Genomic DNA, 87751 nt, shown 5'->3' on the forward strand with positions numbered 1-87751 from the left:
GGGGGTGGGCGGGGGGGGCCCTGGGGGCGCGGGGGCGGCGCGGGGGGGGGGGGGGGGGGGGGGGGGGGGGGGGGGGGGCCCCCCCCCCCCACCACCCCCACCGGCCCCGACACGCCCGCTCACCAGGCGGTCGACCCGCCACCCCGACGACGCCCCGTGGACCCGTCGGTTACGGTGACACCGCCTGTTCGCACACACTCCGCCGGAGGACCAGTGCCCCTGCTCTACACCATCGGCAAGCTCACCGTGGCGCCCGCGCTCCGGCTGGCCTTCCGTCCGACCGTGGAGGGGCTGGAGCACATTCCGGACACGGGGGGAGCGATCTTCGCGGGCAACCACCTCTCGGTCGCCGACGAGTTGTTCCTCGGCACCGTGGTCCCCCGGCACCTGGCGTTCTGGGCCAAGTCGGAGTACTTCAAGGGCACCGGCCCGAAGGGTGCCCTCTCCAAGTACGTGCTCACCGGCCTGGGCGCCATCCCCGTCGAGCGGGCCGGCGGTCGCGCGGCCCTGTCCGCGTTCGACGCCGCCATCCCGGTGCTCAAGGCCGGCGACCTGGTCGCGGTCTATCCGGAGGGGACCCGGTCGCCGGACGGCCGGCTCTACCGGGGGCGCACCGGCGCGGCCCGGCTGGCCGTGGCGGCCGGCGTGCCGATCATCCCGGTCGGCATGACCGGCACCGACAAGGCCCAGCCCATCGGCACCCGGGTGCCCCGCCCCGGCCGCGCCAAGATCACCATTCGGTTCGGCAAGCCGCTGGACTTCACCGGCCGGCCGGACGACCGCACCTCGCTGCGCGAGATGACCGACGAGGTCATGGCCGAGATCCAGAAGCTCACCGGCCAGGAGTACGTGCCCCGCTACGCCCCGCCGCGCGCGCACTCCGCCACCCCCGGCGACGCCCCGGCCTGAGCCGGGTCACGCAGCGGCCGGAGGCGCGCGCTGCTGCCGCTGCTCCGGTGTCCGACGGCGTGGAGCCGGTCGGGCCGCGAGGCCCTACTTCTGGTTGGTCGTGACCATCTGCTCCCGCAGGGTGCCGAGCAGGGTGGCGCTGTCGTCGAGGGAGAGCCGGGTGAAGACCGCGGTGGCGATGCTGCCGTGGTCGACCGAGGTGCACACCACCACGTCCTGGCCGTCGGCGCGGCCGACCGCGCAGCGCTGGTGCCGGCCGCGTACGCCGGTGTCGACCACCTGGGCCTCGCCGAGGGAGTACTGCCCGGTGAGCCGGGTGATCTCGTCCTCCGCGTCGGACTCCGGGGTGAACCGGAAGCCGGTGCCGCCGAAGATCGTCACCCGCTTGCCGGCGGGCGTGGCGTAGACGCCGGCGAAGGTGTCCTCGGCCAGCCAGTGCGCCTTGCGCACGTCCGCCTCCAACTGCTTGGCGGCCGCCTTGCTGGTGTTGTCGTCGCGCAGCCGCAGGTCGGCCACCTCGGCCGGCAGGCTGGCCTCGGCCGGGTACTGCGACGACATCGGCACCCCGTAGTAGGCCGGGCAGCCGCAGCAGCAGGCCAGCATGAGCAGCAGGACCCACGGCCAGCGGCGACGCTTGCGGGCGGGCGTGGGGGCGTACCCCCTGGGAGCCTGCTGGCCGGGCGGCGGCCCGGCCGGCGGCGCCGTCGCCCGACGCTGCCTCGGCGGCGCGGGCGGCGGAGGCGGGGGAGGCGCCGGACGGGCCGGGGCGGGCGCCCGGGAGACCGGCGGCGGGGAGACGGGGTACGACGCCACGGGCGGCGGGGAGACGGGGTACGACGCCGGCGGCGGGGCGGCCGGGTACGCGACCCGGGGCGGCGTGGGCCGCGGTGGCTCCGGCGGCGCGGGGGACTGCACGGGTGGCGACGGCGGCCCGGAATACGGCCTGGTCGACGGCGCGGCGGGGTAGGGCAGCGTCGGCGAGGGCGGCGGGGGCGGTGGCAGGTCCCACCCGCCGGTGTCCGCGCCCGCCCACGGGTCGACCGGGGTGCGGTGCTCGGGTTGCTCGGGCGGGGGCGCCGGCGGAGGCGCCGGCACCGGGGGGATCTCGGCTGACTCGCCCCAGGCCCGCTTGCGCGGCTTCGGCGGGGGAACCGCCGCCGAGCCGCTCCACCGGGGCGCGGACGGCTCGGCCGGTCGCTCGTCGGCGGGGAACATCCGCGTGCCCTGCGGCCCCACGGCCGGTGGCTCGTCGCCGGGGAACATCCGGGTGCCCTGCGGTCCCACGGCCGGCGGGGCGTCGTCGGGCAGCAGGCGGGTGCCCTCCGGGCCGGTGCCGGCCGGCCGCCCGGGCCCGGCGTCGCGGGTGCTCTCCGCCCCGGCGTCGCCCGTGTCCGGCCGTGCGGCGGCGTCGCCCGAGCCCTGCGGCGCGGTGGCATCGTGCGTGTCCGGACGTGCGTCGGCCTCACCGGCGGCGTGCGGCCCGGCGTCGTCCGCGTCCTGCGCGACGTCGGTCGTCGCGGTCGGTCCGGGATCGTCGGTGGGCAGCTCACGGGTGCCCTCCGGGCCCGTGCCGCCGGCGGGGGCGGGTGCTGCGGGGGAGGTCGGGGGCTCCTCGGTGACCGCCGGATCCGGACCCTGGTCCTGACCCGGAGGGCTCCCGTCGGCCGGCCGGTCCGTGCCCGGCTGCGGCTGCGGCATCGCGGCAATCTCCTCTCGCGCCGGTCCGAGGTTAGTACCGACGCGCCAGCGGGGCGATTCCGGCCACCGCCGTCGCGGGCACCGGGAGGGGCCGGACGGGCCCCGCGACGTGCCCGCGACGGCGGTGGCCGGCGTGCCGGGGGCGCGGCTACCGGCGACCCGGGGACGCGGTGACCGGCGTGCGCGCGGTGGCCGCCGCCGGGCCGCGTACCCTTGGGCATCATGAGCGTCCCGTCCACCACGCCGCGCCCCGCCGCGGCCAATTCGGTCTGGCCCCGGCTGGAGCCGCTGCTGCCCCAGGTGACCAAGCCCATCCAGTACGTCGGTGGCGAGCTGGGCGCGGTGGTCAAGGACTGGGACGCGGCGGCCGTGCGCTGGGCGCTGATGTACCCCGACGCCTACGAGGTCGGCCTGCCCAACCAGGGCGTGCAGATCCTCTACGAGGTGCTCAACGAGCTGCCCGACGTGCTCGCCGAGCGGACCTACGCGGTCTGGCCGGACCTGGAGAAGCTGATGCGCGCGCACGGCGTGCCGCAGTTCACCGTCGACGCGCACCGCTCGGTGCGCGACTTCGACGTCTTCGGCGTCTCCTTCTCCACCGAGCTGGGCTACACCAACCTGCTCACGGCGATCGACCTGGCCGGCATCCCGCTGCTCGCCGCCGACCGCACCGACGCCGACCCGGTGATCGTGGCCGGCGGCCACGCCGCGTTCAACCCGGAGCCGATCGCCGACTTCGTCGACGCCGCCGTGCTCGGCGACGGCGAGGAGGCGGTGCTGGAGATCACCGGGATCGTGCGGGAGTGGAAGGCCGAGGGCTCCCCGGGCGGGCGCGACGAGCTGCTGCTGCGCCTGGCCCGCACCGAGAGCGTCTACGTGCCGCGCTTCTACGACGTGGACTACCTGCCCGACGGCCGCATCCAGCGGGTCGTGCCGAACCGGCCGGACGTGCCGTTCCGGGTGCACAAGCGCACGACCATGGACCTGGACGCCTGGCCGTACCCGAAGAAGCCCCTGGTGCCGCTCGCGGAGACCGTGCACGAGCGGTACGCGGTGGAGATCTTCCGGGGCTGCACCCGGGGCTGCCGGTTCTGCCAGGCCGGCATGATCACCCGGCCGGTGCGCGAGCGCTCCATCACCACCGTCGGGCAGATGGTGCGGGAGGGGCTGGAGTTCTCCGGCTTCCACGAGGTGGGCCTGCTGTCGCTGTCGTCGGCGGACCACTCCGAGATCGGCGACATGTGCTCCGGTCTGGCCCAGCAGTACGAGGGCACCAACGTCTCGCTCTCGCTGCCGTCGACCCGGGTCGACGCGTTCAACATCGACCTCGCGCAGGAGCTGTCCCGCAACGGTCGGCGCACCGGCCTGACCTTCGCCCCCGAGGGCGGGTCGGAGCGGATCCGCAAGGTCATCAACAAGATGGTGTCGAAGGAAGACCTGATCCGCACCGTCGTGACCGCGTACACGAACGGCTGGCGGCAGGTGAAGCTGTACTTCATGTGCGGCCTGCCCACCGAGACCGACGAGGACGTGCTCGAGATCGCGGACATGGCCCACGAGGTCATCAGGGCCGGCCGGGCCGCCACCGGCTCGAAGGACATCCGCTGCACGGTCTCCATCGGCGGGTTCGTGCCGAAGCCGCACACCCCGTTCCAGTGGGCGCCGATGGAGCGGCCGGAGGTCATCGACGGCCGGCTCAAGATGCTCAAGCAGGCGATCAACGCGGACCGGTCGCTCGGCCGGGCGATCGGCTTCCGCTACCACGACGGCGAGCCGTCGCTGATCGAGGGCCTGCTCAGCCGGGGCGACCGGCGGGTCGGCGCGGTGATCCGCCGGGTGTGGGAGAACGGCGGCCGGTTCGACGGCTGGAGCGAGCACTTCTCCTACCAGCGCTGGGTGGAGGCGGCGACCGAGGTGCTGCCGACCTTCGGGGTCGACCTCGACTGGTACACCACCCGCCAGCGCGACGAGCTGGAGGTCCTGCCCTGGGACCACCTGGACTCGGGCCTGGACAAGGACTGGCTCTGGCAGGACTGGCAGGACGCGCTCAGCGAGTACGAGCAGGACGACTGCCGGTGGACCCCGTGCTTCGACTGCGGCGTCTGCCCGTCGATGGACACCGAGATCCAGATCGGCCCGACCGGGAAGAAGCTCCTCCCGCTCACCCCGATCAACGGTCTGAAGCTCCCCACCGGCGCCCAGCAGTAGCCCTCGGCGCACGGCGGGCGCCGCCCGCCGGGCGCCGGGTCGATCATGTGGTCATCGTCAGCGGCACGCGAGTCGCGAGCAGTGCCGCCACGATCAACCGGTTCCGACACGAGGAGCACGACGATCAGTAGGAAACCACAGCCAGAGGGCGGCCAGGCACCCGTCGTGCAGCGGGTCCGGATCCGGTACGCCAAGCGCGGCCCGCTGCGTTTCACCTCGCACCGGGACTTCGCCCGGGCCTTCGAGCGGGCGCTGCGCCGGGCGGGCGTGCCGATCGCCTTCTCCCAGGGCTTCACCCCGCACCCCAAGATCTCGTACGCCAGCGCCGCCCCGACGGGCGTGGCGAGCGAGGCCGAGTACCTGGAGATCGGTCTCCGTGAGCAGGTGGACCCGGCGGAGCTGCGCGCCGCGCTCGACGCCGCCCTCTCGCCGGGTCTCGACGTGCTCGACGCCGTCGTGGCCGCCGGCGGGAGTCTTGCCGACCGGATCGAGGCGTCGCACTGGCGCATCGAGCTGCCCGAAGTCGACCCGACCGTCCTGCAACGGGCGGTTTCCGCCTTCACGGCCGCCGAGGAGGTGCTGGTCGAGCGGATGACCAAGCAGGGCCGGCGCACCTTCGACGCCCGGGCCGCGGTGATCCGCATCGATGTGATCGCGTCGCCGGAGACGCCTTCCGGGGCACCGGCCGTACCGTGTGCGATACTCGAACTGGTCGTGCGGCAGGTCACCCCCTCCGTGCGGCCCGATGACGTCCTTTCCGGCCTCCGCGTGGTGGCCGACCTGGAGCCGCCGGTCTCGCCGAGGGTGATCCGGCTGGCACAGGGCACGCTGACCGCGCAGGATGCGATCGCGGATCCGTTGGACGCGGACCGCGACGGGGCAACCATCGGTGAACGCTGACCGTCGGTCGACGTTCAGGTAGGCAGACTTCGGCGGTCGCGCACCGTGCGCGCCCGGCGGAAACACTTTTGCGGCGACCCTGCGTGGCAGCGCTCACCCGCGCCCGGGGCAGCCAGAACTGGAGAACGTCCATGCTCGAGAACGAGCCCGAGGGCGGCGAACGGACCGGTTCACAGCCGGCCGACGAGACCGCCGCCAACAGCACCGTCGAGAACGCCGCCGGGGCGGAGACCGCCGCCGACGCCGAGACCGGCGGGGCCGAGCAGCCCCCGGTCGCGCCGGTCCGACGGCGTACGACCCGGCGGCGGGCCACGCCGCTGAACCAGCCGGAGCAGACCGAGGCGCCGGTCGAGGCGTCCACGGCGCCGGTGCCGGGCAGCGGCGAGGCGCTCCAGGCCGAGGTGTTCGCCCCCGTCTCCGGCGACCTCGACGCCGCCCCGAAGGCGACGCGCCGCCGCCGCAAGGCCACCACCGCGAAGGCCGCCGAGGACACCACCGTGCCGTCCGACGAGGCTGCCGGGCCGGCCCCCGAGGTCACCGCACCGCCCGCCGCAGAGGCGCCGGTCGCGGCGGACCAGGCACCCGCCGAGCCGGCCGCGCCGCCGGCCAAGGCGACGCGTACCCGCCGGAAGAAGGCGGCCCCCGCCGCGGCCGAGCCGGCCGCGGAGACCCCGACCGACGTCGCCGGGCCGACCGGCACCACGCCCGCGGAGCAGCCGCCGGCCGCCGCCGGGATCGAGCCGGAGGCCGGCACCGGGTTCGGCGCCGCCGCCCCGCCCGCCGCCGTCAGCGGCGCCGAGAGCCGTTCCGGCGAGGTCCCGCCGGGCGTGGCGGTGACCCCGCCCGCCGAGGAGGAGCCGACCGAGGAGGTCGAGCCGGCCGTCGAGCCCGAGCCCGAGCCGGTCGTCGAGCCCGAGCCGCGCACCCGCCGCCGGCGGGCCGCGCTCTCCGCGCCCACCGTGCTGTTCATGGCCCCGCAGCCGGAGGACGTCCCGGTCGCCCGGGTCGTGGCGCCGGCCCCGGAGCCGGAGCCGGAGGAGCCCGCCGCCGAGGAGCCGGCCGAGCCGGCGCGCCGCCGCCGGCGTGGCCGCCGCGACGTCGAGGCGGTCGAGGCCGTTGAGCCCGAGGAGCCGACCGAGGAGGCCGAGGAGGCCGCCGAGGACGAAGACGAGGACGAGGACGAGAGCGCCGCGGCCCGCCGCCGGCGCCGCCGTGGTCGTCGCGGCCGTGGCCGGGGCAAGGGTGGCGCGGAGGACGCCGAGGACGAGGAGTCCGAGGAGGCCGCGCAGGCCGAGGCGGAGGAGCCCGAGGGCGACGAGGACGAGGAGGCCGAGGGCGGCGACGCCCTGACCCGCCGCCGTCGCCGTCGCCGCCGCCGGGGCGCCGGCGACGTCGAGGCGGGCGCCGACGACGGCGTGCCGACCGTCGTCAAGATCCGCGAGCCGCGCAAGACCGTGGACGAGGTGCAGGGCGTCTCCGGCTCCACCCGGCTGGAGGCCAAGCGGCAGCGCCGCCGCGACGGCCGCGAGCAGCGCCGGACCCGGCCGCCGATCCTCAGCGAGTCGGAGTTCCTGGCCCGCCGGGAGGCCGTCGACCGGGTGATGGCGGTACGCCAGCGCGGCGACCGGACCCAGATCGCCGTCCTGGAGGACGGGGTGCTCGTCGAGCACTACGTCACCCGCAACTCCTCCGGCACCATGGCCGGCAACGTCTACCTCGGCAAGGTGCAGAACGTCCTGCCCAGCATGGAGGCGGCGTTCGTCGACATCGGGCGCGGCCGCAACGCCGTCCTGTACGCCGGCGAGGTCAACTGGGACACCACCGGCCTGGAGGGGCGGGCCCGCTCGATCGAGCAGGCGCTGCGCTCCGGCGACTCGGTGCTGGTGCAGGTCACCAAGGACCCGATCGGCCACAAGGGCGCCCGGCTGACCAGCCACATCGCGCTCTCCGGCCGGCACCTGGTCTACGTGCCCCACGGCAACGCCTCCGGCATCAGCCGCAAGCTGCCCGACACCGAGCGCAAGCGGCTGCGGGACGTGCTGAAGAAGCTGGTGCCGGACGGCGCGGGCGTGATCGTCCGGACGGCCGCCGAGGGCGCCAGCGAGGACGAGCTGGCGCGCGACGTCAAGCGACTCCAGGCGCAGTGGGAGGACATCCAGGCCAAGGCGGCCGAGGGCGGCGCCCCGGTGCTGCTCTACGAGGAGCCCGACCTGGTCATCCGGGTCGTCCGGGACCTGTTCAACGAGGACTTCCGCGAGCTGGTGATCGAGGGCGAGCAGTCGTACGACATGGTCGAGTCGTACCTGTCGCACGTCTCGCCGGACCTGGTCGCCCGGCTGCGCCGGCACGTCGGCGCGGCCGACGTCTTCGCCGAGTACCGGATCGACGAGCAGATCATCAAGGGGCTGGACCGCAAGGTCTTCCTCCCCTCGGGCGGGTCGCTGGTGATCGACCGGACCGAGGCGATGACGGTCATCGACGTCAACACCGGCAAGTACACCGGCTCCGGGGGCAACCTGGAGGAGACGGTCACCCGGAACAACCTGGAGGCGGCGGAGGAGATCGTCCGCCAGCTCCGGCTGCGCGACCTCGGCGGCATCGTCGTGATCGACTTCATCGACATGGTGCTGGAGTCCAACCGCGAGCTGGTGCTGCGCCGGTTGACCGAGTGCCTGGGCCGGGACCGCACCAAGCACCAGGTCACCGAGATCACCTCGCTCGGCCTGGTGCAGATGACCCGCAAGCGGATCGGCGCGGGCCTGCTGGAGGCGTTCAGCGAGACCTGCGAGTGCTGCAAGGGCCGGGGCCTGATCATCCACACCGAGCCGGTGCCGGAGAAGCCGCGCTCCGGCGGCGGCGCGGGGGAGAAGGTCAAGGCGGTCGCCTCGGCCGTGGCCGCCCCGGCGGCGGCGGCGGAGCAGGGCGCCGGCTCGTCCCGGCGGCGGGCGCGCAAGAGCGCGCCGGCCGAGCGCACCGTGGCCGAGGTCACCGAGACCGACGCCGACGCCGGCCCGGAGACCGAGTACCACGACACCATGGGCTACGACCTGTCCCGCTACGAGGCGGACACCGCCGCCGCCGGAGAGGTCGCCGACAGCCAGACGGGCGAGTCGGCCCGGCTGGCCGCCCCGGACGACCCGGACGCGCTCTCCGACGCCGACGGCGACGAGTCGGAGGGCGGCTCCGGCCGGCGCCGCTCCCGCCGCAGCGGCGCGCGGCGGCGTACCCGGCCGTGACCGGCTGACCGACCCGACGTGTGACAGGGCCCCTTCCCGGTGATGTCCGGCGGGAGGGGCCCTGTCGTATGGTCGATCCCCGGCCACGATCGGCCGCCTGCGGTCAGGAGAAGAACGATGCGCCGTCTGCTCGCCGTCACCGCGCTCACCGCTGCCCTGCTCGCCGGCGCCGGGTGCGCGGCCGAGCGCCCGGAGCGGGCCGGCCCACCCGGTGACGCGCCGACCGGTGGCGCCACGCCGGGCGGGCCCACCGGCACCGGGCCGGGGGCCGGCAGCGGGGCGGCCGGCGGCAACGCGCCCGAGGTGTGTGCCGCGGCACAGCGGGCCGGCGAGACGGCCGTGCGGACGTACGTCGAGGAACTCGGCAAGATGGTCGCGGCGGTCGGGGCGGACGACGCCACGGCGGCCCGGACCGCCCGGGACCGCATCTCCACCGCGCTGACCGACTGGCGCAGCACGCTGCGGCGCGAGTCGACCCGGGCCGAGGACGCGCAGCTCAAGACCCTTCTCGCGGACATGGCGGCGGAGGTCGGCACGCTGGGCACCGACGTCGACTCGATCGACGAGACCGAGCTGGACCGGCTCCGGCAGCGCCTCGACCAGCTCTGCGCCCGCTGACCGGCGGGGCCCGGTTTGGGCGTGGGCCCTCCGATGGCGTACGCTGACCTGCGGTGCACTTTGGTGTACCGAGTTCTCGCGTGCCCGCGCCGCCGTGCCTCTGCTACCCGGCGAGCCGCCGCGGGAACACCCGCCAGCAGCCTCAACGACAGGGAGTCCGCCTCCGATGTACGCGATCGTCAAGACCGGCGGCAAGCAGTACAAGGTCGCCGAGGGCGACGTGATCGAGGTCGAGAAGCTCGTCGGTGCCCCCGGCGACGCGGTGAAGCTCACCGCGGTGCTCCTCGTCGACGGTGACGACCTGGTGACCGACGCGGCGAAGCTTGCCAAGGTCGCGGTGTCCGGCGAGATCGCCGCGCACACCAAGGGCCCGAAGATCCGGATCCACAAGTTCAAGAACAAGACCGGCTACCACAAGCGCCAGGGTCACCGCCAGCCGTTGACCCAGGTCAAGGTGACCGGCATCTCCAGCGGGAAGTAGGTCGTCCTCAGATGGCTCACAAAAAGGGTGCGTCCAGCTCGCGCAACGGTCGTGACTCCGCGGCCCAGCGGCTCGGCGTGAAGCGCTTCGGTGGTCAGGTCGTCAGCGCGGGTGAGATCCTCATCCGTCAGCGTGGCACCAAGTTCCACCCCGGTGACCTGGTCGGCCGCGGCGGAGACGACACGCTCTTCGCGCTGGCCGCCGGTGCGGTCCAGTTCGGCACCAAGCGCGGTCGCAAGACCGTCAGCATCGTGCCGCAGCAGTAGTCTTCCGGCGAAGCGGGCCGCGGACCTCGTGTCCCGGCCCGCTTCGCCTTTTCTCGTGCGGGGCGTGACCCTCGCTGGAAGGATTGACGCCCGTGGCGACGTTCGTTGACCGGGTCGTCCTGCACCTGCAGGCCGGCGATGGCGGGCACGGTTGTGCCTCGATCCACCGGGAGAAGTTCAAGCCGTTCGGTGGCCCCGACGGCGGCAACGGCGGGCACGGCGGCAGCGTGTCCCTGGTGGTCGACCCGCAGGTGACGACGCTGCTCGACTTCCACTTCCGCCCGCACGTGAAGGCTGAGAACGGCAAGGGTGGCGCCGGCTCGAACCGGGACGGCGCGAACGGGCGCAACCTCGTGCTCAAGGTGCCGAACGGCACGGTGGTGCAGGCCCCCGACGGCACGGTCCTGGCCGACATGGTCGGTGAGGGTACGACCTTCGAGGTGGCCCGGGGCGGGCGCGGCGGCCGGGGCAACGCGTCGTTGGCCAACGCCCGGCGCAAGGCCCCCGGCTTCGCCGAGCTGGGCGAGCCCGGCGAGCAGCTCGACGTGGTGCTGGAGCTCAAGAGCGTCGCAGACGTCGGGCTGGTGGGCTTCCCGTCGGCCGGCAAGTCGTCGCTGATCTCGGTGATCTCCGCCGCCAAGCCGAAGATCGCCGACTACCCGTTCACCACCCTGGTGCCCAACCTGGGCGTGGTCCGGCTGGACAACCACACCTTCACCGTCGCCGACGTGCCCGGCCTGATCCCCGGGGCGGCCACCGGCAAGGGCCTCGGCCTGGAGTTCCTGCGGCACATCGAGCGCTGCGCGGTGCTGGTGCACGTCATCGACACCGCCACCCTGGAGCCCGGCCGGGACCCGGTCGCCGACATCGACACCATCGAGGCCGAGCTGGCCGAGTACGGCGGCCTGGCCGACCGTCCCCGGCTGGTGGCGCTCAACAAGGTCGACGTGCCGGACGGCCGGGACCTGGCCGAGATCGTCCGCCCCGACCTGGAGGAGCGCGGTTTCCGGGTGTTCGAGGTCTCCGCGGCGACCCGGGAGGGGCTCAAGGAGCTCATGTACGCCATGGCGGAGCTGGTGGAGCAGGGCCGCAGGGCCGCGCCGCCGGCCGAGGCGACCCGGATCGTGATCCGGCCCCGGGCGGTCGACGACGCCGGCTTCACCATCGAGGCCGCCCCGGACGGCGCCTGGGTCGTGCGCGGCGTCCGTCCCGAGCGGTGGGTGCGGCAGACGAACTTCGACAACGACGAGGCCGTGGGCTACCTGGCCGACCGGCTGGCGCGCCTGGGTGTCGAGGAGAAGCTGGGCAAGGCCGGCGCGGAACCGGGCGACCTGGTCCGGATCGGCGAGCGGGAGTTCGACTGGCAGCCGACCCTCTACGCCGGGGCCGACTTCATCCCCGGCAACCGGGGCACCGACGTCCGGCTGGAGGAGAAGTCCACCCGGGCGTCCGCCGCGGAGCGGCTGGCGGCCCGCAAGGCCCGCCGCCAGCGCCCGGAGGACGAGTTCGAGGGCACCGACGCCGACGTCTCGGACGACGCCGACCTGTCGGACGGGGACGGCTTCGACGACGCCGGCCCCTCGCGCGAGGCCGGCCCGTCCCGTGACGCCGGCCCCTCCCGTGACGCCGGCCCGTCCCGGGCCGCCGTGGAGAACGACGCCGGATAGCCGGTCGCGCTCCGTGAGCGGGTCGACTGCCGGAAACCTGCCCGAAATCCCCGCCGCCTAGCGTGGCCTGATGCTGATCGAGTCCCGCCCCGCCACCGATCCGGAGATCGACGCCCTGGTCACCGCCCAGCAGCGCGAGCTGCGGGCGGCCGACGGCGGGCTGGACGGCCAGGCGACCGTCACCCACGACGACATCCGCTACCTGGTGGTGGTCGCCGACGGGCGGGCGGTCGCCTGCGGCGGGATCCAGGCGCTCGACGCCGGCACCGGCGAGGTGAAGCGGATGTACGTCCGCCCGGCGTACCGGGGGCGGGGCGTCGCCCGGCAGTTGCTGACCGCGCTGGAGGAGCTGGCCTTCCAGCAGGGGCACGCGGTCCTCCGCCTGGAGACCGGCACGTACCTGCCGGCCGCGATCGGGCTCTACACCTCCAGCGGCTACGAGCCGATCCCGGTCTACGGCGAGTACGTCGGCAACCCGTACAGCGTCTGCTTCGCCAAGCGGCTGCGCGTGCCGGCCTGACGGCGGCCGGGCGGTCAGTCGCCGGTGTGCGCGTGTTCGGCGGTGACCGGCTTCGACTCCGGCGACGCGTGCTGACGCAGGAAGATGCTCAGCACGATCAGCGTGCCGACGGCGAGGAACTCGCTCTGCCAGTTCTGCATCGACTGGAACCAGAAATCGCTCGTGCCGAGGAACTCCCACACGCCGATCGGCGGCGCGCCGCTCTGCAACGCCTGCTGCTCGTTGTAGTCGGCGGTCCCGCCGAGCAGGTGGCCGACGAACGAGCCGGCGAAGATCAGCAGCAGCGCGATGGAGAGGCTGTTGCGGTAGATCACGAGGGGCAGCCCGCCGGCGCGTACCGGCCAGGGGGAGTCCGGGGTGGCCCGCCGCTCGTCGTCCTCGGGCCGGTCGGTCTGCCCCACCGGCTTCGACTCCGCCGAGCCGCGCTGCACCAGGTAGGCGGTGAGCAGGACGTAGCCGCCCATCTGGAGGAACTCCGACTCCCAGTTCTCGAAGACCGACTCGATGAAGTGCCCGCTGCCCAGGTACGCCAGCCAGCTGGTCGGCGCGGCCCCGAACTCGGCCAGCTCCTGGTTGTGCGTCTGCCAACCGAACACGCTCTGCAGCACCAGGAAGACGAGGAACGCGCCGAACATCGCCACGGTCAGCGCGTTGTCCCGCAACCACTTCGGCATGACGACCTCCTCGTCGACGGGCCTCCGACCTCCCTGCCCGCAGGTCGCGGCGGGCAAACGCCGCGACGCGGTGCCGGTCAGGGACGGTCGAAGGGGTCGTCCAGCCGGGTGCCCGTGCCCACCTGGTTGGAGAGCAGCAGCCCGAAGGCGAGCATGCCGAAGCCGAGGACCAGGTGCAGCCAGTTGTCGGCGTCGTTGACCGGGATGAAGTTCGCCGCGCTCTCCCGGTCGATCGCGAAGCCGTACAGCCACAGGCCGAGGTAGAGGGCGCCGCCGCCGGCGAGGAAGATCCGGGCCCCGGCGACGCTGCGGGCCAGCACCAGGCCGGCCAGTCCGAAGCCCAGGTGCAGCGCGTTGTGCAGGATCGACACTTGAAACAGGCCGAGCAGCCGGGCCTCGGAGTGGTGGCCGGCGAACGTCATGTCGTCGTAGCCGCTGGTGATGCCGGGGATGAATCCGAGCACCCCGATCAGGGCGAAGACCCCGGCCGCGGCCACGGCGGCGAGCTGCACCTTCGGCTTCGGGCCCGGCGGGCCGCCGCGTGCGTGTCGTGCCATCGATTCACCTCCGTGGACCCGCGGAACGCCCTGCCCGCGGCGCCGGCCCGGAGAAACCGACGACGCCGTGCGCGACGACGCCGTCACCCGACCCGACGATCCTCCATTTTGTAGACCCGCGGCGGCGGGGCGCAGGAGAAGTCACGAACGAGGTATGGAACCGGCGACGCAGGGTAGGTCAAGAGATGCGACGGCAGGAACAGCCGACGCATCCCCCCAGCACAGACCCGCGGAGACTTTCCGAGCGGAAGGGAAATCATGACCTACGATCTGTCACCCACGACTTCCACGTACGGGCAGGAGTCGAGCAACGGCAGCGGCGTCCGTGAGCAGGCCCGTCAGGTCGGCTCGGAGGCCAGGCAGGCCGGCGGCGCCGTCGCCGAGACGGCCAAGGAGCAGGGCCGGGAGGTCGTCGGCGAGGCGAAGCTCCAGGCGCGCAACCTCTACGGTGAGGCCCGCAGCCAGCTCGCCAGTCAGGCCGGCGACCAGCAGCGGCGTGCCGCCGGCGGGCTCCGCTCGCTGGCCGACGAGATGCGCTCGATGGCCGAGCAGGGCGGCCAGGCCGGCCCGGTGAGCGAGATCGCCCGCCAGGCCGCCGACCGGGTGCACGGCGTGGCCGGCTGGCTGGAGCAGCGCGAGCCCGGCGACCTCATCGCCGAGGTGCGCGACTACGCGCGTCGCAACCCGGGCACCTTCCTGGTCGGCGCCGCCGTGCTGGGTGTGCTCGCCGGCCGGCTGACCAAGAACATCTCGGCCGCCGGCGACAACCAGAGCGGCAACGGCTACCCCGCGTACGGCTCGGGCGCCGGCTACGACCCGGAGCGGACCGCGGTCATCCCGACCCCGCCGGCCCCGCGTGCGGTGCCGGACGCCGTACCGCCGGGCGGCTACCTCGACCCGACGCCGGGCGCGTACGCCGACCCGCAGACCACCACCAGCTACGCCGACCCCGCGGGTGGCGTCGGCCAGCCGCTGCCGCCGGTGAGCCAGACCGACCCGCTGCCGGGCGTGCCGTCGACCGGGACCACCCGTCCGTGAGCCCACGAACCATCCGAAGGGAGGCGGCGGCATGAGCATGCCGACGCAGGGGGCGGGGCTCGACTCCGGTTACCACCCCCACGACGCGGACGAGGTCAGGGGCAGCTCGATCGGTGAGCTGATGCGCCAGGTCACCACCGACCTGTCGACCCTGATGCGGCAGGAGGTCGAGCTGGCCAAGGCCGAGATCCGCCAGGAGGGCAAGAAGGCGGGCAAGGCCGCCGGCCTCTTCGGCGGCGCCGGCTTCGGCGGCTACATGGTGGCCCTCTTCCTCTCGCTGGCCCTCTGGGCCGGGCTGTCCAACGTGATGGACGCCGGCTGGGCGGCCCTGATCGTGGCCGTCATCTGGGGCGCGATCGCCGCGGTCCTCTACTCGAAGGCCAAGACGAGCGCCGAGCGCATCCGCGGCCTCAAGCAGACCAACGACAGCGTGCAGCGGATCCCCGACGCGCTCAAGCCCCACCCGCAGGAGGTCACCCGATGAGCACCGACCCGGACCAGATCCGCCGGGAGATCGAAGCCACCCGGAACAACCTGAGTTCCGACGTGGACGCGCTGGCGTACAAGGTCAGCCCCGCCCGCATCGTCGACGACCGCAAGCAGCGGGCCCGCAACGCACTGCAGAATGTGAGGGACAAGGTGATGGGAAGCGCTTCCGACCTGGGTCACAGCACCAAGCACGGCGCCCACGCGGTGGGCGACCACGCCTCCTCGGCGGCATCGACGGTCAGCGACAAGGCCCACTCGGCCGCCTCGACGGTCAGCGACAAGGCGCACTCGGCGGCCTCGACGGTCAGCGACGCCGCGCAGCGGGCGCCGCACGTGATCCGGCAGAAGTCCGAGGGCAACCCGCTGGCCGCCGGCCTGATCGCCTTCGGCGTCGGCTGGCTCGCCTCCTCACTGATCCCGTCGACCCGCCGCGAGCAGCAGGTGGCGTCGCAGGTCAAGGAGAAGGCCGGCGAGCACGCCGGGGTGGTGAAGGAGAAGCTGGGCGAGGTCGCCAGCGAGCTGAAGGAGGAGCTGCGCGAGCCGGCGCAGCACGCCACCCAGTCGGTGCGCTCCACCGCCCAGGACGCGGTGCACGCCGTCAAGGACGACACCCGGTCTGCCGCGCACGACGTGAAGGACCACGCGCAGCAGTCCCGCGAACAGGTGCGGTACTGACCAGCCCGATCACCGTACGCCGCAGCTCGCGGCCACTCCCGGAGCATCCTCCGGTCAGTGGCCGCGAGCTGCCGTGTGCGTCCCGGGCGCGTCCCGTCGTGGGCGGGGGCGCGGGTCGTCAGCGCAGGTGACGGCGGAGGGTGCGTTCGAAGTGGGCGGCGCGCCGCACCCGGCCGCCGGCGTAGCGGACCCCGCCGAAGAGCAGGCGCCGGCCGACGGCGAGCCAGCCGCACACACCGCGTTCCAGCACCCAGAACGGGGCCGCCAGGGCGGTGGCCGGCGGGAAGACCGCGCCGCCCCCGCCCCGGCGCCGGCCCGCCTCGGCGAGCGCCACCGTGGTCGCGGCCGCCCCGAGCAGCAGCCCCGGTCGCCGGGTCGCGACCGCCGCCGCCAGCGCCGGCAGGACCGCGAGCGAGGCCACCAGGCGGGCCGGCTGGGCCAGGTCGTCGTACGCCTGGCGGACCCGCTGGCCCAGGAAGTGGGCGGTGTCCGGCGGCAGCCGGCGTACGTGCAGCCAGGCGGGTGCCGCCTCGGTCCCGCCGTACGCGCGCACGGTGCGGATCAGCTCCAGGTTCTCGAAGAGCACGTCCGGGTCGTACCCGCCCATGGCGAGGAAGGTGCTCCGGCGTACCGCCAGGGTGCCGGGGTAGTCGGCGCCGAGCGCCCGGTTGAGCAGGGTGCGCCCGGTGTCCCACCACGCGTGCCAGGGCAGCGGGTCGAAGTAGTTCTGCGGCCGCACCAGGTCCACCCGGTCGAGCAGCCGGTGCACGGCGAGCAGCCCCGCCTCGTCGTAGCGGACGTCGTCGTCGGCGATCACCACGTGTTCGTGCCGGGCCGCGCCGACGCCGGTGAGCACCCCGGTCACCTTGCCGTTGACGCCGCGCAGGGCGGGATCCGGCCGCAGGTGCCGGACCAGGCCGCGCCAGGCCCGCGCGTGGCGGGCGAACAGTTCCGGGGGCGACCCGTCGACCACGGTCACGTCCACCCGGGCGCTCAGCCGGCGCAGGTATCCGGTCAGCTCGGCCAGGCCGGCGTTGTCGGTCCAGCGCAGCGGCAGCACGTACGCGAGGGGGAGCCGGCGGTCGTCGGCGTTCCCGGCCGTTGGCGCGCCGGTGCCGCGCTCCTCGCCGCCGGGCGCGGCGCCGGCCGGGCGGGCCGGGGCGCTCACGCCTGCTCCGGGCGGCGGTAGACGGACACGTGCTCGCGGCTGTGGTCGGTGAACGGCCGGCCGCCCCAGTCCTCCCACCGGTGCTCGCGGCGCAGCCCGGCCAGCTCGGCCATCAGGTCCAGCTCCGCCGGCCAGGCGTAGCGGTGGTTGGCGGGCAGCAGGTGCACCCCGCCGTTGGTGAAGCGGACCTTCGTGGTGGTCATCCGCTGCTCGGCGGGGTGCAGCAGGGCCGCCTCCAGCAGCACCACGTCCTCCGCCACCCGCACCGGCCGCAGCGCGCCGCCGGCACGGAAGGCACCCGGGTCGGGCACCCACGCCTCGACGACGAACCGGCCGCCGGGGCGCAGGTGGGCGGCGGCGTTGCGGAAGCAGGCCACCTGGGCGGCCTGGTCCGGCAGCGCGAAGATCGTGTTGAACGCGAGCACCACCAGGGCGAACTCGCCGGGCACCCGGGTCTCGGCGAAGTCGCCGACGGCCACCTCGACGGCGTCCCCGCCGGGCTTGGCGCGCAGCCCGGCGGCCATCTCGGGGGAGCCCTCGACGCCGGCGACGGTCAGTCCCCGTGCGGCCAGCGGCAGGGCGAGCCGGCCGGTGCCGATGCCGAACTCGCACACCGGGCCGCCGTCGGCCAACGCGGCGAGGCGCTCCACCGCCGCGTCCGGTGTCAGGTGCGCGTACGTCTCGTCGTAGACGTCCGCGGCGTGCCGACCGTACTCGCTGGCGTCGAAGGACACGGTGCCTCCCGGTGGCGGTGGGTGCCCGCAGCAGGTGCCCGGTTATCGACCGGGCAAACCGGCGCGTCGTTTCGGTCGGGCGGTCCCGGGTAGCGCAACTCGTGCGGGTGGACGATCCCCGGGGCACCCGGGTGGAGGAGACGAGATGACCAGCAACGGAACGAGGTGGGCGCTGCTCGGCGCCACCACCGTGACCGTGGTCGGCGTCGGCAGGGCGGTGGCCCGTCGACGACGCCGGCACCAGCCCGAGAGTCAGGATGGCTGGTACGTGGTGCGGCGCGGGGTGACGATCGACCGGCCGGCGGCGGCGGTCATCGGCTTCTGGACGGACCGGGAGCGGATGGACCGGGCGTTGGCCGAGTGGGCGACGCTGGAGCAGTTCGGCGACGACCGGTGGCGCTGCGTGGCGCGGGACCCGGCCGGTGGGGGCACCGAGTGGCGGGCCGAGATCACCGTCGAGGGCCCCGGGCGGCTGCGCTGGCGGGTCACCGACGGGCCCGAGCAGGAGGGCACGGTCCACCTGACACCGGCGCCCCAGGACCGGGGCACGGAGGTCCGCGCCGAGCTGCGGTGGCGCTCCGGGCCGCTGCGCCGGGCGTTCGGACTCCTCGGCGGCGACGACCCGGACCTGGCCCTGCGGGACGCGCTGCGTCGGGTCAAGGCGCTGGTGGAGTGCGGCCAGGTCATCGACACCCGGCGGGACCCGTCCGGGCGCGGGCCGGCCCAGGAGAAGGCGACCGACAAGGTGCGGGAGAAGCTGAGGACGGGAGGACGGGCGTGAGGGCGCTCTGCTGGGAAGGCGTCGGCAAGCTGGCCGTACGCGACGTGCCGGAGCCGCGGATCCGCGCCGAGGGCGACGTCATCGTCAAGGTCGGCGCCAGCAGCGTCTGCGGCTCCGACCTGCACCTGATCAACGGCTTCCTGCCGGCGATGCGGGAGGGCGACGTCCTCGGCCACGAGTTCATGGGCGAGGTCGTGGAGACCGGCCCCGGCGTACGGCGGCTGCGCGTCGGCGACCGCGTCGTGGTCGGCTCGGTGGTGGCCTGCGGTGGCTGCTGGTACTGCCGCACCGAGCAGTACTCGCTCTGCGACAACTCCAACCCGCAGCCGGTCTTCACCGAGAAGCTCTGGGGGCACTCGCCGGCCGGCATCCTCGGCTACTCGCACGCCGCCGGGGGCTACTCCGGCAGCCACGCCGAGTACGTCCGGGTGCCCTTCGCCGACATCGGGGCGTTCACCGTTCCCGACGGGGTGCCCGACGACTCGGTGGTGTTCGCCTCCGACGCGATGCCCACCGGCTGGATGGCCGCCGACTTCTGCGCGCTGAAGGGCGGCGAGGTGGTCGCGGTCTGGGGCGCGGGCGGGGTCGGCCAGATGGCGGCCCGGTCGGCGCAGCTCCTCGGCGCCGAGCGGGTGATCGTGATCGACCGGCTGCCGGAGCGGCTCGCCACCGCCGCCGACCGGCTCGGCGTGGAGACGGTCAACTACGCCGAGACCGACGTGCTGGAGGCGCTGCGGGAGATGACCGCCGGCCGGGGGCCGGACGCGTGCATCGAGGCCGTCGGCATGGAGTCGCACGACGTCGGGCCGGTGTACGCGTACGACAAGGCGAAGCAGACCGCCCGGATGCAGACCGACCGCCCCACGTCGGTCCGACAGGCGATCATGGCCTGCCGCAAGGGCGGCACGGTGAGCATCGTCGGCGTCTACGCCGGCCTGGTGGACAAGTTCCCGCTCGGCGCGGCGATGAACAAGGCGTTGGTGCTGCGGATGGGGCAGATGCACGCCCAGCGCTACATCCCGATGCTGCTGGACCGGATCGCGGCCGGCGAGATCGATCCCGGCTACCTGGCCACCCACCCGATGCCGCTGGAGCAGGGCGCGCGGGGCTACGAGATGTTCGAGAAGAAGGAGGACGGCTGCCTGCGCAGCGTCCTGCACCCGGCCTGAGCGCGCCACGACCGCACCGCCCCGGGGCCGACGAGGTCCCGGGGCGGTGCCGTGTTCAGGCCGTCCGGCGGACGTTGGTGATCAGGAACCCGCTCGGCGGCAGCGCCGGCATCCGGTGCAGGCTCACCGCCAGGTCCTGCGGCGGCACGTCGTACCGCATCGTCGTGGTCAGGTTCGTGACCGCCCGCTTCATCAGCTCGATCGTGATCCACTCGCCGGCGCAGCGGTGACCGGTCAGGTGCTCGCCGCCGCCCTGCGGCACGAGGGCGAACGGGTCGCCCCGCCAGCCGGTGAAGCGCTCCGGCCGGAACCGCTCCGGCTCCGGCCAGAGCGCCGGGTGGTGGTTGGTGCCGTACAGGTCGAGCAGCACCCGCCGGCCGCGTGGGAAGTGGTAGCCCTGCCAGTCGAACGGGCGCCGGACCCGGGCGGCGGCCACCGGGAAGAAGGGGTAGTAGCGGCGTACCTCCTGCACGAAGCTCTCGGTGGCCTCGTCGCTCTCCCGGACCCGTTCCCGCCAGGCCGGGTGGTCGTGCAGGGCCAGCGCGGCGAAGACGACGAAGCGGTCGACGGCGACCGTGGGACGCAGCACGTTGAGCAGCTCGACGGCCGCGATCCGCCGGGGGAGCAGCCGGCCGTGGGCGTCGCGGTGCTCGGCGATCGCCCGCAGCGCGCTGCCCTCGGGGGCGGGGAGGGTACCGGCGCGCTCCCGGTCGACGACCTGGCCGATCCAGCGTTCGCCCCGGCGGCGGCCCCACAGGCCACGCCAGTGCCGGGGGCCGAGGGCCGCCGGTCCCTCGATCATCGCGTGCAGTTCGGCGGTACGCCGGTCCACCTCGCTGTCCGCGAGCGGTACGCCGGCCCAGGCGCAGACCGCGCGGGTCAGCATCCGGCCGACCTCGTCGTAGAGCACCACCGGCCCGCCCGACTCCCAGGACGGGACGCGGGCCCGCCACTCGTCGTCGAAGAGCTGCGCGAGCTGTCGGACCGCGGTCGGCGTCATGATCGACATGAACATGGCCTTGCGGTCGGCGTGGTCCGTCCCGTCGAGGCCCTGCACGCCGCCGCGGCCGGTGAGGGTGCGCTGCGCCCGCTTCGGCATGGCGCCCGCCCGGACGAAGCGCTCGGTGTCGTAGAAGAGCTCCGCCGCCGGCCGGCCGCGCAGGCAGATGGTGGGCTTCAGCAGCAGCCGGGCCTGGAAGATGTCGGTGCCGTGGCGGTCGCAGCGTCGGCCGACGAAACGGTAGCCGTCGCGCAGGAACGCCACGGAGCTGTCCGGGCTGCGTTCCGTCGGGATGGTCGCCATCGGGCCTCCTGACCGGGGTGCGGCCGTTGCCGGCCGGGTCCTGTCCGTGCCTCTGCGTCTACCCAGGCCGGCGTGGCTGAATCCCGTGCCCGCGTCGGGCGGGCGGCGCCGAGGGTGCGGGGAGGGGCCAGCGGACGACGCGTCTGCTGGCCCCTCCCAGGGACGCGGAGAGCTGGTTTTCTCGGGGGAGCGGTCCGCCGGTTCGCCGTCGGCAGGACGCCGGCGGCGGCCGGGACCGAACGCGGGCGGTGCACCGGAGGACGAGCCCGCTCACGATCGCCACGGGGAGGACACATGCGTGACAACAGGCCGGCGTACTGGCGGCAACGGCAGGCGCGGGAGGCGCTCGGCGCGGCCGGGGAGGTCGCCGGCGCGTCGTTGATCGCGCCGCCCCGCCGCTCGGCCCGGCCGGACCGGTTCTTCACTGTGCATCTCGGCTTCACCGCCGCCGACCTGGCGTCGGCCCGGGAGTTGGCCGTCGGGTACGCGGAGGCGCTGAGTCTGTTGCGGCCCGAGGTGGCCCTGGGCGCGTCGGCGCTGTCGCCGGCCGAGGCGTGGCAGCGGGCCGAGCGGTTGTTCTGCGGCGCGTCCGGCCCGGACGGCGAGCGCTGCGTCGACGTCGCCGGCCATCCCGGCTTCCATCACGCCCCGGGGCCGGGCGGGCTCGGCTGGGGCGACGGCGACCAGCCCGCCATTCGAGATCATTGATGCGACAGCCGCGCGTGCGGGCGATCGGGCCCCGTCACCCGTACGCGCGGCTGTCGGATATGCGTCGGGAGCCTGGATCCGGGAGCGGGTCATCACATTTGCCGTCACCGAAAAAGCACTGTGCCGGGAATCCCGAATACGGCTCATTCGAAACGGCGATCCCCCTGCTGAGGAATTGATCTCAAATCCCGCGCCGGAGCAACCCGATCGTCGAGCGTCCGTTTTGTTGTCATTTAAGGGCCCAATTCGCGCCGTCGTCGACGCCGAAAGGTCAGACCCGATCACCAATGCCGGAAGTGCTTCGTTTGTTCACCGAGGCAACCGCGCCAGGTGACCGGGAGGTTGACTCCCCACCAGGCGGAAACGACCGCTCCTGCGAGTTCGGGGGAATCGCACATGCACGTGATGCTGGCCTGGTTCGCCGACGACAATCTGTCGGAGAGCGCCCGGCGCGCCGCGAGACATCGCTTTGAATCGGCCGTCGCCGATGTGGTGCCCGACAGTTTCGTGCGACACGAATTCGGGGCCGACGACTGGGGCGTGACGGTCCTGCACCGCAGCGATCAGGGCCACTACCGGTGGCCGGTCGTCGACACCGTCGGGCCGGTCACCGCCGTGTCGCTCGGGCTGCCCGTGGGTGTCGACGTGACGGGCGGCCCGGCGGCGCTGGCCGGACGCCTGCTGGCCGGCGAGGAGGTGCACCGCGAGGTGGTGCCGCCGTTCGGCCTGCTGGCCCTCGACGCGGGCGGCAACTTCGCCCTGCAACAGGACTGGATCGGCATGTGCCGGGTCTTCACGGGCGGGTCGGGCGGCCTGACGGCCTTCTGCACCCGGCCCAGCCTGCTGGCCGCGTTCCTGCACGGCGACCCGCGGCCCGACCTGGACGGCTGGATGTCGTACACCCTCTGCGGGCACTTCGGCGGCGACAGCTCCCCGGTGCGGGACGCCCGACTGCTCCGCCCCGGCGAGCGGGTGACCGGCCGCCGGCGCGACGGCGGCGGGTGGCAGCTCACCACCACCACGAGGTACGCCACCGACGACGTGGTGCGGGACGGACTGGCGGCGCAGGGTCGACCGGTGACCGAGCTGCTCGACCGCGCCGCCGACGCCATCACGGCCACCGCCGCCAGCATCCATGGCCTGTACGACGAGGACATCACCCTCGGGCTGTCGGGCGGGAAGGACTCCCGGCTCATCGCCGCGTCGCTGATCGCGGCCGGCCGGACCCCCAGGTTCCTGACCAACGAGGACACCCGCGCCGAGGGCGAGGTCGCCCGCGAGCTGGTGCGGATCCTGCGTGACAAGCGGGGACTGCACCCCGAGCACACGCTCCGGCTCGCCGGGGCGCGGGCCAACGTGCTCGGGACCGGCCTGCACGAGCGGGCCCGGCGACTGCAACGGCTGACCGACCACCAGTTCCCCTCCAGCTACCTGGTGCGCCCCGCCGGCCCCGGACGCCTGGTCGACCAGGCCGGCCCGGCCACCTTCACCGGTGCCGCCGGCGAACTCGCCACCGAGTACTGGTATCCCCCGACGGACGACGAGGGCGGCCCCTCCCCGCAGGAGACCGCCCTGGCCCGGCTGCTGAACGCCGTGCCGACGGGCGTCGCCGACGCGGCCGTGATCACCGCGGAGCGGGAGAGGATCGGCGGCCTGCTCGACCACGGCAGCGGGCTCGGGCTGCACGACCTGCGCCTGGTCGACTACATCTACCTGGTGGAGCGGGTCCGCCGCTGGTACACCTCCGCCTACGCGGTCGGGATGGTCACCCCGTTCCTGTCGCCCGGCTTCGTCGCCGCCACCTTCGCGTTGACTCCGCAGCAGAAGCGCGAGCGGCTGATGCACACCGGGCTGATCGCCCGCCTGGTGCCCGAGTGGGCGCAGGTCCCGTTCGTCAGCGTCTCCACCGGCCCGTCCACCGCCACCCGGGTGTGGGAGGGCGACGGCCTTCAGGCCATGGCCGATCTCCTGGACACCGCGCACGGCCCGCTGACCCGGCTCGTCCGCCGGCCCGCCGTGGAGAAGGCGCTCCGCGCCGCGGCCCGGGGCGGTCGACCCGACCAGCGGACGCTGCAACAGTTCACCTGGCTGGCGCTCGCCTCCGAGCAGCTCGAACCGGACACCACCCGGCCCGCCACCGGCGCCGCGTACGCCCGGATCACCGCGCCCCCGCAGCAACGCCAGCCGGCCGGCGGCGCGGTCGCCCGACTGCGCTGGATCAAACGGGCCCCGTTCGGGGACCGGCTCTGGTCGGCGGTGGCCAGGCGGGTGCGGCCACGGCGGCCGGGCCAGTGAGCCGGCGCATCGACGATGTCCTATTGCGAAGCCCGCTTGACCACGAGTAGCTTGGCACCGTTGCAGAGCCGAGCCGGCCTCGCACCCGTACGTCGCACTCGTCACGAGCGCGCCGCGCACGCCATCCGCGTGCGTCTGGGCAGGCGTGCCTGTGCCCCGAACTGTCGGGGCCTCACCCTGAGGTAGGCCATGAAGAGAAGACTGCTCTCCGTCGGCGCCGCGCTGCTCGCCGTCGCCGCGTCCGTCCTGGTGTTCGTCAAGCCGGCGGACGCGGCCGTGGGACTGCACGTCGACGGACGCAACATCGTCGAGGCGAACGGCCAGCCGTTCGTCATGCGAGGTGTCAACCACCCCCACGTCTGGTACACGGGCGAGACCGACTCGTTCGCCGACGTCAAGGCGCTCGGCGCCAACACCGTCCGGGTGGTGCTGGGCAGCGGCAAGCGCTGGGGTCCGTCCACCGACGTCGCCGACGTGATCTCACTGTGCAAGCAGAACCGGCTGATCTGCGTACTGGAGGTCCACGACACCACCGGCTACGGCGAGGAGGGCGCCGCCGCGTCGCTCGACGAGGCGGTCGACTACTGGATCAGCCAGAAGAGCGCGCTCGTCGGCCAGGAGAACTACGTCGTCATCAACATCGGCAACGAGCCGATCGGCAACGTCGACGCCGGCCAGTGGACCGCCGCGACCACCGCCGCGATCACGAAGATGCGCGCCAGCGGCTTCGAGCACCTGCTCATGGTCGACGCGCCCAACTGGGGTCAGGACTGGCAGTACGTCATGCGGGACAACGCGCAGGCGATCCTGGACGCCGACAGCCGGCAGAACACCGTGCTGTCCATCCACATGTACGCGGTGTTCAACACGGCCACGGCCATCACCGACTACCTGGACCGGTTCGAGGACAACGGGTGGCCACTGGTCATCGGCGAGTTCGGCTGGCGGTTCAACGCCAACGAGGTCGACCACGAGACGATCCTGGCCGAGTCGCAGGCCCGAGGTCTGGGCTACCTCGGCTGGTCCTGGAGCGGCAACACCGACCCGATCCTGGACATGGCCACCAACTTCGACCCCGCGCGGCTCACCACCTGGGGCGAGCGGATCTTCAACGGCGCCAACGGCATCAGGGCCACCGCCAGGGAGGCCACGATCTTCGGCGGCGGGCCGACCGGGACGCCCTCGCCCATCCCCACTCCGACGAAATCACCCACCCCCAGCCCGACCGGCGGCGGCAAGGCCTGCGCCGCCGAATACCGGGTGGTGGGCCAGTGGCCGGGTGGCTTCCAGGGCGAGGTCCGGGTCACCGCCGGCAGCTCGGCGATCAGCGGCTGGACCGTGACGTGGGCCCTCGCCTCCGGCCAGGCCGTCGACCAGGCCTGGAACGCGACGGTCACCACCAGCGGATCCACCGTCGCCGCGCGCAACGTGAGCTACAACGGCAGCCTCGGCCCGGGTACCGACACGGTCATCGGCTTCCTCGGCTCGTGGAGTGGCACCAACCCCGTTCCGCCTCTGACCTGCACCGCCACCTGACGGCCGACCGCGCGGGCCGGGCGTGGTCAGCCCGGCCCGCACGGTCGGGCAGGCAGCGGTCAGCCCGGCCTCAGTCCAGGTCGAACTCGCCGTCCTGGGCGCCGGCGACGAAGGCGTCCCACTCGGCCTGGGTGAAGACCAGGACGGGGCCGTCCGGCTCGGCGGAGTTGCGCATGCCGATCAGGTCGTCGACGAAGGCGACCTCGACGGCGCTCTCGGAGGTGTCGCCCTCGGCCCGCTGCCAGACCGCCCGGGAGAGGTCGAAGTCGCCCTTGGGGTGCGAAGCCATCGTTCAGTCCTCCAGTGCCACGGGTCATGGGGGAGACACGTACGGTTCCCCATCGGGCAGGATAAGCGGATGCCGAGCCTGACCCGTGTAGAGGCGACCGCGCGTGGCGCGGCGATCACCGTCGAGTCCTATCAGGTGGACCTTGACCTCAGCGGCGACGGCGAGCGGTTCCGCTCCGACGTCACCATCCGCTTCCGGGCGACCCCCGGCGCGGAGACCTTCGTCGAGATCCAACCCGCGAAACTGCTGGCGGTACGCCTCAACGACCGTGACGTCGACGCGTCCACGCTGGACGACAACCGGCTGCCGCTGACCGGGCTGGCCGAGGCCAACACGCTCACCGTCGCCGCCGAGATGGCGTACTCGAACACCGGCGAGGGGATGCACCGATTCGTCGACCCCGCCGACGGCGAGACCTACCTCTACGCGATGTCGTTCCTGGACAACGCGCAGCGCCTCTTCGCCGCCTTCGACCAGCCCGACCTGAAGGCCCCGGTCACCATGTCGGTCACCGCCCCGCCGCACTGGGTCGTCGCGGCCAACGGCCAGCTCGCCGCCACGCCGCGCCCCGGGCGCTGGGAGTTCGCCCCGACGGCGCCGCTGGCGACGTACTTCGTCTCGCTGATCGCCGGCCCCTGGCACGTCCGGCGCGACGAGCACGACGGCATCCCGCTCGGCGTCTACTGCCGGCGCTCCCTCGCGGCGCACCTGGACGCCGACGCCGAGGAGATCCTCACCGTCACGAAGCAGTGCCTCGACCGGTTCCACCAGCTCTTCGCGGAGCGCTACCCGTTCGGCAAGTACGACCAGGCGTTCGTGCCGGAGTTCAACGCCGGCGCGATGGAGAACCCGGGCCTCGTCACCTTCCGCGACGACTACGTCTTCCGCTCCGCGGTCACGGACACCGAGCGGGAGCAGCGCGCCACCACCATCGCCCACGAGATGGCGCACATGTGGTTCGGCGACCTGGTCACCATGCGCTGGTGGGACGACCTGTGGCTCAACGAGTCCTTCGCGGAGTACCTCGGCACCCGGGTGACCGCCGAGGCGACCCGCTTCGAGGCGGCCTGGACGACCTTCGCCCTGCGGCGCAAGGCCTGGGGCTACGCGGCCGACCAGCGCCCCTCCACCCACCCCGTGGCGCCCGAGGAGGTCGCCGACGCCGCCGAGGGCCTGCTCAACTTCGACGGCATCTCGTACGCCAAGGGCGCCAGCGTCCTGCGGCAGCTCATCGCCTGGCTCGGCGACGACGCCTTCCTCGCCGGCCTCAACGCCCACTTCGCGAAGCACCGGTTCGGCAACGCCACCCTGGCCGACCTGCTCGGCAGCCTCGCCGCGGCCAGCGGGCGCGACCTGTCCGGCTGGGCGGAGCGCTGGCTGCGCTCGGCGCAGGTCAACACGCTGCGCGCCGAGGTCACCGTCGACGCGGACGGCCGCTACACCGAGGTGGCCATCGGGCAGACCGCCCCCGCGTCGCACCCGGTGCTGCGCCCGCACCGCCTCGGCGTCGGCCGGTACGCCGCCGACGGCACGGTCGTCCGGGCGGAGGTCGACCTCGACCCGGACGCCGACGGCGGCCGGACGGTGCTCGCCGGGCTGGCGGGCGAGCCGGCGGCCCGGCTGCTGCTGCCCAACGACGGCGACCTGACGTTCGCCAAGATCCGGCTCGACCCCGCGTCGGTGGACGCCGTGCCGCTGGTGCTGCCCGGCCTGGCCGACCCGCTGGCCCGGGCGCTGCTCTGGGGCGAGGCGCTGGACGCCGCCACCGACGGGGAACGGCCGGTCGCCGGCCTGGTCGCCCTGATCGCCGCCGCCCTCCCCGCCGAGACCGAGGTGATCATCGCCGAGGACGTGCTCGCGCTCAGCCGCTCGCTGGTCGACCGCTACCTCGATCCGCTCGCCCGCGAGGCCGCCCTGGCGCAGGTCGCCGGCGCCTGCGGGAAACTGCTCGACGGCGCCCCGGCCGGCGGCTCGTTGCAGCTCGCGGCGGCCCGGGGCTGGCTCGCCGCCAGCACCGACGCCGACCGGCTGGCCGGCTGGCTCGCGGGCCGGGACGTCCCGCCGGGGCTGGCGGTCGACGCCGAGCTGCGCTGGTCGCTGCTGCTCCGGCTGGTGGTGCTCGGCGCGGCCGGCGCGGCGGAGATCGCCGCCGAGGCCGCGGCCGACCCGAGCGCCGCCGGCGCCGAGCGGGCCGCCCGCTGCCGCGCGGCGCTGCCCGACGCGGAGGCCAAGCGGACCGCGTGGGAGATCGTCGTGTCGAACACCGAGCTGTCCAACCGGCTCGTCGAGGCGACCGCGGAGGGCTTCTGGCAGCCCGAGCAGGCCGAGCTGACCGCCGGCTACGTGGCGCGCTACTTCGCCGACATGCCGGCCGCCGCGCGCTCGCGTACGCCATGGGTGGCGGACCAGATCGCGAAGTCGGCCTTCCCCCGCTACGCCGTGGCGCAACCCACCCGGGAGGCGGCCGCGGCGCTGCTGGCCCGCGACGACATCACCCCCGGCCTGCGCCGGGTGGTCACCGACGCCGACGACGACCTGCGCCGCGCCCTGGTCGCCCGGACGGCGGTCGCCGCGGCGGCGGCCTGACGCCGCCCGCCGGGCGGGACGGTCCGGCGGCCCCTCGGGGCCGCCGGTTCCGCCCGGCCTAGGATCGCGGGGTGGAGGAAGACATCCGGCGGGTCGGCATCATGGGCGGCACCTTCGACCCGATCCACCACGGGCACCTCGTCGCGGCCAGCGAGGTGGCGGACCGGTTCGGGCTGGACGAGGTGGTCTTCGTCCCCACCGGCCAGCCGTGGCAGAAGGCGGACGAGCCGGTCAGCCCGGCGGAGGACCGCTACCTGATGACGGTCATCGCCACCGCCTCCAACCCGCGCTTCCAGGTCAGCCGGGTGGACATCGACCGGGGCGGGCCCACCTACACCGTCGACACCCTGCGCGACCTGCACGCCGAGTACGGCCCGAAGGTGCAGCTGTTCTTCATCACGGGGGCGGACGCGCTGGAGCGGATCCTCTCCTGGAAGGACCTGGACGAGATCTTCGAGCTGGCCCACTTCATCGGCGTGACCCGGCCGGGCTTCGAGCTGACCGCCGCGCACCTGCCGGCCGACACGGTGAGCCTGGTGCAGGTCCCGGCCATGGCCATCTCGTCCACGGACTGCCGGGCCCGGGTCGCCCGGGGGGAGCCGGTCTGGTACCTGGTGCCGGACGGTGTGGTGCAGTACATCGGCAAGCGACGCCTCTACCAGCCGTGATTCGGCCCGGTATGGGATGGTTCGGGCGGGTAACGCGCCAGAACTGACGAGTCGGGATTCCGTCGGGTGTGAGACGCTTGGAGGATCGCACGGTTGATCGAAGGAGAACGGTGACAATTTCCGAACGCGCCCACGAGTTGGCCATCGCCGCCGCCCAGGCCGCGGCCGACAAGAAGGCGCAGGACATCGTCATCATCGACGTGGGCGACCAGCTCGCCATCACCGACGCGTTCCTGCTCGCCGCGGCTCCCAACGAGCGTCAGGTGCTCGCCATCGTCGATGCCATCGAGGAGCGGTTGCTCGAGCTGCCGGAGAAGGCCAAGCCGGTCCGGCGCGAGGGCGAGCGGGGCGGCCGGTGGGTGCTGCTCGACTACGTCGACATCGTGGTGCACGTCCAGCACACCGAGGAGCGCGAGTTCTACGGCCTCGACCGGCTCTGGAAGGACTGCCCGACGATCCCGTTCGTCGACCGCGACCTCGTCGACGCCGAGTCCGGCACCGGCTCCACCACCGCGGAATGACCCGCCTGATCATCTGGCGGCACGGCAACACCGACTGGAACGCCGCCAGCCGGGTCCAGGGGCAGACCGACGTACCGCTGAACGACCTCGGCCGCGAGCAGGCCCGCACCGCGGCGCCCCTGCTGGCCGGGCTGAGTCCGGACGCCATCGTGGCCAGCGACCTGAGCCGCGCGGCGGACACCGCCGCCGCGCTGGCCGCGCTGACCGGGCTGCCGGTGCGCACCGACCCGCGGCTGCGCGAGCGGCACTTCGGGTCCTGGCAGGGGCTGGCCCTCACCGAGGCCGCCGAGCGCCACCCCGTCGAGTTCGCCCGCTGGCGGGCGGGCGACCCGGACCCGGGCGCCGGCATCGAGACCCTCGATGACCTCGGCAAGCGGGTCGGCGCGGCCCTGTCCGACGCCGCCGACGCCGTGCCCGGCGGCACGGTGGTGGTGGCCACCCACGGCGGCGCGGCCCGGCAGGGCTGCGGCCACCTGCTCGGCTGGGAGCACGCCGTCCTGCGCACCATCGGCTCGTTGCAGAACTGCCACTGGACCGAGCTGCGCCACGACGCCGCCCGGGGCTGGCACCTGCGCGCTCACAACGTCGGCCTGATCACCGTCCCGGCCACCGAGGCCGTCTGACCCGGGCGTTCCCCGGCCACATCGGCTAGCGTGCCGGGCATGCCCGTCGCGGTCGTCACCGACTCCACCGCCTATCTCCCGCCCGAGCTGCTGCGCGACCACCGGCTGACGGTGGTGCCGCTGGCCGTCGTGCTCAACGGCGCCGAGGGGCTGGAGGGGGTGGAGACCACCCCCGCCGACGCCGCCCGGGCGCTCGGCGGCCGGCGCGTCTCGGCGAGCACCTCCCGCCCCGCGCCGGAGCAGTTCGCCCGGACGTACCGGGAGCTGTTCGACGCGGGCGCCGACGGGATCGTCTCGGTGCACCTGTCGGCCGAGCTCTCCGGCACGGTGGAGGCCGCCCGGCTGGCCGCCGCCGGGTTCGACGACCGGGTCGCCGTGGTCGACAGCCGCTCGACCGGCATGGGCCTCGGCTTCCCCGCCGTCGCCGCCGCCACGGCCGCCGAGCGGGGCGAGGACCTGCCGGCGGTACGCGACGCCGCGGTCGACGCCATCGCCCGCACCAGCATCTGGTTCTACGTCGACACGCTGGAGTTCCTCCGCCGGGGCGGGCGGATCGGCGCCGCCGAGGCGCTGCTCGGCACCGCCCTGTCGGTCAAGCCGATCATGCACATGCCGGACGGCGCGATCGTCCTCAGGGACAAGGTGCGTACGGCCAGCCGGGGCGTGGCGCGGCTGGTCGACCTGGCCGTCGAGGCCGCCGGCGACGCCGAGGTCGACCTGGCCGTGCACCACCTCGCCGCGCCGCAGCGGGCCGAGGCGCTGCTGGAGGCGCTGAAGGTCCGGCTGGGTGACCGCCTGCACGACTCGTACGTCTCGGAGGCCGGCGCGGTGGTCGCCGCGCACGCCGGGCCCGGCCTGGCCTGCGTCGTCGTGCACCGCCTGCCGCCCGACATTGGCTAGTCTCGATCCCGGAACGCCCGCGCCGCCCGGGTGTGCCACCGCAGTCGAACTGCCCCGCCTCACGGAGGCGGGACCGGCGGGGTGACCGCGCGTCCGTGCTGTCCGGGACCGGCGGGCATTCGCGTCCGCTTCCGTGCTGTGCGTCGCCGCTGTCGAGCTGCCCCGCCGGACGGGGCAACGTAGGCGCCGGGCCGACAGGCGGCGGTCGAGCCGCCGCCGGAACGGGGAGGATGCGATGTCCTGTGTGGTCACCGGTGGTGGGCGCGGGGTCGGCCGGGCCGTCGTGGAGCGGCTCGCCGACGTGGGCGAGACGGTCGTGGTGATCGAGCACGACCCCGACGCGGTGGCCTGGCTGACCGGGCACCCGGCCGCCGACCGGTTGACGGCGGTCGTCGGCGACGCCGCCGACGAGGAGGTCGCCGCCCGGGCCGCCGACCTCGCGGAACGGACCGGGCCGCTGACCGGCTGGGTCAACAACGCGGCGGTGTTCCGGGACGCCTCGCTGCACGCCGACCCGGTCGGCGAGGTGCTCGACCTGATCGGGCGTAACCTGCGTCCCGCCGTGGTCGGGGCCGCGACGGCGGTGCGCCGTTTCCTGGCGGCCGGCACCGGCGGGGCCATCGTGAACATCTCGTCCCACCAGGCCCGCCGGCCGGTGCCCGGCTGCCTGCCGTACGCCACCGCCAAGGCGGCCGTCGAAGGACTGACCCGGTCGCTGGCAGTCGAGTACGGGCCGCGCGGCGTGCGGACCAACGCGGTGGCGCTGGGCTCGATCGCCACCGAGCGGCACGCCGCCTTCCTGGCGGGTCAGGAGCCGGCCGCGGCGGAGTGGATCGACGCCGAGCTGACCCGGCTGCACCCGGTTGGTCGCATCGGCCGGCCGGCGGAGGCCGCGGAGGCCGTCGCGTACCTGCTGTCACCGGCGGCAGGCTTCGTCAACGGGGTGACCCTGCCGGTCGACGGCGGGCGGTCGGTGTTCGGGCCGGACCCGGAGGCGCACTGACCTGCGGCTGTTCGCCGCCCTAGCACATCGGCCCCTTGATCAGGCGGTTGTCCACAGGCGGGGCCGTCGTCCACAGCCGGGCGCCGACCGGCCTCGCGTCCCGTCGTCGCGGACCTAGCCTCGCGTCGTGTCAGACGACGAGGAGACGGTGGTCCGGGAACGACTGCGCCGGCTGGTGGCGGGCCGGCCGTCGACCGCTCCGTGGGCGCACCCGGGCGGGTCGGACGATCCCGTGGGACGGCCCGGCGGACCGTCCGTCGACCATCCGGGCCTGGTCGGGGTGTCGGAGCCGGTCCCGTCGCCGCCCCGCGCACCGGCGTCGTCCCTTGCCGGCGCGGCGGAGTTGCCGGAACCCGACCCGCCGGCCCGCGCCCCCGAGGCCGGTGTGGCGTCCCGGTTGCCGGGGCCCGGGGCGTTCGACCCCGGGCGGCGGGGGGTGCGCGCGCTGGCCGCCGTCGCCGTCGTGGTGGTGCTCGGGGCCGGCTTCTGGGCCTGGCGGTCCCGGCCGCAGGCCGAGCCGGTCCGCCCGCTGGCCAGCGCCGGGGCGTCCGACGCGACGGTGACCGGCCTCGCGGAACCGGCCGCCACGCCGGCCGGCGAGCTGGTGGTCGCGGTCGCCGGCAAGGTACGCCGTCCCGGGCTGGTCCGGGTGCCGGCCGGCGCGCGGGTCGCCGACGCCGTGGAGGCTGCCGGCGGGGCGCTGCCGGGGGTGGACGTGGCCCTGCTCAACCCGGCCCGGAGGGTCACCGACGGCGAGCTGATCCTGGTCGGCGTCGCGGCACCCCCGGGCGCGGCACCTCCGCCCGGGGCGGCTGTCGGCGGCGCGCCGGGGGCGCCCGGCGCGGGTGGCCGGCTCAACCTCAACACCGCGACGCTCGCGCAGCTCGACGCGCTGCCGGGCGTCGGCCCGGTGCTCGCCCAGCGCATCCTCGCCCACCGCGACCAGCAGGGCGGCTTCCGCTCGGTCGGCGACCTGCGCCAGGTCGACGGCATCGGCGACGCCCGCTACGAGCAACTCAAGGACCTGGTGACGGTGTGACGGCGGGCGGCGTGCCCGGCCCGTCCGGCCCCGGGGCCGCCGGCGTCGACGCCGGGGGCGAGCGGGTCGCGGCGGCCATCGACCTGCGGCTGGCCGGCCTGGCGGTGGCCACCTGGCTCGCCGCGCTGGCGGGGCTGCACCTGACCGTCGGCGGGGCCCTGCTGCTGGCGGCGGTGGCCGCCGGGGCGGCGGGGCTGGGCGGGCTGCACCTGGCCGGCGTCCTCGGGCGGCCGGCCGGCCCGACCCGGCGGTACGGCTGGATCGCCGTCGCCGTGCTGCTCGGCGTGGTCTGCGGTGCGACGGCCACCGCCGCCCGGCTGTCCGTCCGCGACGCCGGACCGGTTCGCGCCCTGGTCGAGGAACGGGCCCTCGTCACCGCCGAACTGGTCGTCCGCGACGACCCCCGTCCCGTACGCGGCGTCGCCGGGCGCCCGGCCACCCTGCTCGTGCCGGCCGATCTGACCCGGTTCACCGGCCCGGACGGGCGGCGGATCGCGACGCCGGCCCGCGTGCTGGTCCTCGCCACCGATCCCGGCTGGCGGGGGCTGCTGCCCGGGCAGCGGCTGACCGCCGAAGGACGGCTCGCCGCCCCGCGCGGCGGCGACCTGACCGCGGCGGTACTGAGCGCGGCCGGGCCGCCGGCGCCGCAGGGGGCCGCCCCGTCGTCGCAGCGGGCCGCCGGCTCGCTGCGTGCCGGTCTGCAACGCGCCTGCGCGCCGCTTCCCGACGAGCAGGGTGGGCTGCTGCCCGGTCTGGTGGTCGGGGACACGAGCCGGCTGCCGCCCACCGTGGAGGAGGACTTCCTCGCCACCGGCATGACCCACCTGAACGCCGTCTCCGGCTCCAACGTGGCCATCGTCGTCGGCGCGGTGCTGCTGCTGGCCCGCTGGGCGCGGGCCGGGCCCTGGCTGGCCGCCGGGATCTGCGGGCTGGCCCTGGTCGGCTTCGTCATCCTGGTCCGTCCCTCGCCCAGCGTGGTACGCGCCGCCACCATGGGCGCCATCGGGCTGGCGGCGTTGGCTGCCGGGCGTCCCCGGGCGGCGCTGCCCGCCCTCTCCGCCGGGGTGGCCGTGCTGGTGCTGGTCGACCCGGAGCTGGCCGGCGACGCCGGCTTCGCGCTCTCCGTGCTGGCCACCGGCGGTCTGCTGCTGCTCGCCCCGAGGTGGCGCGACGGGCTGCGTCGTCGAGGGGTGCCGGCCGGGCTCGCCGAGGCGCTGGCCGTGCCGGCGGCCGCGCAGCTCGCCTGCGCCCCGGTGGTGGCCGGGATCTCAGGCACGGTGAGCCTGGTCGCCGTGCCGGCGAACCTGCTCGCGGTGCCGGCCATCGCGCCCGCCACGGTGCTCGGGGTGCTGGCGGCGGCGGTGTCGCCCGTGTGGCCGGCCGGGGCGGAGTTCGTCGCGTGGCTGGCCAGCTGGCCGGCCTGGTGGCTGGTCACGGTGGCGCGGCAGGGCGCGCGGTTGCCGGCGGGCACGCTGCCGTGGCCGGGCGGGGTGACGGGGGCCCTGCTGCTGGCCGGGCTGACCGTCGCGCTGCTGGTGGCCACCCGGCACCCGGTGGTCCGCCGGCTGGTGGCGGTGGTCGTCGTCGCCGTGGTGGCCGGCACGCTGCCGGTACGGCTGGCCGCCCCCGGCTGGCCCCCGGCGGGCTGGGTGGTCGCCGCCTGCGCGGTCGGCCAGGGCGACACCGTCGTGCTGCCGGTGGCGGCCGGCCGGGCGGTGGTCATCGACGCCGGGCCGGACCCGGGGGCGGCGGACGGCTGCCTGCGCCGGCTGGGCGTGCGGGAGGTCGCGCTGCTGGTGGTCAGCCACTTCCACGTCGACCACACCGGCGGCGTCGCGGGCGTGTTCCGGGGTCGACCGGTGGGCGCGGTGCTCACCCCGCAGTGGCCGGAGCCCGCCGCCGGGCGGGAACTGGTCCTCGCCGAGGCCGCGGCGCACTCCGTCGACGTGGTGGCGGGCGCGGCCGGCTGGCGGTACCGGGAGGGGGGCGTCGAGTTCACCATCGTCGGCCCGCCCCGTCCGCTGCGCGGCACCCGGTCGGATCCCAACAACAACTCGCTGATGCTGCTCGCTACCGTCTCCGGCGTACGGATCCTGCTCGCCGGGGACGCAGAGACCGAGGAGCAGCGGGCGTTGCTGGACGACACGGGCCCGGGCGGCCTGCGGGCCGAGGTGCTGAAGGTCGCGCACCACGGGTCGGCCTACCAGGACCCGGCATTCCTGGACGCGGTGCGTCCCGTGGTCGCCCTGGTGCCGGTGGGGACGGGCAACACCTACGGGCATCCCAATCCGGCAGTGCTCGGGCGGCTGGCCCGGGGCGGGGCGCGGGTGCTGCGTACCGACACGGACGGGGACGTGGCGGCGGTGCTCGGCCGGGCCGGTCTCGGGGTGGTGACGCGGGGCACGCCGCCGGGACGACAACGGTAGAAATCGACGCCGATTATCGGCTTTAGCGGTGGACTGAGGTAAATGTCTGGATTTGCGCTGAGTGCGGGCTCCGCACCCGCAGTGCCGACGAGCAGACTGGATCCGGCCGCCGGCCGTGCGAATATGGGCGGCGTGACCGCCGCCAGCCTCGCTCCCATTCTGCTCGTCCTCGGCGACGAGGAGCTGCTCGCCACGCGCGCGGTCACCGAAGCCGTCGCGAAGGCCCGCGGCGTCGACCCCGACGTGGACGTCCGCGAATACCAGGCCGGTGCCCTCGTCGTCGGCGAGATCGCCGAGATGCTCAGCCCGTCCCTCTTCGGCGGGCGTCGGGTGCTGGTGCTGCGCGCCGGCCAGGACGCCCGCAAGGACCTGGTGGCGGCCCTGCTGGCGTACGCGAAGAACCCCGACCCGGACGTGCAGCTCATCGTGCTGCACCTCGGTGGGGCCAAGGGCAAGGCGTTCGCCGACGGGCTGAAGGTGGCCGGCGCGACGGTGGTGCCGGCGGCCAAGCTCAAGGGGCACCGCGACCGGGTGGCCTTCGTCCGGGACGAGATCCGCCGGGCCGGCGGGAAGTGCACCGACGACGCGGCCGAGGCGCTCATCGCGGCGGTCGGCAACGACCTGCGCGAGCTGGCCGCCGCGTGCTCCCAGCTGATGGCCGACACCGACGGGCGCATCGGCGCCGACACGGTCTCCCGCTACTACCGGGGCCGGGTCGAGGTGACCGGCTTCACCGTCGCCGACGCCGCCATGGTGGGCGACGTGCCCGCGGCGCTGGAGGCGCTGCGCTGGGCGCTACACGTGGGGGTCGACCCGGTGCCGATCGCCGACGCGATCGCCGACGGCGTCCGCACCGTGGCCCGGGTCGCCGCCGCCGGTCGGGGCGATGCCTTCCAGCTGGCGAGCACCCTCGGCATGCCGGCGTGGAAGATCAGGTCCGCTCAGCAGCGGGCCCGTGGCTGGACGCCGGAGGGGCTGGTCCAGGCGATGCAGGCCGCTGCCGAGTGCAACGCGGCCGTCAAGGGCGGCTCGGACGACCGCGCGTACGCGCTGGAGCGGGCCGTGTTCTCGGTCGCCGCCGCCCGGCAGGGTGGCGCCAGGTGAGCGGAGCACCCCGTGGCTCGTGGGCCACGATCCCCGCCGACGAGGAGCGGTACCGGCCGCTCTACGCGCGCCTGCTCCGGCTGCGCTTCGTCAACCCGGGCGGGGTGCTCTGCTTCCTCTTCTTCGAGGGCGCCGTCGCGCTCGCCGCGCTGCTCGCCCTCGCCGAGCTGGTCACCTGGTGGGCGGTGCTCATCCTGCCCGCCACGGTGGCCGCGATGGTGAAGCTCAACGACATGGTCGCCGCGATGGTGGTCCGCTCCGCCGCCCTCGTGCCCGAGCAGGAACGGGACCGCTTCCGCCAGCAGATGGAGCCGGTGGTCGGGCGGGCCAGGGTCGACTGGGTCGCGCACACCGTGCCGGGCGTCGTCGTCACGGCGTCGGCGATGCCGCGCGCCGCGCGGGCCGTACGCGACCGGCAGGCGCACCTGGACCCGCAGCACGGCACAGGGGAGCGGGACGCCGCTCGCGCGGACGCCGAGTTCGGCCCGCAGCGCGCCCACCACGATCCGCTGGGCTGACGATCCGCCGCCTGCCGCCTGCCGCCTGCCGCCTGCCGCCTGCCGCCTGCCGCCCGCCGCCCGCCGCGGGTCGCCTCGGTTCAGATCTTGGAAGGAAACGGCCCGGCTGGGGGCCGGTTCTCGCCAAGATCTGGTGTGGAAGGATGCGCGCGATCAGGCCCATGGCCCTGCCTGCGGCGTGATCCGGGTGGCCTCGGGTCGCGGCGATCGCGTGCGTCCCCGGCGACCCGCTTGGCCGCATCCCGTCCGGCGGGGGCGGTACGGATTTCTCGGGACAGCAGGCGTCACTCGTGCCTCCGGAGCCGGCGACGACGAGAACCCGGCGGAGGGGACCCCGGCCGGGTGGTGGTACGGAACGCGGTACGGCAGACAGCCGGAAGCCCCGGGCACTTCCCGGGGCTTCCGGTCAGGTCTGAGGTCGCCTCGTCAGGCGGAGAGCGACACCACGCGCTTGGCGATCGCGGACTTGCGGTTCGCGGCCTGGTTCGAGTGGATCACGCCCTTGCTGACCGCCTTGTCCAGCTTGCGCGAGGCGTCACGCATGAGGACGGTGGCCTTCTCGACGTCACCGGCCTCAGCAGCCTCGTTGAACTTCCGGACGGCGGTCTTCAGCGACGACTTGACCGACTTGTTACGCAGCCGGCGCTTCTCGTTCTGCCGGTTGCGCTTGATCTGGGACTTGATGTTCGCCACGCGACAGCCTCGTCTTGATAGCTCGGGTTGGTCTGCTTCCGCGCGCGACGAGCATGCGTCATCGCTGCGCGAAGAGCCAGGTTACCAGGTTGCCCGGGACGAGCCAAAACGGCTCGGTCCCCGCCCTGGCGGGCGCCGCGCCCCACGGTCGCGGCAACCGCCGGCAGGTCAGGTCCAGCCCTGCCGGCGGGCGAGCCAGCCGAGTGACTGCTCGCCGCTCCACCGCTGGTGCGCGGGGAGGTGCGGCGACGCGGTCCCGGGCGTCGCGGCGGCGGTGGTGAGGAAGTAGCCGGACAGGGCGGCGAGGGCGGCGTCCAGCGCGTCGGGCGGTGCGCCCGCCGATGCCGGGTGCCGGGCGAAGAGCGCGTCGGCGTCCAGGCCGTCGGCGTACGCGGTGAGCAGCAGGGTCACCAGGTCGAACCAGGCCGGCCCCTGGCAGAGCCACGTCCAGTCGCAGAACCAGGCCCGCCCCGTCCCGTCGATCAGCACGTTGTCCAGCCGCAGGTCGCCGTGGATCAGACCGGTCGCGCCGGCGGCGTACGCCGGGAGAAGGGACTCCAGCGCGACCAGGTCGGGCAGGCGGTCCCGGACCGGCGCGGGCAGCGGCGGTGCCGGCTCCCGGCCGGCGGCCACCTCGCCCCACCAGAGGATGTCGTCCCGGGCCAGGTCGGCGAGGTGGGGCAGCCCGAGCTCGCGCAGCCCGGCCGGGGCGTCGGCCAGCGCGGCGGCGACGTCGGCGTACCCGGTCAGGGTCGCGGTCAGCTCGGCGGGGTCCCAGGGCAGCCGGGGGGTGTGCCCGTCGACGGCGTCCAGGCAGAGCGCGAACCAGCCGGCCTCGTACAGCGTCCACCGGGGGCGGGGCGCCGGCAGCCCGTCCGGCAGCCGGTCGAGGATCGCGGCCTCCCGGGCGTACCAGTCGACCAGTCGCGGTTGCTCGGCGGTGGCGGCGGCCTTGACGAAGGCCCGGCCCCCGGCGGCGGTGCGGAGCACGGCGGCGAAACCGCGGGTGAAGCCGGCGCCGGCGACCCGGGCCGCGACCACGGGCGCGCCGAGCCGCTCGCCGACGGCGGTACGCAGCGCGGCCGGCAGCGTCGCCCACTCCGGCCGGCGGGCGGTCGCGTGGTACGGCACGGGCGGCGGGGACGTCGGGGTCACGCCACCATGCTGCCGGGCGGCGGGTCGGGCCGCACCGCCACCGCCTCCGGCGCCCGCGACCCGCCGGGCCTGCCGTGGCGGGGCGGCGGCGGGGGCGCGGTCTGCCAGACTGCCAGGCCATGAGGACCGACGACTTCTGGCAGTTGATCGACCGGGCCCGGGCCGGCGGCGGAGGAGAGCCGCACGCGGTCGCCGCGCGGGCCGTCGCCCTGCTCGCCGAGCGCGACCCGGAGGACATCGTCGGGTACGCCCGCCACCAGGCACGGGTGCTGTCCGCCTCGCACAAGGTCGACCTCTGGGGCGCCGCCTACCTGATCAACGGTGGCGTGTCCGACGAGGGCTTCCACCACTTTCGGGGCTGGCTGATGACCCAGGGGCGCGAGGTGTTCGCACGTGCCGTCGCCGACCCGGACTCGCTGGCCGGGCTGCCGCAGGTCAGGGCGGCCTCGCTCAGCGGCGAGGAGTTCACGGCCGCCGAGATGCTGGCGGCGCCGTGGGACGCGTACCGCCGGGTCACCGCCGCCGATCTGCCGGCGGACCCGGAGCCGGCCCCGGTGCCCGACCTCAACGACTTCTGGGACTTCGACGACGAGGAGGAGGCGAAGCGGCGGCTGCCGAAGCTCGCCGCCCTCTTCGTCGAGCCGCCCGCCGAGTGACCCCGCTCGCCCCTGTGCCGCCGGGCGCGGGCCGCGCTCCCGGGGCGGTCCCGGCGGTGGGGATCGCCCGCACAGCGGACGCGCGGCGGCGACGTGGGAGCATAGAGGGGGCTGGCGTCGTGCCGGCCCGCTCACGTCAGCCGACCAGAACGGACCGCTGTGCCACCGACGCTCGATTCCGGCGCGAACGCTCCTGGTTCCACCGACCCGGCGCGCATCCGGAACTTCTGCATCATCGCCCACATCGACCACGGGAAGTCGACCCTGGCCGACCGGATGTTGCAGCTCACCGGCGTGGTCGACCCCCGGCAGATGCGTGCGCAGTACCTCGACCGCATGGACATCGAGCGCGAGCGCGGCATCACGATCAAGAGCCAGGCCGTCCGGATGCCCTGGACCATCCGGGAGGGCGACCGGGCCGGCGAGACCGCCGTGCTCAACATGATCGACACCCCGGGCCACGTCGACTTCACCTACGAGGTGTCCCGGTCGCTGGCCGCCTGCGAGGGCGCGATCCTGCTGGTCGACGCCGCGCAGGGCATCGAGGCGCAGACCCTGGCGAACCTCTACCTGGCGCTCGAGAACGACCTGCACGTCATCCCGGTGCTCAACAAGATCGACCTGCCGGCCGCCCAGCCGGAGAAGTACGCCGAGGAGCTGGCGCACCTCATCGGGGGCGACCCGGCGGACTGCATCCGGGTCTCCGGCAAGACCGGCGACGGTGTGCCGTACCTGCTCGACGAGATCGTCCGGCAGTTCAAGCCCCCGGTCGGCGACGCGGCGGCGCCCGCCCGCGCCATGATCTTCGACTCGGTCTACGACGTCTACCGGGGCGTGGTCACCTACGTCCGGGTCATCGACGGGCGGATCAGCGCCCGCGACCGGATCAAGATGATGTCCACGGCCGCCGTGCACGAGCTGCTGGAGATCGGCGTCATCTCGCCCGAGATGGTGAAGGCCGACGCGCTCGGCGTCGGCGAGGTGGGTTACCTGATCACCGGCGTGAAGGACGTCCGCCAGTCCCGGGTCGGTGACACGATCACCATCAACTCCCGGCCGGCGACGGAGGCCCTGGGCGGCTACAAGGACCCGAAGCCGATGGTCTACTCGGGCCTCTACCCGATCGACGGCTCCGACTACCCCAACCTGCGCGAGGCGCTGGACAAGCTCAAGCTCAACGACGCCGCGCTCGACTACGAGCCGGAGACCTCGGGCGCGCTCGGCTTCGGCTTCCGCTGCGGCTTCCTCGGCCTGCTGCACCTGGAGATCATCCGGGAGCGGCTGGAACGCGAGTACAACCTCGATCTCATCTCCACCGCGCCGAACGTGGTCTACCGGGCCATCACCGAGGACGGCCAGGAGATCGTCGTGACGAACCCGAGCGAGTACCCCACGGGCAAGATCGCCGAGGTGTACGAGCCGGTCGTGCGCGCCACGGTGCTCACCCCGAACGACTACGTCGGCGCGGTGATGGAGCTCTGCCAGGGCCGCCGGGGCAGCCTGCTCGGCATGGACTACCTCTCCGCCGACCGGGTGGAACTGCGCTACACGCTGCCCCTCGCGGAGATCATCTTCGACTTCTTCGACCAGTTGAAGAGCCGCACCAAGGGCTACGCCTCGCTGGACTACGAGCCCTCCGGCGAGCAGGCGTCCGACCTGGTGAAGGTCGACATCCTGCTGCACGGCGAGCCGGTCGACGCGTTCAGCGCGATCGTGCACAAGGACAAGGCGTACAACTACGGCGTCACGATCGCGGCGAAGCTGCGCAACCTGATCCCGCGCCAGCAGTTCGAGGTGCCGATCCAGGCGGCGATCGGCAGCCGGGTGATCGCCCGGGAGACCATCCGGGCGATCCGCAAGGACGTGCTCGCCAAGTGCTACGGCGGTGACATCAGCCGCAAGCGCAAGCTGCTGGAGAAGCAGAAGGAGGGCAAGAAGCGGATGAAGATGGTGGGCCGGGTGGAGGTCCCCCAGGAGGCCTTCATCGCCGCGCTCTCCTCCGACTCCGGCGACGCCAAGGCACCCGGCAAGAAGTGACCCGCCGCCGGTGCGTCCGGCGGATGACGACGTACGACGGCCGGCGCCCCGGCCGGGCTGCGGACCCCTCGGTGGTCCCGCCCGGCCGGGGCGTCGGCCGTCCGCGTCGAAGGAATTTTTCGGCCCCGCAGCCCTCGCGCTCCGCCCGCCGGACGGAAGGGCGCCACCTGCGCGAATGGTCGCGCGGGGGCAATCGCCGCGCCATGTGCCATTGACGTACGACGTCGTCCTCGTCGGTCGGACCGGTTTGGGTTTTCGGCGGGTCGGGAACTTAGCGGTCACGACAGGAACACCACAGACAGTGGTACTGAATCTTTTAGAGAAGGAGGGCGACGTGGAGCTCACCGTTTGGGGCATCGTCACCGCGCTCATCGTTGGTCTTATCATCGGCGCTCTGGGTCGCCTGCTCGTGCCGGGCCGCCAGAACATGCCGATGTGGCTGCACATGCTGATCGGTGTGGGCGCCGCGTTGCTGGGCACCGTGCTGGCTCGGGCGATGGGTATCGCCACCGAGACCTCCGGCATCGACTGGGGCGAGCTGCTGGTCCAGGTCGTGCTGGCCGCGATCGCCGTGGCGCTGGTCGCCGGTGTGGGTCGTCGCCGCAGCGTCACCCACCGGTAATCCCCGTACCGCTCGACGGGCGCCCGACCGAACTGGTCGGGCGCCCGTTTCGCGTCCGCCCGGGGCCCCTCGCGGGCAGGCCCGGGCGTCCGTCCGTTCGGTCCCCGGGCGGACGTGGCAGCGCTGCGGCGGTGCCGAACGTCCGGTCTGGACGCGCGTCGAACCGGTGCCCCGGAAAGTCGGTTTGGAATTTCGGCGGGTCGGGAACTTAGCGGTCACGACAGGAACACCACAGATCGTGGAACTGATTCTTCTCGAGGAGGAGGGCGACATGGAGCTCACCGTTTGGGGCATCGTCACCGCGCTCATCGTTGGTCTCATTGTCGGCGCTCTGGGTCGCCTGCTCGTGCCGGGCCGCCAGAACATGCCGATGTGGCTGCACATGCTGATCGGTGTGGGCGCCGCGCTGCTGGGCACCGTGCTGGCTCGGGCGATGGGTATCGCCACCGAGACCTCCGGCATCGACTGGGGCGAGCTGCTGGTCCAGGTCGTGCTGGCCGCGATCGCCGTGGCGCTGGTCGCCGGTGTGGGTCGTCGCCGCAGCGTCACCCACCGGTAATCCCCGTACCGCTCGACGGGCGCCCGACCGAACAGGTCGGGCGCCCGTTCGCGTACGCCCCGATCGTCTGGGTGCGCCCGGTTTCGCCCCCGCGCCCGGCCGCGCATGATCGATCCGCTGCGGTACCGTCGCCTCTCTTTCGCCGACCGCCCACTGTCGTAAAGGAAATTTTCCTACTAAGGTGCGGCGGAGAAGGTTAGTGCCAAGCGGCGCGAGGGAGATGTGGCGTGAACAGGTGGAAGCGGCTGGCCCCGGTCACCGCCGTCGTGGCCTCGGCCGCGATGGTCCTGGCCGGTTGCGGTGGCTCGGATGACGACAAGGCCGCCGACAACAGCAAGCTGACGGTCTGGATGATGGGCGAGGGCAGCGAGGCGCAGACCAAGTTCCTCGACGGCGTCGAGACCGAGTTCCGGCAGAAGCACCCGGACACGGACGTGGTGGTCCAGTACATCCCCTGGCTCGAGGCGCCGAAGAAGTTCCAGGCGGCGCTCGCCGGCGGCGAGGGGCCGGACGTCACCGAGCTGGGCAACACCGAGACCCAGGGCTGGGCGGCGCAGGAGGCGCTGGCCGACGTGACCGACCGGATGAACGGCTGGACCGAGGGCAAGGACCTCCTCCCCGACCTGGTCAAGAACGCCCAGCTCGACGGCAAGCAGTACGGCGTCCCGTGGTACGCCGGCGTCCGGGGGATGTACTACCGCACCGACTGGTTCGCCGAGGCGGGCGTGAAGCCGCCGACCAACTGGGACGAGCTGGTCTCCGCCGCCAAGACCGTGCAGGCCAAGAAGCCGGGCACCTACGGCATCGCTCTGCCGGGCAACTCCGAGCTGCCCTTCTACTCGTTCCTGTGGGGCGCCGGCGCGGAGATCGCGACGCAGCAGGGCGACTCCTGGAAGTCCGGCTACAACACGCCCGAGGCGCAGAAGGCCGTCAAGTTCTGGACCGACCTGGTGACCGTGCACAAGGTGGCCCCGCCGGCCGCCGCGGGCTGGAACGAGATCGACGCCCGGACCCAGTTCGCCACCGGCAAGGCGGCGATGGCCTTCGGCGGCAGCTGGCAGCAGGGCGCCATCAAGAAGGACAACCCGGAGATCGAGAAGGTCTGGGGCACGTTCCCGATCCCCGGCCCGGACGGCAAGGCGGCGCCCGGCTTCGCCGGCGGCTCCGACGTCGCGATCTGGAAGGACAGCGAGCGGCAGGACCTCGCCTGGGACTACCTGACCGTGCTGCTGAACAAGAAGAACGACCAGGCCTTCGCCGACAGCCTCGGGTTCTTCCCGGTCTACAAGGACCTGGTCGGCGGCGACAAGTACGCCAACGACAAGATCATGTCGGCGTTCGCCACCACGATGCAGAACACCAAGCTCACGCCGCTCACCCCGAAGTGGGTGGAGGTCAGCCGGACCAAGACGGTGACCCAGGCGATGAACAGCTCGGTCATGAAGGGTCAGAAGACGGTCGAGAAGGCTACCGCCGACGCGGCCGCGGAGATGGAAAGCATCCTCAACGCCAAGTGACCACGCTGACCGAGGCGCCGGAGACGGCCGCCGCGCGGGAGACCCCCGCGCGGCGGCGTCGCCGGGTGGACCGCCTGCCCTACCTGCTGCTCCTGCCCTGCCTGGTGATCATCGGCGTGCTGCTGCTCTGGCCGCTCGGCCAGGTGGTGGTGATGTCCTTCCACCAGCTCAACAACGTCCGACAGTTGCGCGGCGACCGCGAGTGGCCGTGGGTGGGCCTCGGCAACTACGCCGAGATCCTCAGCGATCCGTTCTTCGTGACGGTGCTGCGCAACACGGTCCTCTTCGCCGTGGCCAACGTCGCGCTCACGATGGTCCTGGGCACGCTGGTCGGGCTGCTGCTCAACCGGCTCGGCAAACGGATGGCCGCCTTCGTGGCCAGCTGCGTGATGCTCGCCTGGGCCACCCCGGCGCTGACCGGCACGATCGTCTGGAAGTGGATCTTCGACGACACCAGCGGCCTGGTCACCTGGCTGTTCAACGCGCTGCCGGACGGGCTGTCGCAGAGCCTCTTCGGGCGCAGCGACTGGACCGGCTACGGGTGGTTCAACTCGCCCCTGCTGTTCTTCTCGATCCTGACCCTGGTGGTGGTCTGGCACTCGTTCCCGTTCATCGCCGTCAGCGTGCTGGCGGGTCTGAAGAGCGTGCCGAGCGAGCTGCACGAGGCGGCCCGGGTCGACGGGGCCGGCCCGTGGAAGGTGTTCTGGAAGATCACCTTCCCGCTGCTGCGGCCGGTCTTCGGCATCCTGGTCGTGCTCTCCACCATCTGGGACTTCAAGGTCTTCACCCAGCAGTTCGTGCTGGCCGGCGGCACGCAGGACCGGCCGACGTTCATGCTCTCCATCTACTCGTACGCGGAGGCGTTCTCGCCCCCGCCGAAGTACGGTCTCGGCGCCGCGATCGCGGTGATCCTCACCCTGATCCTGCTGGTGGTGACCGGCCTCTACGTCCGCATGGTGCTCAAGCAGGAGGAGGACGCGTGACGCGACGCGGAGGCGGCGGGGGCGCGAAGCGGCTCGCGCTCAACGGCGCGGGGCTGCTGGTGGCGCTCTTCGCCGCGTTCCCGGTCTACTGGATGATCGCGACCTCGCTGAAGCCGAGTTCGGAGATCTTCTCGTCCACCCCCCGGCCGGTGCCCACCGAGCCGACCCTGGAGCACTACCGGCAGATCCTCACCGGAAACCTGATCCCGGGCGTCACCTTCGCCGACTTCTTCCTCAACAGCGCGCTGGTCGCGGTCTGCACCGTGGTGCTCAGCGGCCTGGTGGCGCTGCTGGCCGCCACCGCCGTGGCCCGGTTCCGCTTCAAGCTGCGGACCACCTTCCTGATCATGCTGCTGGTGGTGCAGATGATCCCGCTGGAGGCGCTGGTCATCCCGCTGTTCCTGATGATCCAGCGGCTCGGGCTCTACAACACCCTGCCCAGCCTGATCCTCACCTACCTCGGCTTCTCGCTGCCGTTCGCGGTCTGGATGCTGCGCGGCTTTGTCGCCGCGGTGCCCAAGGAGTTGGAGGAGGCCGCCGCCATCGACGGAGCCAGCCGGGCGCAGACCTTCCGCAAGGTCCTCTTCCCGCTGGTGGCGCCCGGGCTGGTGGCCACGAGCATCTTCTCGTTCATCACCGCCTGGAACGAGCTGATCTTCGCGCTGACCTTCATCAACGACCAGGAGAGCTACACCCTGCCGGTCGCGATGACGTTCTTCTTCGGCCGCGACGACACCGCCTGGGGCCCGGTGATGGCCGCCTCCACGCTGTTCACCCTGCCGGTGATCGTCTTCTTCCTGCTGGTGCAGCGGCGGATGGTCTCCGGGCTGGTGGCCGGAGCCGTCAAGGGCTGACGCCCGCAAGGACACGCGAAGGAAGGGCCCTCGTCGACGAGGGCCCTTCCTTCGCGTGTCGGGGGCGTCCGGGCCGCGGGCTAGGCTGACCGCCATGACGGGCAGGCTGGCATCGGTGAACCTCGGCGGCGTGACCGAGGCGGAATGGGCGGGCGACGCGAGCGGTCGCAGCGGCATCGACAAGCGGCCGGTCGACGGCCCGGTGCTGCTGCGCGCGGACGGGGTGGCCGGCGACTTCATCGGCGAACGCGCCCACCACGGCGGTCCGGACCAGGCGGTCTACGCGTACGCCGAGGAGGACGCGGCCTGGTGGGCGGGGGAGATGGGCCGCAGCATCCGCCCCGGCGGCTTCGGGGAGAACCTGACCACGTACGCGCTGGACGTGACGGGCGCCGTGATCGGCGAGCAGTGGGCGATCGGGTCGGCGCTGCTCCAGGTCACCAAGCCGCGCACGCCGTGCACCACCTTCGCCGGCTTCTGGGGCGTGCCCGACCTGATCAAGCGGTTCACGGCGCGGGCGACGCCCGGGGCGTACCTGCGGGTGCTGCGCGAGGGGGAGGTCGGCGCGGGGGACCCGGTGGAGGTGGTGGACCGGCCCGCGCACGGGGTGACGATCGGCGAGGTGTTCCGCGCCCTGAGTCTGGAGCCGGAGCTGCTGCCCCGGCTGCTCGACGCGCCCGACCTGCCGGACGGGCTCCGGGAGAAGGCGCGCCGCCGGCTCGCCGGCCGCAGCTGACCCGACCGCCGCCATCGCGGCCCGCCGCCGCACACGGAGGCGGGGCGCCGCATCCCCGAGAAGGATGGACGTGGGCGGCCGGGAACGGGAACGGGCCCCGTCCCGTGGGGGAGGGGGCCCGTCCGACGGCGGCCCGGCGCGCGCCGGGTGACCGGGTCAGCGCAGCCAGGGCACGCTGCGGTCGAGCAGACCGCGCTGCTTGAGCTCCTTGCGCAGCGGGATCTCGTCGTCGATGTAGCCGTCCCAGTTGATGCCCCAGTAGTTGGCGGTGTGGGTGCCCTCACCGCAGAGCTGGCGCTGCACCGGCGTGCGGTTGGCCCACCACTCGCCGTCCTTGTCGATGTGCAGCTCGTCCAGCGGGCGGATCCACCGGTAGGTGTAGCCGACGAAGAGCATCTTGCGGGTGATGGTCGACAGGTTGGTCGACCGCGAGTGCCACTGGCGGCGGTCGAAGATGAAGGCGTCACCGGGGTTGGCGGTGATCTCCACCGTGCCCTCCGGGTCCGGGTTGTGCACGGAGGTGTCCTCCGGGCGGGGCAGCGAGTTCCACAGGTGGCTGCCCGGGATCACCTTGGTGGCGCCCCGGCCCTTCTCCGACAGGTCGGACAGGACGTAGGCCACCTTGAGCGAGAACATCGGCCGGGGCAGGTTCGGGTCCATCGTCTCCGGGTCGGAGTTCTGCCGGTAGCCGTCCTGGTGCCAGCCCCAGTAGGGCTTCTCCGGCTCCGCCGCCGGCGGGGTGACGTCCAGGTGGTTGTGGTGGGTGTAGATGTTCCAGCCGGCCAGGCCCCACATGTACGGGAAGGCGATCGGGTGGGTCAGCAGGTCGCCGAAGAGCTCGTCGCGCTCCAGGAAGCCCAGCAGGTGCAGGGTGCCGTCCTTGGTGGTGGTGCCCTTCGCCTTCTCCTCGGCGTAGACGCGGTCCACCGCCGCCTCCAGCGCCGCCCGGTGGTCCTCCGTCAGCACGTTGCGCAGCAGGAGGAAGCCCTGCTCGTGGAACTCCTTGCGGTCGGTGTCACTGATCGGTTCGTAACCGGTCCGGTCGCCGTAGTCGAACACCTCGACGTACCCCTCCCCATGAGGCGAAACCATTGCTGGCACAGGCCGCCGATCGTAACCCGCTGGTTCCGGGGCGGGACACTGCCCAGCACGATATGCGACCGTTGTCCGGACTGTGGGGAGCGGCGCGGTGACGATTGGTCACAGCTGCGAAGCGTGCCGGGGTTTATCGCCGGGAATGCCGGTTTGCGCGGTGACTGCCGGTAAGGAGATCGGGGCCACTACGCCTCGGCGTAGACCTCCGCGACGACCCGCCCGGTCGCCGGCGTGTCGTCGGTCCGGTTCCAGGTGCCGTCGCGGGCCGTCCACTCCAGGTCGCCGAAGCGCACCCGCTTCACGCCGTGGTCCTGGGCGTGGGAGACCAGCCAGTGCGCGTACCGCCAGCCCCGCAGCTCGTCGGCGGCCGGGACCGTCAGGCCCGTCAGGTCCGCCGCGGTGCTCGCGCCGGCCAGGCCCCAGTCCAACGACAGGCCGCGGGTCAGCGCGCTCGCCGCGGCCTCGCCGCGCATCGCCGGATCGCGGCCCACCGTGCAGGCGACCGCGCCGGTGGCGTGCCCGACCAGGGCCCGGGTCAGCACCTCGGACTCGTCCGCCCACTTCTGGTACGCCTCGGGGAAGGCCGAGCGCTGCACCCTCTGCGCCGCGTCGGTGACCCGCATCTGCTCCCAGCCGCGCACCTTCTTCAGCGCGGCGTAGAACTTCCTGGCCGCGTACCGGGGGTCGCGGATCTGCTCCGGGGTGCCCCAACCCTGGCTGGGGCGCTGCTGGAACAGCCCGACCGAGTCGCGGTCGCCGCCGGCGAGGTTGCGCAGGCCGGATTCCTGGTAGGCGGTGGCCAGCGCCACGACGACGGCCCGCTCGGGCATCTTCCGCTGGATGCCGATGGCCGCGATCGTCGCCGCGTTGGCCATCTGGTCGGGGTCCAGGGCCACCCGCCCGTCCGCCTGCACGGTGCAGGTCCGGCTGGCCAGGGGGAGGCGCAACTGCCCGCCCATCTGCCGGATGACGATCCAGATCCCGACCGCGGCGAGGACGACGAGGACGACGCCGCCCGCCACGACTGCCCGAGTACGCACCCACACCCCCTGATCGACAGTCCGACAAGCGTACGTCCCTCGTGGTGCCTTCCGGGTCGTCCGACCGGTTCTCCTGGACCGCCCGGCGCGACGCGCCGCCCGGTGCTACCGGTCGGCGCCCGCGGCGGCGTCGCCGTCGGCGGCGGGCACCCAGCTCGCCGGCCGCTTCTCCCGGAACGCCAGGACGCCCTCGCGTCCCTCCTCCGACAGGAAGTACCCGGTCGAGAGGGTGGACAGGCCGGCGATCTCCGTCCGCAGGTCCACGGCGGGCGGCCGGCGCAGCAACTGCTTCGCCCCGGCCAGCGCGCCCGGAGCCCCCCGCACCAGAGAGTCGCAGTACCCCGCAACCGCCGCGTCCAGTCCGTCCGCCGGCACGGCGGCGGTGACCAGACCGATCTCGGCCGCCCGCCGGCCGTCGAAGGTGTCACCGGTCAGGTAGAGCTCGGCCGCCGCGCGGGGGTGCAGGCGGGGCAGCACGGTCGCGGAGATCACCGCCGGCACCACGCCGATCCGCACCTCGGTGAAGGCGAACGTCGCCTCCCGCGCGCACACCGCCAGGTCCGCCGCCGCGATGAGACCGAGGCCGCCCGCCCGGGCCGGGCCGGCCACCTTCGCCACCACCGGCTTCGGGCACTCCCAGACCGCCGCGAGCACGTCGCCGAGCATCCCGGCCGGCACGGTCCCGCTGGCGTACGCGGCGGCCGTCTCCTTCAGGTCCGCCCCGGAACAGAAGACCGGGCCCGTGTGGTCGAGCACGATCACGCGTACGGCGTCGTCGGCGACCGCCTCGGCGAGGCCGGCCAGCAGCTGGGTCATCAGCGGCGTGGAGAGCGCGTTGCGGTTGTGCGGGCTGTCCAGGGTGAGGGTGGTCACCCCACGGGCCGTGGCGGCCCGCACGAGCACGTCGGGAGAGGTCATGGAAGGGCACACTAGTGGCCATGCCCGGCGTCCTTCCAGAAGGCGAAACCGTCCCCGTCGACGGCTCGCTGCCCGCCACCGCCACCCGAGCCGTCGGCGCGCGCGGCTTCGGCGTGTACGTGCACGTGCCGTTCTGCGCCAGCCGCTGCGGCTACTGCGACTTCAACACGTACACCGCCGCCGAGCTGGGCGGCGGGGCGGGCCGGGAGGACTACGCCGACACCGTGCTGGCCGAGCTGGCCCTCGCCCGCCGGGTGCTGGGCGACGCCCCGCCGCCCCGGGTCGACACGGTCTTCGTCGGCGGCGGCACCCCGACCCTGCTCCCCGCCGACGACCTGGCCCGGATCCTCGACGGCATCGACCGCACCTGGGGGCTCGCGCCCGACGCCGAGGTGACCACCGAGGCCAACCCGGAGTCGGTCACGCCGGAGTCGCTGAAGGCGCTGCGGGCCGCCGGCTACACCCGGATCTCGCTGGGCATGCAGTCCGCCGCGCCGGGGGTGCTGGCGATCCTCGACCGTACGCACAGCGCCGGCCGGGCCGTCGCCGCCGCCCGCGAGGCGCGCGACGCGGGGTTCGACCACGTCAACCTGGACCTGATCTACGGCACGCCGGGGGAGACCGAGGCGGACTTCGCCGCCTCCCTCGACCAGGTCGTCGCCGCCGGGGTGGACCACGTCAGCGCGTACGCCCTGATCGTGGAGGACGGCACGCGGTTGGCCGCCCGGATGCGGCGCGGCGAGCTGCCGTACCCCTCCGACGACGTCGCCGCGGACCGCTACCTCGCGGCGGAGGCCGCCCTCGACGCGGCCGGTCTGTCCTGGTACGAGGTGTCGAACTGGGCCCGCGACGAGGCGGCCCGGTGCCGGCACAACCTGCTCTACTGGACCGGCGCCGACTGGTGGGGCCTCGGCCCGGGGGCGCACAGCCACGTCGGCGGCGTGCGCTGGTGGAACGTCAAGCACCCCACGACGTACGCGAAGCGGCTGGCCGCGGGCGACTCGCCCGGCCTGGCCCGCGAGGTGCTCACCGCCGACGAGGCGCACATGGAGGACGTCATGCTCCGGCTGCGCCTCGCCTCCGGGCTGCCCCTGGCGGCCCTCGACGACGCCGGTCGGGCCGGCGCCGCGCGGGCCCTCGCCGACGGGCTGCTGGTCGCCGACGAGCACGCGGCCGGTCGGGCCGTGCTGACGCTGCGGGGCCGGCTGCTCGCCGACGCGGTCGTCCGTGACCTGCTGCCCTGAACCGCGTGCCGGGGCCGGCCGGGGGAGCGGCCGACCCGGGTCACCTGGTGAAGCCGTAGGTCATCGGGTAGCGGTAGAGCACGCCCTCGTTGGCCTTGACCCCGCCGACGATGCCGAAGATCAGCGGCACCAGCCAGACGAGCATCGGGACGAAGAACAGCACCCCGCAGGTGATCAGCGTGACCACCCAGCTCAGCACCCCGACGATCATCCAGGTGAGCTGGAAGTTCAGCGCCGCGACGGCGTGCGCCCGGGCGGTCGGCGACTGCTGCCCCCGGGCCATCAGCGCGATGAGTGGCGCCAGCCAGCCGAGCAGGCCGCCGCCGACGATCACGCCGACCGCGCCGCCGAAGTGGGCGATCAGGGCCCAGTTCTTGTCGTCGTTGCTGGCGTAGCCACCCGTCGGCGGTCCGTAGCCGCCACCGGCCGGATAGCCGGCCCCCGGCGGGCCGTAGCCGCCGGGCGGAGGGAAGCCGCCGGGCGGGGGATAGCCGCCGGGCGGCGGATAGTCACCGGGCGGCGCGTAGTCACCGGCCGGCGGGTAGCCGCCCGACGGCGGCTGCTCGCCGGTGGGCGGCGGATAGCCACCGGGTGGAGGATGGCTGCCCGGGCCCGGCGCCCCGGACAGTGGTGCGGTGGGGTCGCCGGAGCCGGCGTGGCCGGGAACCCCCGACGGAGCGGTCGGATCCGGCGGGAAGCCGGGGTCCCCCGCTCCGGGAGGGCGAGGTGGTTCAGTCATGGAGGTCACGGTAGGGGCAGCCGGCAAGGCGGCACCAGCGTGACACCGGCCGGGACGCCCGGACGACCGGTCCCCGGGGCCGTCGGGCGGGCACGAGCGGTCGCCGATCGGACTGATCGCCCCAGGTCGATCATCGCGCCGGCGGCCCCGCCGACGTAGACTGGCACTCGCTACAGTCGAGTGCCAGCAGCCCGCCCCGGCCCCCCGCGTGCCGGGGCCGACGTGCGACAGGAGGTGGGGAGAATGGGTCTCGACGACCGCAAGCTCGCCGTACTGCGCGCGATCGTCGAGGACTACGTCGCCACGCAGGAGCCCGTCGGCAGCAAAGCGCTGGTCGAGCGGCACCAGCTGGGGGTCTCACCGGCGACCGTCCGCAACGACATGGCCGTGCTGGAGGAGGAGGGCTACATCCGCCAGCCGCACACCAGCGCCGGCCGGGTGCCCACCGACCGGGGCTACCGGCTCTTCGTGGACCGGCTGTCCCGGGTGAAGCCGCTCAGCCCGGCCGAGCGCCGGGCGATCGAGCGTTTCCTGGTCGGCGCCGTCGACCTCGACGACGTGGTGCACCGCACCGTCCGGCTGCTGGCGCAACTGACCCGGCAGGTCGCCGTGGTGCAGTACCCGAGCCTGGCCCGCTCCTCGGTGCGCCACCTGGAGCTGGTGCCGATCTCCACCACCCGGCTGATGCTGGTCATGATCGCCGACACCGGCCGGGTCGAGCAGCGGCTGGTCGAGCTGCCCGCGCCGATCCCCGCCGACGACGTCACGGACCTGCGCCGGCTGGTCAACGAGAAGCTGGTCGGCACCCGGCTGTCGGAGACCCCGCCGCTGGTGCAGGCGCTGGTCGAGGAGTCGCTGCCGCACCTGCGGCCGGCGATGACCACCCTCTCCACCGTGCTGCTGGAGACGCTGATCGAGCGGCACGAGGAGCGGATCGCGCTGGCCGGCACGGCCAACCTCACCCGCGGCGGCCTGCTCGACTTCCAGGGCTCCCTGCGTCCCATCCTGGAGGCGCTGGAGGAGGAGGTCGTCATGCTCAAGCTCATCGGCGAGGCGGAGCCGAGCACGACGCGGGTGCTGATCGGCGACGAGAACGAGATCGACAACCTGCGCGCCGCCTCGGTGGTCAGCACCGGCTACGGGCCGGGCGCGACCAGCGTCGGCGGCCTCGGCGTGCTGGGGCCGACCCGGATGGACTACCCCGGCACCATCGCCACGGTACGGGCCGTGGCACGCTACGTGGGCGAGCTGCTGGCCCAGAACTGACCAGTCAGGGCCGACGGCCGGCTCCGGCCGCCGACCGGCGCAACGCGAGACGAACATGAGGACACGGAACGCAGTGGCCAGGGACTACTACGGCATTCTCGGGGTGAGCCGGGAAGCCTCCGACGACGAGATCAAGCGCGCCTACCGCAAGTTGGCGCGGCAGTTCCACCCGGACGTGAATCCGGATCCGGAGGCACAGGAGAAGTTCAAGGACATCAACGCCGCGTACGAGGTCCTCTCGGACGACCGGAAACGGCAGATCGTCGACCTGGGTGGCGACCCGCTCGCCCCCGGCGGCGGGGGTGCGGGTGGCCCTGGCGGCCCCGGCGGCGCCGGGCCGTTCGTCGGCTTCCAGGACATCATGGACGCGTTCTTCGGCGGCGCGGCCGGCGGTTCGCGGGGTCCGCGACCGCGGACCCGGCCCGGCGCGGACGCGATCCTGCGGCTGGAGCTGGACCTGCACGAGACCGCGTTCGGCGTCGAGGCGCCGATCACCGTCGACACCGCCGTGCTCTGCACCACCTGCTCGGGCGCCGGCACGGCGGCCGGCACCCACCTGGCCACCTGTGAGGCGTGTGCCGGCCGGGGCGAGGTGCAGTCCGTGCAGCGCACCTTCCTCGGTCAGGTGGTCTCCGCCCGGCCGTGCACGGTCTGCCAGGGGTACGGCACCACCATCCCGCACCCGTGCCCGACCTGCGCCGGCGACGGCCGCGTCCGCACCCGGCGTTCGCTGACCGTCAAGATCCCGGCCGGTGTCGAGGACGGCATGCGCATCCGCCTCGCCCAGCAGGGCGAGGTCGGCCCGGGCGGCGGCACGGCCGGCGACCTCTACGTGGAGATCCACGAGCGGCCGCACGACGTCTACTCCCGCAAGGGCGACGACCTGCACTGCCGGGTCACGGTGCCGATGACGGCGGCGGCCCTCGGCACCCGGCTGACCATCAAGACGCTGGACAGCGAGGAGACGGTCGACGTCAAGGCCGGCACCCAGCCGGGCAGCACGCTGCGGCTGCGCGCCCGGGGCGTGCCGCACCTGCGCGGCACCGGCCGGGGCGACCTCTACGTCCACCTCGACGTGCGCACCCCCACCAAGCTCGACGCCGACCAGGAGAAGATGCTGCGCGACTTCGCCAAGACCCGGGGCGAGGAGGTCGCCGAGCTCACCAAGCAGGGCGGCTTCTTCTCCCGGATGCGCGACGCCTTCAACGGCCACGCCTGACCGGCCTGACCGCCCCGGCGCTTGCCGGGGCGGCTAGCCTGATCGTCGTGTCCGCGCCGCTGTTCCTGGTCGAGTCGCTGCCCACCGCCGACCAGCTCACCCTGGGCGGCCCCGAGGGGCACCACGCCGCCACCGTGCAACGGCTGCGCGTCGGCGAGGAACTGCTGCTCGCCGACGGCCGGGGCGGCACCGCGTCCGCGGTGATCACGGCCGTCGGCAAGGGCACCCTCGACCTCGAGGTCACCTCCCGGGGGTACGTCGACGCGTCCGTCCCCCGTCTCGTGGTGGTGCAGGGCATCGCCAAGGGCGACCGGGGCGAGCTGGCCGTGCAGGCGATGACCGAGGTCGGGGTGGACGAGATCGTGCCCTGGGCGGCGTCCCGCTCGGTGACCCAGTGGCGCGGCGACCGGGGCGTACGGGCGCGGGAGAAGTGGGTCGCCACGGCCCGGGAGGCGGCGAAGCAGGCCCGCCGGTCGTGGCTGCCGGTGGTGGCCGGCGCCCCCGACGAGTCGACGACCCGGGTGGCCCACCGGATCGCCGGCGCCGCCGCGGCGTTCGTCCTGCACGAGGAGGCGAGTGAGCGGCTGACCACCGTCGAGCTGCCGGCCGCCGGTGAGATCGTGCTGGTCGTCGGCCCGGAGGGCGGCATCGCCGAGGCCGAGCTGGCCGCCTTCACCGAGGCCGGCGCCCGGCCGGTGCGCCTGGGGCCCTCGGTGCTGCGTACGTCCACCGCCGGGGTGGCCGCCCTCAGCGTCCTGGCCACCCGCCTTGGCCACTGGTGACCCGCTGCGGTCAGACACCCCGCCCGCCCCGCCCCACCCCCGCGTCGATCATGCAGTTGTGGTGGGCGAGATGTACGTTTTCGCGCCCTTGGTCAGGCACCACAACTGCATGATCGCCGAGACCTGGCGGTGTCGCCGCCCGGCGATTTCAGCTGCGCAGGTAGGACGCGCCGTTGAGGTCGACGATGGTGCCGGAGGCCCACTCCGCCTGCGGGGAGGCGAGCCAGTGCACGGCGGCGGCGATCTCCTCGGGGCGGGCCACCCGGTTGAACGGGCTCTGCGCCCGGATCGCGGCCCCCCGCTCCCCGCTCAGGTGCCCGGTGGTCATGTCGGTCTCCACGAAGCCCGGGGCGACCGTGGCGATCGTGATGCCGTACGGGGCGAGGGCCACCGCCAGCGACTGCCCCAGGGCGTTCAGCCCCGCCTTGCTCGCCCCGTACGCCGGCTGCTCCGGCTCGCCCCGGAACGCCCCCCGGGAGGAGACGTTGACGATCCGGCCGCCCCGGTCGCGCATGTGCTGCGCGGCGCACCAGATGACGTTGCCCGCGCCGGTCAGGTTGGTCTCCAGCACCTGCCGCCACCGCGCGCGCCACTGCTCGTAGGAGGCGCCGAAGACCGGGTGCGGGGCGTCCCGCTCGCCGTACACGCCGGCGTTGTTGACCAGCACGTCGAGCCCGCCGAGCAGGCCGGCGGCCTGATCGACCATGGCCCGTACGGCATCCGGGTCGGTGAGGTCGGCGCGGACCACCACGTGCCCCTCACCCGGCAGTTCGGCGCGTAGCCGCTCGGCCAGCTCCGCCGAGTCCCGGTGGTGGATCGCCACCCGGTCGCCGCCTGCCGCGAACGCGGTCGCCACCGCCCGCCCGATGCCGCGCGAGGCCCCCGTCACCAGTACCGCCCGTGAAGTCACGCCGGCCATCATGCCCGGCCGGTCCGTGCGTCGTGGGGAAGGGCCCCCTCCCGCGGCGCGGGCGTCGACGGGGTGCGCTTCCTTACACTGCCCGGATGGGAACCGACTGCCTGTTCTGCCGGATCGTCGCCGGGGAGATCCCGGCCACGATCGTCCGGGAAACCGCCACCACGCTCGCCTTCCGTGACATCGGCCCGAAGGCGCCGGTGCACGTGCTGGTCATCCCGAAGGAGCACTATGCCGACGTGGCGACGCTCGCCCAGGGCGATTCCGCGCTGGCCGGGGAGGTCCTCGCCACGGCCGCCGCGGTGGCCGAGGACGAGGGACTGCTCGGCGACGGCTTCCGGCTGATGTTCAACACCGGCGCGTACGGCGGCCAGGAGGTCTTCCACGTGCACGCGCACGTGCTCGGCGGGGCGCCACTGGGCCCGATGCTGGCCCGGAACCTCGCGTGACGGTGATCGGCGACCGCCTGTCCCGGCTGGTGCGCACGGTCCAGGCGCAGGCCCGGGTGCCGGCGGTGTCGGCGGCCCTGCACCGCGCGGACCGCCCGCTCTGGACGTGCGCCGTCGGTGGGACCGGCAACGACACCGAGCTGGGGCCGGGCACCCGGTTCCGGATCGGGTCGGTCACGAAGACGTTCACCGCCGTGCTGACGCTCCAGTGCCGCGACGACGGCCTGCTGGACCTGGACGACCCGCTGGGTCGGCACCTGGACCTGCCGGCCCACGGCGAGCTGACGGTACGCCGGCTGCTGTCGCACACCGCCGGCCTGCAACGCGAGCCGTACGGCGACGTCTGGGACACCCTGCACACGCCGGACGTCGACGGGCTGGTCGCCGACCTGGCCCGGGCCGAGCGGGTGCTGCCCCCGGGCCGCCGCTACCACTACTCGAACCTGGGCATGGCGCTGCTCGGCCGGCTCGTCGGCCACCTGCGGGGCGGCACCTGGGCGGAGGTGCTCGGCGAGCGGGTGCTGACCCCGCTGGGGCTGGCCGGGACCTCGCCGACGCCCGGGCCGCACGCCGCGACGGGGTTCCTGGTCGACGCCTACTCCGACGAGGCGCACCCCGAGCCGCCGACCGACTTCGGGGCGCTCGGTCCGGCGGCGCAGCTCTGGAGCACCGCCTCCGACATGGCCCGCTGGGCGGCCTTCCTCGCCGACCCGGCGGCGCTGGACCCGGCCGGCGCCGTGCTCGCCCCGGCCACGCTCGACGAGATGCGCTGGCCGGCGACGGTCACCGACGAGACGCTCTGGGCCGGCGGCTTCGGGCTGGGGCTGATCCTGGTGCCGCAGGGCAAGCGGATCATGCACGTCGGCCACGACGGCGCGATGCCCGGATTCCTGGCCGGCGTCTACGGCCGGCGGGGCGGGGAGGGCACCCCCGGCGCCATGGGGGTCGCGGTGCTCGGCTCCTCCGGCACCGCCGGCGAGGTCCTCGACCTGCCGCACCGGCTGCTGGACGCCGCGGTCGAGCACGATCCCGCCGACGTCACGCCGTGGCAGCCGGGCCCGCCCGCCCCGGAGGGCGTACGCGGGCTGCTCGGCCGCTGGTGGGGGGAGGGTTTCGAGTACGTCTTCTCCTGGCACGACGGCGAGCTGCGGGCCCGGGGCGCCGACGACCCGGCCGGCAAGCCGCCGTCGGTCTTCGTCCCGCTGCCGGAGCGGCCGGACGTGTTCCGCACGGTCTCCGGCCGGGAGGCGGGGGAGCTGCTCCGGCTGACCCGGGACGAGCACGGCACGGTGGTCCTGATGCACTGGGCGACCTACCGGTTCACCCGGCACCAGGAGACCTTCGAGCGGTACGACTTCCGCGCCGGCTCCTGACGGGCGCGCGTGACCGGACGGGTCGGGGCCGAGGAGCCGCCCCGTCCGGTCCGCCCCCGCCGCGGACGGGGTGACCGGTCCGCTCGTGCCCCACGCGCGGAAATGGGCAGGGTGCCACCGCTGTTGGAAAGATAAGATGGCAGGAACGTCAGCGCGTCGCGCCAGCAGGCCGGCGCCGAGATCGAGAGCAGGTGGCGCAGGGCCCCTCGGCCCGACCTATGACCGGCACCCCACCTCCCGGCCCGCCCCGGGTGCAGACCAGGATCACCGTCCCGGATTCCAAGATCATGGTCAACCTGCTCGGCGCGGGTGACGAGATCCTGCGACTGGTCGAGCGCTCGGTCGACAGTGACGTGCACGTGCGGGGCAACGAGATCACCATCACCGGCGCCCCCGCGGACAACGCCCTCGCCGAGCGGATCTTCAGCGAGCTGCTGGAACTCATCGAGAAAGGCGAGACCCTGACCACTGACGCCGTCCGGCGTACCGTCGGCATGCTCGAGCAGGGCGGCGCCGAGCGGCCCGCCGAGGTCCTGACGCTCAACATCCTCTCCCGGCGCGGCCGCACCATCCGTCCCAAGACGCTGGGGCAGAAGCGCTACGTCGACGCGATCGACGCGCACACCATCGTCTTCGGCATCGGCCCCGCCGGCACCGGCAAGACCTACCTGGCGATGGCGAAGGCCGTCCAGGCGTTGCAGGCCAAGCAGGTCAACCGGATCATCCTGACCCGGCCGGCGGTCGAGGCGGGGGAGCGGCTCGGCTTCCTGCCCGGCACGCTCAACGAGAAGATCGACCCCTACCTGCGCCCGCTCTACGACGCGCTGCACGACATGCTCGACCCGGATTCCATCCCCAAGCTGATGGCGGCGGGCACGATCGAGGTCGCGCCGCTGGCGTACATGCGGGGGCGTACCCTCAACGACGCGTTCATCATCCTCGACGAGGCACAGAACACCACGCCCGAGCAGATGAAGATGTTCCTCACCCGGCTCGGCTTCAATTCCAAGATCGTCGTCACCGGTGACGTCACCCAGGTGGACCTCCCCGGCGGCACGACCAGCGGCCTGCGGGTGGTCCGGGAGATCCTGGAGAACGTCGAGGACGTGCACTTCGCCGAGCTCTCCAGCTCCGACGTGGTCCGCCACCGGCTGGTCGGGGAGATCGTCGACGCGTACGCCCGCTGGGACGAGCGGGAGAACCAGCAGGCGCAGAGCGTGCACGCCGTGCCGGGGCGGTCCGCCCAGGGCGGCCGGGCCGGCCGGCGCCGCTAGACCGAGGGAAGACTGTTGTCCATCGAGATCGCCAACGAGTCGGGTGTCGACGTCGACACCGACGCCGTGCTCGCCGTGGCCCGGCATGCCCTCGACGAGATGGGGGTCAACCCCCTCGCCGAGCTCTCCGTGCTGCTGGTCGACATCGACTACATGACCGAGCTCAACCACCGGTGGATGGGCGGCGACGGCCCGACCGACGTGCTCGCCTTCCCCATGGACGAGGGCAGCGTCGACCACGGGCCCGGCGAGACGTCCGCCGCCGGCGGCGAGCCCGCCCTGCTCGGCGACATCGTGCTCTGCCCGGAGGTGGCGGCCAAGCAGGCGGCCACCGCCGGTCACGCCCCCGCCGACGAGCTGCACCTGCTCACCGTGCACGGCGTGCTGCACCTGCTCGGCTACGACCACGCCGAGCCGGAGGAGGAGCGGGAGATGTTCGCCCTCCAGGCCCGGCTGCTGGCGAGCTGGCGGTCGACCCGGTCCCGGTGATGACCACCCCGACACTGGCGGCCGGCGCCACCGGCCTGCCCGACCTGCAACTGCTGGTCTTCGCGGCCGGCCTGGTGGTGCTGGCCGGCCTCATCGCCATGACCGAGGCGGCCCTCGCCGCGGTCTCGCCCGCCCGCGCCGCCGAACTGGCCCGTGACGGCGCGCGGGGCGCTCGGACGCTCCAGGCCGTCGCCGGGGACGTGGTCCGCCACCTCAACCTCCTGCTCCTGCTGCGGCTGCTCGCCGAGCTGACCGCCACCACCCTGGTGGCGCTGGTCGCGGTGGACACCTTCGGCGCGGGCTGGCGCGCGGCACTGATCACCGCCGGCGCGATGACCGTGATCAGCTTCGTGGTGGTCGGGGTCGGCCCCCGGACCATCGGCCGGCAGCACGCGTACGTGGTCGGTCGTTCCGTCGCCCCGCTGGTCCGCTGGCTGGGCCGGGCGCTCAACCCGCTCGCCTCGCTGCTGATCCTGATCGGCAACGCGGTCACCCCGGGCCGGGGCTTCCGGGAGGGTCCGTTCGCCACCCAGGTGGAGCTGCGCGAGCTGGTCGACCTGGCCGAGCAGCGCGGCGTCGTGGAGCACGGCGAGCGGCAGATGATCCACTCGGTCTTCGCGCTCGGCGACACCATCGCCCGGGAGGTGATGGTGCCGCGTACCGAGATGGTGTGGATCGAGGAGCGCAAGACGCTCTCCCAGGCGTTGGCGCTCTTCCTGCGCTCCGGCTTCTCCCGGATCCCGGTCATCGGCGAGAGCGTCGACGACGTGCTCGGCGTGCTCTACCTCAAGGACCTGATCCGGCGCACCCAGGGCGGCGCCCCGGAGGACCGGCAGCTCCCGGTCGCCGAGCTGATGCGCCCCGCCACCTTCGTGCCCGAGTCCAAGCCGGTCGACGACCTGCTCTCGGAGATGCAGGCCGCCCGCAACCACCTGGTCATCGTCGTCGACGAGTACGGCGGCACCGGCGGGCTGGTCACCATCGAGGACATCCTGGAGGAGATCGTCGGTGAGATCACCGACGAGTACGATGTCGAGCGCCCGCCGGTCGAGCACCTCGACGACGGGGCGGTGCGGGTCACCGCGCGGCTCCCGGTGGAGGATCTGGGCGAGCTGTTCGACACCGACCTGCCCACCGACGAGGTGGAGACCGTCGGCGGCCTGCTCGCCCAGTCCCTGGGCCGGGTCCCGATCCCCGGGGCGCAGGTCGAGGTCGCCGGGCTCCAGCTGATCGCCGAGGGCACCACCGGCCGGCGCAACCGGATCGACACCGTGCTGGTTAACCGGGCGGAGTCGACCGACACACAGAACGGCCCGGGCCGTGGCGAGCACGCCGAGCCCCGGGACGACACGAACCGATCCGAGGAGAGGCAACCCGCCGATGCCTGAGTCACCCGCCGTACCGGCCGCCCGGCCCACCCCGTCCGACCCGGTCGAGCTGAGCGCCGAGGACGGCAAGCTGGTCGTCCTGGCGCGGGGCGCGCGTGGCCGGGTGGGCGCCGTGGAGGGCGCGGCGGTCCGTGACCAGGACGGTCGGACGTACGCCGCGGCCAGCGTGTCGCTGCCCTCGTTGACGATCACCGCGCTCCAGCTCGCGGTGGCGTCCGCGGTGGCGGCCGGCGCGATCCGGCTGGAGGCCGCCGTGGTGGTCACCGAGGCGTCGACGCTGGACGGGGCGGGGCACGCGGCGGTACGCGACCTCGCCGCGGACGCGCCGATCCACGTGGCCGCCCCGGACGGGTCCGTCCTGGGCACGGTGGTCGAGTGAGCGACCTCCAGCCGCGCCCCTACCGGGCCGGATTCGCCTGTTTCGTCGGCCGGCCGAACGCCGGCAAGTCGACGTTGACCAACGCGATCGTCGGGCAGAAGATCGCCATCACCTCGAACAAGCCGCAGACGACCAGGCACATCATCCGGGCCGTCCTGCACCGCCCGGAGTCCCAGCTCGTGCTGGTCGACACCCCGGGCCTGCACCGCCCCCGTACGCTGCTCGGCGAGCGCCTCAACGACCTGGTCCGGCAGACCTGGAGCGAGGTCGACGTGATCGGCCTCTGCATCCCGGCGGACGAGCCCATCGGGCGCGGCGACCGGTTCATCACCGGCGAGCTGGCCGAGCTGAAGGCCACCGTGCTGGCGGTGGTCACGAAGACCGACCTGGTGGACCGCAAGCGGCTGGCCGAGCAGCTGCTCGCGGTCAGCGAGCTGGGCGAGTTCGCCGAGGTGGTGCCGGTCAGCGCGGTCTCCGGGCACCAGGTCGACGTCCTGGTCGACGTGATGACCGGCTACCTGCCCGAGTCGCCGCAGCTCTACCCGGACGACATGCTCACCGACGACCCGGAGCAGGTGCTGGTCGCCGAGCTGATCCGCGAGGCCGCCCTGGAGGGCGTCCGCGACGAGCTGCCGCACTCCATCGCGGTGGTCGTCGAGGAGATGGTCCCCGAGGGCCAGCTCATGAAGATCTACGCCGACGTGTACGTCGAGCGGCCCAGCCAGAAGGCCATCGTGATCGGCCACCGGGCGAGCCGGCTCAAGCACGTCGGCACCACCGCCCGCCGGCAGATCGAGGAGCTGCTCGGCACCCGGGTCTACCTCGACCTGCACGTCCGGGTGGCGAAGGACTGGCAGCGGGATCCGAAGCAGCTGCGCAAGCTGGGCTTCTGACGCCGGGGGCCGGGACGCGGCGCGTCCCGGCCCCCCGAGCCCGTCCGGCGCATGATCGGTATCGGTCGGACGTATGGAAGATGTCACCTTCTGGTGGGTTCCCTTCTGTTTGGCGTGCTCGGCCCGGAGGGTAGGGGATAGGACAGCCCCCGTATCCCCGGACATAGATGCAGGCTGATGCGAAACCGATACCTGGACCTGCTCCGCTTCCTGGCCATCGTTCGAGTCGTCGTCTACCACGTCACCGGTTGGGCCACGCTGACCCTCGTCTTCCCGGCGATGTCGGTGATGTTCGCGCTCGCCGGCTCGCTGATGGCGGCCTCACTGCACCGCTGGGGACCGGGGGCCGTCGTACGCCGGTTGCGGCGTCTGCTGCCGTCGCTGTGGGTGCTCGCCGCCGTCTTCGTACCCGCCATGCTGCTCACCGGGTTGCCGCTGAGCCCGAAGGTGCTGCTCTGGCTCTTTCCCATCGCCGACCCGCCGGCCAACGGCTGGGGCGCGATCGCGCTCAGCGTGATCTGGTACCTGCGCGACTACCTCTGGTTCGTGCTCGCCTCGCCGGTGGCCCTCTGGCTGTTCCGGCGGGCCCCGGTGCCCACCCTGATGGCCCCGTACGCCCTGCTCGCGGCGGCCGAACTGGGCCTGCTCCCGGCGCTGCCGGTGGCGCTGCACCAGTTCGGGCTCTACTTCGGGGCCTGGCTGCTCGGCTTCGCCCACCAGGCCGGCATGCTGCGCCGCCTGACCAACCGGGTGCTGGTGCCGGTGGCGCTGGCCCTCGCCGCGGCCGGCGCGGCCTGGATCGTCACCCACCCCGGACCGCGCGGGTACGACCTGAACGACAACCCCCTGGGCAACGCCCTCTGGTCGGCGGCCTTCGTCCTGGTGCTGCTCGGTCGGGGGCCCGCGAGCGCGCCCTGGGTGGACCGCAGCGCCGCGTTCGGCCGGGTGGTCACCGTGTTCAACCGGCGGGCGCTCACCGTCTACCTGTGGCACATGCCGTTCGTGGTGGCGCTGACCCCGCTGGTCGACGTGGTGGGCTGGTCGCACCAGGACCCGCTCGGCCTGGCGATCCGGGTGGCGCTGGTCTTCGCGCTGGTCGCGCTGGTGACCGCCCTGGTCGGCTGGGTGGAGGACGTGGCGGCCCGCAGACCGCCGGAGCTGGTCCCCGGCCGCGCCCGCCCCGCCCCGGCCACCGTCCATCCGCCCGTCGCCGGCAGGGCCGGCGAACCGGCCACCGGTCACCCGGCCGCCGCCGGGACGGTCGACGGACCGGTCACCGGGCGGGCGGCGGTGCCGGCGCCCCGCGCCGCGCGGGAGCCGGAGACCGTCGAGATCAGCGCTGGGTGACCGTCACGTTGCCGCTGCCGGTGGAGAGGTCGAGCACCAGCGTGGCGGACGGGTCGTCGGTCACGCCCAGTTCGGCGTCGCCGCTGTCGGTGCTGGAGCGGACCCGGTAGCGGCCCGCCGGCACGACCAGCTCGACGTTCCCGCTGGAGGCGTGCACGCGCGCCGAGGCGGGCGTCGTCAGGTCGACGGTGATGTCGCCGGAGCCGGCCTCGGCGTCCACCCCGCCGTCGAGGCGGTGCCCGGTGATGTCGCCGGAGGAGGTGCGCAGCGTGACCGCGGCGGCGACCTCGTCGACCTCGACGTTGCCGGAGCCGGTCTGCGCCCGGACGGGACCGCCGGCACCGGCCACCTGGATGTTGCCGGAGCCGGTCTCCGCGCGGACGGGGCCGCTGGAGGCGGTCACCCGGATGTTGCCCGAGCCGAGCCGCATCTCCACCGGGCCCACCCTGCTCAGGTCGACGTCACCGGAGCCGGTCTCGCCCTTCACGCTCACCCCGTCCGGGGCGGTGACCTCGTAGGAGACGCTGCACCGGGAGCCGCAGTCGGTGTCCAGCACCAGTTCGGTGCCCTTGATCTCGTACGTAGCGTCGGGTTGACCACCCTGGTAGCGCACCACCCGCTTGATCCGCACCTCGTCCTGCGCGCCGATGGCGCGGACGGTCACGTCGCCGGCCCCCGGCAGCACCCGGATGCTGTTGATCCGGACCGCCTCGGTGTTGTCGTAGTCGAGCCGGCGGAAGGACAGGTTGTCGCACCCGGCGGCGACGATCAGGGTGGTGGCCGCAGCGAGCGCGGCGGCGGTGCGGTGCAGAGCCATGCGAGCACGCTACGAGGCGAGGCCCGGCCCACGCATCGGGGTTCCGCGCGCGGAGACCCCGAGCTGACCCTGATTCCGCACCCCGAGAGAGAATGGTCCGATGGCCGGGTACCGCCGACAGCTCTACCGCGACGACGCGGTGGTCCTGCGCGTGCAGAAGCTCGGCGAGTCCGACCGGATCATCACCCTGCTCACCCGCCGGCACGGCCGGCTGCGCGCGGTGGCCCGGGGAGTCCGCCGCACCACCAGCAAGTTCGGCGCCCGGCTGGAGCCGTTCGGCCACGTCGACCTCCAGCTCGCCGGCGACCCCAAGGGCAACCACGGCAGCTCCCTGCACACGGTCAGCCAGGTCGAGGGCATCGACCTCTACGGCAAGCGGTTCCTCGGCGACTATTCCCGCTACACGGCCGCCAGCGCGATCGCCGAGACCGCCGAGCGGCTCACCCCCGTCGAACGGGAGCCGTCGCTGCGGCTGTTCCAGCTCACCCTGGGCGCGCTGCGGGCGCTCGCCGAGGGCAGCCACGCCACCACCCTGGTGCTCGACGCGTACCTGCTGCGGGGCATGACGCTGGCCGGTTGGGCGCCGGCGCTGACCGCCTGCGCCGTCTGCGGCACGCCGGGGCGGCACCGGGCGTTCTCCGTGCCGGCCGGGGGTGCGGTCTGCCCGGACTGCCGGCCGCCCGGCGCGGCCCATCCCGCCCCGGCCACCATCGACCTGATGTCCGCGCTGACCAGCGGCGACTGGCGGGTCGCCGACGCCACCGAGACCGGCGTACGCCGGGAGTGCAGCGGCCTGGTCGCGGCACACCTGCAGTGGCACCTGGAGCGCGCGCTACGCTCGCTGCCGCTGGTCGACCGGGGCGCCCCGGCGGCCGGCCCGGTCCCGCCGCCGCGTGGCAGCGGGGCCGGTGCGGACGGCGTGAACAGGGGGAAGACCGAGTGATCCGATCGATGAGGGCCGGGCGTCGCGAGCCGGTGCCGCCGACACCGCACCCGTCGGGCGCCCGCCCGCCGGCGCTGCCCGCCGACGCGGTGCCGAAGCACGTCGCCGTGGTGATGGACGGCAACGGCCGGTGGGCCAAGGACCGCGGGCTGCCCCGCACCAAGGGCCACGAGGCGGGGGAGTTCTCCCTCTTCGACACGGTCGAGGGCGCCATCGAGCTGGGCATCCCCTACCTGTCGGCGTACGCCTTCTCCACCGAGAACTGGCGGCGCTCGCCCGACGAGGTCCGGTTCCTGATGGGCTTCAACCGGGACGTCATCCGCCGCCGCCGCGACCAGCTGGTCGACCTGGGGGTGCGGGTGGTCTGGTCCGGTCGGGCCGGCCGGCTCTGGAAGAGCGTCATCTCCGAGTTGCAGACGGCGGAGGAGATGTCCCGGGGCAACTCGACGCTGACCCTCCAGTTCTGCGTCAACTACGGCGGTCAGGCCGAGATCGCCGACGCCGCCGCCGCCATCGCCCGCGACGTGGCGGCGGGCCGGCTGGACCCGGAGAAGGTCAACGAGAAGACCGTCGCGAAGTACCTCTACCACCCGGAGATCCCCGAGGTGGACCTGTTCCTGCGGCCCTCGGGCGAGGAGCGGATCTCGAACTTCCTGCTCTGGCAGACCGCGTACGCCGAGCTGATCTTCCTCGACACGCTCTGGCCCGACTTCGACCGCCGCCACCTCTGGTACGCCTGCGAGCTGTACGCGCAGCGGGACCGGCGCTTCGGCGGCGCGCTGCCCAACCCGGTCGCCCCGCCGCCCGCCTGAGGCTTACCGCCCGGTCGTACGGGGTACCACGGTGGTCAGCAGCCACCGACGGAGGTGAACCCACATGATCCAGAAGCGTATTGCCCAGTGGGCGATGATGGCCGTCGCCGTGCCGTTGGCGGCGGCGGGCGCGCGCCGGCTCAGCCACACGCTGGAGGCCCGCCGCGGCCCGACCGGGGTGAGCCGCCTGCTCACCAAGGGCGCCGACATGCTCCGCCCGCAGAAGGCCAAGCGTCGCCGTTTCTTCTGACCGACTCACCTGACAGTGTGACCTGACCTGACCCGAACCCCCGACCCGCTCGCCGATCATGCAGTCGCGGTGCCCCGCGAAAGCCCCGCACCGGGGCGTTTCGCCCACCGAAAGTGCATGATCGACTCGCGGGTCGGGGGTTCGGGGTTTCGGGGGTGGGCCGGGGGCGGGGTGGTTAGGGTCGGGGTGAGCCTGTGGTTCCGGGTGGTCGCGGCGAGCCTCGGGGGTGGGGATGCGGGATCTTCGGGACAAGATGATCGTGGCGTTGGACGGCGCCGACCTCGGTGAGCCGGTCCGCGCGCGGGTGGCCGAGATCTGTGCCGGGGTCGCCGAGCAGCACTGCCGGGAACTCGGCCACGCGGCGCAGCCGCGCTCCGGGGAGATCGGCGAGCTGGCCAGCGGCGATCCGGCGCTCACCTGGGCGCCCACCGAGACCGGGCAGCGGGCCTGGTGACGGCACCCGCGCCGGTCTAGCCCGGGAACCCGGCGGCCGGGTCCGAACGACGGCCTGTGGTGTGGTGACCGCCCCCTTGCCGGTCGAGAGCCCGCAAGGCCACGGAGTGGGACGCGCTGGCCGTGCAGGTGCGCGAGCTGGCGCCCGGGAGACGCACGCCGCCGTCGCCTGACGCCGCGGGAGCGGACGGGGTCAGGCCTCGATCTCGGTGCGGTCGGTGGGCCAGCGGGTGTGGAAGGTGCCCTCGCGGTCCACGCGCTGGTAGGTGTGCGCCCCGAAGTTGTCCCGCAGCGCCTGGATCAGGGCGGCCGGCAGCCGCTGGGCGCGCAGCGCGTCGAAGTACGCCAGCGACGAGGCGAACGCGGGGACGGGCATCCCGGCCCGGGCGGCCTCGGCCACCACCCGCCGCCAGCTCGGCACGCCGTCGTTGACGGTGTCCGCGAACCACGGCGCCACCAGCAGCGTCGGCAGGTCGGGCCGCTCGTCGTACGCCTGGCGGATGCGGTCGAGGAAGCGGGCCCGGATGATGCAGCCGCCCCGCCAGATCGTCGCGGTGCCGCCCAGGTCGATGCCCCAGTCGTACTCGCGGGAGCCGGCGCGGATGTGGTCGAAGCCCTGCGCGTACGCGACGATCTTCGAGGCGAGCAGTGCGCGGCGGACGTCCTCGACGAAGGCGTCGGAGTCCTCGACCCGCCAGGTCGCGCCCGCGTCCGGGAACGCCCGGCGGGCCGCCTCGCGCTGGTCGGCGTGCCCGGAGAGCGACCGGGCGAAGGTCGCCTCGGCGATGCCGGTGATGGGGATGCCCAGGTCGAGCGCGCTCTGCACCGTCCAGCGGCCGGTGCCCTTCTGCTCGGCGCGATCCAGCACGACGTCCACGAACGCCCGCCCGGTGGCCGCGTCGGTGTGCGCCAGCACGTCCGCGGTGATCTCGATCAGGAAGGACTCCAGCTCCCCGGCGTTCCACCCGCGGAAGATCTCCGCGATCTCCGCCGGCTCCGCGCCGAGTCCGGCCCGGAGCAGGTCGTACGCCTCGGCGATGAGCTGCATGTCGGCGTACTCGATGCCGTTGTGCACCATCTTGACGAAGTGCCCGGCGCCGTCCGGCCCGATGTGCCGGCAGCACGGCACCCCGTCCACCTGGGCGGCGATCCGCTCGAAGATCGGCCCGAGCGTGCGATACGACTCCGCGGATCCGCCCGGCATGATGCTCGGGCCGCGCAGGGCGCCCTCCTCGCCACCGGAGACGCCGGTGCCGACGAAGTGCAGGCCGTGGGCCCGTAGCGCCTCCTCCCGCCGGCGGGTGTCGGCGAAGTGCGCGTTGCCGCAGTCCACGACGATGTCGCCGGCGTCGAGCAGCGGGACCAGCTCGTCGACCACGGCGTCGGTGGGCCCGCCCGCCTTGACCATCACGATGACTGCCCGGGGCCGCTCCAGCGACGCGACGAAGTCGGCCATCGACTCGGCGGGCAGGAACGTCCCCTCGTCCCCGTGCTCCGCCACGAGGCCGCGGGTGCGCTCGGGCGAGCGGTTGTGCACCGCCACGGTGAAGCCGTTGCGGGCCAGGTTGCGGGCCAGGTTCCGGCCCATCACCGCCAGCCCGGTCACGCCGATCCGTGCCGTCGCCCGCCCGGCCATCCGTCCGCCCTCCGCCGTCGACACCCGCCGGTGCGACCGTATCGCGGGCGGGGCGGCCCGGAGGTCGTGTCGGGCGGTCCGTCACCACCACGTGGCGGCCGCGCCGGGAGCACGCGGACCCGCGGCGAGACAGCGGCGGGCGGCCTCCGCGGGGCGCGACCGGCCGGCCGCGGGCCCCGCCGGTAATTCGGGTGCGCGCGAACGGTCGGGCGGTTAGCGTGTGGGCATGCGCAACTGACGCCCCACTTCCGAGCCGACCCGCCGCTGTCTCGCCGCGGGTCCGCGTGCTCCCGGGCGTCCGCATTCCGCACCTGCCGTCGAGGCGGCGGTGTTCCTCGTGGTCGATCCCGGGCAGCAGTCCCGATCCCGCCCGACCGTCGCGCGACGGTCGCCGAACGAGGCGGGCCCCGGTCACCGGACGTCGCTCCGGTGCGGGAGGGCCCGCAGACCGAGGAGGCACCGGATGCCAGCCAGGCGCAACCCGAAGAAGTCCCGCACCGTCCCCACGCCGTCCGTCGCGGACCTGACGCCCGTCAACCTCGACGAGGTGGCGGTCGCGCCGGTCGTGCCGGCACTGCCGGTCGACCGGCCCGCCGCGCCGAAGGCCGGTCCGCCGGTCTCCGGCGCCGGCCGTTCCGGCCCGCTGCGCGGCCAGAAGGCCGGGCAGGCCCGCCGGTACGCCTTCCGGCGCAGCTGACGGTGCCGGCCGGGTGGAGCGTCGTCACCGGCGACTCCACCCGGTCCGCCCGCGCTCGGCCACCCGGGCCGGGGATTCCACCCGGTCCGCCCGCGCTCGGCACTCCGGGCCGGCGATTCCACCCGGCCCGTCCGTGCTCGACCAGCCAGGCCGGCGACTCCGCCCGGTCCGTCGGCCGATCAACGGACGCCGTCAGCCGATCAACGGGCGGAAGGTGCCGAGCAGCACGCTGACGGTCAGCGCGGCCCCGGCGAGCACCGCCGCACCGGCGATCAGCAGGCCGTCGGCGGCGACGAAGCGCTGCCGCCGGGCGACGGTGCGCGGGACACCGGCGTCGAAGCCCCGGGCGTCCATCGCCACGGCCAGCCGGGTGCCCCGGCGGATCGCCCCGACGAGCAGCGCGAAGGCCGTCGACACGAACAGCCGCAGCTTCGCCAGCGGGTTGCGGCCGGCCTCGACTCCCCGGGCGCGACGGGCCATGGAGATCATCTGCCACTCCTGCCCCAACAGCGGCACGAGTCGGAACGCGGCCAACGCCCCGATGGCGAACCGGGCCGGCGCCTTCGCATTCTGGATCAGCGCGTCCGCCAGGTCGGTCGGGTCGGTGGTGGCGAAGACGATCACGCCGGGCAGCGCCACCGCGAACATGCGCAGCACCAGGCCGAGCGCGGTGAGCAGCACCTCGGAGGTGACCACCACCGGGCCGGCCTCGACCAGCACCCGGCCGGAGCGCTCGGCCGCGAAGAGCACCAGCGTCACCACCACGCCGACCGCGCCGACGAGCAGCGGCCAGGCCCGTCGCGCCAACACCCGCAGGCGGACCCCGAACAGCGGCAGCAGGGCCAGCTCGACGGCGATCGCGATGGCCGGGGCCACCGGGTCCAGGGTGGCGATCAGGATGAACGAGAACACCAGCGCCGCGGCGAGCTTGGCCACCGGGTTGCGCCGGGCCAGCAACGCCTCCGGCGCGGCGACCGGCTCGAAACTGATCACGCCCGCTCCAGGGTGTGGCGGCGGTCTGGGTGGGTGACCGGTGCGGCGGTCCGTTCGCTGGTCACGGGCGTTCCAGGGTGAGGCGGCGATCTGCCAGGGCGGCGACGAACTCCGCATCGTGGGTGACGGCGACCAGGCCGTGACCGGCGTCGCGCAGCTCGGCGAAGAGGTCCACCAGCTCCAGCCAGGTGCGCCGGTCCTGGCCGAAGGTCGGTTCGTCGCAGACGAGCAGGCGGGGGGCGGTGGCCAGGGCGGTCGCCACGCTCAGCCGCCGCGCCTCCCCGCCGGAGAGGGTGTACGGGTTGGCCGCCGCGAGCTTGGTCAACCGCAGCCGGGACAGCAGCCCGTCCACCGTGGCCCGGACCGCCGCCTCGGGCTGGCCGGTGCGGCGCGGGCCGAGCGCCAGCTCGTCGAACACGGTGTTGGTGACGAACTGGTGCTCCGGGTCCTGGAAGACCGAGCCGATCCGGTGGGCCAGTGCCGGGGCGCGCCAGCGGTGCGGGGGCGTGCGGGCGTCGCCACCGGCCAGTGCCGTCGTCGCCGTGACCCGGCCGGCCCCGGGCTTGAGCAGGCCCCCGAGCAGCAGGGCGAGGGTCGACTTGCCGGCCCCGTTGGGCCCGAGGACGGCGAGCGCCTCGCCGGCGCGTACCGCCAGGTCGACGGGGGCCAGCCGGGGCGGCAGGCCGAGCCGGTCGGCGGCGAGCAGCACGTCGCCGGCCGGCGTGGTCGCGTGGCGTGGCGGTACCGGGCGGCCGGGCACCCAGACGCCCTCGTCGGCGAGCGCGTCGCCGTGCGTGCCGAAGACGGCCTCGGGCGTGCCGTCGGCGCGGACGCCGCCGCCAGGTTCGAGCACGACCACCCGGTCGACCAGGGGCAGCGCCTCGGCGACCCGGTGCTCGACCAGGATCAGCGTGGTGTCGGCGTCCAGCGCGCCGGCCACCGCCGCCCGGATCAGCGCCGCGCCGGTCGGGTCGAGGTTGGCGGTCGGCTCGTCGAGCAGCAGCAAACCGGGGCGCAGGGCCAGCACCCCGGCCAGGGCGAGCCGCTGCTGCTCGCCGCCGGAGAGCGCGGCGGTGGGGCGGTCCCGGGGGTACGGGAAGCCGACCCGGGTGAGCGCCTCGTCGACGCGGGGCCAGATCTCCCCGGCGGGGGTGCCGCGGTTCTCCAGCCCGAACGCCACGTCGTCGCCGCTGCGGGCCATCACGAGCTGGGTCTGCGGGTCCTGGAAGACGATGCCCACCCGCTCCCGGCCCTTGCGGGGGTCGAGCCCGTTGATCTCGACGGTGCCCTCCTGCTCGCCCGAGTCCTCGGGCAGCAGCCCGGCCAGCGCGGCGAGCAGCGTGCTCTTGCCGGCCCCGGAGGGCCCCAGCAGCAGCACCCGCTCGCCGACCTCGACGCGCAGGTCGACCCCCCGCACGGCCCACGCCCGTCGCCCGGCGTGCCGCCACCCGAACCCCCGCAAGGTCACCGCCCCCACCGCAACCCCTCCCTCCCGGCCCGCCCGCGAGCGTCGATCATGAGGTTGGCGGCAGCCACGGAGATCCACATCGCCGTCAACCTCATGATCAACCTCGATCCCGGTGGGGGTGGGGGTGGGGTCAGACGGGGGTGCGGTCGCGGGCGGCGGGGAAGCGGTCCAGGGCGCCCGTGGTGGCCAGGGCGCGGGTCAGGGCCCAGCCGCCGGCGCCGGCGACGACGGTGGCGCTGACGATGGTGAGCAGGGCGTACGGGATCCGGTAGCTGCCCAGGGCGTACTCGCTGTTCCAGACGAAGAAGTCGAACAGGGCCGCGCCGAGGCCGGTCAGCGCGCCGGCGATCAGCGCGGTGGGCAGCCGGAACGAGCGGTACCGGAACGCGGCGAAGGCCAGCTCGGCGCCGAGCCCCTGGATCAGGCCCTGCACGATGGTGACGCCGCCCCACTCCGAGCCGAGCAGCGCGGAGACCGTCGCCGCCACCGCCTCGCAGAAGAGCGCCGCGCCGGGCTTGCGGATCACCAGGCCGCCGAGGACGGCCGGGACCAGCCACACGCCGTACATGATCGCCTGGCCGGCGGGGAAGAACGCGAACGCCGGGTCGACGGCCCGCCACAGCAGGCCCCAGGCCCAGAAGATGACGCCGAAGGCCACCGCGATCACGGCGGCGACGACGACGTCGACGGTACGCCACCGGGTGGCGGTGTTGTTGTCTCTCATGATTGCTCCCAGTCCCGAACGAGAACCAGGAGAAGACGCACGCCGCGCCCGGAACGTGCCGGACGTCGACGCGGCTGGAGGTCGACCGAACTCCCTGCGCTGGCATTACCCAGATCAGGTTCGAGGGTCTGCGGGCGGTGCCCGCACTCTCAGCGCTGTGCGCTCCCCTGTCGGATGTGAAGTTGTGGCCCGACGCTAACACCTTTGAAGATCATCGGGCAAAGTGATCTTTGCGCAGCTCACCAGCGCGTTCGATCGACGCCCCCGATCCCGGCCCGGTACTCTCGGGCGGCCACTGGGAATCCGGCAGAGGGACACGTACGTGACATCCGAGGCTGACCGCCGCGCGCCGGACGGGCCGCACCCCGGAGCGGTGGACGTGGCCGCCCCGGGCGTACGCGAGGAGACGCCGGCGGCGCCCCGCGGCCCGGAGCGGCAGATCGGGTCGGTGGAGGTCCTCGCCGGCCTGCTCATCCTGCTGGTCCTCTTCCGCGAGCCGCTCGCCCGCGCCCTCTCCGCGCCCCGGTTGCAGACCTGGACCACCGTCTTCGTCTCGGTCATGGTGCAGGCGGTGCCGTTCCTGGTCTTCGGGGTGCTGCTCTCCGCGGTGATCGCCGTCTTCGTGCCCCGGTCGTTCTGGGCCCGGGCGCTGCCGCGTCATCCCGCGCTCGCGGTGCCGGTGGCCAGCGCGGCCGGCGTGGTGCTGCCCGGCTGCGAGTGCGGGGCGGTGCCGATCGCCGGGTCGCTGATCCGGCGCGGGGTCACCCCGGCCGCGGCCCTGGCGTTCCTGCTCGCAGCCCCGGCGATCAACCCGATCGTGCTCACCGCCACCGCAGTGGCCTTCCCCGACGACCCGGCGATGGTCCTGGGCCGGGCCGTCGCGAGCCTGGTCGTCGCGATGGTGATGGGCTGGCTGTGGCTGCGCCTCGGCCGGGCCGACTGGATCCGGCTGCCGCGCCGGCCGGAGCTGGATGACGGCTCGCGCGGGCGGGCGTTCTGGGGGGCGGTCCGGCACGACGTCACGCACGCCGGCGGGTTCCTGGTGATCGGCGCGGCGGCCGCGGCCACGATCAACGTCGTGGTGCCGGAGCGCTGGTTGCAGACGCTCGCCGACGACCCCGTGCTCTCGGTGCTCGCGCTGGCCGCGCTCGCGGTGCTGCTCTCCCTCTGCTCCGAGGCGGACGCCTTCGTCGCCGCCTCGCTGTCGCAGTTCTCGCTGACCTCCCGACTGGTCTTCCTGGTGGTGGGGCCGATGGTTGACCTCAAGCTCATCTCGATGCAGGCCGGGGTCTTCGGCCGGCGGTTCGCGCTGCGGTTCGCCCCGACCACCTTCGCGGTGGCCGTCGCGGTGGCCGTCGGGACCGGGGCGGTGCTGCTGTGAACCGGCAGGCGCAGGCGGTCGTCCTGCTGCTGCTCGGGGGCGCGGTTGTCCGGGCCAGCCTCACCGACCTGCACCTGCGCTACGTCAAGGAAGGGCTGCGGCCCTTCCTGATCGCCGCCGGCCTGCTGCTGGTGGCCGCCGCGGTCATGACCCTCTTCTACGAGCTGCGCCCGCTCCTGCGACGCACGCCCGCCGGCCACCACGACGGCCACCACGCTCAGGGCGGCCAAGGCGGCCACGACGCTCAGGGCGACCACGACGGGCACGACGGCGATGGCGGGCACGACGGCCACGGCCACCACGAGCCCCGGGTCGGCTGGCTGCTGATCCTGCCCGTGCTGGGCCTGCTGCTGATCGCCCCGCCGGCCCTGGGCTCGTACGCGGCCGGGCAGGCCGGCACCGCCGTCACCACCCGGCAGCAGCCGTCCGACTACCCGCCGCTGCCCGACGGCGATCCCGTGCGGGTGGCCGTGCTCGACTACGCCTCCCGGGCCCTGTTCGACCGGGGCGCCTCGATCGGCGAGCGCCGGGTCCAGCTGACCGGCTTCGTCACCATCGGCCCCGACGGCCGGCCGCTGCTGGCCCGGATGGTGCTCTCCTGCTGCGCCGCCGACGGGCGGCCGGTCAAGCTGGGGCTGACCGGCGCGGCCCCCGACGGGCTCGCCGACGACACCTGGATCGAGGTGACCGGCCGCTACAGCGAGCGCATCGCCCGCGACCCGGTCAACGACGCCGAGATCCCCTACCTGGACGTGGAGTCCTGGCGGCAGGTGCCCGTCCCCCGGCAACAGTACGAGTGACCCGTGGGCCCGGCAGTCCCGGGCGGCCGGGTGCGGCGCTGGGTAGGCTCACGATCATGCGGATCGAGGCCCGGGGGTTCACGTTCGACGTCCGCGTCGGCGGACCGGAGGGCGGCACGCCCGTCCTGCTGCTGCACGGCTTCCCCCAGCACGGCGGGGAGTTCGACGACGTGGTGCCCGCGCTGCACGCCGCCGGCCTGCGCACGTACGCGCCGGACCAGCGCGGCTACTCGCCGGGCGCGCGGCCCGAGGCCGTCGAGGCGTACCGGCTGCCGGAACTGGTCGCCGACGCCGTGGGCCTACTCGACGCGCTGGGCGTCGACGCGGCGCACCTGGTGGGGCACGACTGGGGCGCGATCGTGGCCTGGGCCGTCGCGGCCCACCACCCCGAGCGGGTCCGCACGCTGACCGCGGTCTCCGTGCCGCACCCCGGCGCCATGGCGTGGGCGCTGGCCGAGGACGCGGGGCAGAAGGCGCGCTCGGCATACATGACGGTGTTCCGCAAGCCGGGCACGGCGGAGAAGGCGCTGCTGGCGCTGAACGCGACCGGGCTGCGCCGGATGCTGCACGGGGTCGGCGACGACGCGCGGGTGGCCGCGTACGCGGACCCGATGCGCGAGCCGGGCGCGCTGACCGCCGCCCTGAACTGGTACCGCGCGATGTCCCGCCGGGACCTGGCCGCCACCGGGCCGGTGACGGTGCCGACCACGTTCGTGTGGAGCGGTCGCGACATCGCGATCGGCCGGACCGCCGCCGAGGCGTGCGCCGAGCACGTGACCGGGGACTACCGCTTCGTCGAGCTGCCCCGGGTGAGCCACTGGATCCCCGACGAGGCGCCCGCACCGCTGGCCGAGGCGATCCTGGCCCGGGTGCACGACCCGGTCTGACCTTCCCCGCGACGCCGGCCGGCGGACGCCGGCCCACCCCTGACGGAGGTACGACATGGACCGAGCAGACACGACGGTGAAGGCCGAGGACTTCCTGGCCGTGGTAACCGACACGATGAACCGGGTGGCCGAGAGCCAGCGCGAGGCGGTGGGGCGGGCCGCCGACCTGATCGCCGAGGCGGTACGCGCCGACGGCGTGGTGCACGCGTTCGGCACCGGCCACTCCGAGGCGCTGGCCATGGAGATCGCCGGGCGGGCCGGCGGGCTGGTCCCCACGAACCGGATCGCCCTGCGGGACCTGGTGCTCCGCGGCGGGGCCCCGGCGGACGTGCTCGGGCCGCTGCTGGAGCGCGACCCGGCGGTGGCGCACCGCCTCTACGAGCTGGCCCCGGTCGGCCCCCGGGACGTCTTCGTGCTCGCCTCCAACTCGGGCGTGAACGGCGCGATGGTGGAGTTCGCGTCGCTGGTCAGGGAGAAGGGCCACGGGCTGGTCGCGATCACCTCGGCGCAGCACTCCGGGCAGATGACCTCGCGCCACCCGTCGGGGCGCAAGCTCGCCGACTTCGCCGACGTGGTGCTCGACAACGGCGCCCCGTACGGCGACGCGACGCTGCCGCTGCCCGGCGGCGGCGCGGTCGGCGCGGTCTCGTCGATCACCGCGGCGTTGCTGGCGCAGCAGATCACGATCGAGGTGGTGGCCCGGCTGCTGGCGGCGGGGGAGCGGCCCCCGGTCTACCTGTCGGCCAACATCGCCGGGGGCGACGAGCACAACAACGCCCTGGAGGCCCGGTACGCAGGCCGGATCCGGCGCGGCTCCTGACCGGACGGGACCGGCGCTCCGGGCAGCGACGTGAGTCGGTTTCGCGCGTCGGCCGGTGGGGCATCAGCGATGCTGCCGCCGGCCGCCCCCGCCGGCAGTACCGTCTGACCGGAGGTAGCGCGTGTCCAAGGAAACCGAGAAGCAGCGCTGGCAGCGCAACTTCGCCGACCTGCTCCAGGAGCTTCGGGTCGCCCAGACCGGCGTGCAGATCCTCTTCGCCTTCCTGCTCACCCTGCCGTTCAGCAACGGCTTCACCCGTACGAGTGGCTTCCAGAAGGACGTCTACATCGTCGCGTTGCTGTCGGCAGCCGCGGCCACCGCGATGATCATTTCTCCGGTGGCGTTCCACCGCGCGCTGTTCCGGCAGGGCCGCAAGCCGGAGCTGGTCCGGTTCGCGCACCGGATGGCCAGTGGTGGGCTCGCCTTCATGCTGATCTCGATGGTCAGCGCGGTGCTGCTGATCACCGACTTCGTGCTGGACCGGAGCATCGCCCTGGTGCTCAGCGGCCTCATCGGCCTCTGGTTCCTCACCTTCTGGGTGTTCCTGCCGTTCTCCCGGCGCAACTGGGGCGACGACGACGCCGACGACGACGAGAACGAGCCGCGGTCCCTCAGCGACTGACCGGGGTCGACGAAGCTCGATATTTACCGATCGCTACCCCTGGGTAACACCCGGGGGTAGCGTGCTGTTCGTCGAGCACGTTGACGCATCCGGACCGAGGTTCGAGGGGGCCGCCGTGACCACGACAGAGAACAGCCGACCCGCGCCCGACGGATCAGGCGCCGACCGGTCGACGCCGGCCACCGCCGACGACCCGCCGGCGGCCGGCGCGGCCGGGCCCCTGCCGAGGGAGGCCGGTCAGGTCTCCGAGAAGGAGGCCCGACAGGTCGCCGAGGCGGCCCGGGAGTCCTCCTGGGACCGTCCCAGCTTCGGCAAGGAACTCTTCCTCGGCCGGTTCCGGCTCGACCTGATCGACCCCTGGCCGCGCTCCGACCCGGAGGACGTCGCCCGCGCCGACGAGTTCCTCGGCCGGTTCCGCGAGTTCCTCGCCTCCGAGGTGGACGGCGCCGCGATCGAGCGGGACGCGTCCATCCCGGACGAGGTGTTCCAGGGCCTGGCCCGCCTCGGCGCCTTCGGCATGAAGATCGACCGGTCGTACGGCGGGCTCGGGCTCAGCAACCTGCACTACTGCCGGGCGCTCATGCTGGCCGGCTCGGTCAGCCCGGCGATCGGCGCGCTGCTCTCGGCGCACCAGTCGATCGGGGTGCCGCAGCCGTTGAAGATGTTCGGCACCGCCGAGCAGAAGCAGCGCTTCCTGCCCCGGCTCGCCGCCGGCGAGGTCTCCGCGTTCCTGCTCACCGAACCGGACGTCGGCTCCGACCCGGCCCGGCTGGCCACCACCGCCGAGCCCACGCCCGACGGCACCGGCTACCGGCTCAACGGCGTGAAGCTGTGGGCCACCAACGGCACCGTCGCCACCCTGCTCGTCGTGATGGCCCGGGTGCCCGCCGCCGAGGGGCGGCGCGGCGGGATCACCGCCTTCGTCGTCGAGGGCGACACGGAGGGCATCACGGTCGAGCGGCGCAACGCCTTCATCGGCCTGCGCGGCCTGGAGAACAGCCTGACCCGCTTCCACGACGTCTTCGTACCGAAGGAGAACGTCATCGGTGGCGAGGGCAAGGGCCTGAAGATCGCGCTGACCACCCTGAACACCGGGCGGCTGTCGCTGCCGGCCATGTGTGTCGGCGCCGGCAAGTGGGCGCTGAACGTGGCCCGGGAGTGGGCCGTCGACCGGGTGCAGTGGGGGCGGCCCGTGGGCGAGCACGAGGCGGTGGCCCAGAAGCTCTCCTTCATCGCCGCGACGACGTACGGCATGGAGACCATGCTGGACCTCTGCTGCCTGCTCGCCGACGACGACCGCAACGACATCCGGATCGAGGCGGCGCTGGTCAAGCTCTACGCCAGCGAGATGGCCTGGAAGATCGCCGACGAGCTGGTGCAGATCCGGGGCGGCCGCGGCTACGAGACGGCCGACTCGCTCGCCGCCCGGGGCGAGCGACCCGCCGCCGTCGAGCAGATGCTGCGCGACCTGCGGATCAACCGCATCTTCGAGGGCTCCACCGAGATCATGCACCTGCTCATCGCCCGCGAGGCGGTCGACGCGCACCTGTCGGTCGCCGGCGACATCATCGACCCGGACGCCGGGCTCGGCCGCAAGGCCAGGGCCGGGGCGAAGGCCGGCGCCTTCTACGCGAGGTGGCTGCCCACCCTCGCCGTCGGCAGGGGACAGCGCCCGTCGGCGTACGCCGAGTTCGGCCCGCTCGCCGGCCACCTGCGGCAGGTGGAGCGCGCCTCGCGCAAGCTGGCCCGCTCGACGTTCTACGCGATGTCCCGCTGGCAGGGGAAGATGGAGCGCAAGCAGGCGTTCCTCGGCCGGGTCGTGGACATCGGCGCGGAGCTGTTCGCCATGTCCGCGGTCTGCGTACGCGCCCACGCCGAGCGGGAGGCCCGGCCCGAGAACGTGGAGCTGGCCGACCTGTTCTGCCGGCAGGCCCGGGTCCGCATCGACGCGCTCTTCACCGCCCTGTGGGACAACACCGACTCCGTCGACACGGTCGCCGCGAAGCGGATCCTCGCCGGGCGCTACGCCGCCCTGGAGGACGGCGTGATCACCCCCGCCGACGACCTGCCCTGGGTGGCCCCCTGGTCCCCCGGCCCCTCCACGACGGACGACGCCCGCCGCCGCCTCCCACCCACCCCTGCCTCCTGACCCAGTCCGCCGGGGTGGGCGGGTCTAGCGGGGGCGACGGAGGCCCAGGTGGCGTAGTTCCAGGGCGGCCAGCGCGTCGACGGTGGCGTCGTCGCCGCGGCGCCACGCCTCGGCCACGTCGGGCGCGATCCTGGTCAGCCGCCCCAGCGGCTGGGTGGCCAGCGCGCGCAGCGCCAGCAGGTCCCGGCCGGCGGGGGCGGCGGCCAGCTTCGCCGCCGAGCCGGCCCGGCGCATCCAACGCACCCGCAGCGGCAGCCAACCGAAGAGCACCAGGCCGAGCGGGAAGACCAGCACGGCGACGGCCAGCGCGAGGGCGAGCTGGTCGACCAGCTCCTGCTGGTCGCGCCCCGCCTCGGCCAGCGAGCGGGCGGCGGTGGCGGCCCGCTCGAACGGCGCGGTCAGCTCGTCGCCGACCAGTGGCACCCGGTCGACCTTGCCGCCCGCCTCGGCCAGGTTGTCGGCGAGGCCGCTGCCGGCCCCCTCCAGCTTCTGCCCGGGTACGGCGAGCTTCTGGACCAGGTCGTGCAGCCACAGCGCGCCACGGATCGCGCCGTACACCCAGGCGACGACGAGCAGGTCGGTGATCAACTGTCGGACGGCGGTCGGGAAACGATCGGCGTAGATCTTCACGCCGGACAGCGTGCCACGCGCACCCGTCCCCGGCACGCGACGCGAACGGCGGCGCACCGCCCGGCGCCCGGCGGACGGCACGACGGCGGACGGCGCCAACGGCGGCACGACGGTGGACGGCGCAACGGGCGGACCCGCGGCCGGCGCAACGGCGGCCGGCACAACGGGTGGACCCGCGGCCGGCGCGACGGTGGACCCGCGGTCGGCGCTACGGGCGGGGTCAGCCCGCGCAGGCCGGGCAGGTGCCGAAGATCTCCAGGGTGTGGCTGACGTCGGCGTAGCCGTGCTTCGCCGCCACCCGCTCGGCCCAGCTCTCCACCGTCGGCCCCGCGACCTCCACCGTGCGGCCGCAGGACCGGCAGACCAGGTGGTGGTGGTGACCCTCGCTGCACCGGCGGTAGAGGTGCTCGCCGCCCGGCGGGCGCATCACGTCGATCTCGCCGGTGTCGGCGAGCCCCTGGAGCGTGCGGTAGACGGTGGTCAGCCCGACCCGCTCGCCGCGCTCGCGCAGCATCGCGTGCAGATCCTGCGCGCTGTGGAAGCCCTCCAGCTCGCCGAGCAGCGCGCTCACCGCCGAGCGCTGCCGGGTGTTGCGGACCGTGGCACCCGTCATGATCATGATCCCTCCCCGGCGTGGCTCACCGCGTCGGCCACGATGTGTGCGACGTGCTCGTCGACCAGCGCGTACGCGATCTCGCGACCCCGCCGGGAGCCGCGCACCACGCCGGCGCCCCGCAGCACCCGCAGGTGCTGGGAGACCAGCGGCTGCGCGGCGCCGAGCTTGTCGACCAGCTCGTGCACGCAACGCTCGCCCTCGGCGAGCTCGCTGACGATGGCCAACCGGATCGGCGCCGAGAGGGCACGCAAGAGCTCGCTTGCGCCCTCGAAGGCGTCGTAGCCTGATCCGTCGGTCACCCCGTAACGGTAACCAATCCCACCGACACGCCGCTGACCAGGATCAGTGGAGCACCACCTCGTGCGGCTCCGGCGCGGGCGCGGCGGCCGGGGTACGCCGCCGGCGCAGCACCCGCCACACCGCACCGAGGACCGCGACCACCCCGAACGAGGCGATCGCCATCAGCACCACCGAGGCGCCGGGGGCGGTGTCGGCGTTCGCCGCCACGTAGACCCCGGAGCCGGCGGCGAAGAGCCCGAGCGCCATCGCCGCCGCCATCGTGCTGCGGAACCCCCGGGTCACCTGCTGCGCGGTCGCCACCGGCACCACCATCAGGGCGCTGATCAGCAGCACCCCGACGGCCCGCATGGCGATCGTCACGGTGACCGCGGTGGCCACGGCGAGCAGCAGGTTGAGCGTGCGCACCGGCAGGCCGGAGACCCGGGCGTACTCCTCGTCGTGGCAGACCGCGAAGAGGGCCGGGCGCAGCGCCAGCATGGTCACCCCGATCGCGACGCCGAGCACCGCGATGGTGGTCAGGTCCTGCGGGGAGATCGTGGTCAGCGACCCGAACAGGTAGGCGTTCAGGTTGGCGCTGGTGCTGTCGGAGAGCCCGACCAGCGTCACGCCGCCGGCGATGCCGCCGTAGAAGAGCAGGGCCAGGGCCAGGTCGCCGGAGGTGCGCCCCCGGGCGCGGACCAGCTCGATGGTGATCGCGCCGGCGGTCGCCACGGCCACCGCGACGAGCACGGGGGACCGGTTGAGCAGCAGGCCCGCGCCGACGCCGGTGAGCGCCACGTGCCCCACCCCGTCGCCGATCAGGGCGAGCCGCCGCTGCACCAGGTAGATGCCGAGCGCCGGGGCGGCCAGGCCGATGATCAGCGCCCCGATCAGGGCCCGCTGCATGTAGGGGTACTGGAAGAGTTCCATCTCAGCTGCTCCACAGCCCGGCGGGCTCGTCGGGTCCGTGCGGGTGCACGTGGTCGTGGTCGGGCTCCGCGTGGTGGCCGGCGGGCTCGGGCACCGGGCCGTCGTGGCAGATCCCACCCTGGTGTACGACGACCGCCCGGCTGATCAGCGGCCGCAACGGCCCGAGCTCGTGGGCCACCAGCAGCACCGTGCCGCCACCGGCGACGAAGTCGTGCAGCGCCCCGGCGAAGGCCTCCTGGCTGGCCGCGTCGACCCCGGCGGTCGGCTCGTCGAGGACCAGCAGCTCCGGCTGACCGGCCAGCGCCCGGGCGATCAGGGTGCGCTGCTGCTGCCCGCCGGAGAGGGTGCCGACGGGGTCGCGGGCCCGGTCGGCGAGCCCGACCGCCTCCAGCGCGGCGGTCACCGCCGCCCGGTCCGCCGCGCCGGGCGGGCGCAGCACCCCGCGTCGGGCGAGCCGGCCGGAGGCCACCACCTCGCGGACGGTGGCCGGCACGCCGCTGCCGGCGCCGAGGCGCTGCGGGACGTACCCGATGCGGTGCCACTGCCGGAAACGGCGCAGCGGGCGGTCGAAGAGGGTGACCGAGCCGGAGCTGAGCGGCACCAGGCCGAGCGCGGCGCGGACCAGGGTGGACTTGCCGGAGCCGTTGGCGCCGAGCACCGCGACCACCTCGCCGGCGGTCACGGTCAGCGAGACGTCACGCAGCACGGGGCGGCCGTCGTAGCCGACCACCCCGTGCGCGACGGTGATGACTGGAGATGTCACGAGCAGTTCAACGCCGTCCGCAGGGTCGCAAGGTTGGTACGCATCACCGAAAGGTAGTCGCCGCCGCCGGTCGACAGCCCTTCCAGGGGGTCCAGCACCGCGGTCTTCGCGCCGACCTCGGCGGCGATGGTCTCGGCCACCTTCGGGCTGACCAGCGTCTCGAAGAAGATCGTGGTGGCCTTGTGCTCCCGGGCCTCCTGGGCGACCTCGGCCAGGCGCTGCGGGGCGGGCTCGTTCTCGGGGCTGAGCCCGGTGATGCCGATCTGCTCCAGCTTGTAGCGCTCGGTCAGGTAGCCGAAGGCGGTGTGGCTGACCACGATCTCCCGCCGCTGGCAGGTCTTCAGCCCGGCCGTGAACTCGGCGTCCAGCTTCTCCAGCTCGGCGCGCAGCGCTCCGGCGCGGGCGGTGTAGTCGGCGGCGCGGTCCGGGTCGGCCTGACCGAGCCGCTCGGCGAGCTTGTCGCCGACCGTGGCGAGGCGGGTGGGGTCCAGCCAGAGGTGCGGGTCCTTGGTGCCGCCCTCCTCGTGGCCGGGCTCCTCGGCCTTGCCCGACTCCCCGGGGTGGGCGTGCTCCCCGCCCTCGTGGTCGTGGTCGTGGCCGCCCGCGGCGGCGTCCATCAGCGGCTGCACGGTCGACACGTCGAACGCGCGGTCCTTGGCGTTCTGCTCGACGGCCTCGTCCAGCGCCGGCTGGAAGCCCTTGAGGAGCACGACCAGCTCCGCCTCGGCGACCTGGCCGACCTGGCCCGGGTTCAGCTCCAGGTCGTGCGGCTCCGCCCCGGGCTTGACCAGGTTGCTCACCTTCACCGCGTCACCGCCGATGCGCTCCGCGAGGAACTGCAACGGGTAGAAGGCGGCCACCACGTCGACCCGCTGCGGGTCGGCGCCGGCCGGGCCGTCGTCGGAACAGGCCGTGACACCACCCAGGGCGAGCAGGGCGGTGGTGGCGACGGCCAGGGTGCGCGGGGCGGAGCGGATGTTCATGCCATGAACTCTCCGCGACAACGATAATGATTGTCAAAAACGCATGCTTGCATGTCAGAACAGCTTCACCAGGCCCGCGGTGACCAGCAGGGTGAGCGCCACCAGCCGGATCACCCGCGTCGGCGCCGTCTGCACCGACCACGTGGTGACCAGCAGCGCGGCCACGGCCGCGGCGAGCAGCAGGGTGAACAGGCCGCCGACCACGCCGGGGGTGAAGAACGCGACAAGCACCAGCACCAGGGTGACCAGGAACACCGTCGTCGGGTTCGCCCGGGCCAGCCGGGCCGGCAGGGGGCTCTGCGTACGCTGCATCCCACAGACTCTACGAGGAGGAACCCCGTGCTGGTGACGAACCGGTTCGTGGTGGACGTCGATGTCGCCGACGAGTTCACCGAGCGGGCGCACGCCGCCCTCGCCGCGCTCGCGGCCCGCCCCGGTTACCTGCGCGGCCAACTGGTCCGGGCACTGGACGACCCCCGGCACTGGTGCCTGGTCACGGAGTGGGAGTCCGTCGGCACCTACCGGCGGGCCCTGGGCGGCTTCGACGTCAAGATCACCGCAGTGCCGCTGCTCGCGGAGTCGCTCGACGAACCGTCGGCGTACGAGGCGCTCGCCAGCGCCGCCCCCGGCGGGGACGTCGTCCGGGCCGCCAGCGATCGGGCCGCTGGTCCTTACCGCTGAGCCCGTGGGCACTACATTGCTTGCATGACCGCTCCCGGACCGGCGACCCCGCCGGCGTACCCTCCGTCGCCCGGCCAGCAGTGGGCACAGCCGCCCGCCGTGCCCGGCCCGCCGGCGGATCCGGGCGTGCCCGCCCCGCCCGCCGGGCCGGGGGTCTCCCCGCCGTTCGCGGCGCCGCCCACCGAGGGGCGCAACACCCGGCTCTGGCTCGGGCTGGGCGCGGGGGCGCTCGCCGTGCTGCTCTGCTGCGGCGGTGGCGGCGCCGCCGTGGTGGGGCTGGCCGTGACCGGGGTGCAGGCCGTGCGCGAGCAGGGACGCACCGTCTCCACCGACTACTACCAGGCGCTCGTCGAGCGCAAGTACGGCGCGGCGTACGACCAGCTCTGCGACGACGCGCAGCGGCGCGAGTCACGCCGCGAGTTCGAGCGCCGGGCGGCCGCCGAGCCGCAGATCGCGACCTTCCGGGTGGGCGACGTGGACGCCGTCTCCCTCACCGTGCCCGTCGACGTCACCTACACGGGCGGCCGGCAGGACCGGCAGGAGGTCACCCTCGGGCAGGACCAGCAGACCGGCGGCATGGAGGTGTGCGGGGTGAGCTGACCCGCCCCCGGTATTCTGCTGGGCCCGGGACGGCGCGGGTCGTACCGTTGTCCCGAACTGTTCCTTCCGTCCTTACCGCGTCCCCGCCGACCGCCAGTCGGCGTAGGAGGAAACATGCCAGCCGACCGTATCGACGCCGTCGTCAGCCTCGCCAAGCGCCGAGGCTTCGTCTTCCCCTCCAGCGAGATCTACGGAGGCACCCGGTCGGCGTGGGACTACGGTCCGCTCGGCGTGGAACTGAAGGAGAACGTCCGCCGGCAGTGGTGGAAGACGATGGTCCAGCAGCGCGACGACGTGGTCGGCCTCGACTCCGCCGTGATCCTGGCCCGCGACGTCTGGGCCGCCTCCGGCCACCTGGACGCCTTCGTCGACCCGCTGACCGAGTGCCAGTCGTGCCACAAGCGGTTCCGGGCCGACCACCTCGAGGAGGCGTACGAGGCCAAGCACGGCAAGCCGCCGGCCTCGCTGACCGAGCTGAACTGCCCGAACTGCGGCAACAAGGGCACCTTCACCGAGCCGAAGATGTTCAACGGCCTGATGAAGACCTTCCTCGGCCCGGTCGAGAGCGAGGAGGGCATGCACTACCTGCGGCCCGAGACCGCCCAGGGCATCTTCGTCAACTACAAGAACGTGGAGACGGTCGCCCGCAAGAAGCCGCCGTTCGGCATCGCCCAGACCGGCAAGTCGTTCCGCAACGAGATCACCCCGGGCAACTTCATCTTCCGCACCCGCGAGTTCGAGCAGATGGAGATGGAGTTCTTCGTCGAGCCGGGCTCGGACGAGCAGTGGCACGAGTACTGGCTCTCCGAGCGCTGGAACTGGTACCTCGACCTGGGCCTGTCGGAGGGCAACCTGCGCTTCTACGAGCACCCGAAGGAGAAGCTCTCCCACTACTCGAAGCGCACTGTCGACATCGAGTACCGCTTCCAGTTCGGCGGCACCGAGTTCGCGGAGCTGGAGGGCATCGCCAACCGCACCGACTTCGACCTGACCACGCACAGCAAGCACTCCGGCGTCGACCTGTCCTACTTCGACCAGGCCAAGGGCGAGCGCTGGATGCCGTACGTCATCGAGCCGGCCGCCGGCCTCACCCGCGCGGTGCTCGCGTTCCTGCTGGAGGCGTACGACGAGGACGAGGCGCCGAACACCAAGGGCGGCGTGGACAAGCGCACGGTGATGCGCTTCGACCCGAGGCTGGCCCCGGTCAAGGTGGCCGTGCTGCCGCTGTCGCGCAACGAGGCGCTCTCGCCGAAGGCGAAGGGCCTCGCCGCCGACCTGCGCAAGCGCTGGGTGGTGGAGTTCGACGACTCGCAGGCGATCGGCCGCCGCTACCGCCGCCAGGACGAGATCGGCACCCCGTTCTGCGTGACGGTCGACTTCGACACCCTGGACGACAACGCGGTGACCGTGCGGAACCGGGACACCATGGCCCAGGAGCGCATCGCGCTGGACCAGGTCGAGCGCTACCTGATCGAGCGTCTCCCCGGCTGCTGAGCTGCGGCGGGGCCCCGGCCGGCGCGGAAGTCGCGCGGGCCGGGGCCCCGTACACTTGTCCGGTGACCGCGCCGACCGTTCCCGCACTGCGCCCGCTGACCATCGGGCGGCACGAGGTGTGGCCGCCGGTGGTGCTCGCGCCGATGGCGGGCATCACCAACGTCGGCTTCCGGCAGCTCTGCCGGGAGCAGGGCGGCGGCATCTACGTCTGCGAGATGATCACCACCGTCGCGCTGGTCGAGCGGAACCCGAAGACGCTGCGCATGATCGCGTTCGGCGACGAGGAGCGGCCCCGCAGCCTCCAGCTCTACGGCACCGACCCGGAGATCACCGCCGCCGCCGTGCGGATCGTGGTGGAGAAGGACCTCGCCGACCACATCGACCTCAACTTCGGCTGCCCGGTGCCCAAGGTCACCCGCAAGGGCGGCGGCTCGGCGCTGCCGTGGCGGCGCCGGCTCTTCGCGCGGCTGGTCAGGGCCGCGGTGGACGCCGCGTCACCCGCCGGGGTGCCGGTCACGGTCAAGATGCGCAAGGGCATCGACGACGACCACCTGACGTACGTCGAGGCGGGCCTCGCCGCCCAGGACGCCGGCGTGGCGGCGGTCGCCCTGCACGGGCGTACGGCCGCGCAGCGCTACTCCGGCACGGCGGACTGGGACGCCATCGCCACGCTCAAGCAGGCCCTCGACGTGCCGGTGCTCGGCAACGGCGACATCTGGGAGGCCGACGACGCGCTGCGGATGGTGGCGCACACGGGCGTCGACGGGGTGGTGATCGGCCGGGGCTGCCTGGGCCGCCCGTGGCTCTTCGCCGACCTGGAGGCCGCGTTCGACGGCCGCCCGGAACGCCGCCTGCCCACCCTGGGCGAGGTGGCGCGGACCATGCGCCGCCACGCCGAACTGCTGGTCGACCAGTTCACCGCGGGCTCGCGTACCCCCGCCCGGGGCGAGCGGGACGGCTGCACCGACTTCCGCAAGCACGTCGCCTGGTACCTCAAGGGCTTCCCGGTCGGCAGCGAACTGCGCCGCGAGCTGGCCATGATCGAGAGCCTGACCCAGCTCGACGACCTGCTCGGCAAGCTGGACCCGACGGAGCCCTTCCCGGTGGCCACGTTGGGCCAGCCGCGTGGCCGCACCAACTCGCCCGGCAAGGTCTTCCTGCCGGACGGCTGGCTGGCCAGCCGCGACGACGACACCGTCCCGGAGGGCGCCGAGCTGGCCGACTCGGGCGGCTGAGCCCCCGCCCCCTCGGTCATGACGAAAGGGCCGGACCCCTGTGCGGGGTCCGGCCCTTCGTCGTCTTCGTGTGGGTGTTGTTCGTCGGTCAGGCGGTGTAGCCGCGGGTGGCGATCCAGTCGGCCAGGTTGTCGACGCTCATGCGGTAGGAGGCCTGG

General features: G+C 73.9%; 87 protein-coding genes, 1 pseudogene and 1 riboswitch. Of the genes and pseudogenes, 62 read left to right on the plus strand and 26 right to left on the minus strand.

The window, feature by feature from the left end; all coding sequences use genetic code 11:
• The first annotated feature begins 213 nt into the window (after positions 1-213).
• On the plus strand, positions 214-909 hold the full coding sequence (locus ACLQ22_RS28850) for a lysophospholipid acyltransferase family protein (RefSeq protein ID WP_416611039.1): 696 nt from the start codon (positions 214-216) through the stop codon (positions 907-909).
• Between the two features lie 84 nt (positions 910-993).
• On the opposite strand, the gene ACLQ22_RS28855 is transcribed toward ACLQ22_RS28850, so the two are convergent.
• Complete coding sequence (locus ACLQ22_RS28855; protein WP_425695142.1) at positions 994-2124, minus strand: hypothetical protein; 1131 nt, start codon at positions 2122-2124, stop codon at positions 994-996.
• Positions 2125-2829: 705 nt separating this feature from the next.
• Between ACLQ22_RS28855 and ACLQ22_RS28860 the strand changes: the two genes are divergently transcribed.
• From ACLQ22_RS28860 to ACLQ22_RS28895, 8 genes and pseudogenes are all read left to right on the plus strand, one after another.
• The gene (locus ACLQ22_RS28860; RefSeq protein ID WP_425695081.1) at positions 2830-4815 is read left to right on the plus strand and encodes a TIGR03960 family B12-binding radical SAM protein; all 1986 of its coding nucleotides are present in this window, start codon (positions 2830-2832) and stop codon (positions 4813-4815) included.
• Positions 4816-4980: 165 nt separating this feature from the next.
• Complete coding sequence (locus ACLQ22_RS28865; protein WP_425695082.1) at positions 4981-5715, plus strand: TIGR03936 family radical SAM-associated protein; 735 nt, start codon at positions 4981-4983, stop codon at positions 5713-5715.
• 131 nt (positions 5716-5846) lie between these two features.
• A complete protein-coding gene (locus ACLQ22_RS28870) occupies positions 5847-8951 on the plus strand; it encodes an Rne/Rng family ribonuclease (protein WP_425695083.1) in 3105 nt (1034 codons plus the stop codon).
• A 117-nt stretch (positions 8952-9068) separates the two neighbouring features.
• The gene (locus ACLQ22_RS28875; RefSeq protein WP_425695084.1) at positions 9069-9569 is read left to right on the plus strand and encodes a hypothetical protein; all 501 of its coding nucleotides are present in this window, start codon (positions 9069-9071) and stop codon (positions 9567-9569) included.
• 166 nt (positions 9570-9735) lie between these two features.
• Entirely contained in the window at positions 9736-10050 is a 315-nt protein-coding gene (gene rplU, locus ACLQ22_RS28880; protein WP_088975625.1) for a 50S ribosomal protein L21, read from the plus strand.
• 11 nt (positions 10051-10061) lie between these two features.
• Positions 10062-10316 carry a 50S ribosomal protein L27 gene (gene rpmA / locus ACLQ22_RS28885; protein ID WP_088975624.1) on the plus strand — a complete coding sequence of 85 codons (255 nt, stop codon included), beginning with the start codon at positions 10062-10064 and terminating at the stop codon, positions 10314-10316.
• 92 nt (positions 10317-10408) lie between these two features.
• Positions 10409-11851, plus strand: a pseudogene (gene obgE / locus ACLQ22_RS28890) (GTPase ObgE); the annotation flags it as partial.
• Between the two features lie 202 nt (positions 11852-12053).
• Entirely contained in the window at positions 12054-12503 is a 450-nt protein-coding gene (locus ACLQ22_RS28895) for a GNAT family N-acetyltransferase (protein WP_425695085.1), read from the plus strand.
• A 14-nt stretch (positions 12504-12517) separates the two neighbouring features.
• On the opposite strand, the gene ACLQ22_RS28900 is transcribed toward ACLQ22_RS28895, so the two are convergent.
• Both ACLQ22_RS28900 and ACLQ22_RS28905 read right to left on the minus strand, forming a co-directional pair.
• Positions 12518-13177 carry a DUF6766 family protein gene (locus ACLQ22_RS28900; RefSeq protein WP_425695086.1) on the minus strand — a complete coding sequence of 220 codons (660 nt, stop codon included), beginning with the start codon at positions 13175-13177 and terminating at the stop codon, positions 12518-12520.
• Between the two features lie 77 nt (positions 13178-13254).
• Positions 13255-13734 (minus strand): DUF4383 domain-containing protein, encoded by a 480-nt coding sequence (locus ACLQ22_RS28905; protein WP_425695087.1) that lies wholly within the window; start codon positions 13732-13734, stop codon positions 13255-13257.
• Between the two features lie 258 nt (positions 13735-13992).
• On the opposite strand from ACLQ22_RS28905, the gene ACLQ22_RS28910 reads away from it, so the two are divergent.
• The 3 genes from ACLQ22_RS28910 to ACLQ22_RS28920 are packed head-to-tail and all read left to right on the plus strand — an operon-like array spanning position 13993 to position 15936.
• On the plus strand, positions 13993-14772 hold the full coding sequence (locus ACLQ22_RS28910; protein ID WP_425695088.1) for a hypothetical protein: 780 nt from the start codon (positions 13993-13995) through the stop codon (positions 14770-14772).
• A gap of 31 nt (positions 14773-14803) precedes the next feature.
• Positions 14804-15256, plus strand: a complete 453-nt coding sequence (locus ACLQ22_RS28915; RefSeq protein ID WP_366644498.1) for a phage holin family protein — start codon at positions 14804-14806, stop codon at positions 15254-15256.
• Positions 15253-15936 carry a DUF3618 domain-containing protein gene (locus tag ACLQ22_RS28920; RefSeq protein ID WP_425695089.1) on the plus strand — a complete coding sequence of 228 codons (684 nt, stop codon included), beginning with the start codon at positions 15253-15255 and terminating at the stop codon, positions 15934-15936. Before ACLQ22_RS28915 ends, ACLQ22_RS28920 begins: the two co-directional genes overlap by 4 nt.
• Positions 15937-16054: 118 nt before the next feature.
• On the opposite strand, the gene ACLQ22_RS28925 is transcribed toward ACLQ22_RS28920, so the two are convergent.
• Together ACLQ22_RS28925 and ACLQ22_RS28930 are read right to left on the minus strand one after the other, a co-directional pair.
• Entirely contained in the window at positions 16055-17104 is a 1050-nt protein-coding gene (locus ACLQ22_RS28925; RefSeq protein WP_425695090.1) for a glycosyltransferase, read from the minus strand.
• Complete coding sequence (locus tag ACLQ22_RS28930) at positions 17101-17838, minus strand: class I SAM-dependent DNA methyltransferase (RefSeq protein ID WP_425695091.1); 738 nt, start codon at positions 17836-17838, stop codon at positions 17101-17103. Before ACLQ22_RS28930 ends, ACLQ22_RS28925 begins: the two co-directional genes overlap by 4 nt.
• A 145-nt stretch (positions 17839-17983) precedes the next feature.
• Here ACLQ22_RS28930 and ACLQ22_RS28935 point away from each other — a divergent pair, with 145 nt between their 5' ends.
• Together ACLQ22_RS28935 and ACLQ22_RS28940 are read left to right on the plus strand one after the other, a co-directional pair.
• On the plus strand, positions 17984-18619 hold the full coding sequence (locus ACLQ22_RS28935; protein ID WP_425695092.1) for a cyclase: 636 nt from the start codon (positions 17984-17986) through the stop codon (positions 18617-18619).
• Positions 18616-19788, plus strand: a complete 1173-nt coding sequence (locus tag ACLQ22_RS28940; protein WP_425695093.1) for a zinc-dependent alcohol dehydrogenase — start codon at positions 18616-18618, stop codon at positions 19786-19788. Before ACLQ22_RS28935 ends, ACLQ22_RS28940 begins: the two co-directional genes overlap by 4 nt.
• Positions 19789-19843: 55 nt before the next feature.
• Here the strand turns inward: ACLQ22_RS28940 and ACLQ22_RS28945 are convergent, their stop codons facing one another.
• The gene (locus ACLQ22_RS28945; protein WP_425695094.1) at positions 19844-21091 is read right to left on the minus strand and encodes a cytochrome P450; all 1248 of its coding nucleotides are present in this window, start codon (positions 21089-21091) and stop codon (positions 19844-19846) included.
• Positions 21092-21385: 294 nt separating this feature from the next.
• Between ACLQ22_RS28945 and ACLQ22_RS28950 the strand changes: the two genes are divergently transcribed.
• The 3 genes from ACLQ22_RS28950 to ACLQ22_RS28960 all read left to right on the plus strand — a co-directional run bounded on the left by ACLQ22_RS28950 (position 21386) and on the right by ACLQ22_RS28960 (position 25630).
• Entirely contained in the window at positions 21386-21799 is a 414-nt protein-coding gene (locus ACLQ22_RS28950; RefSeq protein WP_425695095.1) for a hypothetical protein, read from the plus strand.
• Between the two features lie 396 nt (positions 21800-22195).
• The gene (locus ACLQ22_RS28955; protein ID WP_425695096.1) at positions 22196-24094 is read left to right on the plus strand and encodes a hypothetical protein; all 1899 of its coding nucleotides are present in this window, start codon (positions 22196-22198) and stop codon (positions 24092-24094) included.
• A 189-nt stretch (positions 24095-24283) separates the two neighbouring features.
• Positions 24284-25630 (plus strand): cellulase family glycosylhydrolase, encoded by a 1347-nt coding sequence (locus ACLQ22_RS28960; RefSeq protein ID WP_425695097.1) that lies wholly within the window; start codon positions 24284-24286, stop codon positions 25628-25630.
• A 70-nt stretch (positions 25631-25700) separates the two neighbouring features.
• Here the strand turns inward: ACLQ22_RS28960 and ACLQ22_RS28965 are convergent, their stop codons facing one another.
• Positions 25701-25919, minus strand: a complete 219-nt coding sequence (locus tag ACLQ22_RS28965) for a DUF397 domain-containing protein (protein ID WP_088992395.1) — start codon at positions 25917-25919, stop codon at positions 25701-25703.
• A gap of 69 nt (positions 25920-25988) precedes the next feature.
• Between ACLQ22_RS28965 and pepN the strand changes: the two genes are divergently transcribed.
• The 10 genes from pepN (at position 25989) to ACLQ22_RS29015 (ending at position 37307) form a co-directional block, all read left to right on the plus strand.
• A complete protein-coding gene (gene pepN, locus ACLQ22_RS28970) occupies positions 25989-28505 on the plus strand; it encodes an aminopeptidase N (RefSeq protein WP_425695098.1) in 2517 nt (838 codons plus the stop codon).
• Positions 28506-28576: 71 nt separating this feature from the next.
• Complete coding sequence (gene nadD, locus ACLQ22_RS28975; RefSeq protein WP_121400205.1) at positions 28577-29173, plus strand: nicotinate-nucleotide adenylyltransferase; 597 nt, start codon at positions 28577-28579, stop codon at positions 29171-29173.
• 110 nt (positions 29174-29283) lie between these two features.
• Entirely contained in the window at positions 29284-29694 is a 411-nt protein-coding gene (rsfS, locus tag ACLQ22_RS28980) for a ribosome silencing factor (RefSeq protein ID WP_425695099.1), read from the plus strand.
• A complete protein-coding gene (locus ACLQ22_RS28985) occupies positions 29691-30317 on the plus strand; it encodes a histidine phosphatase family protein (RefSeq protein ID WP_425695100.1) in 627 nt (208 codons plus the stop codon). The genes rsfS and ACLQ22_RS28985 overlap by 4 nt, the downstream gene beginning before the upstream one ends.
• 39 nt (positions 30318-30356) lie before the next feature.
• Positions 30357-31217, plus strand: coding sequence for a DegV family protein (locus tag ACLQ22_RS28990; protein WP_425695101.1), 861 nt, complete (start codon positions 30357-30359; stop codon positions 31215-31217).
• A gap of 235 nt (positions 31218-31452) precedes the next feature.
• Positions 31453-32220, plus strand: coding sequence for an SDR family NAD(P)-dependent oxidoreductase (locus ACLQ22_RS28995; protein WP_425695102.1), 768 nt, complete (start codon positions 31453-31455; stop codon positions 32218-32220).
• A 127-nt stretch (positions 32221-32347) separates the two neighbouring features.
• Positions 32348-33259 carry a helix-hairpin-helix domain-containing protein gene (locus ACLQ22_RS29000; protein ID WP_425695103.1) on the plus strand — a complete coding sequence of 304 codons (912 nt, stop codon included), beginning with the start codon at positions 32348-32350 and terminating at the stop codon, positions 33257-33259.
• Positions 33256-35685: a ComEC/Rec2 family competence protein gene (locus ACLQ22_RS29005; protein ID WP_425695104.1), complete on the plus strand. Its 2430-nt coding sequence runs from the start codon at positions 33256-33258 to the stop codon at positions 35683-35685. The genes ACLQ22_RS29000 and ACLQ22_RS29005 overlap by 4 nt, the downstream gene beginning before the upstream one ends.
• Positions 35686-35808: 123 nt before the next feature.
• The gene (gene holA, locus ACLQ22_RS29010) at positions 35809-36789 is read left to right on the plus strand and encodes a DNA polymerase III subunit delta (RefSeq protein ID WP_425695105.1); all 981 of its coding nucleotides are present in this window, start codon (positions 35809-35811) and stop codon (positions 36787-36789) included.
• Positions 36786-37307, plus strand: a complete 522-nt coding sequence (locus ACLQ22_RS29015; protein WP_425695106.1) for a hypothetical protein — start codon at positions 36786-36788, stop codon at positions 37305-37307. Before holA ends, ACLQ22_RS29015 begins: the two co-directional genes overlap by 4 nt.
• A 426-nt stretch (positions 37308-37733) precedes the next feature.
• Here the strand turns inward: ACLQ22_RS29015 and rpsT are convergent, their stop codons facing one another.
• Positions 37734-38000: a 30S ribosomal protein S20 gene (gene rpsT / locus ACLQ22_RS29020; RefSeq protein WP_425695107.1), complete on the minus strand. Its 267-nt coding sequence runs from the start codon at positions 37998-38000 to the stop codon at positions 37734-37736.
• Positions 38001-38168: 168 nt separating this feature from the next.
• Positions 38169-39155 (minus strand): phosphotransferase, encoded by a 987-nt coding sequence (locus ACLQ22_RS29025; RefSeq protein ID WP_425695108.1) that lies wholly within the window; start codon positions 39153-39155, stop codon positions 38169-38171.
• Between the two features lie 119 nt (positions 39156-39274).
• Between ACLQ22_RS29025 and ACLQ22_RS29030 the strand changes: the two genes are divergently transcribed.
• From ACLQ22_RS29030 to ACLQ22_RS29065, 8 genes are all read left to right on the plus strand, one after another.
• Positions 39275-39811, plus strand: a complete 537-nt coding sequence (locus ACLQ22_RS29030; protein WP_425695109.1) for a DUF4240 domain-containing protein — start codon at positions 39275-39277, stop codon at positions 39809-39811.
• A gap of 159 nt (positions 39812-39970) precedes the next feature.
• Positions 39971-41848 (plus strand): translation elongation factor 4, encoded by a 1878-nt coding sequence (lepA, locus tag ACLQ22_RS29035; RefSeq protein WP_416611088.1) that lies wholly within the window; start codon positions 39971-39973, stop codon positions 41846-41848.
• A gap of 334 nt (positions 41849-42182) precedes the next feature.
• A complete protein-coding gene (locus ACLQ22_RS29040) occupies positions 42183-42470 on the plus strand; it encodes a GlsB/YeaQ/YmgE family stress response membrane protein (protein WP_334608569.1) in 288 nt (95 codons plus the stop codon).
• A gap of 271 nt (positions 42471-42741) precedes the next feature.
• Positions 42742-43029 (plus strand): GlsB/YeaQ/YmgE family stress response membrane protein, encoded by a 288-nt coding sequence (locus ACLQ22_RS29045; RefSeq protein ID WP_393112222.1) that lies wholly within the window; start codon positions 42742-42744, stop codon positions 43027-43029.
• Between the two features lie 227 nt (positions 43030-43256).
• The gene (locus ACLQ22_RS29050) at positions 43257-44546 is read left to right on the plus strand and encodes a sugar ABC transporter substrate-binding protein (RefSeq protein WP_425695110.1); all 1290 of its coding nucleotides are present in this window, start codon (positions 43257-43259) and stop codon (positions 44544-44546) included.
• Entirely contained in the window at positions 44543-45529 is a 987-nt protein-coding gene (locus tag ACLQ22_RS29055; RefSeq protein ID WP_425695111.1) for a carbohydrate ABC transporter permease, read from the plus strand. Before ACLQ22_RS29050 ends, ACLQ22_RS29055 begins: the two co-directional genes overlap by 4 nt.
• Positions 45526-46383: a carbohydrate ABC transporter permease gene (locus ACLQ22_RS29060; protein WP_425695112.1), complete on the plus strand. Its 858-nt coding sequence runs from the start codon at positions 45526-45528 to the stop codon at positions 46381-46383. Before ACLQ22_RS29055 ends, ACLQ22_RS29060 begins: the two co-directional genes overlap by 4 nt.
• 94 nt (positions 46384-46477) lie before the next feature.
• Positions 46478-47119 carry an MOSC domain-containing protein gene (locus tag ACLQ22_RS29065; RefSeq protein ID WP_425695113.1) on the plus strand — a complete coding sequence of 214 codons (642 nt, stop codon included), beginning with the start codon at positions 46478-46480 and terminating at the stop codon, positions 47117-47119.
• Between the two features lie 156 nt (positions 47120-47275).
• On the opposite strand, the gene ACLQ22_RS29070 is transcribed toward ACLQ22_RS29065, so the two are convergent.
• The 3 genes from ACLQ22_RS29070 to ACLQ22_RS29080 all read right to left on the minus strand — a co-directional run bounded on the left by ACLQ22_RS29070 (position 47276) and on the right by ACLQ22_RS29080 (position 50172).
• Positions 47276-48211 (minus strand): phytanoyl-CoA dioxygenase family protein, encoded by a 936-nt coding sequence (locus ACLQ22_RS29070; RefSeq protein WP_121400220.1) that lies wholly within the window; start codon positions 48209-48211, stop codon positions 47276-47278.
• A gap of 188 nt (positions 48212-48399) precedes the next feature.
• Complete coding sequence (locus ACLQ22_RS29075; protein ID WP_425695114.1) at positions 48400-49260, minus strand: hypothetical protein; 861 nt, start codon at positions 49258-49260, stop codon at positions 48400-48402.
• 99 nt (positions 49261-49359) lie between these two features.
• Positions 49360-50172, minus strand: coding sequence for an enoyl-CoA hydratase-related protein (locus ACLQ22_RS29080; protein WP_425695115.1), 813 nt, complete (start codon positions 50170-50172; stop codon positions 49360-49362).
• Between the two features lie 20 nt (positions 50173-50192).
• Between ACLQ22_RS29080 and hemW the strand changes: the two genes are divergently transcribed.
• The gene (gene hemW / locus ACLQ22_RS29085) at positions 50193-51416 is read left to right on the plus strand and encodes a radical SAM family heme chaperone HemW (RefSeq protein WP_425695116.1); all 1224 of its coding nucleotides are present in this window, start codon (positions 50193-50195) and stop codon (positions 51414-51416) included.
• Positions 51417-51456: 40 nt separating this feature from the next.
• On the opposite strand, the gene ACLQ22_RS29090 is transcribed toward hemW, so the two are convergent.
• Positions 51457-52155 (minus strand): DUF4870 domain-containing protein, encoded by a 699-nt coding sequence (locus tag ACLQ22_RS29090; protein WP_425695117.1) that lies wholly within the window; start codon positions 52153-52155, stop codon positions 51457-51459.
• 243 nt (positions 52156-52398) lie between these two features.
• Between ACLQ22_RS29090 and hrcA the strand changes: the two genes are divergently transcribed.
• From hrcA to ACLQ22_RS29105, 3 genes are all read left to right on the plus strand, one after another.
• Complete coding sequence (gene hrcA, locus ACLQ22_RS29095) at positions 52399-53421, plus strand: heat-inducible transcriptional repressor HrcA (RefSeq protein ID WP_121400223.1); 1023 nt, start codon at positions 52399-52401, stop codon at positions 53419-53421.
• Between the two features lie 73 nt (positions 53422-53494).
• A complete protein-coding gene (gene dnaJ, locus ACLQ22_RS29100) occupies positions 53495-54640 on the plus strand; it encodes a molecular chaperone DnaJ (RefSeq protein WP_192581261.1) in 1146 nt (381 codons plus the stop codon).
• A gap of 47 nt (positions 54641-54687) precedes the next feature.
• Positions 54688-55422 carry a 16S rRNA (uracil(1498)-N(3))-methyltransferase gene (locus ACLQ22_RS29105; protein ID WP_425695118.1) on the plus strand — a complete coding sequence of 245 codons (735 nt, stop codon included), beginning with the start codon at positions 54688-54690 and terminating at the stop codon, positions 55420-55422.
• Between the two features lie 148 nt (positions 55423-55570).
• Here ACLQ22_RS29105 and ACLQ22_RS29110 read toward each other — a convergent pair whose 3' ends face one another.
• Positions 55571-56332: an SDR family NAD(P)-dependent oxidoreductase gene (locus ACLQ22_RS29110; RefSeq protein ID WP_425695119.1), complete on the minus strand. Its 762-nt coding sequence runs from the start codon at positions 56330-56332 to the stop codon at positions 55571-55573.
• A gap of 95 nt (positions 56333-56427) precedes the next feature.
• On the opposite strand from ACLQ22_RS29110, the gene ACLQ22_RS29115 reads away from it, so the two are divergent.
• The 8 genes from ACLQ22_RS29115 to ACLQ22_RS29150 all read left to right on the plus strand — a co-directional run bounded on the left by ACLQ22_RS29115 (position 56428) and on the right by ACLQ22_RS29150 (position 63930).
• A complete protein-coding gene (locus ACLQ22_RS29115) occupies positions 56428-56787 on the plus strand; it encodes a histidine triad nucleotide-binding protein (RefSeq protein ID WP_425695120.1) in 360 nt (119 codons plus the stop codon).
• Positions 56784-58160, plus strand: a complete 1377-nt coding sequence (locus tag ACLQ22_RS29120) for a serine hydrolase domain-containing protein (RefSeq protein ID WP_425695121.1) — start codon at positions 56784-56786, stop codon at positions 58158-58160. Before ACLQ22_RS29115 ends, ACLQ22_RS29120 begins: the two co-directional genes overlap by 4 nt.
• 218 nt (positions 58161-58378) lie before the next feature.
• Entirely contained in the window at positions 58379-59434 is a 1056-nt protein-coding gene (locus ACLQ22_RS29125) for a PhoH family protein (RefSeq protein ID WP_311413805.1), read from the plus strand.
• A gap of 15 nt (positions 59435-59449) precedes the next feature.
• Positions 59450-59923, plus strand: coding sequence for an rRNA maturation RNase YbeY (gene ybeY, locus ACLQ22_RS29130; RefSeq protein ID WP_121400228.1), 474 nt, complete (start codon positions 59450-59452; stop codon positions 59921-59923).
• The gene (locus ACLQ22_RS29135) at positions 59899-61311 is read left to right on the plus strand and encodes a hemolysin family protein (RefSeq protein WP_425695143.1); all 1413 of its coding nucleotides are present in this window, start codon (positions 59899-59901) and stop codon (positions 61309-61311) included. Before ybeY ends, ACLQ22_RS29135 begins: the two co-directional genes overlap by 25 nt.
• Positions 61304-61690 (plus strand): cytidine deaminase, encoded by a 387-nt coding sequence (locus tag ACLQ22_RS29140; RefSeq protein ID WP_425695122.1) that lies wholly within the window; start codon positions 61304-61306, stop codon positions 61688-61690. Before ACLQ22_RS29135 ends, ACLQ22_RS29140 begins: the two co-directional genes overlap by 8 nt.
• Entirely contained in the window at positions 61687-62583 is an 897-nt protein-coding gene (gene era, locus ACLQ22_RS29145; RefSeq protein ID WP_121400230.1) for a GTPase Era, read from the plus strand. Before ACLQ22_RS29140 ends, era begins: the two co-directional genes overlap by 4 nt.
• A 177-nt stretch (positions 62584-62760) precedes the next feature.
• Positions 62761-63930 carry an acyltransferase family protein gene (locus ACLQ22_RS29150; RefSeq protein WP_425695123.1) on the plus strand — a complete coding sequence of 390 codons (1170 nt, stop codon included), beginning with the start codon at positions 62761-62763 and terminating at the stop codon, positions 63928-63930.
• Here the strand turns inward: ACLQ22_RS29150 and ACLQ22_RS29155 are convergent.
• Entirely contained in the window at positions 63917-64747 is an 831-nt protein-coding gene (locus tag ACLQ22_RS29155; protein WP_425695124.1) for a DUF4097 family beta strand repeat-containing protein, read from the minus strand. The genes ACLQ22_RS29150 and ACLQ22_RS29155 overlap by 14 nt on opposite strands.
• 100 nt (positions 64748-64847) lie before the next feature.
• On the opposite strand from ACLQ22_RS29155, the gene recO reads away from it, so the two are divergent.
• The 4 genes from recO (at position 64848) to ACLQ22_RS29175 (ending at position 67206) form a co-directional block, all read left to right on the plus strand.
• Entirely contained in the window at positions 64848-65690 is an 843-nt protein-coding gene (recO, locus tag ACLQ22_RS29160; protein WP_425695125.1) for a DNA repair protein RecO, read from the plus strand.
• An 8-nt stretch (positions 65691-65698) separates the two neighbouring features.
• Positions 65699-66502 carry an isoprenyl transferase gene (locus ACLQ22_RS29165; protein WP_121400234.1) on the plus strand — a complete coding sequence of 268 codons (804 nt, stop codon included), beginning with the start codon at positions 65699-65701 and terminating at the stop codon, positions 66500-66502.
• A gap of 64 nt (positions 66503-66566) precedes the next feature.
• Positions 66567-66752: a hypothetical protein gene (locus ACLQ22_RS29170; protein ID WP_311413809.1), complete on the plus strand. Its 186-nt coding sequence runs from the start codon at positions 66567-66569 to the stop codon at positions 66750-66752.
• A gap of 232 nt (positions 66753-66984) precedes the next feature.
• Positions 66985-67206 (plus strand): thioredoxin reductase, encoded by a 222-nt coding sequence (locus ACLQ22_RS29175; protein ID WP_425695126.1) that lies wholly within the window; start codon positions 66985-66987, stop codon positions 67204-67206.
• A gap of 192 nt (positions 67207-67398) precedes the next feature.
• Here ACLQ22_RS29175 and gndA read toward each other — a convergent pair whose 3' ends face one another.
• Complete coding sequence (gene gndA, locus ACLQ22_RS29180) at positions 67399-68841, minus strand: NADP-dependent phosphogluconate dehydrogenase (protein ID WP_425695144.1); 1443 nt, start codon at positions 68839-68841, stop codon at positions 67399-67401.
• A 463-nt stretch (positions 68842-69304) separates the two neighbouring features.
• On the opposite strand from gndA, the gene ACLQ22_RS29185 reads away from it, so the two are divergent.
• Positions 69305-69538, plus strand: a complete 234-nt coding sequence (locus ACLQ22_RS29185; RefSeq protein WP_425695127.1) for a hypothetical protein — start codon at positions 69305-69307, stop codon at positions 69536-69538.
• Positions 69539-69730: 192 nt separating this feature from the next.
• Here ACLQ22_RS29185 and ACLQ22_RS29190 read toward each other — a convergent pair whose 3' ends face one another.
• From ACLQ22_RS29190 to ACLQ22_RS29200, 3 genes are all read right to left on the minus strand, one after another.
• On the minus strand, positions 69731-70531 hold the full coding sequence (locus ACLQ22_RS29190) for an energy-coupling factor transporter transmembrane component T family protein (protein WP_425695128.1): 801 nt from the start codon (positions 70529-70531) through the stop codon (positions 69731-69733).
• 61 nt (positions 70532-70592) lie between these two features.
• Positions 70593-72008: an ABC transporter ATP-binding protein gene (locus tag ACLQ22_RS29195; RefSeq protein ID WP_425695129.1), complete on the minus strand. Its 1416-nt coding sequence runs from the start codon at positions 72006-72008 to the stop codon at positions 70593-70595.
• A gap of 121 nt (positions 72009-72129) precedes the next feature.
• Complete coding sequence (locus ACLQ22_RS29200; protein ID WP_121400241.1) at positions 72130-72723, minus strand: ECF transporter S component; 594 nt, start codon at positions 72721-72723, stop codon at positions 72130-72132.
• A gap of 73 nt (positions 72724-72796) precedes the next feature.
• Positions 72797-72902: riboswitch (TPP riboswitch) on the minus strand.
• A 260-nt stretch (positions 72903-73162) separates the two neighbouring features.
• On the opposite strand from ACLQ22_RS29200, the gene ACLQ22_RS29205 reads away from it, so the two are divergent.
• The 6 genes from ACLQ22_RS29205 to ACLQ22_RS29230 all read left to right on the plus strand — a co-directional run bounded on the left by ACLQ22_RS29205 (position 73163) and on the right by ACLQ22_RS29230 (position 79382).
• Positions 73163-74104 carry a permease gene (locus ACLQ22_RS29205; protein WP_425695145.1) on the plus strand — a complete coding sequence of 314 codons (942 nt, stop codon included), beginning with the start codon at positions 73163-73165 and terminating at the stop codon, positions 74102-74104.
• On the plus strand, positions 74101-74904 hold the full coding sequence (locus ACLQ22_RS29210) for a TIGR03943 family putative permease subunit (protein WP_425695130.1): 804 nt from the start codon (positions 74101-74103) through the stop codon (positions 74902-74904). The genes ACLQ22_RS29205 and ACLQ22_RS29210 overlap by 4 nt, the downstream gene beginning before the upstream one ends.
• Before the next feature lie 56 nt (positions 74905-74960).
• A complete protein-coding gene (locus ACLQ22_RS29215; protein ID WP_425695131.1) occupies positions 74961-75791 on the plus strand; it encodes an alpha/beta fold hydrolase in 831 nt (276 codons plus the stop codon).
• Between the two features lie 55 nt (positions 75792-75846).
• Positions 75847-76611 (plus strand): sugar isomerase domain-containing protein, encoded by a 765-nt coding sequence (locus ACLQ22_RS29220; RefSeq protein WP_425695132.1) that lies wholly within the window; start codon positions 75847-75849, stop codon positions 76609-76611.
• 121 nt (positions 76612-76732) lie between these two features.
• On the plus strand, positions 76733-77233 hold the full coding sequence (locus tag ACLQ22_RS29225) for a DUF6328 family protein (protein ID WP_425695133.1): 501 nt from the start codon (positions 76733-76735) through the stop codon (positions 77231-77233).
• 115 nt (positions 77234-77348) lie between these two features.
• Positions 77349-79382, plus strand: coding sequence for an acyl-CoA dehydrogenase family protein (locus tag ACLQ22_RS29230; protein ID WP_425695134.1), 2034 nt, complete (start codon positions 77349-77351; stop codon positions 79380-79382).
• A gap of 24 nt (positions 79383-79406) precedes the next feature.
• Here the strand turns inward: ACLQ22_RS29230 and ACLQ22_RS29235 are convergent, their stop codons facing one another.
• From ACLQ22_RS29235 to ACLQ22_RS29265, 7 genes are all read right to left on the minus strand, one after another.
• Positions 79407-80012, minus strand: coding sequence for a hypothetical protein (locus tag ACLQ22_RS29235; RefSeq protein WP_425695135.1), 606 nt, complete (start codon positions 80010-80012; stop codon positions 79407-79409).
• A 220-nt stretch (positions 80013-80232) separates the two neighbouring features.
• A complete protein-coding gene (locus tag ACLQ22_RS29240; protein WP_425695146.1) occupies positions 80233-80625 on the minus strand; it encodes a Fur family transcriptional regulator in 393 nt (130 codons plus the stop codon).
• A gap of 2 nt (positions 80626-80627) precedes the next feature.
• The gene (locus tag ACLQ22_RS29245) at positions 80628-80927 is read right to left on the minus strand and encodes an ArsR/SmtB family transcription factor (protein ID WP_088998913.1); all 300 of its coding nucleotides are present in this window, start codon (positions 80925-80927) and stop codon (positions 80628-80630) included.
• Positions 80928-80970: 43 nt separating this feature from the next.
• Complete coding sequence (locus tag ACLQ22_RS29250) at positions 80971-81837, minus strand: metal ABC transporter permease (RefSeq protein WP_425695136.1); 867 nt, start codon at positions 81835-81837, stop codon at positions 80971-80973.
• Position 81838: 1 nt separating this feature from the next.
• Positions 81839-82600 (minus strand): metal ABC transporter ATP-binding protein, encoded by a 762-nt coding sequence (locus ACLQ22_RS29255; protein ID WP_425695137.1) that lies wholly within the window; start codon positions 82598-82600, stop codon positions 81839-81841.
• On the minus strand, positions 82597-83583 hold the full coding sequence (locus tag ACLQ22_RS29260; protein WP_425695138.1) for a metal ABC transporter substrate-binding protein: 987 nt from the start codon (positions 83581-83583) through the stop codon (positions 82597-82599). The genes ACLQ22_RS29255 and ACLQ22_RS29260 overlap by 4 nt, the downstream gene beginning before the upstream one ends.
• A gap of 54 nt (positions 83584-83637) precedes the next feature.
• Positions 83638-83895 (minus strand): hypothetical protein, encoded by a 258-nt coding sequence (locus tag ACLQ22_RS29265; RefSeq protein ID WP_425695139.1) that lies wholly within the window; start codon positions 83893-83895, stop codon positions 83638-83640.
• Between the two features lie 27 nt (positions 83896-83922).
• On the opposite strand from ACLQ22_RS29265, the gene ACLQ22_RS29270 reads away from it, so the two are divergent.
• From ACLQ22_RS29270 to dusB, 4 genes are all read left to right on the plus strand, one after another.
• A complete protein-coding gene (locus tag ACLQ22_RS29270) occupies positions 83923-84264 on the plus strand; it encodes an antibiotic biosynthesis monooxygenase family protein (RefSeq protein WP_425695140.1) in 342 nt (113 codons plus the stop codon).
• Positions 84265-84390: 126 nt separating this feature from the next.
• Positions 84391-84864 carry a hypothetical protein gene (locus ACLQ22_RS29275; RefSeq protein WP_425695147.1) on the plus strand — a complete coding sequence of 158 codons (474 nt, stop codon included), beginning with the start codon at positions 84391-84393 and terminating at the stop codon, positions 84862-84864.
• 114 nt (positions 84865-84978) lie between these two features.
• Positions 84979-86358: a glycine--tRNA ligase gene (locus tag ACLQ22_RS29280; RefSeq protein WP_088998919.1), complete on the plus strand. Its 1380-nt coding sequence runs from the start codon at positions 84979-84981 to the stop codon at positions 86356-86358.
• 62 nt (positions 86359-86420) lie between these two features.
• Positions 86421-87593, plus strand: coding sequence for a tRNA dihydrouridine synthase DusB (gene dusB / locus ACLQ22_RS29285; protein WP_425695141.1), 1173 nt, complete (start codon positions 86421-86423; stop codon positions 87591-87593).
• The last annotated feature ends 158 nt before the right edge of the window (positions 87594-87751 follow it).

This window comes from Micromonospora sp. DT178 (genome assembly GCF_049841695.1).
In the GTDB taxonomy this organism is placed as follows: Bacteria; Actinomycetota; Actinomycetes; order Mycobacteriales; family Micromonosporaceae; genus Micromonospora.

Excerpts from the sequence above, each read along its gene's own strand:
- ACLQ22_RS28855 (WP_425695142.1), bottom strand. The coding sequence starts at position 2,124 with ATGTTCCCCGCCGACGAGCGACCGGCCGAGCCGTCCGCGCCCCGGTGG.
- ACLQ22_RS28860 (WP_425695081.1), top strand. The coding sequence starts at position 2,830 with ATGAGCGTCCCGTCCACCACGCCGCGCCCCGCCGCGGCCAATTCGGTC.
- ACLQ22_RS28870 (WP_425695083.1), top strand. The coding sequence starts at position 5,847 with ATGCTCGAGAACGAGCCCGAGGGCGGCGAACGGACCGGTTCACAGCCG.
- ACLQ22_RS28875 (WP_425695084.1), top strand. The coding sequence starts at position 9,069 with ATGCGCCGTCTGCTCGCCGTCACCGCGCTCACCGCTGCCCTGCTCGCC.
- rplU (WP_088975625.1), top strand. The coding sequence starts at position 9,736 with ATGTACGCGATCGTCAAGACCGGCGGCAAGCAGTACAAGGTCGCCGAG.
- rpmA (WP_088975624.1), top strand. The coding sequence starts at position 10,062 with ATGGCTCACAAAAAGGGTGCGTCCAGCTCGCGCAACGGTCGTGACTCC.
- ACLQ22_RS28895 (WP_425695085.1), top strand. The coding sequence starts at position 12,054 with ATGCTGATCGAGTCCCGCCCCGCCACCGATCCGGAGATCGACGCCCTG.
- ACLQ22_RS28900 (WP_425695086.1), bottom strand. The coding sequence starts at position 13,177 with ATGCCGAAGTGGTTGCGGGACAACGCGCTGACCGTGGCGATGTTCGGC.
- ACLQ22_RS28905 (WP_425695087.1), bottom strand. The coding sequence starts at position 13,734 with ATGGCACGACACGCACGCGGCGGCCCGCCGGGCCCGAAGCCGAAGGTG.
- ACLQ22_RS28910 (WP_425695088.1), top strand. The coding sequence starts at position 13,993 with ATGACCTACGATCTGTCACCCACGACTTCCACGTACGGGCAGGAGTCG.
- ACLQ22_RS28915 (WP_366644498.1), top strand. The coding sequence starts at position 14,804 with ATGAGCATGCCGACGCAGGGGGCGGGGCTCGACTCCGGTTACCACCCC.
- ACLQ22_RS28920 (WP_425695089.1), top strand. The coding sequence starts at position 15,253 with ATGAGCACCGACCCGGACCAGATCCGCCGGGAGATCGAAGCCACCCGG.
- ACLQ22_RS28935 (WP_425695092.1), top strand. The coding sequence starts at position 17,984 with ATGACCAGCAACGGAACGAGGTGGGCGCTGCTCGGCGCCACCACCGTG.
- ACLQ22_RS28945 (WP_425695094.1), bottom strand. The coding sequence starts at position 21,091 with ATGGCGACCATCCCGACGGAACGCAGCCCGGACAGCTCCGTGGCGTTC.
- ACLQ22_RS28950 (WP_425695095.1), top strand. The coding sequence starts at position 21,386 with ATGCGTGACAACAGGCCGGCGTACTGGCGGCAACGGCAGGCGCGGGAG.
- ACLQ22_RS28955 (WP_425695096.1), top strand. The coding sequence starts at position 22,196 with ATGCACGTGATGCTGGCCTGGTTCGCCGACGACAATCTGTCGGAGAGC.
- ACLQ22_RS28960 (WP_425695097.1), top strand. The coding sequence starts at position 24,284 with ATGAAGAGAAGACTGCTCTCCGTCGGCGCCGCGCTGCTCGCCGTCGCC.
- ACLQ22_RS28965 (WP_088992395.1), bottom strand. The coding sequence starts at position 25,919 with ATGGCTTCGCACCCCAAGGGCGACTTCGACCTCTCCCGGGCGGTCTGG.
- pepN (WP_425695098.1), top strand. The coding sequence starts at position 25,989 with ATGCCGAGCCTGACCCGTGTAGAGGCGACCGCGCGTGGCGCGGCGATC.
- ACLQ22_RS28985 (WP_425695100.1), top strand. The coding sequence starts at position 29,691 with ATGACCCGCCTGATCATCTGGCGGCACGGCAACACCGACTGGAACGCC.
- ACLQ22_RS28990 (WP_425695101.1), top strand. The coding sequence starts at position 30,357 with ATGCCCGTCGCGGTCGTCACCGACTCCACCGCCTATCTCCCGCCCGAG.
- ACLQ22_RS28995 (WP_425695102.1), top strand. The coding sequence starts at position 31,453 with ATGTCCTGTGTGGTCACCGGTGGTGGGCGCGGGGTCGGCCGGGCCGTC.
- holA (WP_425695105.1), top strand. The coding sequence starts at position 35,809 with ATGGGCGGCGTGACCGCCGCCAGCCTCGCTCCCATTCTGCTCGTCCTC.
- ACLQ22_RS29030 (WP_425695109.1), top strand. The coding sequence starts at position 39,275 with ATGAGGACCGACGACTTCTGGCAGTTGATCGACCGGGCCCGGGCCGGC.
- ACLQ22_RS29045 (WP_393112222.1), top strand. The coding sequence starts at position 42,742 with ATGGAGCTCACCGTTTGGGGCATCGTCACCGCGCTCATCGTTGGTCTC.
- ACLQ22_RS29065 (WP_425695113.1), top strand. The coding sequence starts at position 46,478 with ATGACGGGCAGGCTGGCATCGGTGAACCTCGGCGGCGTGACCGAGGCG.
- ACLQ22_RS29070 (WP_121400220.1), bottom strand. The coding sequence starts at position 48,211 with ATGGTTTCGCCTCATGGGGAGGGGTACGTCGAGGTGTTCGACTACGGC.
- ACLQ22_RS29080 (WP_425695115.1), bottom strand. The coding sequence starts at position 50,172 with ATGACCTCTCCCGACGTGCTCGTGCGGGCCGCCACGGCCCGTGGGGTG.
- hemW (WP_425695116.1), top strand. The coding sequence starts at position 50,193 with ATGCCCGGCGTCCTTCCAGAAGGCGAAACCGTCCCCGTCGACGGCTCG.
- ACLQ22_RS29090 (WP_425695117.1), bottom strand. The coding sequence starts at position 52,155 with ATGACTGAACCACCTCGCCCTCCCGGAGCGGGGGACCCCGGCTTCCCG.
- hrcA (WP_121400223.1), top strand. The coding sequence starts at position 52,399 with ATGGGTCTCGACGACCGCAAGCTCGCCGTACTGCGCGCGATCGTCGAG.
- ACLQ22_RS29115 (WP_425695120.1), top strand. The coding sequence starts at position 56,428 with ATGGGAACCGACTGCCTGTTCTGCCGGATCGTCGCCGGGGAGATCCCG.
- ACLQ22_RS29125 (WP_311413805.1), top strand. The coding sequence starts at position 58,379 with ATGACCGGCACCCCACCTCCCGGCCCGCCCCGGGTGCAGACCAGGATC.
- ACLQ22_RS29140 (WP_425695122.1), top strand. The coding sequence starts at position 61,304 with ATGCCTGAGTCACCCGCCGTACCGGCCGCCCGGCCCACCCCGTCCGAC.
- ACLQ22_RS29150 (WP_425695123.1), top strand. The coding sequence starts at position 62,761 with ATGCGAAACCGATACCTGGACCTGCTCCGCTTCCTGGCCATCGTTCGA.
- ACLQ22_RS29155 (WP_425695124.1), bottom strand. The coding sequence starts at position 64,747 with ATGGCTCTGCACCGCACCGCCGCCGCGCTCGCTGCGGCCACCACCCTG.
- recO (WP_425695125.1), top strand. The coding sequence starts at position 64,848 with ATGGCCGGGTACCGCCGACAGCTCTACCGCGACGACGCGGTGGTCCTG.
- ACLQ22_RS29165 (WP_121400234.1), top strand. The coding sequence starts at position 65,699 with ATGAGGGCCGGGCGTCGCGAGCCGGTGCCGCCGACACCGCACCCGTCG.
- ACLQ22_RS29170 (WP_311413809.1), top strand. The coding sequence starts at position 66,567 with ATGATCCAGAAGCGTATTGCCCAGTGGGCGATGATGGCCGTCGCCGTG.
- ACLQ22_RS29175 (WP_425695126.1), top strand. The coding sequence starts at position 66,985 with ATGCGGGATCTTCGGGACAAGATGATCGTGGCGTTGGACGGCGCCGAC.
- gndA (WP_425695144.1), bottom strand. The coding sequence starts at position 68,841 with ATGGCCGGGCGGGCGACGGCACGGATCGGCGTGACCGGGCTGGCGGTG.
- ACLQ22_RS29185 (WP_425695127.1), top strand. The coding sequence starts at position 69,305 with ATGCCAGCCAGGCGCAACCCGAAGAAGTCCCGCACCGTCCCCACGCCG.
- ACLQ22_RS29200 (WP_121400241.1), bottom strand. The coding sequence starts at position 72,723 with ATGAGAGACAACAACACCGCCACCCGGTGGCGTACCGTCGACGTCGTC.
- ACLQ22_RS29215 (WP_425695131.1), top strand. The coding sequence starts at position 74,961 with ATGCGGATCGAGGCCCGGGGGTTCACGTTCGACGTCCGCGTCGGCGGA.
- ACLQ22_RS29220 (WP_425695132.1), top strand. The coding sequence starts at position 75,847 with ATGGACCGAGCAGACACGACGGTGAAGGCCGAGGACTTCCTGGCCGTG.
- ACLQ22_RS29240 (WP_425695146.1), bottom strand. The coding sequence starts at position 80,625 with ATGACGGGTGCCACGGTCCGCAACACCCGGCAGCGCTCGGCGGTGAGC.
- ACLQ22_RS29250 (WP_425695136.1), bottom strand. The coding sequence starts at position 81,837 with ATGGAACTCTTCCAGTACCCCTACATGCAGCGGGCCCTGATCGGGGCG.
- ACLQ22_RS29260 (WP_425695138.1), bottom strand. The coding sequence starts at position 83,583 with ATGAACATCCGCTCCGCCCCGCGCACCCTGGCCGTCGCCACCACCGCC.
- ACLQ22_RS29265 (WP_425695139.1), bottom strand. The coding sequence starts at position 83,895 with ATGCAGCGTACGCAGAGCCCCCTGCCGGCCCGGCTGGCCCGGGCGAAC.
- ACLQ22_RS29280 (WP_088998919.1), top strand. The coding sequence starts at position 84,979 with ATGCCAGCCGACCGTATCGACGCCGTCGTCAGCCTCGCCAAGCGCCGA.